This is a genomic window from Fibrella rubiginis (assembly GCF_017353185.1).
Taxonomy (GTDB): Bacteria; Bacteroidota; Bacteroidia; order Cytophagales; family Spirosomataceae; genus Fibrella; species Fibrella rubiginis.
The window spans coordinates 57,202-172,544 of record NZ_JAFMYV010000005.1; the positions used below are offsets into that span (position 1 = coordinate 57,202).

Here is a 115,343-nt window from a genome sequence, read left to right on the forward strand (position 1 = left end):
GGCCAGAAAATCGCAAAAAGACTGGTTAGTCAGCACCGGCACGTGCCCGAACGTGTCGTGAAACATGTCGGGTTCGGGCAGGTAATCGAGCTGGTCGCGGCTACGGACCCAGGTGGTGGCAGGAAATTGCCGGTCGGCCATGAGTTCGAAAAATTCTCGGTTGCCAATCAGGCCCGGTACGGCCACCACGCGCCAGCCCGTGAGCGGCAACAGGCGCGGGTTCAGGTCTTTCTCGAAGTCGGGGATGGCAGCGTTGGGGAAGCCCGTGGCCACAATCCCGTCCATATACGCCTGCGAGGCCCGCCCCGGCAGCCGGCTCATTTGCCGCTCGAACAGCAACCGCCAAACGGCCTGCTCATCGGGGGTGTAGAGGGCATAGTTTTGAGTCATAAGACATTGGATTTTGGATTGGGGATTTGGGATTTCGGATTGATGCTTACGCCTGAGTAAACGTGCTCAGGCGTAAGCATCAATCCGAAATCCCAAATCCCCAATCCGAAATCATTACAGTGTTCCCCTAACTTCCTGTTCGCGTTCGATGGCTTCGAAGAGGGCTTTGAAATTGCCTTTCCCGAACGAACGGGCCCCTTTTCGCTGAATAATCTCGAAAAACAGCGTGGGGCGGGGACAGATGGGTTTGGTGAAAATCTGAAGCAGGTACCCTTCCTCGTCGCGGTCAACCAGGATGCCCAGCGGACGGAGGTTCTCGATTTCCTCGTCGATTTCGCCCACGCGATCTTTCAGGTCGTCGTAATACGCATCGGGCACGCGCAGGAATTCCACGCCCCGGTCGCGGAGGGCAATGACGGTCTCTACAATGTTATCTGTCGCCACGGCCATGTGCTGAATGCCCGCGCCGCCGTAGAAGTCGATGTACTCTTCAATCTGCGATTTCTTCTTGCCTTCGGCGGGTTCGTTGATCGGAAATTTCACGCGACCGTTGCCGTTGCTCATCACCTTGCTCATCAGAGCCGTATAATCCGTCGAAATATCTTTATCGTCGAATGACACTAACTGACTGAACCCCATGACGTTGGCGTAGAAGCTAACCCATTCGTTCATCTCGTTCCAGCCCACGTTGCCCACCATATGGTCTACATAAAGCAAGCCCGCCGAGGCCGGTTGGTAGGCCGGTTGCCAGGCTTCGTAGCCGGGTAAAAACACGCCTGCGTAGTCGGTGCGCTCCACAAACAGGTGAATAGTGTCGCCGTAGGTATGGATGCCCGACCGCACTACGTAGCCGTGGGCATCGTCGTCGCGAGTGGGTTCCAGGAAGGGTTTGGCCCCGCGTTTGGTGGTTTCGTTGAACGCCGACGTGGCATCATCGACCCAAAACGCCACTACCCGAACACCATCGCCGTGTTGGTCGATGTGGCGGCCTATTTCGCTGTCGGCGTGGAGGGGTGAGGTAAGTACCAGTCGGATTTTGCCCTGCTCCAGCACGTACGATTCGCGGTCGCGAAGACCCGTTGAGAGGCCTGCATGGGCGAGGGGCTGGAAACCAAACGCAGTCTGGAAATAGTGTGCTGCCTGCCGGGCATTACCCACATACAGTTCAACGTAGTCGGTGCCGTTGAGGGGAAGAAAATCGGGGGCAGGCTGACCGGCGTTAACGGTATGCTGCGCTACAACGGGTTCGAGCAGAGCTTCCATAGTTGAGCGAACAACGCGCCATGTTAGTCTTGGTGAGGGCTAACACGGCCGTTGTCCTTTTGTCGATGAAGTATAATTAGCTTAACAACTATTGTTTAGCGTACAATTATAATAACAACTGCTTGAAATAGCATTCTGTTGAGATAATTTATTATTGAACGGGGTCTGTGTCTGGCAGAGCAAGTTGTGCTGCTCGTTGGCGTAAGCAAGACAGCGCCATTCATTCAGACAAAAAACGGAGCAAATCGCTCCGTTAGACATGAACCCCGGCAGTACCTTTACGCCGTGCAAAGCGACGTATTCACTCAATCACCCATTCGTTCTTTCACGCATTATATGAAGCCAACCCTTTTAATCCTTGCCGCGGGCATGGGCAGCCGTTACGGAGGAATCAAGCAACTCGATCAGTTTGGTCCCCACGGCGAAACCATCATCGACTATTCCCTCTATGACGCCATTCGGGCCGGTTTTGGCAAGGTTGTGTTCATTATCCGGCAGGAACTCCGCGCTGACTTTGAAGCTATTTTTCTGCCTAAACTGGCCGGAAAAATTGAGGTTGACTTCGCCATTCAGGCCCTGTTCTCCTACGTACCCAAAGAACTAGGCACCGTGCAGCGCACCAAACCCTGGGGTACCGGCCATGCCATGCTTTGCGCCAAAGACCACACCCAGACGCCGTTTGCGGTCATCAACGCCGACGATTTTTACGGGGCCGAAGCGTTTCAGGTCATGGGCGATTTTCTTCAGCATGACACCAACGACACCCTCCACGCCATGGTGGGTTACCAGGTAAAAAACACTCTCTCGGACTTTGGCTCGGTGTCGCGCGGGGTGTGCGCTACTGATGACCACGACAACCTGACGTCGGTGATTGAGCGGACGAAGATTTACCGCAAACCTGTTGATACGGAAGGCCAGGAGGGCATAATCGTGTATGAAGAAGCCGACGGACTCACGCCCCTGGCCCCTGACACGCCCGTTTCCATGAACTTCTGGGGCTTCAAAACGGGTGTATTCGAACACACTCAACAGCAGTTTGAGGTTTATGCCCGCGCTAACGTAGATAACCCCAAAGCGGAGTTCTACATCCCCACCATCGTGACGCAGTTGATCCAAACCAACGAGGGGGCCTGCCGCGTATTTCGCAGCCACTCAGAATGGTTTGGTGTAACCTACCCGGAAGACAAGCCGACGGTGAAAAAATCGTTCCAGCGCCTGCACGACAACGGCACGTACCCAGATCAGTTGTGGTCATGAAAACCCTGCTGCTTGCTGTCTTTCTGCTTGTTATGCTACCCACTATGGCCCAATCTGTAGTGGGGACCTGGAAACGAGTGGGTGCTATTGTGACCAACAAGGACGGGTCGATGATGGACATGCTGGCGATGACCGAGAAAATGATGCCCTGTACTGGCAACATCACGTACTCCTTTCTGGCTTCTGGCATACAGCGCACCACCGTTCCCGCTGATTGCCAGAAACGGCTGGGCGACATGGCCAAACAGTTCATGGGCGATGCCCGCTATAAGCTGAAGGGCAACCAACTGACCATCATTCCTGATCCTACAACCAAACTCCCGGTGGTTACCTACACGGTGACGATGTCGGGCAACACGATGATGTGGGTGATGGATGCCGCCGCACAGGCAGGGACTCCGAACAAGGGGAAAGTAAAGTCAATACTACTGTCGTATCAGCGACAGTAGTGTTTAGCGGATGTCTAACGGAGCGATTTGCTCCGTCTTATCGGAACGAACGGAGCAAATCGCTCCGTTAGACATAGTATGGTTAAGATCACGCCGAAGCTGCCGTTTGCTGCCCTTCACAAATCATTTGAGGGCGATCTGTATTACAACGATTCCACCGAACACAAGGCCATCCGCCTCGCCTACGCTACCGATGCGTCGGTGTATCAGGAGCTTCCCCTCGCCGTAGCCATTCCGCGCACCGTCGCCGACATCAAACGGCTGGTGCGGTTTGCCAAAACCAACAACATTGCCGGCTCGTCGGTCGGGCTGATTCCCCGTGCGGCGGGCACCTCGCTGGCGGGGCAGGTGGTAGGCAGCGGACTGGTGGCCGACATCGGTACGCACTTCAATAAGATTCTGGAGATTAACGCCGAAGCCCGTTGGGTGCGGGTGCAGCCGGGTGTCATCCGCGACGATATGAACGTGGCCTTGAAGCCTTACGGCCTCATGTTCGGCCCCGAAACCAGCACCGCTAGCCGGGCCATGATCGGCGGCATGATCGGCAATAATTCGTGCGGCCTCCACTCCATCGTCTGGGGCACCACCCGCGATCACCTCCTCGAAGTCCGCGCCGTACTTTCTGACGGTGCCGAAGTAACGTTTGGTTCATTGACCGAAGCCGATTTTCAGGCCAAATGCCGGGGCGAAAATGTGGTTAGTCCGCTGGAACAGGCTATCTATCAGCAGTTTAGTGCCTGGCTTTCTGACCCGAAAATCTGTCAGCAAATCCGCGAGGGTTACCCGAATCCCAATGTGTCAAGGCGCAACACGGGCTATGCGCTCGATGCGATGATAAAGGAGGACCCCACCCCTAGCCCCTCCCCTGAAAGGCAAGGGAGGGGAACCGCTTTAGCGTATTCCGAGGACGTTCCCCTCCCCTGCCTTTCAGGGGAGGGGCTAGGGGTGGGGTGGCCGGGGTCATTTTCCTTCGCCCCCCTCATCGCCGGTTCAGAGGGTACACTCTGTTTCATTACCGAAGCCAAGCTGAATCTGCTACCCTTGCCGCCCGCGCAGGTGGCGCTGGTTTGTGCTCATTTCAGCACGTTGCGGCAGTCTCTGGAGGCTAATCTGGTGGCCCTGGAGCACGGTTGCTGGGCTTCGGAACTGGTAGACGATTATATTTTGCAGCTTACCAAGACCAATATTGAGCAGGCCAAAAACAGGACGTTCGTGCAGACGCACCCCGTCGCAGGCGATCCGAAAGCGGTGCTGATGGTGGAGTTCTTCGACGATGAACTGGCAGGGGTTCAGGCCAAAGCCGAGGCGTTTGTGGCCGCGTTGCAGGCCGCCGGGCTGGGTTGGGCTTATCCGATCCTCTATGACGACGACACCAAAAAGCCGTGGGCGTTGCGCAAGGCTGGGCTGAGCATCATGTACAACATTCCCGGTGCCGAAAAGCCCGCCAACGTGATTGAAGACTGCGCCGTGGCCCCCGCCGACCTGCCCAACTACATCGACGAGCTAACGGCAATGGCCAAGGCCAATCACGGCCTCGACCTCGAATTTTCGGCCCACGCGGGAGCGGGCGAACTGCACGTGCTGCCCCTGATCGACCTCAAATCCACGCCGGGGCGCGAAACGTTCCGGGCGTTGCTGGCCGACACCGCCAAGCTGGTGAAAAAATACGGTGGTTCGCTCTCCGGTGAGCACGGCGACGGGCGGCTGCGGGGTGAATTTATCAGCTACATGCTTGGTCCAGAAAACTACCAGTTGTGTCAGGACGTGAAAGCCCTCTGGGACCCACAGGGCATATTCAATCCCGGAAAAGTGGTCAACGCGCCACCCATGAACGAGTTCCTGCGCTACGAAGCCGACATTGTCACGCCCCAGCCCAGCACCGTGTTCGACTTCTCACGCGATGGCGGACTGCTGGAAGCCGCCGAAAAATGCTCTGGCTCCGGCGACTGTCGCAAGACCGAACTATCGGGCGGAACGATGTGCCCCAGCTTCATGGCCACCCGCCGTGAACATGACACCACCCGGGCCCGGGCCAACCTGCTACGGCATTTCTACACATCGTCAACGAAGGCAACCGATGCTGACTATGAGACTGTTAAAGATGTGCTCGATCTGTGTCTTTCCTGCAAAGCGTGCAAGTCGGAGTGCCCCAGCAGCGTAGACATGACCCGGATGAAGGCCGAGTTTATGAACACTATGCATAATGACCATGGCGTGTCTATCCGGTCGACGTTAATCGGCAACTTTTCGACGTTGATGCGCGTGGCCAGCTACGTACCCTGGGCTTACAACGCCATCTACGACACACCCTTCCTACGTCGTTTGGCTAATCGCATCGTTGGTTTTCACCCCGACCGGACCATGCCACATCTAAGGGAGTTTACGGCCCCCCACCCGCAGGAGACCGTCCCGAAGGGGGGTCTTTTACTTTTCCTCGATGAGTTCACCCGCTACAACGATGGGCATATAGCTGAGAAAGCCATTGACCTCATGCAGCGGCTGGGCTATGCCGTAACGCTGCCCGATCATGCCGAAAGTGGCCGGGCGTACCTCTCAAAAGGGCTGGTCGACGATGCCAAAAAGATTGCCATCAGGAACGTAACAGCGCTCCGTGGCCTGATTTCGGCACAAACACCGCTGCTGGGTATCGAACCCTCAGCCATTCTGGGTTTCCGCGACGAGTACCCCGATCTGGTACCCGACGACCTGAAAGCTGACGCCCGCCGCATTGCCGAGCATACATACCTGTTTGAGGAGTGGATAGCCCGAGAAATTGAAGCCGGACGCATAACCAATGAGGCATTTACGGCCGAGACACGCACGGTTTTCGTGCATGGTCACTGTCACCAGAAAGCCCTGTCGACCATGGCTCCGGTCACGCAGGCGCTGGGTCTGCCCATAAATTACACCGTCAAGGTGATCCCGTCGGGCTGTTGCGGCATGGCGGGGTCGTTTGGTTACGAAAAAGAGCATTACAACCTCTCCATGCAGATTGGCGAACTGGTCCTTTTCCCTGCCGTGCGCGCCGCCGCTACTGATGCCATTCTGGCCGCGCCGGGTACCTCGTGCCGCCATCAGATCAAAGACGGCACCGGCCGCGTAGCCCTGCACCCCGCCGAAGTGCTGTGGGAAGCGTTAAGGAAGTAGCCATTAGCCGTTGACCCCAGCGGGGTCTGGTCTTTGTAGAGAAGTCCCCGCCCCCGTGCATGTCGACCCCAGCGGGGTCGCATCTTTGTTAGAGTATTGCGAACGTACCCTGAAACAGTTGTTGCTGTACTTAACTTATACAGAGAGACTTAAGCTGACAATAACAAAGATGCGACCCCGCTGGGGTCGACATGCACGGGGGCGGGGACTTCTCTACAAAGACCAGACCCCGCTGGGGTCAATGGACCGCTGCCTATTGCCCCGCTACGTCGGACCGCTGCCACTGCCCACTATCTTTACCCCATGAATAAACTCGTTCGTCTTGGCTTGTGGGGGTTGCTGATTGTAGGGTTGCTGGCCCTTTGGGAGCAGATCCGCACGGCTCCGTTCATGGGTCGTTTCACCCGGCAGCCCGACCAAACCAGCCATAGCGTGGTGCTGGAACGCATCACGGCCCTGGGCAAGCTGGAACTGGTGCGCTACACGTTTAAAGATATCGTCGAACACGAGCAGGTCAACGCCATTTTGCCCAACGCCCGCGCTGTGCTGATCGTGGAAGGCGAAGCCGTGGGCTGCATCGACCTCACCAAACTTACCCCCGCCGACGTGACTACCCAGGGTGATTCGTTGACCATCCGGTTGCCCAAACCAGAACTCTGTAGCTGGAAAATCAACCATGACCGCTCCCGCGTATATGACACCGATTACACGTTCCTGAACGAAGCGCAACTGGTGAGCGATGCCTACCGCCGGGCCGAGCAGCAGGTGCGGGCGTCGGCGTTGCAAAGCGGTATCATGGACAAGACAAGTCAAAACGCCGTCTTGCTGTTGCGCCCTATGTTAAATCAGCTGACTGGCAAACATGTTGGCGTTTTAGTGCAATAATGACGAGCCAATTGCCTCAGACTGAGCACAAAAGGCCTCGCCTGACCTGTTGCTAATTTTTTTGCATCCATGCCGTCACGAATGCTAGTTTACCGTATTCTTGTGGGAATCAGCGCACAACTTATATGAAAACGTCGACCATTGCCCGAAATAGCCTCTTGATTGCCGAACCCTTTCTGGGCGATGCCAACTTCGAGCGGAGTGTGGTGGTGGTTTGCGAACATACCGAAGACGACGGTACCTTCGGACTGATCCTCAATCAGAGCACTACGCTTAACGTCAGCGATGTTATCGACGATATCTACGCCGACATTCCGCTGTTTGTGGGTGGCCCCGTCCAGCCCGATACGCTGCACTACATTCACCGCCGCCCCGACCTTATCGACGGGTCTATTCCGCTGGGCGAAGGCATTTACTGGAGCGGCAATTTCGAACAGGTAAAGCAGGCACTCAACATAGGCACCCTCACCGAAGCCGATGCCCGGTTTTTCATCGGCTACTCAGGCTGGGAGTCGGGACAATTGACCCGCGAACTAGACGAAAAAACCTGGATCATCACCCAAACCGACGCTAATTTTCTCTTCGATACCCCCGCCGATCAGCTTTGGCGCGGCATTCTCAAGCGTATGGGCGGCCAATACAAGGTCCTCTCCAACTACCCCGTCGACCCCCGTCTTAACTGAAGCAGGTCGGGATTGGGACGGGGTACGTTTTTATTCACTCTTCAACACGTCTACCGGATTGCGTCTGGCGGCTTTTATGGTCTGCGACCCGATCATGATGAAGGCAATCAGCAGCACCGTCAGCAGGCCAACAAACAACTCGGCACCCTGCACGGGAGTGTGATAGGGGAATTTGGTAAGCACCACGCGTTCAAATAACAGGTATGTCACGGGGAGCGCAATAAGTGCCGATATGGACAGCAGCACGAGAAAACCGCGACTTAACAGGTAGACCAGGTTGCCCGAACTTGCTCCCATCACCTTGCGGATGCTGATTTCCTTCAGCCGGGTTTCGGTAGTAAAGACCATCATGCCGAATAAGCCCATCGAAGCAATAGAAATAGCCAGGATAGACAGGAAGCCGATGATCTTGATCATGGCCGAAAATTCGCTATAGGCAGCCTCAATGGCGTCGTTATAGAATTCGGCCTCGAAGGGGTGTATACGGTCTATCTTCTTCCAGGCAGCCTCTATCCTGGCCCGAGTGGCGAGCATATCGGTACTTTGAATTTTGGCGTTGACAACGGCCCTGTCTTCGGCTGTCCAGGGCATGAAAGCTACCGGCTCGATGAGGTTATCGACCTTGCCGTAGTGAAAATCTTTCATCACCCCAACAATGGTCATTTTGCGCCTGTGCAGCTGGAAATTGCTAAACGTAATCTGCTGGCCTATTGCCTGCTGAGGATCATTGGTTGCGATGTTGAACCGCTTTAAAACCTGCTGATTCACAATTACTTCGCTCACGGCGTTGGCTGTGGCGGGTCGTGTGCTGAAATTACCCCCGGCCAAAAGCTTGTACCCATGCAGCGGCAAATAGTTTTCGTCGACGTGGTTGGTCATCACCAGCGCCGAATCGCGCGAATCGGCGTAGGTCATGTAGCCACCCCAGGCATTACCAATGCTGGTGATAATCAGCGACCGCGACAGGGCTGTTACCTCCGGTATCTCGCCCAGTTCCTTGAGCAGTGCATCGGGTTTGTTACCCTGCATATTGATGTTCAGGATGTTTTCCGTGCGAAACCCCAGGTCGAAGGCAAGTATATGTTTATACTGCACATAGCCAACGGCGGTGGTCGTGATAAAGATCAGGGTAAGCGTGTATTGAACCACAACCAAAGCCCGCCTGAGTGTGACGTACTTAAACCCCTTCGCCGACGACGCGTTTCGAAGTGTACTGATTGCGCTAACTTTTGAAAAGAAGAACGCAGGCATGAAACCGGCCACAATGCCTACCATGACCGAAAAGATAATGAAAACGATAGCCATAGCGGGCGTCAGTTCCAGCTTCACGGTGCGCTGTATTTCCGGGGCCAGACTTAAGAGTTGTGGCCGCAGGGCCAGAAACAGAAGGTAGGAAAGCAGCAGAGCAGCCAGCGAAATCAGGACGGCTTCCATCAGGAACTGCTGCCAGATTTGGCTTTTTCCGGCACCAATGGCTTTGCGAAGGCCTACTTCCTTAAAACGGCGCATGGCTCGCGCCATCGATAGGTTTGTGTAATTGAAACAGGCCGACAAGACTACCACGAGGGCCAGCCCGGCCAGTATCCAGAGCACTGCCGGGGGCATATGAGGGCCACCGGAGCCACTCCCCTCCGAGCGACGAAGACTCTCGCCAACCACAATGTCAGACAGGGGAAGCAGCCCAAGCTGAATTTTGGTGTCGGCTTCGGCCAGGTTTTCTTCCCTGGCAATGGCATCGAGTTGCGATTGAATGGACGGTATATCGGCATGTGCTGGCAGCAGGAGGTACACGTAGTTTGCCGATATGTTTGTCCATTTCTCGAAGTTGCCGTTGGTTCTGTTGAGTTGCTCGGCCGTTGCAAGAGATACCAGGGCTTCAAAGTCGATGTGTGAAAAAAACGGAACGTCTTTCATTACACCGGTCACTTGATAGTCGAGCGCGTTGATAGTGAGGGATTTACCCAGCGCCGGTTGGTTACCGAACAGCTTTTTGGCGGCTGTTTGGGTGAGCACAATCGAGTACGGGTCTTTGAGCGCCGTTGCAGGATTGCCTTCCAGCATCGGAAACGTGAAGACATTGAACACCGACGGGTCGGCCCAGAACCCCTTGATAGGCAGCGTTGTGGTGCCAACGGTGGCATCCTGCGCAAAGTCGTTGCGTAGTATTGCCACGTTCTCAATGCCGGTTATTTTCTGCCGAATCAGCTTGCCAGTCTTTATAGATGCGGTGGCGAATTTGCCGCGCTGCTCCTGGTTTTCGGTCAGCGAACTGGTGATGCGGTAGATCCGCTCCCCGTTCTTGTGGAACTTATCATAGGAGCGAAGGTCGAGCAGGAACGCGATCAGCAGTAAGCCGACAGACATACTAATGGCCAAGCCAACAATGTTGATGGCAGAGAACAGCTTGTTTCGCAGCAGGTTGCGGGCTGCTGTTTTGAGGTAGCTTCCGATCATGGGTTGACACGTGCGTTGTTGGCTAAGAAAAACGCTCATAATCTAGTCGACCAAATCCAGTGCCAGCTAGTATACATGCCCAAATTGGGCTTTGCAGGCCATTGTTGGCTGTTCTTGCTGGTATGATTGTCCCAAAACGGACAATGCCAGTCCTGGAACGGACACGCCATTCATATGGGGTTAGAAACGGTTCTTAACCTTTTTTACGCCAACTTTGTAGGTGACTCTGCCAACGTTTAGCGTTAGAAGAGGGTCAAGTGAAGAGTGTCTTCTGTTTAGGGTCTTGCGTCTTCTATTGGCTAACCCAGGCGTATTCCGGCGATAGCCAACAGAAGACACTCTTTTAACGATTTCGTTTCAACTTCCCTTCATGCGTATCCATCCACTTGTTGTTTGTTTGCTGAGTGCTTGCCTGCCCCTGGCAGCGTTGGCTCAGAACCCCGCTGATTCAACAGCGACTACCCCTGCCATGTCGGCCACCGCAACGCCGGTTTCTGTGTCGTCGCAAACGATGGCAGCCGATGCCCCAGATCCTTCAACCAAACTTAAAAAGGGACAGATTGCTCCCGGCGGCTACGGCCCCAGTGCACGCGTATTCGACGGGCACTTCGGGTTCAAAATAGGTCCATCGCTCACCGAGGCACCCATTGATGGTGTATCAGGCACGTTTGTGAAGCGGAAACTCGACTTTCACCTCGGCTTCCTGTACCGCTATCGCTTCTACAAATTCGTGATCCAGCCCGAACTGCTGTATCAGATCAAAGGCGGCACCTACCAGCAATTGGCTATTGGGTCGAGCAACCGGATTACCACCGAAAATAACTTCAACTACGTTAGCATACCCATTATGTTGGGATACATGCCTACCGAAGGGCTGACGTTGCAGGCTGGGCCGGAGTTTAGTTTCGCCGTAAAAACCACCAACGGCCCTCAAACCAACCGCGACACGGGTATTGCTGTTGGCGTTCACTACGACTTTCTGGATATGCTCGACAAATTCAGCCTGAACCTCCGCTACGTTTATGGACTGACCAAGATCCCCGAAACGATCAACAGCACCCTCCAAAACCGCGCTTTCCAGGTATCGCTGGTGTATAATTTCTATAAAAAATGATTTCCTAGAAATGCTCTCCCAGTTCGGCATCATGTTCCTCTTTATCCTGACCGCATTTGCGTTCATCGGGGGCATTTTGCTGTTTGGAAAATTGCTCCGGCCCGACCGGCCTACTGAAGAGAAGCTGACAACGTATGAGTCGGGCGAGGAGCCGGTGGGTAATGCGGGGGTGCAGTTCAATCCTCGTTTTTATGTTGTGGCCCTCGTTTTTGTGCTTTTCGACGTAGAGCTGGTGCTGCTGTTTCCGTGGGCCACGGTCTTCGGTCAGCCCACGCTCATTGCCGAAACGGGTGGCCTCTGGGGCTGGTTTGCCCTCACCGAAGCCGTCGTTTTCGTCGTCATTCTAGCCCTTGGGTTGGCCTATGCATGGGCAAAAGGGTATCTTGACTGGGAAAAGCCGCAACCCCAACTTCCAACGGTCGCTACAAAGGTGCCGACCACTCTTTATGAGCAGGTCAACGAACGGTATAAACGCCCGACCACACCCTAGCCTATGGCTACTTGTAGTGCTGTTTAGTTTAGGGCCTGCCGCCCTTTTCGCTCAGTCTGTTTCCCGGGAGTTATACAAAATCAAAGTTGTACTGAATGATGGCGAACGACTGCATGGGTTTATTGAGTCCATGACAGATTCGACCCTGACGGTAGCTGAGGATAACGACCGAATGTCGTTTAACCGGCGTAGCAGTGCCTGGAACACGGTTGCCTTTGCTGCTATCAGGCGGGTAATCGTGAAACGCACCAGTAAAAAACAGAGCCGAGTCAGTGGGGCAATTGTAGGAGGATTGCTGGCGGGCGTTGCCGGAGTGGTCAGTAGTCAGAAGAATCAATTTCGCACCCCATCATTATCAATCGTCAATACTGTACTGGCTACGGGTGCAGGTGCTTTGATCGGCATGGTAGCCGGGCACCTGATTGGCAATACGTCGCGGTTTGTGATACGGCCTGCGGGGTCAGACCCGGAAACCATTGACCGTAGTATCAGGCTGCGGTTAGAGCCATTTTTGTACGACTCTCAACCGCGATTAATGAAGAATCAATGATTCGGTATTTAGTTATTTACCCTTGACGTGTATGAAACCGAATTTACTGTTCCTGTTATTGCTCTTCGCTGTTGTGCAGGCTTCGGCCCAAACTGTCGAATTACAATCAGGTACTGATCCGCGCGATGTTAAGCTGTATCGGGCCACGGTGAAAACCATGTCGGGCGAGAGGATCAGCGGTGTTTTCTACGCCATGACCGATTCGACCCTTGTCTTTTTTGCCAATAATCGGGCTGCGATCAGGCAGTTTAGAGCCGGGCAATTGCCTGAATTGTCTGTGCTGAAGATGAATCCTGTGGCTGATAGCCACGCCCACAACGATTGATAACACAATTATTGGTGTTCTATTAGGCCTTATGGCCCCAGGTATGACGTTAGGTTTCGTTATACAAGGTCTTATCCCCCGGGCAACAGAGCGAATTACGGGGAGAACGAGGTATCGCCAAATCGATTACAACCGCCTTAGCCGTTATACCGTAGTGCGCCAGTTCTAGCCACCAACCCCGAACCGGCGCAGGCCGCTGACTGTTCCGTTTTCATGAATCCGACGCCCACCCCCGACACCACCAAATCTGCCGAACACGGCGTGATGTTTCTCACCGCTGAAGAGTTACTGAACTGGTCGCGGTCGTCCTCGTTATGGCCGCTCACGTTCGGGCTGGCTTGCTGCGCCATCGAAATGATGCAGGCGATGGGGGCTAACTATGACCTCGAACGGTTCGGCATTTTTCCGCGTCCCTCGCCCCGGCAGGCCGATATTATGATTGTTTCGGGCACCGTCACCTACAAAATGGCCGACCGCATCCGCCGCCTCTACGAGCAAATGGCCGAACCGCGCTACGTGATCTCGATGGGGTCCTGTGCTAACTGCGGTGGCCCTTACTGGCAACACGGTTACCACGTGGTGAAGGGCGTTGACCGCATTATCCCCGTCGATGTCTACGTGCCCGGCTGCCCCCCCCGTCCCGAAGCCCTTATCGACGGATTTTTGAAGTTGCAGGAGAAGATCAGGAATGAGCGTATTTTAATGACTAAATGAGCGAATAAGTGATTGAGTGAATTGGGGCGCGAGTCTTTCTCTTAGGTTGACGCAATTGCAATAAAGAAGGGTGCTTGTGCAGCAATCCATATGGTTCACTCAGTCACTCATTAAAAAGATGAACATCGTTTTCCTCGACGCCCGCACGGTGGGTCACGAACCCAATCTGGCTCAGTTTGAGCAGCTTACTGAATCTACGGGTGGTGAGTTTGTCTCTTACCCAGAAACAACTATCGACCAAACCGCTGAACGGTTGCAGGGTGCCGACGTGGTGATCACCAACAAAGCCCGCATTACCCGCGAGGTGCTCGATGCCTGCCCCTATCTGAAACTGATTTGCGTAGCAGCCACCGGTACCAACAACGTGGATATGGCTGCGGCAGCAGAACGAAGCATTCCGGTGAAAAACGTGAGCGGTTACTCTACCCACAGCGTGGCCCAGGAAACGTTTACCATGTTGCTGAGCCTGCTTAACTCGTCTCACTATTACGACCAGTACGTGAAATCAGGGGAGTACAGCCGCGAAACGATTTATACGCACCTGGGGCGACCCTTTTGGGAATTGGCGGGCAAGCGATTCGGCATTATTGGGCTGGGGGCTATTGGGCGGCAGGTGGCACAGATAGCCGCGGCCTTTGGGGCGGAGGTGGTCTATTTTTCGGCCTCTGGTCAAACGTATGACGTACCCTATCAGGTCCTGTCTCTGACAGAATTGCTGCGTACCTGTGATGTCGTTTCGATCCACGCGCCGCTAACGGATAAGACAAATAACCTGCTTACTTACAGCGAGTTAGGGCTTATGAAGCCTACCGCCTTTTTACTGGCTATGAGCCGTGGTGGCATGGTAAACGAAGCCGATCTGGCGCGCGCCCTCGACGAGGGTAAACTGGCTGGGGCAGGTGTCGATGTGTTTGTGCAGGAGCCAATTTCTGCCAGCCATCCCTATCTGACTATGGCTCACCCGGAGCGCATGATATTGGCCCCACACATTGCCTGGAGCAGTATCGAAGCCCGCAAAACGCTCATGAACCGCGTAGCGGAAAATATAAATCAGTTTAAGGTTTAACGTCTAAGGTTCAAGGTTGGTTGACGCAAGTGTACTCACGCCGCACCGGCGGACCGGCAAGCCAACCTTGAACCTTAGACGTTAAACCTTAAACTCATTTAAACGCCAGCGAAAAGGCCAGGCTAAACTGGTCTTCGGTGGCAAGGCCAAGAAGTGAAGGTCGTTCGATGCCGTAGTCTGTCAGTTTCAGGTCGAATTTGCCGTCCATCACCATCTGTCCATTCACGTCGCGGCGCGTAACTTTCACGCTCACGGGCTTCGTCACGTTATGGAAGGTGAGCTTTCCGTTGGCCGTTAAACTACCATCGGGGTTGGTCTTCACGTCCTGGCTGCTAAACGTCACGTTAGGATATTTGAGCCCTTCAAGCACCTCAATCATGTGCGAATCGCGGTTTTGATTCTGGCTGTCGAACGTAGCGACACGGATGGCTACGGCCACGTTTTGAATCTGCTTGGTCGCCTCGTCATAAATCATGGCGGCGTTGACATCGTGGCTCACACCATCCCACTTGTGCATGGGGTGTACCATTGAATACGTGACCGTCGACTTGGTTTTGTCGGCTACCAGTTTGCGTGGGGCAAGCACAGGCTTAAAGGCCAGTACTATACTGACCAGCAGGCACATAGCAAAAAGTTTCATGCTGAATCTTCGGGATTATGGTCAGAATTTCAGAACGATGATAGCCGTGGCGAAAGCGCCGAACGTGGTGTAGGCGGCCGCGCGGTGGTATGGCTTTAGCGTGTAATCTTCCTGAATTTTTCTCGCCAGAATATTGGTGGCAATCATGCCTGCCATGTGTACAATAGCCAGGTATTTATGCAACTTGATTGTGCTCAGACCCCGCCGTTGCCCTACGGCAGGTGGTGGTGCGGTCAATGAAAGCAGGGCGGTAGTGCCGTAAGCAATGTTGATGGCTGTGGCGGTACCCTCATGCCATTCACGCAGGCGGGTATAGTCTTCGCCGGTAGCGTTATACAGTTTCGCCCCCAATATGCCCTGCGCTACAAAGCCGGCTAATGTAACGAACCCCATCACCTGATGCAGTTTCAGCATTGACCGCCGTATTTTCAATTCTTTTTCGCGGCGTTCCAGTGTCAGTTCGTGACCACCAAACAGGCGCACCAACCCTTTTTTGCCCCAGACGGCCCGTTGCGTAAACAGCATATGGTCGGGCAACAGAGGTGCGGCTGTCGAATCGGTTAGGCCCGATAGCAGGGCATCGGCCGACTCGGTGGGTTGTGGTCGCGTAGTGTCGGCCACGGGCGCCGTGCGGGTAGTATCCTGCGCCCACGCAACTAGTGTAAGAAAACCCAGGCAAAGGGTAAGCAGTGTAATGCGAAAGCAGATCATAGAGATTGGGGCTCCTGAGAAGAACGGTGAACCGTTTGCGGCGACCATTACACTACGCAACGGTCGCCGCCTGTCGTTGCAGAAAATCACCGCTGATTAAGCTTTTACCTGAAGTTTGTTGCCATCTGTAGACAACACAGTGGTGTACTTTTTCAGTGCTATTGTAGCAGGACCTTTGTTTACCGAACCGTCGGTCTTGAATTCCGATCCGTGGTTGGAGCACTTGATGTCGTCGTTGGCAAGTCGGTATGATAACCCCTCCAGTTGCGCATGTGTGCATAGTTTCTGCAGGGCAACATAACTACCCCCCTTCACCCTGACAACAAAAACGTCGCCGATCGTTTTAGAATTACCCTCCGTTTTCAGCGTACTCAAATCGGAATTGGTTAGATCGAGCGTGAAGTCAAGGGCGGCACCTGTGGTTGTGCCCGTAACGCCTGTACCGGGGTTGGGGGTGGGTACCGTTGGTGTAACAACGGGGTCTGACGACTTACACGAGGTCATCGTGCCCATGCAATAAAAAGCCATTAAGGCAGCGCTGCTCATGCCGAGACTACGCATAAAATCGCCGCGAGATAGAGTCGCTTGTTCTTCTGATTGGGTTTTCATATGTTTTTGGTTTAAGATTAAGTGTAGCTACACGTATTCAACGCGAATGACTACTGTGAACTGATATTAAATTTTTTTACAGGCTGTATTTCAACCCAACAAACGCACCCGTACTCAAGAGACGCACTTTAAAGAAACCCACCTGCTGTAGTGGAATCTTCATAAATGGCTCAACCTGCCACGATAAATGCCGCGCCAATGGACGTTCATAGCCGACCGACAGATTGACGTTGCTAAACCCAAAACTGCCGCCAGGTTTACCTGCCAGCAAATTATCCCACATTAGCCTGTTTTTGGTAATGGCTGGGTTGGTGGGATCGGCGTAGGTATAGACGTAGTTCTCGTGTTTGATAAAATAGCTGGTCAGGCCGGCGCTGGCAAACCACCGCGCTGGAGGCATGCCGTCGCCCATGGGCCTACGAAGCCAGTCGTAGCGTAGGTTGACGGGTATATCATACATGGTGCAGGTGCCCGCAATACTTTCGGGCTGCGGTGTCCAGGTCCACGGAAAAACGTAGTATTCCGATTCGGTCTCGTATTTTTTGGTGCTGATTATAGCCCCGGTTTGCACCACAAAACGCTCCGACAGTCGGTATTGAAACATAAGGCCTGCGTTAGACCCCGGTTTGGTGAAGTCGCGCAACCCGATAGCACTAAAATCGGGCGAGAAAACGGCCATCACACTAAGCCGTTGCCTGGGCAGAAACACCCGTTGTGCGGGCCGGTCGAAGTTGTCCCATTCTGGCTCCTGTAGCGTCGACAAAGGCGTGGTTTTTACCGACGTCAGGGCGGTGGCGGGGCTTACCATGGCAAATTGCAGCCGTTCTACTGTCGCTATGTCAGCGGGCTGACTGGTTCCTGATGTACCCGGTTCGGCGGGGCGCGCACTGACCTGTGGTGTGGCTTGTGGTTGGTCAAGAAAGCCCCCTAAGCGTTTTACAGGCGTATTTGCTGATGAAGTTGGCTCGGGGGAGCGATCTGACCAATGTCCATTGGGTGCTGTTTTTACTGTTACGTTGCTTGTGCCTGCCACCACTCGCCTATCGGCAAGCGTAGGTTTGGATTCTCCGGCTTGTTTTCTGGTTGGCAAACTGGTTTGGTTTAATGCTATAACCAACTCGTTGTCGCTCTCGTCTTGTTCGTCGACTGGTTGCTTATTAGCCGCTTGCTTACGTTTTACTGCTTTTACCCTGGCCAACTTGCCAGATGCGGTACGAGTGCTGTGCTCAACAAGCAGTGGGTTGTGAGCCGGACGGCCGTCTGCTGCGGGGTCTTGGGTGGCACCTGTTGATGTGCGGAGCTTTTGTACCGCCAGGTTTTGGCGTTCCAAGGGCACATTGGTTGCCGCCCGCCGCCGCCACTGCCCGGTTGCTACCCGTGAACGCGCTGCCCAATCAGGCGTTGCAACGGGAGGTTTTACTACGCCGGGAGTGGGGCGGCTGTCGGTGAGTTGGTAGGCTGTGGCCTTGCGCTTGGCTGTGCTGTTGGTGGCATTGGTAGTTACCAGAGCACGTTCGGCCTGTTGAGGTTTTTCAGCTGTCTTTTTTGAATTAACAGATTGATGAAGCGTTGATTCGACCATTGGGTTGGCCGCTACAGTGGTTACTTTCCGGGCCCACCAGAGGGTCACGAGCAACAGCCCGGTCAGGGCTGCCGCGCCACCCCAAACGCGCCACCGATCATAGAATCCCTGCCGGTCGTGTTCGTCCAGCCGGTTGTTCATGTCGGTCCAGTGCGCAGGGTCGAAAGGGACGTCAAACTCTTCAGCCGATTTTCTGAAGAGGTCGTCCAGATGGTCATCGGGCCACTCTTGCATACTCATCGTTCGTTTTTTTTTGTAAAATGAGGCGCAGCTTTTCCCGCGCCCGTGCCAGATTCGATTTCGATGCCCCCACCGAAATGCCCAGTTGCCCGGCTATTTCATCGTGGCTAAAGCCGTCTATGGCGTAGAGGTTAAACACCAGCCGGTAGGCGGGCGTTAGCGTTTGCACCACCGAGAGCAGGTATTCGTGCGAGAGACCGCTGACAGCATCGGCATCACTGCTCGATATATGTTCGGCGGCTATCAGATCATGCTGACTGTGATACTGTACTGTTTGCCGGTAGTGATCTGTTGCGGTGTTGATCAGGATTCGTCGGAGCCAGGGTTTAAACGGTTGTTCAGCATTGTACTGGTTCAACCGGGTAAACACCTTCAGAAAACCATCATTCAACACTTCCACGGCTTCTTCACGAGTTTGGGTATAGCGTAGACAAACGCTCATGGCATACCCGTAGAACTGCCGATATAGCAATTCCTGACTACGCCGGTTTTGGCGCAGGCAACCTGCCAGCAGGTCGGGTAACGGCGGTATGATTGGGCTACCGGCCATTTAGTAGGGTTTAATAGTACGGATATGGGTCTCGAACCGATCAAGGTGATGGCGTTATGCCTCTCAACCTCGACAAATCTTCATTTTTCAGGGCGGTGTTTCCCGCGAGTGGTGTGCTGCATAAGAACCGTAGTTTTCTGTGTGAGATAGACATCGGAACCCGTTCATTAAGCAGTACGGAGGGGTGTGTAATGGGGTTGCGTGGGGTGTATGAAAAAAATATGCCGTCTGGCATCGTATCCGGCTACGACGAGGTGAGGGGTGGTTGCCGCAGTGCCAGCCGGTTTACGCCTGCCGCCACCAGTTGTTCCATCTCAGCCTCGGTAGCCCCGTCGGCGCAGATTGTTACGCTCACCGAACGGGGCACCGCCTCGCGGAATGCCAGGGCTTTTTCCAGCGAAAAGGGATGAACCGCACATTCTCCGAAAGGCACTATCGGGGCACCGGTGGCATTTTTAAGGCCATCTGCTCCGGCGTCGGTGGCCGTTTTTATCATCTTTATCAACTGTGTTTCGTCGAGCAGTGCCGATTCCAGCACCACCGTCAGAGGCCGTTCGCGGGCGTGGGCGACAGCTACCAGTTTGGCCAGTTCAATCTTGATCCAGACCGACGTAGGCGAAAACAGGGCCGAGGTATTCAGCACTACGTCGGCGGCGTTGGCACCATCGGTAAAGGCGAGTTCAAGTTCCTGTTGCTTGATTTCCGTGCGCCCATGGCCAAATGGGTAGCCTACAGCCACGCTGAGGGTGGCAGGATGGTTGTCGCCGAGTTCGCGGCGGTGCTTTTTCACCCAAAATGGAGCCACCACCAGCCCTGCCAGGCCTAGTTGGTGCATCTCGTCGAGGGCGGCATACTGTTCGGCAATGGTCACGTCGGGGTGAAGCAGGGTACGTTCTATATAAGGGAACAGGTGATTCATAAAGATTTGGGATTGGGGATTGAGAATTTCGGGTTGGCTGAGGCAGACGTAGCTTCGCGATAGGATTACTCCGTGCGAAGCTACGTCTGCCTCAGCCATCCAAAATTCTCAATCTCAAACTCTCATCCCTGTCAACGTGTTAGGGTTTGGGAATCACGGCTAACTTTTTGTTGATTTGCCCGCAACATAACTTAATCACAGACGCTTATGCGCTTTTTCACCTACCTGCTTGTTTTTGCTCTGCTCGTCCTGGGCGTTTTATACCTGCTTACGGGCTGGAGTTTTTCCGACGGCGAACGGGCCGGCACGGTCTCAAAATTCAGTCGCCGGGGGTATCTGTTCAAAACCTACGAGGGCGTACTGAACGTGGGTGGCTTTTCGGGTGAGACGGGTTCACTGACACCCCAGTTTTTCGATTTTTCGGTAAAAGATGAGTCTACAGCCCAGAAAATTACTGAAGCCGTGCGAACGGGTCAACGCGTGACACTGCACTACGAAGAAAAAATCCTGCGCCTGCCCTGGAATGGCGACACCAAATATTATATCACCAACGTAGAGTTTGTGGGTGGCAACCGAATGCAGCAGCTTCCTGGTGACCAGTCGGCCGTGCCGGGTTATCAATCAGGTCAGCCGCAGCCACAACCCGTTCAGCCACAAGCTCAGCCAGCCCAGCCGCAAACACAGGCTGCCGATTCGACGTTGTAACGGATCAGAGACAAGGGGTAAGAAACAAGAAACAAGATTCTTGGCATGCACAGCTTGTTTCCTGCTTCTTACCCTTTGCCTCTTTCCTATGCCCATTATCTATTGGTTTCGCAATGATTTGCGGTTGCACGACAACGAAGGTTTTTCGCAGGCGGTAGCCGACAGTTCCGACGTGCTGCCCGTATTTATCATAGACCCCCGCTCGTTCGATGAACACCCTGATCTGGGTTTCCGAAAGGCGGGGGTTTTTCGTGTTCGCTTTCTATTCGAGGCCCTTGCCGACCTGCGCGAACGGTTGCGAGGGCGGGGCGGCGACCTACTCATCCGGGTAGGTAACGTGGCCGATGTATTGGCCGATCTGGCTCAGGCGTATAAGGCCACGGCTGTGTATGCAGGTAAAGAAATCACGCACGATGACGTGGCGATGGAGGCCGAGGTAGACCAGAAAATGACTTCGCTGAATGTGCCTGTGCACTATTTCTGGATGCTGTCGCTCTATCACCCCGACGATCTGCCCTTTGCGGCCGATGCCATCCCCGACGCTTACCGCGACTTTCGGCGGGGTTGCGAACGGGAATCAGGTGTGCGCCCGGAGGTAGCTGAACCTGAGCGTGTGACCCTGCCCGGCGGCGTTGATCCCGGACCCTTGCCCACGCTGACGCAGTTTGGCTATGATGACACCCGGCAGGACGAACGCGCCGCCATTCGGCATGTGGGTGGCGAAACCGCTGCACTGAACCGACTGGCAGCCTATTTCTGGGAACGCGATCAGCTCAGAAATTACAAGTTCACCCGCAACAACGTGCTGGGCGAAGATTATTCGAGCAAGTTTTCGGCCTGGCTGGCCTACGGTTGCCTCTCACCCCGGCGTGTCTATTGGCAGGTGAAGCAGTACGAAAAAGAGCGCGTGAAGAACGTTTCGACCTATTGGCTGGTGTTCGAGTTGATCTGGCGCGACTATTTCCGATTTATCACGGCCAAATACGGTGCCCGGATTTTCTTTCCGTCGGGACCGCGGCGGGTACAAACGGCCCACTGGAACCGTAACAAAGAACTGTTCTGGCAATGGGCTAATGGCCAGACAGGGGTGCCTTTTGTAGATGCCAATATGCGCGAGCTGAACCTGACGGGCTACCAGTCGAACCGAGGGCGGCAAAATGTGGCCTCACTGCTGCTCAACGACCTCGGCGTGCTCTGGACCTGGGGGGCGGCCTACCTGGAAAGCCTGCTGATTGATTACGACCCGTGCAGCAACTGGGGTAACTGGAATCTGGTGGCTAAAGTGAGTGCTGACCCGCGCATGGACCGGTATTTCAACATCTACACGCAGGGCCGCAAGTATGACCCCAAAGGCGAGTACGTTTCGCGCTGGCTTCCCGAACTGGCCAACATACCTCCCGAACACCTGCACCTGATCTCTCTGGCCGATCCCGCTATCCTGGCCGAAGCAGGTGTGACCCTCGGCGAAACCTACCCACAAGCACTGGTCGACATGTCGAAATGGACGCGGAAAAAGAAAGTGAAGAAATGAGAAGAGAGAAGCAAGAGATAAGAGACGAGAAGCAAGAGGTGAGAGACAAGAAACAAGAAACAAAGCCGTTGACTGGTTTCACCTCTTATCTCTTGCTTCTCTCCTCTCTTACCTCCTGGCTCTTTCCCCCAAAATCACATTTCCTTTCGCCCTACGTTGGCTTTGTTATCTTTGGCATACGATTCGTATGCGCTGCCGCGTTGTGATTGCTGAACGTCACGACTGTCTGCGCTGAATATTGCTGACGCCCAACTTTTTAGGTTTACCTTCTATCTATGACCATCCTGCTTCAGGTTCCTGCCACGTCGGCCTCGGCCGTTGCCGATTCTACCGCCAACGCGGCTGCTAGTGCCGCCGCTGCTCAACGGCTTGGTTTGTTTGATCTGGTTGCCAAAGGGGGCTGGGTTATGGTGCCCATTGCCTTCCTGTTTTTCGCTACGCTCTACCTCATCATCGAACGCTGGATCCTGATTCGGAAACAGGGTAAAGTGGATGAGGGCTTTGTCGACAACGTGAAGGACATGCTCTTGCAGGGCAACGTGAAATCAGCGGAGTCGTTCTGCAAAAATCAGCGCACCGCCGCCGGACGGGTATTTGAAAAAGCCGTTGGCCGTGTGGGCATGGGTACCAACAAAGACATCGAGAATACGATTGAGACCGTTGGGCAGATCGAAATTTCGCGAATGGAGCGGAATTTGGGCTACCTGGGCGTTATTGCCGGTATTGCGCCCATGCTTGGTTTTATCGGTACCATTTCGGGTATCATCCGCATTTTCTACGATATCTCCCTCTCCGACAACATCAGCGTGGGCATTATTGCTGGTGGTCTATACGAGAAAATGATTACCTCCGGGGCGGGCCTTGTGGTGGGGGTTATTGCCTATTCGGGCTATCACCTGCTCAACATGATGATCGAACGCTTCACGCTCAAGCTGGAAATGAACGCCTTCGATTTCATGGAAGTCCTCCAGAAACCCACCGAAACGGCCAGAGTGCGCTGATAGCGCGTTTAACGTTTAATGTCTAAAGTTAAAAGTACGTTACCGGTCAACCAACTGCCTACCAAGCAGCCAACGTTAGACTTTAAACGTTGAACTTTTAACTGCCCCTTTATGAAACTCCGCCGAAGAAAGAAATTTGCTGCCGAAGTGGCCACGTCGTCACTGAACGACATCATGTTTTTCCTGTTGTTGTTCTTCCTGATCGTTTCTACGGTAGCCAACCCGAACGTGATTAAGCTCCTGTTGCCCAAAGCGGCTTCGTCGCAGCAACTAAGCAAAAAGCAGGTTACGCTATCGGTGGATGCCAACAAGCAGTACTTCGTCGATAAGCAGCCCGTATCGCCGCAGAACCTCGAAGAAGAGCTGAAAACGATCATGACGGGTATTGAAGAACCCACCGTGGTCGTGCGCTTCGACAAAACGCTGACTGTGCAAGATCTGGTCGACGTACTTCAGACTGGTGCCAAGCTAAACATCAGAATGGTCATGGCCACGTCGAAATAGCGTTAAAGCCTATTTAATCCCTTACCTATTTACCGGACCGCCCACATGGTCTGTGTACTTAGTTACATAGTATACGCGGCCCGCCGAATCGGCGGGCTTTTTTTATGGCAGCTACATGTTCAAAAATCCTCGGTTAGCCCTCATTGTTGGCATTCTCTTCATTGATTCCGTTGTAGCGGGTGGGGTAGGTCCACTCCTCAATAAATACACCGAAACGCTGTCGGGCAAGCAAGTATGGGTGATGGCGGGCAGTGCTCTGCTATTAGGTGCTCAGCTAGTTACGTCGCCCGTATTAGCAGCCATCTCCAACAAAGTTGGCCGTCGCCCCGTACTGATTGGCACCTCTTTGATGTCGCTGCTGGCTTCTTTTTTTCTGCTACCGGTTAATGCATTTGGCTACCTCACCAACCGGGGTGTTGAGGGTACCACCAACGGTATGCAATCTATCTTACGTTCGGCAGTGGTTGATACTGCCGAAGATGGCGATGTAGTGCAGCAAACGGGCATCCTGGGTACTGTGACGGCACTTGGCGCCATTTTTGGCCCGGCGGTGGGTGGCTTGCTGATTATCTCGCTGGCGCAGGCTCGCTACGAGCCTAAACCGCTGGTTATTATGGGTATTATTTTGGCCGTAGTCAACGTGGTGCTAACGTTTGTTTTCAAAGAAACCAGCCAGAAAGAAAAGCAACCGATCGATCCACAGGAATTGAAAGAAAAGGCATTTAATGCATTGAAGGTTAAAACGTTATGGGATCAACTAGCCCAGGTAGAAGAAAAACTAAAAGGATTTAAACCGCTCTTTATTGTCCAGCTACTCACGGTCTTGTCGCTGGGCTATTATAACTACTTCATTGCCTACCTGATTGTCGGTAATTTGGGTTTGACTTATCGGGAGGCATCCTATTTTTTTATCTATTACGGCATTATTACACTGGTAATAAACCTGTTGTTTTTTCAACTCATTGTCAAACACGTAAATCAGCGCAAGGTGATGATCTTCGCTGCCATTGGTGGCATTGGGGTTATGGCGCTCTACGCGCTGTCTGACAAAAGCGTTACGATGCTCTACATCACTGGGGCACTCGATGCCTGTACGGCGGGTTTGCTTACCGGACTCATTACTGGTCAGGTGTCTGCCTTAGCGGCCAAGGGTGGTGGATCGGGACAGATATTCGGCGATTCGCAGGCGCTGGGTGGAGTAGCCAGTTTCGTTACCGCACTGATGACTACCATTCTGACGGCTCTTGATCCGCGTGCGCCCTTTGCCTTCTATGCCCTGGCTATGGCCGTGATGGCTTATCGCGTGGCTACTCTACCCAAGGAGTCAGACGAAGAGACGAAGCCGGAAAATCAAAAATAACGTTGTCGGTCGTTAGTGTAAATCAATCGTAAGTAACGGCCTATTCCCACTTACGATTATCTTACCCTATGTTTCAAGGCCGCCTGCTGCATATTTATGCCATTATCTTTCTCGACGTCGTTGTCGGTTCCATCATTGGGCCGGTGTTGCCGCAGTTTGTGCGAGGCCATGCTAACCCACAGTTGTGGCTTGCGTTAGGCACAGCCCTGTTTTTGGGTGTACAACTGATCTCAGCACCATTGCTGGGTAAACTCTCCGACGGCTACGGGCGTAAACCCATCTTTCGGCTGTCGTCGGTAGGTACGTTTCTGGCCGACTGTCTGTTGTTGCCAGTAAGGTTGGGGTCGCAGTTGGCTAACCGGTTTAGCGACGGACTCACCAACGGCCTCTACGCCACGGTGCGCTCGGCCATCACCGATATTTCGCCCAAAGAGGCGCTGTTTCGGAATCTGGGTATTGAAGGGGCTATTATATCGCTGGGGTTTGTGATTGGACCGGCCATTGCGGGTTTGCTCATCACCACCCTCGACCTTACCGACCCCGTTGAACAGGCCCGGTATGTGGTCATGATGGCTGTGGGGTTGTCGGGTCTGAATGTGCTGCTGAGCTTTTTCCTGCGCGAAACCCATCCAAACCCCGGTGGTGTGTCGCGGGTCGAATTGAAAGCCGCTATTGTCCATTCACTCAATGTGAGCACGATTTTGAGACGACTCCGGCAGAAGAACAGTGAGCATCCCGGCCTGCTGAATCTGGTACTCACGCAGGTAGCCCTAACCGCTGCCGTGGGCTACTATAACTACTTCGTTGCCTACGTGAGCCTCGGTCCGCTGCAGATGGATACAAAGGATATTTCGTACTTCTTCATGTACTTCGGTGGCCTGAGCGTAGCCATCAGCTACGGGTTCTATGGTTTTCTGGCCGACCGGATCAACCAGCGGCGGGCCATTTTCTGGTTTGCGCTTGTGGGCATACCGGTGCTGGCAGCCTATGGCGTGGTGGGTACGTCGCGGCTGTGGCTCTACGTCATTATCACCATCGACTGCCTTACGTACTCGCTCATTCAGGGCCTGATTGAAGGCCTCATGGCCCAGAAAACCACCGACACCGATCGGGGCGAGATTTTTGGTCTCAATCAGGCTATGCAGGGGCTGGCCAGTTTCGGCACTACGCTGGTCTTTGGCCTGCTTTCCATTATCGACCTCCGCTTGCCCTTCGCCTGGTTTGCGGCCTGCCTGGGTGTGGTAGCGTGGCTGGTGCAACAGGATGAATACCAGGGCGAAACGGACGTGACAGATTGACGGTTTTCGTTGTTAACTTGCTGGTTATAAAGACAACAAACCACAGTGCCTGTCATGAATTTTAACCCAATTATGCTGGCGATACCGTTCTTCTTCCTGGCCATGGGAATTGAGATCTGGATTGACCGCTACCAGCAAACGAAGCTGTACCGACTCAACGACACCATCACTAACCTCAGCGCGGGCACGTCGCAGCAGGTGGTGGGCATCTTTTTGAAGGTGGTCACGCTGGGCATGTACGAAGCCATTTATACCAACTTCGCCGTGTTTCATATCCCCCATACCTGGTGGAGTTGGGTGGTGGCGTTTTTTCTCTACGACCTTTGCTATTACGTGGCTCACCGCATGAGCCATGAAGTAAATCTGTTCTGGAGCGGCCACGTGGTGCATCACCAAAGCGAAGAATATAATCTCTCAGTTGCCCTGCGCCAAAGCTGGTTTCAGGGTGTCTGGACCGCCCCGGCCTACATTCCGATGGCCCTGCTGGGTTTCGATACTACCCAGCTCATCATCGTGGGGGGCTTCAACCTGATCTACCAGTTCTGGATTCATACCGAACTGGTAGACAAAATGGGACCGCTGGAGTGGTTCATGAATACGCCCTCGCACCACCGCGTGCATCATGGCCGCAACCCTAAATACATCGACAAGAACCACGCGGGCACGTTTATTATATGGGACCGGCTGTTTGGCACGTTTCAGGCCGAAGAGGAGAAGCCCGTTTATGGCATCACCACGCCTATCAATAGCTGGAACCCGGTCTGGGCCAACTTTGCGCATTACGAACAGATCGGCCTGCAACTCCGCGATGCCCCCCGACTGACCGACAAGCTGAAAGTGTTATTCTATAAACCGGGCTGGGACGCCAAAATGGCCGTTTATCATCCCATCCCGTCGGTAGACCGGGCCGTTTATGAAAAATTCGATACGTCGGTTTCGCGGTCAGTGAACGGTTATGTGTTGCTGCAATACATCCTGCTGACGGTGGCAACGCTCCCGTTTCTAAAGCTTCAGGCCGAGATGGGCTGGCTAGCTAAATTGCTCATTGCGGCCTTGATTGGTCTCACGGTAGTCAATTTTGGTTGGTTCTTCGAAGGTCGCTCGTGGGCATACCGGGTCGAGGCGGCAAGGCTGGTCGTTTGCGCAGGTGTGGCCATCTGGTTTTTGTTACCACTGGCAGCAGGCGTTTGGCTTAGCGCGGGCGTGGGGGCGTTGGCCCTGATTTCGCTGGTGTGGCTGTGGCAACTGAATGGAACCAAGAAACAGACACCCGCCAGCTACATAGGAGGTAGTCTCCGTACGTAGCCAGTCGTGAGCGTAGATGTAGCGCAGGCTTCAGCAGAACGCGCCCAGCCTGCGCTACAAGCAACTGCACTATAATTACCGGCCCCGTCCTCCCCGGCGGTTTTGGCCTTTGGGGGCGGCACCTTTATTTGATTTAGCGGCTTCGCCGATGGCTTTGGCACGGCCTCCGGTGGTGGCTTTGCGGCCCCGGGCTGCATTACGCTGGCTGTCGTCGCGGCGAGAGCGGCCCCCTTCGCGCCCACCGTGCGCCGCGCGGATGAAGCCACCATCTTCAGCCGTTTTGGCCTTGTCGCTGATGAGCGTGAAGTCGATGCTGCGGCGGGCCAGGTTGGTCTCTTTTACTTTCACCGTCACCTCATCGCCGAAGGTGTACATCTTCTTACTTCTGCGCCCAATGATGCGGTAATTGTCTTTGTCGTACTCGTAGAAATCGTCGTCCAGGTCCTGCATCCGCACTAAGCCCTCGCAACTGTTCTCAGGTATTTCCACGAAAAAGCCGAACTCGGTCACGCCCGCAATGACGCCTGCAAACTCCATATTGGCGGGCATGTTGCTCATAAATTCCACCTGCTTGTACTTGATGCTGGCACGTTCGGCCTCGGCGGCGGCCCGTTCGCGGTCAGAGGCGTGTTTGCAGCGGGCCTCCAGCGTTTCGCGATCCACCGACCGGCCTTTGTCCAGATAATGCTGCAGCAGCCGGTGGGCCATCATGTCGGGGTATCGACGAATGGGCGACGTGAAGTGCGAATACCGCTCGAAAGCCAGGCCAAAGTGCCCCAGGTCTTCGGTGCTGTACCGCGCCTTCGACATAGTCCGCACGGCCAGTTGCGACAGCATGCCCGCCTCCGGTTTGCCCTCGATTTGCTCCATAAACCGATTCATCGACTGCGACAAATGAGCGCTGTCTACTTTCAGCTTATACCCCAGCCGGGCCGCAAAATCCGACAGCGTTTGCAGCCGGTCTTCGTCGGGGCCTTCGTGCACGCGGTAGACCATGGTGTTGGGTTCTGGCCCCCGCGAGAGGCTATGCACAAACTCAGCTACGCGCTTGTTGGCCAGCAACATAAACTCTTCGATAAGCTTATTGGTATCCTGCCGAATCTTGGGCATCACGGCAAGGGGTACGCCGTTTTCATCCAGTTTAAACCGCACTTCGGGCGTCTCGAAATTGATAGCTCCGTGCTTAAACCGTTCGTCGCGCATTTTGTGAGCGAGGTCGTTCAGCAAGGTCAGTTCCTTCACAAAATCGCCCGTGCCTTCATTCAGAATGCCCTGCGCCTCCTCATACGAAAACCGCCGGTCGGAGTGAATCGCCGTGCGGCCAAACCATTCCTTCACCAGCTTCGCATCGGCGTTCATCTCAAACACCGCCGAGAAGGTGAGCTTGTCTTCGTTGGGCCGCAGTGAACACACGCCGTTAGAGAGTTTTTCGGGCAACATCGGCACTACGCGATCTACCAGATACACCGACGTAGCGCGTTTGTAAGCTTCCTCTTCCAATTCCGTACCGGGCGTGACGTAGTGCGTGACGTCGGCAATGTGAATGCCAATCTCGTAATTTCCGTTGTCTAAGTACCTGACCGACAGGGCGTCGTCGAAGTCTTTGGCATCGACGGGGTCAATGGTGAATGTGGTGATGTTCCGAAAATCGCGACGGTGTTCCCTGATCTCGGCTTCGTCAATATCCACCGGAATCTCCTCCGATTCCTTCTCCACTTCGGCGGGGAATTCAAGCGGTAAACCGAACTCGGCCAGGATGGCGTGCATCTCAGTGTCGTGCTCACCTGCTTTACCCAGCACCGAAATAACCTCCCCAGTGAAGTGGCCGTCGCGGTCGTCGCTGTCGGGGTAGGTGGTGAGGCGTACAATGACTTTCTCGTTGGCCTCGGCACCGCCTAGTTTTTCAGCGGGAATAAAAATGTCTTGGTAAATCCGGCGGCTGTCGGGCGTAACAAACGCCTGTTTACCATGCCGGTCCAGCGTACCCACGATCTCGGTCTTGCCCCGTTCGGCGATGCTCACTACACGGCCTACAATGCGTTTCGCCAGTTGCCGCGTGCCGCGCTGCCGCGAATCGCTGAAGGCAATAACGCGCACTTTGTCGCCGTCAATAGCCCCACCGAGGTCTTCGGCGGGTACCCAAATATCGTTGTCCCGGTCGCGAGTGCCGTTGTCGGGTACCACAAACGCAAACTTGGGATTGACGTGCTCTACCGTGCCCAGAATGGTGTTTTGGTTGGCGTTGAACTGGTATCGCCCATCGGGCAGGCGCGTCAGGCGACCTTCGTCGAAGAGTTCGCCCACCAGGCCCTGAATCATCAGTTTCAGCTTACGGTCGTCCGCGTCGAAATTCTCGACTACGTCCATGGTGCTCCATTGGCCGGTGTTATTGATCTCGAAAAATGCCGCAACGTCGTTTTTTAGTTCATCTAAAAACGAATTGGCGTGGCCCAGGGCTTTGGCAGGTCCGGCGGCTGACCCAGCGGGCCGTTTGCCATACCCCCCACGCGCACCCTGTTCGCTGCGTGATCCGCGCGCCGAGGGTGCTTTAGTGTATTTATTGTTTTTGGGTTTCATGAAAAGGAAATCGTAAGTCGTAGAGTCGATAGTCTGGAAAGTCGTGTTTAGTGCTGCTTACGCGGGTATTCGCCTTCGGCGGTTTGCGCTGGCGTAAGCAACACTAAACACGACTTTCCAGACTATCGACTTACGACTTTACACATGTAATATGCCTTCCAGTCCGAGTGCTGGTATAGTAACCAGGTGTGACTCGGTGATGCTGTCGGGCACGAAGATGAATTTTTTGTCGTAGATCTGGGAGCCAATGTAATAGCTAACCCAGTACTCATTATTTAAGTGAAAAACGTCGGGCATAATTGATTCTACAATCTCAAATGCCCCCGGTTGTAGGTCGACGAAGTAGTGGCGAAGCGTGGCGGTTTTCTGCTCTATGCCATCCTTTTCGCCGTAGCCACTTGATGTAACAAACACATTATGAATAGGTTGAATATTCTGATTGATCAGATAAACCCGCCACTCATACTGATTCAACTCGGTCAATTTTCGGGCCACAACCACCTGGATGCCCTCAACGGGTAAGAAGGGAATGTCTTTTTTCACGTGTAAAAAATGGAACGCGGATGACGTTGATTTAGCCGATTAAAACGGATTTTTTTCAGTTTGTCTGAACGGGCCTTAGGCGAAAGGAAAATCCGTTTTAATCGGCTAAATCAGCGTCATCCGCGTTCCCCTTGGTTCATCTCAAATAAGCCAGTTAAATGCCGCTGCACGCGTTCCGTCACCTCATCCACAGGTACCGGATGACCCAGTTCCTGCTGCATCGACGTCACGGCTTTATCGGCGATACCACAGGGAACAATATGGGAAAAATAGCTTAAGTCGGTGTTCACGTTCAGCGCAAACCCGTGCATCGTTACCCAACGGCTCGCCTTTACGCCCATCGCGCAGATTTTACGCTCCGGTCCGGTCGGTACGCCGCTCGCCGAATCGGTGCGGCCTGGTTCGCCGCCCAGCCATACGCCCGTCAGCCCGGCAATGCGCCCGGCCTGAATACCGTAGTCGTTGAGTGTCAGAATAATAGACTCTTCCAGTAACCGCATGTAGCGGTGAATGTCGGTGAAAAAGTTGTCGAGGTCCAGGATGGGGTAGCCCACCAGCTGGCCCGGCCCGTGGTAGGTAATGTCGCCCCCCCGATTAATGCGGTGATAGGTCGCGCCGATCTGTTTCAGAAAGTCGTCGTCGGCCAGCAGATGGCTTTCGTGGCCGCTCTTACCCAGCGTATACACGTGCGGGTGTTCGCAGAAAAGCAGGTAATTGGGGGTGGGTAACTGCTCGTCGGCGGGACGGGTTCGGTTGGCGATTTTCCGGGACACGGTATCGGCAAAAAGCCGCTCCTGCTCATCCCAGGCAGTCTGGTAATCAACCAAACCAAGGTGCTGAACCTGAACCGTTTTATTCTGAAGCGACGTGGTAATCATTCTACGAACAGAACAAAGATCAGCCGCAAGGGGTTCGGAGGGATTATTTAGGCCAAAATTGTTGACCAAACGCGGCAGCTTCCATGAGCCAGGCAATGCCGATATGGATGAACAACCCGCCCCAGATGCTACGCGTCGACAGGGCCAGTACACCCAGGATGTAGCCCCCGAACAGGGACGAAACTGTCTCGCCCAGGGGACGGCCAAAATGGATGGTGGCATACCAGACAATCATGGGCAAAACGGGTCCCGGCTGTAACAGGCTGGGTATTGCCGGGCTGGATTTGTCCGCCTGCGAAGCACCGGTTCGCAAAACGTAGCTCAAACCGATTACCAGGAAGCCTCTGAAAATTAATTCAGTCGGTACAAAATCCCAGCCGTAGGCCAGTTCATAACCGAGCGCCGTGATCCATTCGGGTACGTTCAGCACCTCGTGTGGCGTCATGTTGCGGTAGGTAGGGTAGGCTTCCAGAAAATCGGGCTGGAAGGAGGCGAACAGAATGACCGGCACCATCAAACCCAGTAGCATCAGGTATACCAGCAGACCCTTCCGCTTGGGTTTTAGTCCGTAAAAACCGGTCCGATTTTTATCAAAAAACAGGTAATATAGCCCCAGTGGCAGCACAATCGTGACCACCGAATGCAGATTGCTGAACACCTTGTAGGCATACAGATAGAGCCGATAATCGCTGAAACGCTGCGCCCAGTCGACGTAGGCTGAGAAGCCCGCGTAGTAGGCATAAACAACCAGTGCCACTAGGGTATGGAACCAGAAACGGGGGTTGCGCCAAATGTCGGGGCGGTGGTGAAATCGGCTCCAAAGCCAGAACGCACCGTAGTAGGCTGTGGCGTACATGCCGAAATACCAGACGGGCCGCCAGGGGCTTAACGGCTGCCTGTCAATGATTCCGTTTTCGAGGTGAAACGTATAATTAATGGTGATCAGAAACGCTACCCACAGGGCTGTAAGGCCATATAATGCCGGTTTGAAATCGGCGCGGAGGTAGGCCCGGATGTCGCGGAGAAGTTCTCGCATCAACAAATATAGTGTAGTGATGGACCGCTGATTTTTATGATCCCTATGATTCGAAAATGATTCTTAAATCATATTTTATCATAAGAATCATAAAAATCAGCGGCCCATCAACACACTAAACCTGCTCAACAGCAACCCCCGTTGCCTTGCCGATCAGTCCCTCGATGTGCGCCCGGAAATTGGCTTCATGCTGAGCAGAGTCAGCAACGGACCAGCCAAGTTCGCTGGCGAGGAGCTGAGCCGAAACGGGTAGCGCTTCGAGTGTAGCCTGCCAGTCGATGAGGCCGAGGCGGATGCGGCGCATGAGCACGTCGGGCAAGGTCAGCGCCATTTCGGTGCGGGCGGCATAGATCACTTCAGCCTGTATAAACGGATGTTTTCGGGCCAAACGAGCACCCCAGGCTGGTTTTTCGGTCAGCAACGTTAAAATTGACGGAGCCTCGGTGCCATAGGTATTTGCCAAATGGGCGAGTATGTCGGGGCTACTATCGGAATGGCGTTCGGCGAGGCGATGGGCGTAGCGGGTGTCATAGCCCTCGGCACCCTGAAGCAGCAAATCTTCAGTCACGCAGGGGCGGTTTTGCCCTAGTTTCGCGCAGCAGGCATCAATGGTTTCCTGCGCCATCAGCCGGTAGGTGGTCCACTTGCCGCCCATAATACTAACCAGGCCCGATTTGGGGTCAATCTCCACTTCATGGTCGCGCACCACGGCCTTGCTGCTGGCATTAGGGTCCGACTGAAGCAGTGGACGCAGCCCCGCAAACCCACCCGCTACGGCCTCAATGGGTATAGGCTGACTTACAAACTGGTTGACTTCGGCCAGCAGGTACGCCGCTTCGTCGGGCAGCAGGGCGGGGGTGTCGGAGGGGTCGGCTTCAGTGTCGGTGGTGCCAATGAGCCACTGTCCGCGCCACGGAATAGCGAAAAGCACACGGCCGTCTTTGGTCTTGGGCACCAGCAGGGCCGCCGGTTCGGTCTGCGCCGACGCCTGTGGCAGGGCCGAGCCGGGTAGCACCACGTGGGCACCTTTGCTGGCGCGCATCCGTACGCCCTGCTGACTGTTGGCTTTCTGGCGAAGCCTGTCGGCATGGGTGCCGGTGGCATTCACAATCACCTTTGCCCGAATGGTGAATAAATCACCAGTCAGGGTATCCAGTGCCTCTACAGCGTTGATTTGGCCCTTTTCGTCCGCCAGCAGCGACGACACGCGCACGTGGTTGGCCACGGCGGCACCATGTTTGGCGGCGGTTTGCACCAGCCCCAGGTTCAGCCGTATATCGTCGAACTGACCGTCGTAATACAGCACCGCGCTGTGGAGCTTGGTACCGTCGAAGGCGGGAAAATGACGCAGGGCTTCGGCTTTGCTAAGCCACTGGCTGGGGGCCATGCGGCGACTACCGGCCAGCCAGTCGTAGATCTTTAGGCCAATGGCGTAGTAGGCTCCCTCAATCAAATTGCCCACAGGCGTAAGCAGGGCCAGCGGATGGCAGAGATGCGGAGCAATGTGGAGGAGCGTCCGGCGTTCGTGCAGGGCTTTTCGCACCAGCGATAACTGCTTGGGATCGAACGTTTTAACGGCCTGCTCCAGATACCGCACCCCGCCATGCACCAACTTGGTCGAGGTGCCCGATGTGCCCGCCCCGAAATCGTCGGACTCGATCACGGCCACGCGCAGACCGCGGCTGGCGGCGTCGGCAGCGCAACCCGCCCCCGACGCCCCCGCCCCGATGATGCAGATGTCAAACGTTTCCGTTTTCAGGCGTTGGAGGTGGGCGGCGCGGTTCATTTCTTGTCGTATTTCTTGGGTGCGTACAAAAAACCGAATGCTTCGGCTCCGTCGCGGGTGTGTACTTTGTGGTGCACGTAGTGGGCCCGCATGATACGCAACAGGTACGGATTTTTGGTATTGAATTTGATACGAATCCGCCGATGAACGATCACGTCATGAAAAACAAAGTAGCCTATACCGTAGAGTGTTACGCCCGCCGCAATGGGGGCGAGATACCAAAGCGATGGTATTTCCAGTCCGGCCACAAACAGCCCCACGGCTACTCCGCTGAACAGAACGCTGAACAGGTCGTTTATCTCGAAAAACCCTTTGTGCGCGTTGTGGTGCGAGTGATGCCAACTCCACATAATGCCGTGCATAATGTACTTGTGGGTGAACCAGGCCACTCCTTCCATAATCAGTAGAGTACCCAGGGCAATAGCAACGTTTACCAGCATTTGTTCGTTTTGTAATTGGAAGCTTACTGTTTTTACACAACCGCCCGTTTAGCCAAAAAGTTAGCGGTCTAACCGGCTACTATGGTAAGGATTCCCAGGGGCGGTATCGTTCCACATTTGGCCGCAAAAACGCTTGCGAATTCGGTTGGCGGTTGTATCTTTAAAAGGTGATCAGTACGCAAATGGTGGGCAGATCAACTACAGACTATAAAATGCTCAAGGAACTGGTTCGCCGGGGCGAGGGGCATTGTCTTGAATTTAAACTCAAGACCAACCATCCCGACAAAATTGTGCGGGAAATCGTAGCGTTCGCTAACACAGACGGCGGCACGCTCCTGATCGGTGTCGGTGATGATGGCACCATTCCGGGCCTCAAATACGCCGACGAAGACGAATATATTTTGGTGCGGGCCATCGAAAAGTTCTGCTTCCCCGCCATCGCCTACACCCTCGAGCGCGTACAATTGCACGACGAACGCGAAGTGCTTGTGTTCCGTATTCCGCGCAGCCCGCACCGTCCCCACTACGTCATGCCCGACCCCACCGACCCCGAAAACAAGAAGGTATATGTGCGGGTAGATGACAAATCGGTGCAGGCCAGCAAAGAGGTACGCGAGATCATGAAAGGCGAACGCGCCGACCGCAACGTGCGCTTTACTTACGGCGACAAAGAGAAGGTGCTGATGCAGCATCTGGATAAGAACACGCACGTCACCGTTGATTCCTTCGCCCTGCTCGCCAACATCCCCCGCAAAATTGCCTCCCGCACTCTGGTCCTCCTCGTCCTCGCCAACGTCCTCGACGTTTTCCCCAGCGATGTCATGGACCGCTACACCACGAAGCAGATGCGGTGAAGGGGGTTAAAGGTTGTACTACTAGTTGACACTGTTGTTTTCCGGCGAGGAACCACCTCACCCCCGGCCCCTCTCCTGAAACCAGGAGAGGGGAGACTTACCAACATGCAATCGAGTAATAGGCTTGCCTTATGCTATAGTGTTTCCTAACTCGTCTCCCCTCTCCTGAAACCAGGAGAGGGGCCGGGGGTGAGGTGGTTCCTCGCCGGAAAACAACAGTGTCAACCATGTAGCTATAGCGTAAAAGGCCAGCCAGTCGCCACCCGCCGCACCAGCGAGGTATGACCGCTGGCCAAAACCACTTTCTGTGTTTCGGGTAAGGCGCGGAGCAGGGGTCGGGTGTGGGACATAGGTAAAACGGCATCGAACTGGCCCAGAAACAGCCAAACGCGTACCTTATTAGCCCGTAGCCCATCTGCCAACGCCGGAATATTGATGGTTAAATGACGAAAACCCACCCACGACTGCTCAATCTGCTGACGTTGTTTGGGGGTTTGCATGGTCGCTTCCACAAACCGCATGAGTCCCGCGTTGAGTACGCCCAGCCGGACAAGGCCGTGCCCTAACCGAGTGAAAAAGCGGGTATTGTCTAGAAAAAAATGGAGCAGCCAGCGGCCTGGTACCGTGCCTGTAGCCGCCCGAAACCAAGGGTCTTCAGTGATGCCGTCGGGCGCAATCAGAATCAGTTCGTCAAGCTGCGGGGCAAACAAATCGGCCGTAACCAGGGCAAAACGGCCGCCCATGCTGAAACCCACCACCGAAAACCGGTCGATACCCTGTTGGGTCAGGAAATGGGCAACCAAACTTTGCCAATATGATTTAGTTATGCTTGCAGGCCAATCGGCCAGGCGGTTTTGTCCGTGATAAGGCAGGTCGATGCTGTAGATGGTGTGCGTGTGCACCAGTTGTTCGCCAAAGGGTGCCATTGCCTGCGCGTCTTGCCCAATACCATGAAACGCCAGCCAGATTATCGGGCCGGAACCGTATTTAACAAAGGATGTCGGATATTGGACGGTAGACATTGGATGCTACCCGAAGGTACCCATTGAATTAGCCGCGAATATCCAACATCCAGCGTCCAGAATCCAAAATCCATTTATGCAATCCTTTCCCAACCTCGATGCCTTTACCGCCCATGCCGGGCAGGAACTCGGTACCACCGACTGGACCGTTATCTCGCAGGAGCAGATCCAGCAATTTGCCGAAGCCACCGGCGACCACCAGTGGCTTCACGTCGAGCCCGACCGGGCCGTGCGCGAATCGCCCTACAAAACCACCATTGCCCATGGCTTCCTGACCTTGTCATTGGCACCGCGTTTGCTATCTGAGATCTACACCATAGAATCGGTGAAGATGGGCGTTAATTACGGAGCCAACAAAATCCGGTTCACCAACGCCGTGCCCAGCGGTAGCCGCCTCCGCATGAAAGCCTGGCTCCACCACGTTGAACCTACAAACGCTAATGAAGGCACACGTGGTGTCCGGGTCATCATCGAATGCGTGTTTGAAGTTGAGGGCCAAACCAAACCCGCCTGCGTGGCCGAACTGATATCGCTACTATTTGAATAAAATGAAGAAATAATGTACAATGCATAATGAACAATGTACAATGGTTTCACGCCCTAGGAATTCCAAATGCGAAGCCATTGTACATTGTTCATTATGCATTGTACATTAAAACCTCATGCGTCTAGAAAACAAAGTTGCCATCATTACCGGCGGGGCACGCGGCATTGGCCGGGCTGCCGCCGACATTTTCACCCGCGAGGGTGCCACCGTCGTTATCTGGGATATGCTGGATGAGGGCGAAGAAACCGCCCAAAGTCTGCGTAGTCAGGGGCGCAACGCCACCTTCATGCGCGTCAGCGTAACCGATGTGCCCGGCGTGGAAGAAGCCGTTCGGGCCGTGCTGGAACAACACGGCCAAATTGATATTCTGGTCAATAATGCGGGCATTACCCGCGACCGTACCTTATTGAAAATGAGTCACGTAGAGTGGCAACAGGTCATTGATGTGAACCTTACGGGCGTATTTAACTGCACTAAAGCCGTAGTGCCGCACATGGTGGAACGGGGCTACGGACGCATCATCTGCACGTCGAGTGTGGTGGGAGTACACGGTAACTTCGGGCAAACCAACTACGCGGCCACCAAGGCGGGTGTGGTGGCTATGTGCCGGACCTGGGCTAAAGAGCTTGGTTCAAAAGGTATTACCGCCAACGCCGTTGCCCCCGGATTTATCCGCACCGACATGACCGACGCTATGCCCGAAGAAGCCCGTAAGGCCACCATCGCGCTCATCCCCGCCCGCCGCATGGGCGAACCCGACGACATTGCCTACGCTTACCTCTACCTCGCTTCCGACGAAGCCTCGTTCGTGAACGGACAGGTGCTGGGCGTCAACGGCGGGCAAGCGAGCTGATTTCGGATTGGGGATTTCGGATTTGGGATTGTTGCTTACGCACGGGTTTGCTCTGGCCGCACCGGCGGACCGGTAAGCAACAATCCCAAATCCCCAATCCGAAATCCAAAATCATTGTTATGCATGCATACTACGTTGCTTTGTAAATTTGCTTCATCAATCAACAACACGACCATGACTACGGCACCGCATGACCTTCAGGGTCTGAACTTTAACTTATCAGAAGAGCACTTGGCCGTGCAGGAGGCGGCCCGCGATTTTGCACAAAATGAACTGCTTCCCGGCATCGTGGAGCGCGACAATGCCCAGCAGTTTCCCGCTGAGCAGGTGAAGCGCATGGGCGAACTGGGCTTTATGGGCATGATGGTCTCGCCGGAGTATGGCGGTGGCGGTATGGACACCGTTTCCTACGCCATTGCCATCGAAGAAATATCCAAAATTGATGCATCCGCATCGGTAATCATGTCGGTCAATAACTCGCTGGTTTGCTACGGGTTAGAGGCTTTTGGTAGCGAAGAACAGAAGCACAAATACCTCACACCGCTCGCCTCCGGCCAGATGATCGGCGCGTTTTGCCTATCGGAACCTGAAGCTGGCTCCGACGCCACCTCGCAGGCCACCACCGCCGAAGATATGGGCGATTATTACCTCGTGAATGGCACCAAAAACTGGATCACCAACGGCAACTCGTCGGGGGTGGCGCTGGTGATTGCGCAGACCAACCGCGAAAAAGGCCACCGGGGTATCAACTGCCTCATCGTGGAAAAAGGTACGCCGGGTTTTGTGGTGGGTAAGAAAGAAGACAAGCTCGGTATCCGGGCATCAGACACCCACTCGTTGCTGTTTACCGACGTGAAAGTGCCTAAAGAAAACCGCATCGGCAACGATGGGTTTGGCTTCAAGTTTGCCATGAGCACGCTCAACGGTGGCCGTATTGGTATTGCGGCGCAGGCCCTGGGTATCGCGGCTGGAGCCTACGAACTGGCTCTGAAGTACAGTCAGGAGCGGAAGGCGTTTGGCAAAGCCATTTTCGAACATCAGGCCATCCAATTCAAACTGGCCGAAATGGCGACGAAAATCGAGGCTGCCCGGCTGCTGGTTTACAAAGCTGCCCGCCTTAAAGATGAGCATAAAGACTACGTGCAGGCGGCGGCAATGGCCAAGTTATTTGCTTCTGACGTAGCGATGTGGGCCACCACCGAAGCCGTCCAGATTCATGGTGGTTACGGCTTTGTGAAGGAGTTTCACGTTGAGCGAATGATGCGCGATGCCAAGATTACGCAGATATATGAAGGAACCTCTGAAATACAAAAATTAGTAATTGCCAGAGAGATCGTTCGGTAGACGTTTCTTGTAAAAACACTATTTTTATGCCCCTCAGGCCCTATTTCCAGCGAATAGGGCCGTTTTTTTTTAGCAAACGGAAACTTTTATAGTTTTATTAGTTTTGTACAATTTATTAGTTTTGTGCAATATTGCAGGGCAACGAAGCACCACGCAATCCGTTCGGCTATGGAAGACTACAATAAAATCATTGAATCGCTGGGCGTCAAGTTCATTAAAGCCCGGAACATTCGCATCCTGCAACCGATTGTTATCAAGAACTTCTACGACGTGGAGAACACGTTGTTGATCCTATATAACGGTGATGTGTCGTACGGCGACGAACACCAAAAGGTTGAGATTGGCGATATGCTGTTTATTCCCGGTGGTAAACACGTGACCGTTACGTACGGCGAACCCTCGAATCCGAAGGCAGTGACCAACGAGGAGTTTATGACGCACCGCGAACATTATTTCGAAGCCAACCGCGACCCGAGCCGGATCAACAACATGCCCAACTCGTTTGGCTATGTGTCGTTTGAAGCCAAAGTATTCGACTCGGTGAATTTCTTTAACTCGCTCGATGTACCGCCGTTCATTATCAAGCATGATGAGACCCTGGCGCAAGCGATCCGGCAGATTTTGCTGGAAGACATGACCGAGGTTGCTGGCAAAGGCCGCGTGATCAAGATCAAAACGGAAGAGATCGTGATCGAGGTGATCCGCTACATTCTGAAGCAGCGGCTGTTTGTAGAGCAACTCGTGACCAACAGCACGTACTTCAAAGACCCCCGCCTGATCGACATTTTCGCCTACATCAAAGACAACATCGGCGGCGATTTGTCGAATAAGGTGCTGGCCAACGTTGCCAACGTATCAGAAGATTACGTAGGGCAGTATTTCAAAATGCTCACGGGCATCAATCCGCAGGATTACATCGAATATCAACGGATGGAAGCAGCCGTGGGCCTGTTGCGCACCAGCAAAAAGAGCATCCGCGCTATTGGTGCCGAAGTAGGCTATAAAGACACAGCCTATTTCTGCCGCCGTTTCAAGATGATGTTTGGTATTCCCGCCGGTAAAATGCGCCGCAGAGAGTCGCTCATGAACGTGTAAAAAGTACAGCCACACGACACCACTTTTACGAAAGGCCAACCCGAAAATTTCGGGTTGGCCTTTTTTGTAATAATTACTCAAGAAAATGCGGACCAGTTGATTATAAGTTAGTTAGTTGTATTGTTAATATGATACTATTTACTTAAGTAAAGACTTTGTTTCTAGTACCTTTTCTGCTGGTATATCGTCTCAGATAAATTCCGTTCCTACCAAGCTTATGCAACTCTTTACCTCCTGTCTAAGAAATACGCTTCACCGTCCGCTGCTTGTTTTGTATCTGCTCTGCTGTGCCTGTTCGGGTGGTTTTGGGCAAAATCTGGCCGGGTGGCCTTTCAGCACAAATACGGCACCCACTTCGGCCTCGCAGGCAACCGGCACGACATCGCCTAATGCCGCCTTCACCAATGCCGGATCGAGTTCAACAGTGGTAAGTGGCTATTTTGCCTGCAATAACTGGCCAAACGCTACAGCCCCAGACCTGACGAAATACATCGAATTTCAGGTTCAACCCACCGGCAGTTATGATATTACTGTCAATAGCATCAATATAATCTTGTCGAGCAGCAGTACTGCCAATGGTCCTAAAGATTATGCCATCCGCACCAGCGCTGACAATTTCGCAACTACCATCGGGACGAATACCGGGGGAACGGCCATCGCTAACACGGCCCGTAACTTTTCGACAGTAGTAAGTGGTGTTGCCCGGAGCGCGGCTGCCTTTACAGTTCGGGTTTATTTTTATAATGCGCAACAAACGGGGACGGACATCCGGGTAAGTAGTTTTAAAATTCTCGGCACGGCCCAACAGCCAACGCTCACCACAATCCCTGTTACGCTGTCGGGCTTTACAACAACATTGGGTGTACCGTCGGCCACTAAAACCTATAGCGTTTCGGGGGCTAATCTGTTAGACGATCTGGTAATAACGGCTCCTGCTGGCTTCGAAATCAGCACAAGTGCAGGTAGTGGGTTTGGGCCAACGCTAACGCTGCTACAAAGCGGTGGTACGATTGCCACCACAACTATCTACGTGCGGCTGACGGGCGCTGCCGTAGGAACACCGTCGGGCAATATTACGAATGCAACAACGGGTATAACGTCGAACGTAGCGGTGTCGGGTACGGTGCAGGTAGCACAGCCAGTAGAACTGGTCAGTTTCAGCGGTCAGGCGGCGGGTAATGCCGTACTGTTGACGTGGTCAACGGCGCAGGAGCAAAACTCAGAACGGTTTGTGGTGCAACGCAGCGCCGATGCCAGTGAATTTGTGTCTGTGGGTACCCGACAGTCTTTCGGCACAACAGACCGGCAGCAGTATTATTCGCTGACGGACGAATCGCCCAGAAATGGCCTCAATTATTACCGATTGCAGCAGATTGACCACGATGGCAGCGTGGTCTATTCCAAGCCCATTGCCGTGCGCGTAGAGGCCGATTCGCCCTCTGCCAGCTTACGTGAAAACCCCACCAATGGGCACGCCATTCAACTACGTTTACATCAGATGGAGGCTCCACAGGTGGGTGTACATACGCTGACAGGGCAGATTGTAGCAGGTGAATTAGTACGTTATGGAGCAACAGAGGCGGTCTTCAACCCCGTCAGCCCGCTCTCGCCCGGCCTCTACATCATCACTGTCCAGCAGGGTGCCATACGGCAGGCGATGAAGGTGATGGTGAATTGATTTGGGATTTGGGATTGCGGATTTGGGATTGGTTGCTGACGCTTCATCCTATGCCGAAACAAACTGACCGAACCGGAAGACCGGCGTCAGCAACCAATCCCAAATCCGCAATCCCAAATCCCAAATCGTTCTAGTGTTTCTGCTTCTCGTAATGTTCGCGGAGCAGGTCGTCGCCGAAGTCGTTGGTGAGGTCGCGGACAACGGTGTGAACGTGGTTGGCATTGTTTTGCGAGTTGTCGTACTCGATCAGCAGCATCGGCCCGTGGATGCGGTAGTAGTAGCCGACGCTGTTATTGGCGGTGGTGTCGCCCGCCCAGGCAAAGCGGAGCTTGTCGAGGCCGGCTTTTTCGATGCGGTCCATTTGCTGTTTGGCCAGCGTGATCCGGTATCGGTTCAGGTAAATGCCCAAAATTTCCGTAAACAATGCCCGCTGCTTGGCATTCATGTCGGCCAGAGGCAATCCGTCCATGCGCTCCAGCGAGGCGCGGCGACTATTACCCGTGGTGATATTGCCAAAGGCCTTTTTTGCCAGAATAGCCTGAGTCAACTGTGCTTCATTCATGGTGTGGAGCAGCGCAAAGGCCAGTTCAGTTTCGTCGCGCATGAGTTGCTTGCCTTTCTGCGGTACCTCGGCCCGGACAACGCCTGGATTGCTGCCCATAAACAGCGGCGTGATCGACATGACCCGTCCCCCCAGCGTGGAAAACTGCACGGACAGATGGTGCCCTTCTACCCGCCAGCCCCAGGGTTCTCTGGTACCAACGTCGCCGAAAACGGTGAAGTAATAGTTTTCCGGGTCGCGGTAGGTATCGGTAGCCGTTCGATTTTCGACCACGCGCAACACATTTTCGAGGTCCATGATCTGCAGGGCTTTGTCGTAACCACCGGCGCTGAGGCCCGTTTTTAGCAGTTCCATGGCCACCTTCCGCTGCTCAGGCTGCATCTGTTTGAGCGTAAGGCCGTGGCGGGCATGAGGCACAAAATCCCAGGTAAAGCGCTCATTATCAGCGAACGGATAGGTGGCTGCTTTTCGCTGTTCGGGGCTGAGCGTTGCCAAAAACGCCTGGGCGGCGTCGGCCATGTCATCTTTTACCCGCTGTGGAGCCACCACCTGCGCGGCAGTCTGGCCGATAAGAGCATAGCAAAGTAACAGAGTAAGGTACCGTTTCATAAAGCCCGTGGTTTAGTCGCCATGAAAAGGCCACGGGTAGCCGGGTTTTACCCGAACGGCCAACGTCGCTTCACCCTGGCCGAAATAAAGTAAGCAACCATTCCCAGTGCCATCACCAACCCGCCCGACAGCATGTAGTCGCGGCCCGTGGAATAGAAAATGTACACCCAGATGGCAATGGCCAGCAAAGCTGGGACGGGGTAGAGCGGCATGCGGAACGGGAACGTCACGGCAGGTAGCCCGGCCTGTGAGGCGTTTATCCCGGCTTGGCGGGAGCGACCGTGCAGCAACAAGAGCCCCACGGCCTGCCCAATAAACTGCACCACCACCCGCATAGCCAGTATGGCGGTGATCACGTTCGAGAGTTTGAATAACAGACTGAACACAAACGCCAGGCCACCCAGAAAGAGTAGTGACACATAAGGGAATTGCCGCGTGGGGTGCAGTTTGGCAAAAGCCGAAAAAAACTGCCCGTCCACCGCCGCCGCATAGGGCACGCGTGAATAGCCAAGCAGCACGGCAAACAACGACGAAAACGCCACGATCAGCACCAGCAGCGTGGCGAACCGCGCCGCCCCGGAACCATACATTGTTTCGACCATGGTGCTCACGATAAATGGGCTGTTGGCGGCTTTTTCAAATGGCAATACACTCGCCACGCTAAGGTTCAGCAGGCTATACAAAATGGCAATGCCAATGACCGACAAAAACATGCTCAGCGGGATGTTTCGTTCGGGTTTCTGGATCTCACCGCCGAGGTGACAAATATTATAATAGCCTAAGTAACAATAGATTGTCTTGACCGAGGCTGCTCCAACGGTAGCTGCCAACACCAGCGGTGAGGCATTTTCGGTAGCGGTCCAAGCGTCGGAAAGAAGCTGACCAACGGGGTGGGTACCATTCATAAGCCCGCCCAAAATGAGCCAGCCCATCGTGCCCAATACACACAGCCACAGCAACACGCTGATGCGCCCAATACCGTCGATACGGCGATAGAGCAGGGCAATGACGAGTAGTACCACCCCGCCCGACACCAGCCGACGGGTGAGGTCGTCGAGTGGGTACAGATACGAAGCATATTGGGCAAAACCGATGGCTCCCGACGCCACCACCAGCGGAGCCTGAATCAGCGTTTGCCAGACATAAAGGAACGACATCAGCCGTCCGAGTTTCTGCTCGCCGTAGGCGATTTTCAAGAACCGGTAGCTGCCTCCTGCCTGTGGAAACGCCGCGCCTAATTCCGACCACACCGAGGCGTCGATCAGCGAAATAAGTGCCCCCAGGGCCCAGGCCAGCAGAAAATGCGGCCCGCCAATGGTTTTCATCACCAGCGGTAACACCACAAAAGGCCCAATACCCACCATATCGATCATGTTGAGGGCGGTGCCTTGCAGCAGACTCAGCCGCCGGGGCAGGGCCGGGGTCTCGTCGGACGTATCGGGAGGGGTAGACGTATTCAACTCAATAAGTGCGTCAATTTTCGGTCATTGCCTACCGGGATGAAACCGCCCCGTGCGGGTAAAGTTCCGAAGCACAGACGGGATCGGTCGGTTTCGCAAACAACCACCCGCGCCAGTAGTTTACTTACTGAATAGACTAATCAACTCAACGACATGAAACGAATTTGGATAGCCACCCTCTTGATGGCTTCGCTACTGACTACGGCAGCTGTAGCGCAGACACAATCGCAAAGCACGGGTGGTAATAATGCCAGCCAGTCAGGACAGCGCAATACGTCAGGAAAAGATGGTTTACAGCGCAAAGGCAGCGCCGATCCGGGGCCAAAAGGCAGCACAAAAATGCAGAATGGTGTGTCGCGCAATGGTAACACGAACCTTTCGCCTACCTCGCAAACCAACGTACCCTCTCCGGGTGGTGACAAGCCCGCCGCCAAATCGGGTAGTGCGGGTGGTGGCGCCAAGGCAGGTTCGGCTCCGTCAGGTGCTGCTCCTAAAGCGGGCGCTGCTAAATCGAATGACGGTACAAAAATCAGTGGTAATCAGGAAGCTACCATGAAAAGTGGCAGCGGTGGTCAGGATAAATCATACAGCCAGAAAGCGGCAATGGGGCAGGATCAGGTACGGGGTACCAAACCAACAAGTACCAGCACATCGGGCAACCCAACTACCACGGCAAAAACACAACCTACGGCCAAGGATAAAGCCATCAGCAAGGCCATGATGAATGAGTCGGCGGCGAAGCGGCAAACACTTGGCGCTGCTGGCACCAATAATGGCAACGCTGGTAAAGCACCAGAGGCACCTATGAAAACGCAGGGTAGCACCTCAGAAGGCGACGCGAGCATTGCCTCGCCGGGGGGCGCACGGGGTACACGCGCTAAAGAAGCCCGTTCGGTACAACCCAAAAGCAGGGCTGCCGCTATGGCTTCCAACGCCAGAAGCCAATCGGCCTCAGCACCAGGCAGCCAGCCAGGTGATGGTAAAAAAACGGGAGCCAATGGCGCACCTTCACAGGGGGCGTCGCCGGTTAGTATTACTGACCGTGCGCAACGCGAAGGTTCCTACACCGATGCCGCCAAACGCAACAAAACCACCCAGGGAGCCAGCAAAGATCCGCTCAAGACAGGTCCAAACGGGCAGCAGACGAAGCAGTAATAGCAGTAGTCAGTAGGCTGGCAATAACGTACTATTTTTACTAAAAAGGGCCACTGCTACTAGCAGTGGCCCTTTTTAGTAAAACATGTATCTTCGCTTACCTCGAAACCCAATCGATTATGGCTCAGCAAAAACTTTGTAGTGAACTGGCGTCACTCTCCGACATAAAGCAGCCACAGGCGCTGGTTTGCGACGAGTGCATCAAAACCGGCTCGTCGTGGGTGCATCTGCGCACCTGTCAGGAATGTGGCGGCACGCACTGCTGCGATTCGTCGCCTAATAAGCACGCCACCAAACATTTTCACCGTACGCAACACCCCGTTATGGCTTCGGCTGAACCCGGCGAACGCTGGGTCTGGTGCTACGTGCACGAGGAGATGGCGGAGTATTGAGGTTTAACGTTCAAAGTCTAAGGTTCAATGTTGCTTCGCGCTCAAACGGGTAGTAAGCGAAGCAACATTGAACCTTAGATTTTGAACGTTAAAACCCCCTTCACCTTCCGTATCCCGAGCTGCCGTTGTTAGTGGCCATCAGGGGGTACTGGTCGAAGATGGAGCGGACGATGCCTTTGAAATAGTTATTCTTGAAATTGGGGTTGCGCATCATTTTCGAGGCGTACCCTTTCCAGATCACCTGATACGTTTCGGCGTCGATAAGCGAGATCATCAGTGTGCCCTCGTCGAGGTTATAGTCGATACGCTTGTAGGTGGCATCGTCATCTTCGCGCACCACCCAGTCTTTGATTACCGGCTGCTGGTAGCCCCGGAACCGAAGGTCGCTACGGAAAATGTTGTAGGATACCAGCAGGTTTGGACTACGGTTGCTGACACGATACCCGCGGGCTTCCATCTGGTGCCTGATTGCATCCTGAATGTCGGAACACAGTAGGGTAGAGTCGATGAATTCGCACTCCAGAAAATTGAACGACTTATAGTCTTTGAAGTGACCTTCGTAGCTATAGTCATGTTCGACAAACAAGCGGCCGCCACCGGGCGAGCAGCAAACCATGCTCAGACCAGCCAAAGCCAGCACGACAAAGACGCCAATATATCGGTTCATAACCATGTGGGTAAATGTTGTTGCTAATTGTTCTGTGAAGTTGAAATTGACGAAAAAATATATGCTTAGAACCGTAAGATACCGACTTATGTTTGGCCCGGCAACACCCAACGCGCAAACTTTACAATTTAGTTACCGACGTAATACTCAAGGGCTTCGCGCATGGCAGATTTACTAACCGGTATGTCGTAGGCACACCGTCCCGGCCCGTCGATAAGGGCCATACGAACCTGTCCGGCGCGGTTTTTTTTGTCCTGCAACGTGTGTGCCAGAATGGGGTCGAAGTCACGCTCGGTAAGGGGTACCCGACCATATACGGCAAAGAGATACTCTTCGGTTGCTTCAAGGTGTAAATCAGTGATCATGCCCTTCCGGAAAGCGATGTAAGCTTCCATAATCATCCCGGCGGCAATGGCTTCACCGTGGAGTAAGCGGCCTTTGGGGCGGTGTAGAAAATGCGTCTCCACGGCATGACCCAGCGTATGACCAAAGTTCAGAATCTTGCGTAGCCCTTTCTCGGTAGGGTCCTGCGCCACCACCTGTTCTTTGATGGTCACCGAATGTGCCACGGTCGTTGCCCAGTCAATATCGTCCAGGTCATAGTGCCGAAGGCGGTCCCACTCATTGGCATCGGCAATAAGGCAGTGCTTGATTACCTCGGCAAACCCCGACCGAAGTTCGCGGGGGGGGAGAGTTTGCAAAAAAGCCGGGTCGATCAATACTGCGTCGGGCAGTTGAAATACGCCGATATGGTTTTTAAGGCCTTGAAAATCAATGCCAAGTTTCCCGCCCACGCTCGCATCTACCTGCGACAGCAGCGTGGTAGGCAACTGCGCGAAGGCAATGCCGCGCTTGTAGGTAGCCGCACAAAAGCCACCCATATCGCCGATAACCCCACCCCCCAAATTCAAAACCAGCCCGTGCCGGTCGACATTAGCTTTGGTCAGTGCGGCCCAGATGGTCTCGCAGGTGCCGAGGTGCTTGTGTGTTTCGCCCGCCGGAATCCGGATGAGCATGTGTTTCGGCAACAGTGATTTCACCAGTGGGTAGCAGTGCCTGGCCGTATGGTTGTCCACCAACACGGCAATGGCCGATGGATGTTGTTGCTCAATAAAAAGGGGCAGGCTCTCGGCCAGCGGAGCGATGGTTGTAGACATGAGAAAGGGAATGTACAATGTATAATGCACAATGTATAATGACTTAGCACCTCCTGATTACGCTGATGCGTAAGTCATTGTACATTGTGCATTATACATTGTACATTCTTTCACCTCGCTCTTGCCTCCAAATCGGCTACCGGAATATTCAGCGGCAGACCAACGGGTTTACCGTTGCGGTAGGCGATAATGCGCAGGCGGTCGGCCCCTTTCGGGAAAACAAATGGTTGAACGTAACGTGTTGACAATGAGTCAGGAACCGTATTGTCTGTCGTGTAGAAAAGGTCTGTCCCGGCCAGTTCATGACCAATAGTAATCTTAAGCAAACTGGGCACGATCAGGCCAAGCGTGTTGACCCGAATGGCCGCCTGCCGCTGAATAGTCACGAACGGATTCAAATAACTCCGGCTATAGTTGATCCCTGCCGCATCAAACCGGGTGAAATGGCTTTCTACCCGGCGAATGAAATCGGGCCAGTTGCGCGTTGTTTTCGGCGACCACAGCACTTCGGCCGTAGCGAATGAACGTGGCCACAGCATGTATTCGGCGTGGCGCGTGGTCGGTACTGACTCGGTCCAGAGGTTGGCCTGTCCACCCAGAATCAACTCGGCGCGGACACTGTCGGGAACGGGTTCAAAGGCGTAGGAACTCGTCAGCCGGTTCAGGCCGTAGGTACTTGGTTCGCTGGAGGGGTCGCCCTGGTAGAGGTCCATGTAGCAATTCTGGTAGGGCGTCATGATTACATGATGTCCCTGTTTGGCGGCTTCGGTGCCTCCCTTCATGCCCCGCCAGCTCATGACGGTGGCGTTGGGAGCCAGCCCGCCTTCCAGAATTTCGTCCCAGCCAATGAGCCGCTTGCCTTTGCTCTGCACAATCTTCTCGACGCGCTTGATGAAATAGCTCTGCAACTCTTCCACGGTTTTCAGCCCGTTGGCCGCCATAACGGGCTTGCAGGCGTCGCAGTTGGCCCAAAAACCTTTGAACGCCTCGTCGCCACCCACGTGGATGTAGGGACCCGGAAAGAGTCGTGCAATTTCGCCAAGCACCTTGTCGACAAAGAGGTAGGTGCTGTCGTTGCAGGGGTTTATCGTGTTGTCTTCCAGCTTATAAAACTTACCATTAGGGTAAATAGGTACCTGTTTTCCGCTACACGTCAGGTCCGGATAGGTAGCAATAGCGGCCAGCATATGACCCGGCATGTCGATTTCGGGCACCACCATGATGTGCCGTTCCTGGGCGTAGCGCACCACCTCGCGGACGTCGTCCTGGGTGTAAAAACCACCGTACGTCTGCGGTTCGCCGGGCACGGGATTGGGTCTATCCCACCAGCGGCCCATGCGTGGCGCCCGCCAGGCACCCACCTGTGTGAGACGGGGCAGACTTTTGATCTCTACCCGCCAGCCTTGATCGTCGGAGAGGTGCCAGTGAAAAACGTTGTATTTGTAACGCGCCATTAGGTCGATGAATCGCTTTACGTAGTCTTTCGTGAAAAACGACCGGCTCACGTCGAGCATCATGCCGCGCCAGCCAAAGCGCGGCTGATCGCGGATGGTGAGCGCGGGAATAGTCGTAGTGGCTTTTGGAACGGTACTGGCAAAACGAAAGCCGGGTCGTTCGCGGTTGGCGGGGAGGAGTTGCCGCAAGGTTTGCAGGCCGTAAAACAAGCCCGCTGCTTGGGGGGCCGTAAGCTTTATGCCCGTTGGCGACACGATCAGCTCGTAGCCCTCCGGCCCAAGCACCGCGCCACGGGGTTGTGCCAGCCGGACCGTAATGTTGCTGGTGGGTTTGGCCAGATCGTTGATTTTCAGGCCCGGCAGGTTGGTTTGCACCATGTCGCGCACCTCACGAATGGGCGTGAGCACGGCCAGTTGGGTTTGAGGGGTAATCGTAAACTTCCCCGTACCCAGCACCACCGACTGTGGTTGTGGAATAAGGTTGAGCGAGGTAGTCTGGGCAAAAACGGGTAACGACAGAAGAGATAAAGCGTAAACGATAGATTTCATGGACATCAAGTTGAGACCACGAAGGTAATTGTCTAACGGAGCGATTTGCTCCGTTTTTGCTTAGTTGTAGAGGCAAAAAACGGAGCAAATCGCTCCGTTAGACAATTACGCATATTGCCGTACCACCTGCGTAATGGTTTCGGCATTGACGGCCTGAGCTTGCCAGGCGTCGAGGCGGGCGTCCATGATGCGGAACCAGAGTGGGGGTATCATGGCCGTCAGGATCATCTGGGCATAGCCGTGGGGCAATTGCGGACTTTCGTCGAAATGGCGGAGTACCTGGTAGGGGCGGGCGGCGTAGGCATGGTGGTCGGAGTGGCGCTGGAGTTGAAACAGCACCATGTTGCTCACAACCTGACTGGCGTTCCAGGAGTGTAGCGGGTTTACCCGTTCGTACCGAACCGGCTGGCCCGGCATGTTGGCAATTTTGGCCCGCACGATGCCGTAATGCTCGATGTAATTCACGCTTTCGAGCAGCAGGATAGCGACAAGGCTTTGGTTTACAAAAAACAATGGAAACGCCCACGCCATGTGTCCCAGATACAGGCTCAACCCCATCGTGAGCAGTGTGCAAAGCAGCGTGGGCCAGAGAGCAAACCCAATTAGCTGGTTGTGCCATGATCCGAACGGTTTACCCGCTTTGGCCAGCATCCGCTTCTCGATCTGCCACGCCGACCGGTATCCGCCTATCAGCGACTGCCACCAGAAACTATACAGCGTCTGCCCCCGACGGGCGGTGGCAGGGTCTTGGGGGGTGGCTACGTGGCGGTGGTGCCCCTGTACATGTTCGAGACCCCAGTGCATGTAACAGACTGACGCCAGGGCCAGTCTGGCATGAAAAAGAGCTACCCGACTGCTGCGGTGAACCAGTTCGTGGGCTACGTTAATGATGGTGCCGCCGAACAGTCCGATGCTGTATGTCAGCGCGATTTGCTGCCAAAGCGCCAGGCCGTCGTGCAAGATGACGTACCCACCCCAAACCAACAGGCCATACTGAAGGTAGACGAAAGAGTAGACGATAACGTCGAAAAAACGGTCGTTCAACACCGCCTCAAACTGTTCGTGGCTAACGTTACTGTGATCTTCGCCCATGAGCCAGTCGAGCAGGGGGATGCCTACGTAGACATAGCCTATCCCCGCCACCGCCCAGTTGGGACCGCCCAGGTAGTAGCTGCCCACAATGACCAGCAGCACACTGTAGGACCACAAAAAACCGAGTTTTTTGAGCAGGTTCATGGGGAATGTCTAATGGAGCGTTGCTCCGTTCGTTTCGATGAAAAAACGGAGCAAATCGCTCCGTTAGACTGGGCGCACTAAAATCTTACCCCAGCGGCCGGGGGCGTCGGCGTGCTCGACCGCTTTGGCAATATCGTCGAGGCCGTAGGTAGCTTCTACGGGGAGCTTGATTTTTCCCGAAGATAACAATGTAATGACTTCACCAGCAACACGTTGCCGTATTTTTGGGTCAACGCGGCGCATCCAGTCGGTGAGCCAGAATCCCCGGATGGTCAATTCGCGGAAAATCATCAGGCCTGCGTTGAGCGTGGGGTCCTGCATGCTCATCAGGCCGTAGATGAGCATGGTGCCACCCTTGCCGAGGCACTTGATGGCCTCGGTGGCGGTATGACCACCCACGGCGTCGAGCACGCAGGTCACACCCTGTCCGTTGGTGATCTGCTTCACGCGGGTAGCCATGTCCTCGGTTTCAATGTTGATCACTTCGGTCAGGCCGAGTGCTTTTAGCTCATCGTTCAAATCGTCGCGGCGGACGGTGCCGATGGTGCGGATGCCGCGCTGTTGGCAAAGCTGAATAGCCATTTTGCCAAACGCCGATCCGCAGGCCGTCAGCATCAGCCACTCGTGTGGCCCATCGGCACTGTCGGCAGTGGGTTTCACGCCCGATTCTTCCACCATGGCCACCACCGTAAACGGGTTTACGAAGAGTTGCGCGGCTACTTCGTCGGGCATCTCGTCGGGTACGGGAATAAGGCTTTTGTGGTGGGCAATGGCATATTCAGCCCAGGTACCTACGCTGGTGAAGCTCACCCGCTGCCCCGTGGTCATGATCACGCCCTCGCCCACGGCGTCAATTGTGCCCATGCCCTCGAAACCCGCCCCCGACGGCAATTGTGGCCGGATGCCGTAGAGGTTTTGCACGAACATAATGTCGGACGGGTTGATGGGGCTCATGCCCACCTTTATACGTACTTCGCCTGCGCCGGGTTGGGGCAGGTCTTTTTCAACGGACTTTAAGATTTCGGCGGGTTTGCCGGGCTGTTCAAATTGAATGGCTTTCATCGAAAGGGTATGGGCCGGGGTTAAAATCTTTGATTAAACTTGCATAAAGATAGATTTTTCCTCTCCTAAACCTGCCGTTTCATGCATACCTCTCCGTTCCTTGGCGAACTCATTGGCACGATGGTGCTCATTTTATTAGGCGATGGCGTAGTGGCCAATGTGGTGCTTAAAGAAACCAAAGGCCATGCTAGCGGCTGGATCGTGATCACCACGGGCTGGGCTTTCGCCGTAACCATGGGCATCTTCGTGTCCCGCGCCTTCGGCAGTGTCGACGCTCACCTCAACCCCGCCGTGACGGTGGCGTTTGCCGTGGCGACTAACGATTACAGCCATATCGTTCCGTTCATCACGGCCCAGATGCTGGGGGCATTTCTGGGGGCTGTTCTGGTCTATATCATGTACTTACCTCACTGGAAAGTAACCCCCGACCCTGCCGCTAAACTAGCTGCTTTCTGCAACGCGCCCGCTATTCGGCAAACGGGCGCCAACCTCACGGGCGAGGCCATCGCCACGCTGGTGCTCATTATGGGCCTGGCGGGTATCTCGTCGAAAGCGCTGGGGGTACTGGCCATTGGCGTAGGCCCCTACCTGGTGGGCGTACTGGTCTGGAGCATTGGCCTGTCGCTGGGTGGCCCAACGGGCTACGCCATCAGCCCGGCGCGTGACCTGGCTCCACGCATTGCCCACGCCCTGCTGCCCATTCCCGGCAAAGGCTCATCGGACTGGCGTTATTCCTGGATTCCCGTCGTTGGCCCCATCATTGGTGCTATTTTGGGCGGGTTGCTCATCCGGGCATACACTTTATAAGTTTCATGTCTAAAGTCTAAGGTTTAAAGTTGGCTTACGCAGGAATACGCTCGCGTAAGCCAACTTTAGACCTTAGACTTTAGACATGAAATATACTTTATGCTCTTAATCCAGACCGATACCTATACCCTGCGCGGGTATGAATGCGACGCTTTCGGGCGGCTGAGTGTTCCGGCGCTGATGAACCTGATGCAGGAGTCGGCCAGCCTGAACGCGGTTGAATACGGCATTGGTATCGGTGATTTGCAGGTGCGGGGTTATGGCTGGATGCTCATGCGTTTTCAGCTCAGGATGCACCAGTACCCGCGCTTCGGCGACACCATCCAGGTGAGTACCTACCCCACGGCGGTCGAGAAGTATTTTATCTACCGCGATTTCCAGGTCACGGCACAGGACGGTACGCTGCTGGCCGAAGCCACCAGTACCTGGCTGGTTTTTTCGACCGAAAAACGGGCGATGGCCCCCCTGCCTGATTTCATCCGCCAGATACCCCTGCCCCCGGCCATCGGCCCCATGCCGAAACTGCCGCTGAAACCAACCTTTCAAACCCAGCCGTTCACGCCCACGCAGGAACAGACGGTGCAGGTGGGCTGGTTTAGTATCGACCAGAATCAGCACGTCAACAACGTAACCTACATCCAGTGGGTATTGGAACAGCTGGGTGATGACAGTACTGGTCACAACGCACTGGAAACGAGTGAGTTGGTCGAGATAGACGTGGTATACAAAGCCGAAACCCACTGGGGCGACCGCCTTCGTGTGCAGGCTGCTCCCGACAGCACGGGCGCGTTTTTGCACCGCATCATCGATGTTGAATCGGGCAAAGACGTGCTGCTGGCACGGAGCGTATGGGGGTTGGTTTAGTGCACTGCGTCGGCCAGGGATGATACCGCCCCACCTATAACCGACCGCCGGGCCATGATTTCGTCGTAGACACCATCCCAGAGGCCGATGCGTTTTTGGAGCGATTCGATGGTGGTTTCCTCTACCTCGCGCCATTTCTGGGCATCGTCGCCGCATAGGCTTTCGGTCATTTGCAACGCCAGGTGGCTATGGTGGTCGCCGTCTACCTCGATGTGCCGGTCGAGGTAGTATTTAAAGGTCGACATGCTTTCGGGAAACTTCGCGTTGAGGTCGCTCACGATAGACAGGAACATACCCGGAATGAGGTCTTCGCGCCCAAACGTAAACACCGCCGCCTGCAGGTATGGCTTCTGGCTGTTGATGACCTCGAAGGTAAACTCGACAAACCGGCGGGCCGATTCCGGGAAATTGGCGGCAGTGAAAGCCTGATCAAAATCAGCCGTGCGCCGGAGCGTATCGGTAAATGTGTTGATCTGGCCTGTGTCGGCACCTGACTGCTGCATGGCGTTCAGGTACAACTCGAAGTGGCTGAGGCGATTACCTGACTCATCTACATCCGATTCTTCGCCAATCACGATTTCATTAATGAGGTAGCGCGTATCGGCCGATCCCGTCGGAAACCAGGGTACGGTGGTGCAGGTAAGGTTGTTTTGCAGTGTTTTCAGCAGCGACATAAAGTCCCAAACGGCCACCACATGGTGTTGCATAAAGGTTCTCAGGTCGTCGATGTCTTCGATAACCGCATACACTTTATGGTTGATGATCTGCTGTCTCAGTGGCTCAATGGCCTGTTTTACTTTGTTGAGTTGGTTGTTCATCGTTGTGCCTCTCATACCACCCGATCAAAGGCGGGTGGGTTGGTTAGTAGCTATACGATAAACAGACGGCCCCCGGATTTGTGTTCATCAAACTACGCCTTCCACCCAAACCGGTACGCCATTCAGGGCGGCGTTGCCGGTGAGCGTGTCGGAAAAGGCTTCGTCGGTGAGGTCGTTGATGCTGGCTCCGGCATGTTGCTGAGCAATGTCCTGGCGGGTGCCGGGGCGATTGTGGCCATAGCCGTGGGGCATGCACACCACGCCAGGCATGATCTCGGTCGACACGTCGGCGGGAATCTCAATTTCCCCCACGCGCGACCGCACCCGGACGGGCTGCCCGGTGGTGACGCCAAAGCGGGCGGCATCGTCGGGGTGAATGAGCAGGGTGCAGCGGTTGCGGCCTTTCACCAGCACGCGGGCGTTGTGCATCCACGAATTATTGTCGCGGAGGTGGCGGCGGCTGATGAGCAATAACTGTGTGCTGGCGGGTTGGTCAGGCGCAATCGTTTCGGCAATAACCTGCTGGCCGAGAGCCGTTTGTGCGCGTGCTAGATCAGCCAGAAACAGGGCCGGGGCTGCGTTGATACGGTGGTCGGGCGTTTGCAGCCGGCCGGGCAGCTGCGACCGGAGCGGCCCCAGATCAATGCCGTGGGGGTTGGCCAGCAGATGGTCGAGGCTCAGCCCGGTCTGTCCATACGGCCCAAAGCGCAGTCCCTGGTCGATGGTTTTAGCGGGGTTTTGCAGGTTCCATTCCTCGCGCGGTGTACCGGACAACCGCAGCCGCAGGTTCTCGAAAATCTCCCAGTCATACATAGCCCCCTCCGGTTTGGGTACCATCGGTTCCGAATAGCGGGCCGTGTTGCGGATGGCCAGGACGTGGAAAGTGAGATCATAATTCGCCGTTTCGAGACCTGTCAGCGGGGGCAGGATGTAGTCGGCGTGGCGGGTGGTTTCGTTCAGGTAAATATCCACTGATACCATAAACTCCAGCCCTGCCAGCGCCTCGTCAACGCGGCGGCCGTTGGGTGTCGATAAAACGGGGTTACCGCAACTCGTGACCAGCGCCCGCAGTTGGCCCGGACCCGGAGTTTCGGCTTCTTCGGCGAGGCAGGCCACGGGAATTTCGCCCATAAACTCCGGCTTGCCACTCACCCGGCTCTGAAAACGGTTGTACTTGTTATAGGCTGACTTCGGCACACCTGGCCGGGCCGCCAGCGCGTCGATGGCAGGCGAGGTAAACAGCATGCCGCCGGGTTCGTCGAGGTGGCCGGTGAGCAGGTTCAGCACATTGACGAGCCAGAGGCACAGCCCACCAAACTCCTGCGTCGATACGCCCACACGACCATAGAGCGCGGCGCGGGGCGTATTGGCCAGTTCCCGCGTTAGCCGCCGGATGTCGCTGGCCGATACGCCCGTCACGGTAGCTACGGTTTCGGGAGAAAAGGGCATTACGGCTTCGCGGAGGGTATCTATGCCGTCGGTCACATCGGCAAGGCGCCCCACGTTCACGAGGTTTTCGGCGAAAAGCACCTGGGTCATCGCCAGCAACAGAAACACGTCGGTGCCGGGGCGGATGAACTGGTGTTCGTCGGCACGTTTGGCGGTTTCGGTATGGCGCGGGTCGATCACCACCACGCGTCCGCCGCGTTGCTGAATGGCCCGGAGGCGCGTGGCCACGTCGGGCGCGGTCATGATGCTGCCGTTGGAAGCAATGGGATTGCCGCCCATGATGATCCAGAAATCGGTGTTATCAATATCAGGAACGGGCATCAGCAGGGGGTGACCAAACAACTGCCAGGCTGCAAAATGGTGCGGAAACTGATCGACCGACGAGGCCGAAAACATGGTGCGCGTACCAATAGAGCGTACAAAGCCCGGCATGCTCAGAAACGAGCCCGAATTATGCACCGTGGGGTTACCCGCATACACCCCAATGCTGTTGGGACCGTGTTGGGTGCGCACCTGATGCAGCCGGTGGGCCACTTCGTCAAACGCCTGTTCCCAGCCGATCTCATGCCACGACACCTCACCGTGCGTTTCTACCCGTTTCAGGGGGCGGCGCAGGCGGTTGGGGTCTTCGTAAATGTCTTTGAGGGCCACTGCTTTCGGGCAAATATGCCCCCGGCTAAACGGATCGGCGGGGTCACCGCTGATGCTGACAACGGTACCGTTCTGGTGGGTAACGGTGAGGCCGCAGATGGCTTCGCAGAGGTTGCAGGCGCGGTAGTGGGTCTGGAGTTCCATAGTCTAAATGTACCACGAAAGGACCAGATCGTGCTATACCCCTACACGTAATCAATGACCGGGTGGCCCGTGTTGACCGATTGCCAAACAAGATTGTCCCAAAAACAAAGGCTCATTGGCTAATGGACTGTGATGTTTGTGGCCGTACCAGTGCACGTATAATGTCGCTGCATTTTCGCCTGTATCACGTTCCGCTAAACCACCAATTCGATGAAAGTCAATCTATTAGCTTCAATTATCCTGGTCCTTATGATCGCCCTTTCGCTCGTTGCCGGCTGTGATACCGTCAGCACCACCGAAACACAACCACCCGCCGATACGTTGCTGGCTATCACCAACCCGCTTTTTACCATTGCCCCCACTGACTACAGCACACTGGCCGAGCGATCTATTAACCACCTTGCCGCGTTTGATTTTAGCGCCTGGGAAGCCACCCTGGCTGATGATGTAGCGTATGATTTTCCGGACGGCGATCAGAACACACGCACCAAACTGCTGGGAAAGGCGACTGTCGTAAACTGGTGGCGAAACTTCCGGCACCAATCGGGTATCGAGTCGATGACAATGTCTGAGTTCAACCACTTCCCGCTCAAGGTGACAGGACAAGCCAAAGGGGGCGCCTCAACGGGCATCTACGTGTTATCTTACTTCACCAACGCGCTGGTTTTCCGGGGAAAAGCCACGGGGGTCCGCATGAATTTTGTTTTGCATTTCAACGCTGAAAAGAAAATTGATCGCTACGTAACGTATTACGACCGCACGCCAATCATTGCGGCGATGGGTGGTCGTAATCTGCTGGCCGAAGTGAAGTTGAAAAAGTAGGGGAAGGCAAACCTGAACTGACCCGGAAACAGTACACATACGTTGCCGTTAGCTTTTGGCTATATGCTAACAAAGATTATTAGTCGATCTGCAGCTTATACGATGGTCATGCTGCTTATTTATTATTTGCTTAATGCAACCATGAGCGGCACTGTTTGGGCGGATATGGTAATCAGCAAATCGGCGTTGACGGTTGAATATTGTGAGTTCAATGATGTACGTCGATTTTTTCACCAATCGATGAATACATATTCCAATCTGGTGTACTTCTTTTTTGGCGTATTCGTCTGTCAGCTTGCCCGATACGATCAGAAAAATGGCACCTTACAGGCGCCTAACCGGATGCAGGCATTTCCGGGGTTGTCATGGCTATTGGGTGCGTGTTTTATTTATTTGAGCTTCGGGAGTGCCTTTTTCCATGCTTCGCTGACGTGGGTCGGGCAACGCGTCGACATGAATGGTACCTATGGCCTTAGCCTGACGCTGCTGTGCATGGCACTGTATCACGTTTTTTACAAAATAGATTTTTCGGCTAATGCGAAGCGCTGGGCTATTGCCATTGTTTCGCTATCCATTTTGCTGTTTTATGAAATCGCCCTACTTGTTTCCAGCAGTATTTTGTTACCCGTTTTAATATTGACGACCTGGCTATTGATTATCATCAATTACATTCAGTTTCGACGTGAGCGGTCTGTTCTTTTTGCTATTTCCAGCCTGGTGTTCATTGTTGTTGCGCTGAAAATCAGAACGCTGGATGTGCAGAAAATCGGCTGCGATCCGCACTCACTGTATCAGGGCCATTCGGTCTGGCACTTGCTGGCGGGGTTGAGTAGCTTTTGTACCTACGCCTTTTTCAGATTTACGCCTCCCCCCAAAACCACCTTCTGACTCCCGCTGACCATGGACTATCATCTAACTTTACCCATCCGTTATTGGCTAACAATCCTCATGGTGCTGACTGTCTGTTCGTTACAGGCGCAGCCTAATCAGTCTGTCGAGGCAACAGCAAGCCAGTTTTTAGCTACGCTAACCCCCGACGAACTGGCAAAAACCACCTACGCTTTCACCGACACCACGCGGCGAAAATGGACCAACCTCCCCGTTGGGCTGGTACCTCGCGCCGGCATCGAATATGGAGCCCTGTCAGACAAGAGTCGGATGGCGTTTCACCGGGTGCTGTCGTCGCTGCTCAGCTCGCAGGGTTATCTGAAGGTTACGAGCATCATGGCCCTCGACGATATCCTGAACACCCTTTATCAGCAGGCGTTTGATGCGGGTAAGATTGATCAGAAAACCCTCACCATGACCCAGAATCTGAAGTGGGCCCATGGCCATTTCTACATTTCTATCTGGGGCAAACCGCAGAGCAAAGACCCGTGGGGACTTAATTTTGGCGGTCACCACATAGCCTTGAACATTACGGTTAGGGATAATGACGTGGTGACGTCGCCGCTTTTTTATGGCACTGATCCCTCGGAGGTAAAATCATCGAAATACGCTGGCCTGCGGGTATTGAGTAAGGAAGAAGACTACGGTTTTCTGCTCATCAACGCCCTCACGGCGGGGCAGCAGGCCAAGGCGATACTAAAGCAGAACGTACCCAAAGACATTATCACCTCGCCCCAGGCTAACCAGCGTATCACGAGTTACTACGGCATTTCGGCGGCTGAGTTCACCGCCGATCAGCAGGCTATCCTGACGATGCTGCTTGGGGAATACATTCACAATTTCGAGCACCAGACGGCGCATCGGCTGTATGACAAACTCCTGAAAACGGGCCTCGACAAAGTGTATTTCGCCTGGGTAGGTAGCCTCAACAACAACAAACCGCACTACTACATCATCAACGCTCCCGATTTTCTGATTGAGTATGACAACGTAGGTTTTCAGAATGACGGCAACCACATCCACGCCATTCTCCGCGAAAAAGGCAACGACTTCGGCGACGACCTGCTCAAACGGCACTACGCCGAAGCGAAGCATTAAATACCAAGTTGTCAGGCTGTGCTATGCTGCTCAGCATTAGTTTTAACAAAAAAGACCACGGCAACGTGGTCTTTTTTGTTAAAACTAATAGCCGCCCATTCAGTACGTTTCATAGGTAAACTCTTCAGAGTTACCATCGTTGTAAACGATTTTTGTTACCAGACCGTCACTATTATATGTCAATTGTGCGTCAGTTGTACGGTTGTTCTGATTGAACACTTTGACGGACGAATCGCTGAACCGTTCGCTAATGTCGAAGGGTCTATTTAATGCATTGATGTTACCTGAAAAGTTAGCAGTGTAATCTGGTGATGAAATAGAAAAAGCAGCAAAGCCAAATAGGCCTTTATATGGATTCGGACTAGAATCGTAGGTGTAGGATTTACCATCTATTGCCGTTGCGTTGCTACCGGTAAATGAATAATTTTCAGTCCTGCTTCCAACAACTACGTTATTATCAAGCCTCGTAGTGATACGCGAAGAAGGAGTAGTGCTGTTGCCATTATATATAAAATCATAAATTACTCTGTCTTGCTGATAGGCATTGAGCCTCATTCTGATCAATCTATTTTGGCTATCAAAATAATAGCTCATGGCAAAATTATTAACCCTTTCCACGAGTCCATCAGCATAAAATTGATAGTCAGTTTTGGGATAAGTGTAATGAACAGCCCTAGTGCCAAAGCTTTCCCTACTTGTGTAATCTGGTGTGCTATATGATGCTAACCGGCCATTACTATCGTAGGTCAATACGAATGGGCCATCAGCAGGTGTTTTACTGTTGCCAAGCGTAGTGTATGCAATCGTTTTGACCCGGAACCGGGCGGCGGGTGTGGGCTGATCGCGGTGGTCGGTGCAGGTCAGGGCTGTGCTGAGGATAAATAACAGCAGCAGGTAGCTAGCAAGTGAAATTTGTTTCATAACGAGGTGAATTGGTCCATTTAGGTGGACTAAACATAGCCATTCAACCTGATGAGTGACATTGTCGCCGTTATCTAGTACACCAAAATCTATTTATTGGTATTGTTCAGGGCAGGAAAAGAGCCATGCCGCTTTCTTTCGCCGATAACAGCCTACCAGTCAGTGCATAAGTTGAGTATAAGGCACAGGTATGGGTATTTTTCCAGTGCCTATATGCCTATCCTATGACAACTATTCTGGTGGTTGACGACGAGCCTGACCTTGAGCCGCTGTTGCTGAACTGGTTTCGGCGAAAAATCAGAGACTCGACCTATGTGTTTCACTTCGCCCACGATGGGTACGAGGCGCTGGCCCTTTTGCAGCAGGAGCCGACAATTGATCTGCTGCTGCTCGACATTAACATGCCCGACATGGATGGCCTCACGCTGCTGGCCAAACTTCCCGCCCTAAACCCGTTTTTGCTGGTGGTGATGGTGTCGGCCTATGGCGATATGACCAATATTCGCGCAGCCATGAACCGGGGGGCGTTTGATTTTGTGTGCAAACCCATTGTCTTTACCGACCTTGACATCACCATCGAGAAAACGGCCCGGCAGGTTCGGCAACGTCGTGAGGCGCACCAGCTAAAGGTCATCGATGAGCTGAAAACGCGGTTTTTCGATAACATCACCCATGAGTTCAGAACGCCCCTCACCCTGATTCTGGCCCCGGTTGAGCAACTGCTGAAACGCTTCCGCGACTCGGCCGAGTTACAGCATAGTCTGGGAATTGTAGAACGCAACGCCCGGCAGCTGCTGCGGCTCATTAACCAACTGCTGGATCTGGCCAAGCTGGAATCGGGGCACCTGACCGTGTCATTGCAGGCGGGTGATCTGGGTGATTTTGTGGGGCAGATCGTGCGGGCATTTGAACCCATGGCGCGCGAGAAAAACCTGACCCTGACTTACGAAAATGAACTGACGGACTTCTATACGTTCGACGCCGACAAACTGGAGCAGGTTGCCCATAACCTGATTGCCAACGCTCTGAAATTCACGTCGGCAGGGCAGGTTATGGTTCGGTTGAGCCAGGAGGCGATGGTGCAGCTCACGGTGACAGACACAGGTATTGGCATTGTTCCCGAAAAGCTGCCCTACATTTTTAACCGGTTCTACCAGGTTCAGGAGCCGGACGTCAAAGGTCGTGCCCCCTCACACCAATTTGCCAGCCCCGGCACGGGTATTGGTCTGGCGTTGGTAAACGAACTGACCGAGCTAATGGGTGGACGCGTCAGCGTGAGCAGCGTGTCGACCCGGGCGGAAACAGGCCTGTCGGGCACCACGTTTACGGTGGAACTACCCCTGTCGAAGGTTCATGAAGAAACAGGTAATGACCCGCTTATTCGGCCGTTGTTGCCTGTGGCCGAGGTCGTTGCGTTGATACGGCCTTTGCATGGTACGGCTGAAAGAGAATCTACCACTACCGAAAAACCGCTGGTGCTGGTGGTGGAAGACAATGCCGAACTGAATGCCTTTATTGCCGGCGAACTGGCCGATAGCTACCGGATACTGACTGCCTTCACCGGCGATGAAGGCTGGGCGCTGGCGCAGGCCGAACTGCCCGATCTGGTGCTTTCCGACATTATGATGCCCGGTCTGGATAGACCCGGTCTGGATGGACCCGGTCTGGACGGCTATCAACTCACGCGCCGACTAAAAACCGACCCCGCCACCGACCATATTGCGGTGGTACTACTGACGGCCAAAGTTGCTCAGTCCAGCCGGATGGAAGGCCTTGAAGAAGGGGCCGACGACTACATTGGTAAGCCCTTTCACGTAGACGAACTGCGCCTACGAATCCATAACCTGCTGGCCCGGCAGCAAGCCCTGCGGGCGCATTTTCAGCAGCAGCTCAGCCATCCCAACGAACCGATCAGCCCGGAAACAGTGGCAGACAGCTTCATCAGGAACCTGTATACGCTCATTGAGAAACACCTGGACGACAGTCAGTTTCGGGTTGATGAACTGGCCCAGGCCGTGGGTATGAGCCGCCGGACGCTGCACCGCAAACTGGCCTCAGTAACCAGCCTGAACGTGACCGATTTCATTCGGCAATATCGTCTGAAACGGGCGTGTGAACTGCTCCGGCAGGGGTATAACGTGTCGGAAACAGCCTACATGATTGGCTACGAAAGCCCGTCTCATTTCAGTACGGTGTTTCGGGAGTTTTTTGGGAAAACACCAACCGTTTACGTAGAAGGCTGAACACTGACCCAAACCCAAACGGATTTGGCCGAAAAACGAACGGGCAAATTTGTTGACTAACAGACCTTTGTCCACTTCATTGGCTACCAGACATGACCGCGCCATTCGCCATTTTTCCGAAGCGCCACGCCTTCCTGATTGGGGCGCAGGCCTATACCGATCCGGGCGTTCGGACGTTGAAAACACCCGCGCAGGACATTAAACTGATGGCCGGTGCGTTGGCCGCGTATGGTTACGAAATCCACAGCTACCCCGACCCCGACCACGCCACGTTTGTGCAGGCCATAGAAAGCATTGCCAGCCTGGACCCCGACGGTGAAGCCCAGATTGTGATTTACTATGCCGGTCACGGCGTAGCGCTGACGCAGCAACCCGCCGACGGCCCGCCCATCTACGGCGGCTACCTGCTCCCCGTAGATGCCCGCCGCGAACGGATGGCCGACACCGCCATTTCCATGCAATGGCTGGCCGATCAGGTGCTGCACCTGAACGGAAAACAGGTGCTGCTCATTCTGGATTGCTGTTACGCCGGGGCGGTGCGGCAGGCAGCGGCGGGCTTTCGGGGGGCGTTTGAGACCGAGGCGGAAGAGACCATCAGTCAGGAAGATTTTGGGCATTTTACACGCTACCGCGCTAACCAGATCTTTACGTCGTCGGCGCATAACCAGCAGGCACTAGATCAGTACATTGGCAACGACATTGGTGATGATCAGTTTGTTACGTCGCCTTTTGCTACGTTGCTGGCTCGTGCGTTGGGTGATGGCGAGGCCGACACCAACCACGATGGCATTGTTACGATCAACGAATTACAGGACTACATCCAGCAACGGCTGGCAGCAGCGGCGGCTAGTCAGGACCACGAACAGACCTCGTGTCTGTTTGCGTTTTCGAGCCACGAAGGCGGCGAGTTTGTGTTCCTGGCGCCATCATTCAACCCCGCCTCGCTGAGTACCCGGCAGCGCATCAATCCCTACAAAGGTCTGGACTCGTACAAACCCGAAGACAGCACGTTTTTCTTTGGGCGCGACGAGGCCATCCGCGACCTGAACAAATTGCTCGACGCCACCAATTTTGTGGTGGTCGTGGGGGCGTCGGGAACGGGCAAATCGTCGCTGGTGATGGGGGGTATTCTGGGACCACGCAAACGGGCGGGGACTACCTACGCCATCATGCGGCCCGGCAAAACGCCGATGGTTGAACTGGCCAACGCCCTGAAAGATCCGCCCCCAGTGCTCCTGATCGACCAGATGGAAGAGCTGATTACGCAGGCTACAAACCGTTCCGACGACCAACTTACAGTGTTTTTTGGCGAACTGACCCGTTTTCTGCAAAGCCCCGCCGGGGCGCAGACCAAGGTGATGGCCACGGTGCGGATTGAATTTGTGCCGCAGTTTAACCCGCAGGAACGGTTCTGGAAAACCGCCACCCAGCAGTACACCATTCCGGTGCTGGACGTGGAGGCGCTGGAAGAAATCATTATACGGCCGGCCCTGCAAACGGGTATGTTTTATTACCCCGAAAAGGAAACCGTAGCCCGCATCATCGAAGACTTCCGGCATTATCCCAACGCCCTGCCGCTGCTGTCGTTGGCCCTGAATGAACTCTACGAAACAGCCAAAGACCGGCCCGAACGTACGATTTACGAGAAAGATTACGTGGGCATCGGGCAGATTCTGGAGGATAAAGCCGCCGCCATCGTCGCGCCGTTTTCGGCCAGCATCGACTTTTTTCGTGATCTGCTGCTGCGGTTTGTGGCGTTCCAGGGTGGTGAATACGCCCGCCGGCGGGTGGGTACTAACGAACTGGATTTTGGTCCGCAACAACCTCTGTGCGACCAAATCCTGACCGCCATGACCGACAACCGACTGGTTTCCGGGCGCGACGTGAAGGCGGGCGATGGGTATTACGAACTAACCCACGAAGCGCTGATTAACTCCTGGAGTACGTACCGGGGGTGGATTCGGGCGGCGGGACCGGCGCAGTTGGTGCAGCGTGAAAGCCTGACCGAAGCCAGTTCGCGCTATACATTATCAGGTCGTGACCGGGACGTGGCATGGGGTAGCACGGCGTTGCAAAATCTACTCCGGGCAAGCGGCCATCCGCCAAGGCGGGCATGGCTGTTGCGCACCTTTGCGGGACAGTTTGGGCGATTAACCTGGCTTACGGGCCCGGAAAGGGCTTTTCTACGAAGTAGCTTCGGTATTGTGCGGCAAAATAAGCTATCGCTGGTGGGGCTGGGTATGCTGATCCTGGCGGGCATTGGCGTGGTGCTTTTTCTGCAAAGTCAGGACGGCTACGGGCGGTTACTGAGCAATGCCCGCTACGCCGAGTCGCGGAATGAATACCGGACGGCGCAACAGACCTACCTCGCCGCCGACACGCTGGCCAACCGCGACCCGTTTCTGCGGACGGGCCGTCGGTTTCTGCGCGTCAACCCCGATTCGCTGCTGACGATGGCTGATCTGGCGAAACAGCGCGACCGGCTTTATTCGAAACTATGCCTGCAACTGGAACAGGCCGACACGCTGGCTAACAATACCATACTGCTGTTGGGAAGTCGCAATGGCCTAACCAGCAACGGGATGGGCGTGGCGCAGGCGTGCCGGTCATTCGGGCAGTTTATTCAGACTGATGCGCTTTACCGTTCCCTCGACGACAGCCTGCACCAACCCCGCACCCGGAATCTGCTGGACGTGGGCACCATTGGGCGGCTTCAGAAGCGGGCGCAATTAGGCTATCAGGTCACGACGGTGTTGCGCGAAAACCTGCTGGCCACCTGCCGCGAAGTGCAGGAGGGCTATCAGCTAAACGGCCAACCCGACCTGGCAAAGCAGTATTTGAGCTTCGGCAACGCGCTGGAAACCTACGCCCGTACAATACACCATCGGCGGGAAGAAGCCATTGCCGGAACCTCGATGTATGATCGGTGATGGGGGGTTTACTGTTGCTTCGCGCTGGTCGCCCTTCGACAGGCTCAGGGTGACAGGGCACTAGAGCAATCTTCCTAACTTGATTCAACGCCATTGTCACCCTGAGCCTGTCGAAGGGCGACCAGCGCGAAGCAACAGTAAACCCCCCATCACCTTGAAAACCCTCCTCTTCCTTCTCCTGGCCCCCTTCTTCGCGGTTGCCCAACAGACGGACAACCGGGAGAGCGCGGATTTCTGGACCACCAAAGGCGACCGGCAAATGATGGCGGGGCATTATGCTGAGGCGTATTCGGCGTTTCAACTGGCACGGAGCCTTGGTGCGCCTGACATGGCCGCGAAGATGGAACTGGCTAAAAAATACAATATCAACAGCATTCAGTTTCGGGCGCTCCTTGCCGAAGCGCGGGTTCAGGCCGCCACTGACCCCACCCAAAGCCTGCGCCTGCTGGAATATGCCCACCAGAAATTTCCGGATAGCACCTCGCTCCTGAAAGTTATTGGTGAGGTAGCCAACCAGCCCCAAAACTGGTATTACGCCCTCCGCGCCGACAGTATTCGGGCGTCGCCGACGTGTACGTACCTGCTGGCCCATAGCGACAAAAGCCGCCTCTATTACCGTCGGGGCGATTCGCTGACGCTGGTATACACGTTTTCGGAGCGGCCTCGAATTCATTTCTTCTCGCCCGACGAACGCTACCTGTTTGTGGCCACCGGCGAAACATGGCAGGGTAGTTTGATTGCCCTGCATGGCCCTAAAGTGGATTCGCCCCGGGCGTTTGGTGGGGCGGTCAGGAGCGTGCGGTTTTCGCCCAATACCAACCACGGGTCGTGGCTGCTGGTGAACCGCTACAACCGGGGGGCCTACCTCCACGACCTGCAAGCGGCTGACCCTACCGTGGGCCTGGCAAAATTTCCTGACAAGGATATGCACGAATGCCTGTTCTCGTCTGGCGGTCAATACCTGACCACCCCAAAAGGACTGGTTGTGCTGGCCCCCCATCAGTTGCAGTTCATGAAGCCGATGGGTAGCCTTAGCTGGACCCGATATGGCAACTTTAAGGGCTATTTTTCAGCCGACGACCGCCACCTGTTGCTGGTGGATCGTGCCGCGTTTATTGGTGCTCCCGAAAATGGCATATCGGACTTGGGGCTGACTTTATATGCCATGACTACGGCTCAGGGCGATACCATACGACCACTACTGACCGGGCTGGGGGCTGTAGCACTGACACCCCGCCGCTTGTGGACGCCTTTTTCCAATGATGGGCGCTACCTGTTTACCAGCACCACCCAGCGGGGGGGTGGCGACATACGCTACTTCGACGGCAGCGGTTGGTCCCTGCTGCAACAAACGCGTGATGCCGCCCCAAAACCAGCCGACAGCCTGACGAAAGTGCAGCCGCAGTCAGTTCGTTTTTCGCCTACCAATCAGTTGCTTACGCTGGAAGAACAAGCCGAAAAAAAGGTGGTGGTCCGTTTGTGGCAACTCGACGGGCCGCATCAACGGCTAATCCATGAGTTCGACGGGAAAACGTCTATTCGTGAGGACGTTTTTTCGCCCGATGGCCATTACCTGCTGTCGCACCACACCAATGCTGATTACCTGTGGCGCATTGAATCCGATACGGTCATGCTGGTACACCAATTTGCCAAACCCGTTCGGCAACCCAATGTACTCGACGAAAGCGGCTGGCCACTGGAATCGGCCTGGTTTTCGCCTAAAAGCGGGTATCTGATTACCTACAGTGGCGCCACCCAGGATGCCGACAGCCTCTGGAAAATCGGTCCGTGCGGGCTGGTGCCGGTGTATGGTTTCAGCACACGACTTAAGGCAGGCAGCACCGTCTTTTCGCCCGACGAACGCTTGCTGATCACTGAAGGCAGCGGCATCCAACCCGCCATGGCCTGGCCCATTGCCGCACAAATTCCGCTGATCTCAGCCCAGTTGACGTCGGCTACCGAAGCCCTTTTTTCGCCGCAGGGCAATGTATTACTTACGCATAAGGCGTCGGCAGATGCGCAAAAGGCGGTCGGTACCCTTTGGCAAACGACAGACCAGCAACTGCATCCGCTGCGGGCGGCCCTCACGTTAACAACGGTCAATAACTGCCAGTTTTCGCCCGACGGGCGCTACCTGATGGCCTCGGATGCAATGCAATGGGGCCAGGCCGAAACAGCCCTGTACCGGGTGAATACAGACCGGCTGGATTTACTCCGTCGCTACAGCACCAGTCAGCCACGTTTTATACTCTCAGAAGGTAATGTACGGTTCGTCACCTACCAGACGGGCCTGTTTTCGCCCGATGGCCGCCAGTGGCTACAGACTAATCAGGAGTGGGCTGCGCCACCGGGAACACTGCCCAACGGAGCGGGCTTCCCCCCAGTCAGCCGCCCCGATTCGCTTTGGCAACTGGATAGGCCAACCCCGGCAACGCCTATCCAACTAGCCTACGGAAAAGCCAGCCGGGTGGTTAACAGGCAGGTTGTCAATACGGCGGGCTATTCCATTTTTCAACGATGGCACATCACGCCCGCTGCCCTATTTTCGCCCGATGGCCGCCTGCTGATGACCCGCGAACGGGATGACCTGCTGATCTACCAGACAAACCCGATGGATCGCCTCAGGACATTGCACATCAGGCAGTCTGGCTGGCCCTTCGACGTCTCGGCGGCGGGCGATTACTGGCTCATGAAAAGTCAGCGGTTGTATTACACACCGCCGCACACCCAAGGCACCCCCACCGACACCAACGGTATCGAACCCGATTTCCGGGTGGATTCGCCGGTTGGATTAGACACCGTCCGGCTCTGGCGGCTGACCAAAAACCGGGCGGGCCTGCCCGGCTGGAAGCCACTAGGCGCCTTTAGTACCTTTTATGAAGGCCTGAATAATGGCTGGCAGGGCAGTCGGCGGCAAAGCTTGTTTTCGCCAACCGGCAATTACCTTTTGCTGCCCACCACCCAGCCGGGTCTGACCACACTCTATACCATGAGCGGCGATGTACCCCGGCCCGTACTCACTCTGAAGGCGCAGTTACTCACGGCGGCTCACCTGCCTGCGTCCCCCCAAAACGGGTGGGACGTGGCCCTGCTCTACACCACCACGGCGGCCCAAACCTCCCTGCTGCGGCATGGCCCGGCGGGGTCACGGACCACCTCACTGGGGTTTGGCCTGCTGTTGCATCCCCCCCGCGCACTGGGTACCACGGCCTGGTGGGTGCGCAAAAAAGATGAGGGGCAGCAAACCGTTGAACTGCTCGACCTGGTGTCGGCCCGGACGCTGGTGCAGGTGCCGTTTGGGTCGGTGCTGGACGTGGCCGTGCGCCCCAACGGCAACGCCTGGGTGGTGTCTACAACGGGCGCGCGGCTGGTGCGGTCGCCGAATGAGGTGCTTAACTGGCTGAAAAAAGCTCCCATAGCACCGTTGCAGGCAGGGTTGCGGCAAGTATTTGGGTTCTTGTAGCACCACCTCACCGCAGGACTGCTCCACGTAAAAAATAAATTACAATTAGCAGCTGATTGTCAATAAATTAACCAATTCACTTACGCCCATGACTACTTCAGAAACAACTCCCAAACTATATGCCCTGCTGGTGGGCGTGGGTGCCTACGAACGCGTACGTCAGCTACGCGGACCCGTCGGCGACGTGCAGGTGCTGACGAAATACCTACAAAACCAGACCGATTTTGACCTGAAACTGCTGGCCCTGACGGATCAGCAGGCAAACAAAAAGGGCATTATCAACGGTTTTCAGAACCATTTGGCGCAGGCCGGTCCTGCCGACACCGTGCTGTTTTACTTCTCCGGCCACGGAGCGCAGGAGGCCGCCGACACTGCCGTTTGGGATGACGAAGCCGATGGTCAGCTTGAATGCCTGGTGTGTCATGACGGGGGGACGGTCAACCCCTGGGAGTTTTTGTTGGCTGACAAGGAAGTCCGCTATTTGCTTGGCCCCGTTTGTGCTACCGGTGCCCATGTGGTCGTGATGGCCGACTGCTGCCATGCCGGCGATAACACCCGCGCCGTTGATTTGCTGGCGATGGTCCTGCCCGATCAGGATGTGCGCGAACGTCGCCTGACCGAACCCGCCCCCCGCCGCCCTTACGAAGGATTTATTTTCCACGAAACGCTGCCCGCCGCCGAGATTCAGACGAAGGGGCTGGACGTGGTGATGCCGCAGGGGAATCATGTTCAGTTTGCCGCCTGCGAATCGGAAGAGTTGGCAGAGGAATTTAACGGCGAAGGCATTTTCACGAAGAACCTGCTGGCGGTGCTCAATGCCACCCACGGGCAGGTGTCGTACCGCGACCTGCACAGCCGGGTGCGGCAGTACATGCGGTTCGGCTATGAACAACGCCCCCGCGTCTATGTGCCTGACGGGCAGGATGCTGCGGTGCTGGAACGGGGATTTTTGAACCGTCAACTGGAACAGAACGCCCTGACTGTTTCCGCCACGTTCAACCCGCAAAAAGGCTGGCTGCTCGACGTAGGGGCCATTCATGGCATGGCCTCCCGCCCCGCCGACGGGGCTATCTCGCTCTACGATGCCGCCACCAAAACGGCTTATCCCGCCAGCGTCAAGCAGGTTGGTGCCGACTATACAGTGCTCACCGTGGCGGATGACGTGGCGGCGAAGCTCGACCAAACGGCGGTGTACCGGACTACGGTGGCGGGCCTGATGAGCCAGCCCGTCCGGCTGCACATGGTCAACCACGGTGGCCCCTCTGCCGACCAAACCGATCTGCTGCAACGGCTTATGAGTCGCCCAAAGTTGGATGGGCAAGCTGGCAAACCGGAGACCGTATTTGTAGCCGAAGACGACGAAACCCGCGCCGATTATACTCTCCACGTACGCAATGGCCTCTTTTATATCACCAAGCCCGGCGACGAAAATCGGCCCCTTATTCGCCCACTCCGCGCCGATAACGCACAGGCGATTGCCATCCTGGCCGATTACCTGCACCACCTGAGTGGGTGGCAGTATCTCAAAAACCTGCATAACTCTACCGTCAGCGAACCTGTGTTGGCCGTGGAATTGACCCTGGCCAATGCCGCGCCGCTCACCATCACCGACCCACACACGGCCCCCATTCCGGTGGTTTTTTCGGAGCAGGATGGCAAATGGAGTACCACGCTGGCTATTAAACTAACCAACCCCGCCAACCAGCCGGTGTACTGCACAGCCCTGTATCTATCGCGTGATTTCATGGCCTTTCCCGACTTTTTGCCCACCAACTGCCGGCTGGAGGCGGGGCAGAGCGTAACGCTTGGCGCGGCCAGCAAAAAGGTCCCCATGGGTCGTCAAAGCACCATCCGACTGGGGTTGGAGGAGGTCGTCCGGCAGTATAACTGGCCGGGTTCAACGGAACATATCAAGCTGCTGGTCACCACCGATCCGCTGTCGGAAACCACGCTGGCGTTACTGACTATGAGTGCGTTACCGTCGCCCCCGGTGCTTACCGATAAACTCCGGCCTACCGATGCGCGCGGTGGGTTCGACCTGTTTGATGACGAAGCAGAACCCCTGCCCGACTGGAGCACACAGACGCTTACACTGCAACTGACGAACCCACTCTATAACACCGTCCGGGCCGAAGAACTGAGCCAGATGCTGGCCCCACCCCCCGACGCCCAGCACGAAGACATCATGGCCGATTTTGCCCTGGGCCTCTACTACGAGCCTGACCTATCGAACCCGATGGCGCCGGGCCTGAAACTGCGCGAAGGTATCCACGTCATTGAACCCGACGCCGGGCAGCGCGGGCTATGGACCGACCTGACGCTGGCCGTAGCCAACGGGGTGGCTAAACGGGTGCGGAACCGCCAATATGAACAAAGTCTGATCCGTTACCCTGACCGGCTGCGGATTGTGGCCGAGGGCGATTCGTGGTTTCAGTACCCGTTTCTGCTGCGCGACATTCTCGATTATCTCGGCGGCGTATATAACGTCTACAGCGTGGCGGCGGCGGGGGCCACGCTGGAAGACTACCTGAAAGACAGTACGTTTCTGGAGTCTATTGACCAGGTAAAACCGGCGTATTTTCTGCTCAGCGGTGGCGGCAATGACCTGCTCGGTGAAGCCTTTGCGGGCCTCATCCGCACCACACCCGATGCGGACCAAACGGGGGCCATTCGCTACTTTACCGATGCCTTCGCTACCACGTTAACGACTGTTTGTGAGCGCTATAGGCGTATTTTGCGGCTGGTGAACCTGGGTCATCCCAACGTGAAAATTATTGTGCATGGCTACGACTATGTCATTCCAAGAGGGACCGATGCGTCGCTGCCCGGCACGAGTAGCTGGATGGGCGACGTGTTGAATGACCGGGGCGTTATGACCGAAGCCGACCGCGAAAGCATTGCCCGGTTTATTATCGACTCGTTCAACGATGCACTGAAAAAAGTAGCCGCCGAATACCCCAACGTGACCTACCTCGACCTGCGCGGCACGGTGCAGCGAACAGCCCGGCTGGCCGACTACTGGTACGACGAAATCCACCCCAACGACAAAGGTTTTCTGAGCCTGTCCACGAAGTTTATTGAGGTCATCTCCGGCAAAAAAACGCCGCAGAACGCACCAAAAACGCCCACGATATCGGGGCCCGGTTCGGTTCGTGCGGTGGCAGACCAGCCCTCCCCGGCCCGCGAAGCAACACCCCCAACGGCTGCCCAATCTACCCCCGTGACCCGCTGGCCGGCCGCTTTTCTGCAAACCAAGCGTGGCCTGGGCGACCCCCTGGCCGATGAGGTAATCACAACTTTACTAGCTGATAATCAGAAAGGTGAGGTAGACCAGATCTTCCAGATGCTGGTGCGCAACCGGCAGTTTCCCAACCCGGCGTTTGATGTCCTGCCCGATAAGGTGAAGCAGGTGGTGGAAGGCTATTTCGTGCAAACGCGCCACCTGCCCGCCTACGCCGAGCCGTTTAAGCTGATGGTTGCCGCCGACGTGTTTACGCAGCACGGCCCGAAAATTTTGCTCATCCTGCTCTGCAAATCGCTGCCCACCTGCTACACCTGCTGGCGGGGTGCCAAAGTACTCTACCGCACCGGTCGCCTGCGGGCACATGACGGAAGCCTGGACGCGTTCAGCCGACGCCTTATGGAAACAGCGCAGTTTGTGGTCGATATGATGACAACGAACAATTTCGAGCAGGACGGAACCGCCATCGTGGCCACCCAAAAAGTGCGGCTCATGCACGCCACGATCCGCCATTTTGCGCAGGAGCGTAACTGGGATTCGGCGGCCTTTGGTGTACCCATCAACCAGGAGGACCTGGTGGGTACATTGCTGTCGTTTGGCGTGGTGATCCTGGACGGGCTGGCGCAACTGGGCATCACGCTCACGCCCGAACAACGCGCCGCCTACCTGCACCTGTGGCGTGTGGTGGGCCACATGATGGGTATCGACGAAGACCTGCTGACCGACGACGAGGATGAATGCCGCGCCCTGATGGAAGCCATCCTGGCCCACCAATCGGGTCCCTCCATGGAAGGTGCCGAGCTGACACAGGCCTGTATTGAGCTGATGAACAGCAAGTTGGTAATTGGTCCGCTGAAACGGCTCACTCCCTCGTTTGTGCGCTTTTTTGTGAGTGATTCCCACGCCGACATGCTGGGTGTAGCCCCTGCTGAATCGGATAACTCGTTCATTATGAAGACCGTACAGTGGTTCGACAATAGCGTACGCGGGCTTGACAACACCAACCTGCTGATGGCGGCCATGGGCCGGGCGTTCAGCAGCAACCTCATCGGGCAGATTCTGGCCTTCACCAACGCCGCCAAAAACGAACAGTTTTACCTGCCCTCGGCCCTCACCGACCGTTGGGAAGCCAACATGCCCGATTTCCGCGTGCCGCCCCTGGAACACATCGCCGACGTGATCAGCTACCTCGACAAAGTGGCACGGCAGTTTCGGTCGCAGAACAATCCGATGGGCTATTTCTGTGCTGTCTATAAGCTGGTTACGCAACGGGTGGCTGAGGGTATCCGGATCGGTTTATTTGCCAATCCCGTTGAGATGGAGCAGGTAGATGTGGCGTTCAGTAACCGGTATTTCACGGCCATCAATCACTTTTTCGACGGCGAAAAAGCCACCGGCCCCTGGCAGGTGACGATTGATGCGGCTCAGACAACCATCACCACCGATCAGCATATTTTCGCCGCTGCCAGCGCGCATATTGCCTTCGACTTACCCATTGTGATGGCCGACGTCTACGCCGGAAAAGACCTCGATGCGTTCACGGCTGATTATAACAAAATGAACGACCTCTTCGACGGCATGTTCGACCAGATGAACGACAACATTGGGCGTATTTTCAAACCGTTTGGCGCGGCAGTAGAGCACTTCGCCGAGGAGTTGAAAGCAAAAGAACGCGCCGCCATGCAGCAAAGCCGGACTGTAGCGTGGCAAAAAGCCAAACAACTACTTCAGGCCCAGACCGACATTGAACGGCAGCAACTTATAGCTACGCTGGAAGCCGAAGCTACCGCCGCCGGTAAACAGATTACCGAGCCACCCGCCCTGCTACGCATTCCGCTTGAACTGATTGCTAAAAGTGAGTTTGGTACCGTGGCTAATAAAGTCGACGTTATGCTCCGCACGGCGATGTTGCCGGTCGTAGCGTAGTCAGTAAACCCTATGAGACAGCTTTATTTTATACTATTGGTTTGCCTGTTCACCGCGCCAGCCAGCGGTGACACGATCCGGATAATGAACCCAGCAACGGCCAATAACCTGTTCGGCATGAGCAGTTTGCTGGAGGTGCCTGCCGGGAAAGTGTCCATCGACCAACTGCTCGAACAGCCCGCGGCGTACCGGTTCGTGCCTGCGGAGAACAACCTTATCAAGCCCTATGACCGGCGTTATGGTTACTGGCTGCGGCTGACCATCGAGAACCAGACGCCGGAGAGCCTGTACATGCACTTCGTTTACACCGGTACAGAACGTATTCTGGTGTATGAAGTGGCTGACAATCAGGTGTTGACAGTCCATCGGCTTGGTATGCTGCAGCCCGAGCGGGTGTTTCCATTTCTGAAAAGTAACCAGGTATGTCCGTTGGCGGTGGGGCAGGGGCAAATGCACCTGGTCTACGTGTATGTAGAAGGCATCTACACTACGGCATGGCCCATCTACTGCCGGTCGACGGCTAACCTGTTCGAGGCCCTGCACCGCTCGGATCTGTTCTACGGGCTATACTACGGGTTTATTCTGATGATCGTGGTTTACAGCCTGCTGCTGTTTGTCAGGTTGCGTGAAACCGACACCTTCCGCTATGCCGTCTGGGTGTTTATCGTTGGCCTGCAAATGGCCCTTTTCCGGGGACACACCGGCGAGTTTTTGTGGCCTGCCAACCCGGCCATTGAACGCTACGCCACGGTGCTGGCAGGCATTACGGGCCTAACGCACGTACTGTTTACGCTGGCCTTCCTGCGACTACGGCACCAGGCGCCCTTATTCTACAACATTGGCCTCGGTATATTAGGGCTGTATGCCGTCGGTATTCTGATCAACATATTGACGTTGAGCGTATTTGCCAGGTCGGGTGTGCAGGTTGATTTCGTACCGATAGTGGCCCTGGTCGAGGGAATCTTCAGCGTTTGGGCGGGGGTAGTTACCTACCGCCGGGGCTTTCGGCCTGCCCTGTTCTACGTGATCGGCAACCTTGTTTTCTTCCTGTCGATCTTTGTTTTCCTGCTCTACGCCTTCGGAAAATTGCCCCACTCGTTCTGGACTTACAACAGCATGCACATTGGGTCGGGTATTGAGATCATTCTCTTTACGCTGGCCCTGACCTACAAAGTGAACCTGCTGAAACAGCAGCAGGAAGAAGCTGTGCGCGAACAACTCCGGCTGGCCGAGAAAAACCGGCAGCTGGTAGAAGACCAGAATGCCATGCTGGAAGAAAAAGTAGCCTTGCGCACGGTAGAGCTGAACGAGCAAAAAGAAGGGTTGCAAACCACGCTGGCGCAACTGCGCACCACGCAGGACCAACTTGTGCAGCGTGAGAAGATGGCTTCGCTGGGCGAGCTAATGGCGGGTATTGCCCACGAGATTCAGAATCCGCTCAACTTCGTCAATAACTTCGCCGAAGTGAGTGTTGACATGCTGGCCGAGCTAAAAGATGAACTCAACGCCGGCCACAAGCAGGATGTACTCGACATCGCCGATGCGCTGACGCCGAACCTGCAGAAAATTACGTTCCACGGCAAACGGGCCGACGCCATTGTACGCGGGATGCTGCAACACGCCCAGAGCAGCAACGGCCACCGCGAACCCACCGATATCAACGCGCTGGCTGGTGAATACCTGCGGTTGGCCTATCTGGGTCTGCGTGCAAAAAATGAGGATGTAGCCATCACGCTCTCCACGAGCTTCGACCCGAACGTGGGTTTGGTAGACCTTATGCCGCAGGAGATGGCGCGGGTGATGCTAAACCTATATAACAATGCGTTTTATGCCGTGCTGGAAAAGAAAAAGAAGGCCCCGGCAGGCTACCAGCCTCAACTCTGGGTAACGACGCAGTTGAAAAATGGCCGCGTGGCATTCACCGTCAAGGACAACGGAACGGGCATTCCCACGGAATTATTGAACAAGATTTACCAGCCGTTTTTTACCACCAAGCCCAGTGGCAGCGGTACTGGGCTTGGCCTGAGCCTCAGCTACGACATCATCACCAAAGGCCACGGGGGCACGCTTTCAGTAAACACCGAGCAGGGTGAATGCACCGAATTTGAAGTAGCTATTCCGGTGTGAGGCAGGGTGATTTATGTTTGATGCTGTAATGCACACCATGTAATTACTCATCTTGTTGAGGTAACAGCAGACTTTCACGCTGAATGAATGCTTGTAACTGGGCCTCATTGGGCAGTTCGGTCAGATAACGCGACACAAACACTTCCTGTGCAAGCCCTGCCGTGGCGTATTTCACCAGTGAGTCATTCCGGCTGGCGCACAGGATGAGGCCAACGGGCGGGTTGTCATCGCCTGTGCGCTCGTTTTCGCTGAAATAGTTCAGGTAGAGGTTCATCTGCCCCGCGTCGGCGTGGTCGAACTCACCGATTTTAAGGTCAATCAGCACATGGCATTTCAAGACACGGTGATAAAAAACCAGATCGACGCGGTAATGTCGGTTGTCGAAGGTGATGCGTTTTTGGCGGGCCTCGAAGCAAAAGCCACGACCCAGTTCGATCAAAAAGTCTTGTAAATGATCAATAATGGCCGCTTCAAGGTCATTCTCTGTGTAGGTAGCTTTCTCTTCCAGCCCCAGAAACTCCAGCACATATGGGTTCCGAATCAGGTCTTCCAGCCCAACTGGTTTGTCTTCCTTAACGCGAGCAATTACAGTGGCTTTGTCTGTGGAAAGACCTGTTCGTTCGGCTAAAGAGGTCGTCACGGCCCGGTTTAATTCGCGCACCGACCAGTTGTTTTTAATTGCCTCAATCTCGTAGAAGCGGCGGTAAAGTGGATTGTTGACCTTCAGCAATTCAACGAAATGGGAGAAAGTCAGGCGACTAAGTAGCAGGTCGGGCGCAACCGCTGGCAAGTCATCAGCCGACTGTTGAGATTTTGCAGGCAGTGTCTGCAAAATCTCTAGCAAACCAGCTTGCTGCAATTTTGCAGACAGCGTCTGCAAAATTTGAGGGTATTTCGAGTAGAAATCACGGTACAAATATAGATTGCGCTCTGACAACCCTTTGATTGTCCGTTGCTTTAACTCATCAGCCAATCGTTTCAGCAACCCTTGCCCGTAAGCGGCTCGGTCTTCGCCGTTTTGTTCAAACTCGACGATATAAAGACCGAACAGCCAATTTCGAATGGTCATCAACTGATCGGTCTGGCGGGCGGCTTGTTGGCTGAGTTGAGTGTGTACGTCGGTTAAGGTGGTCAGTAGTGTATCAAATTGCATGACGGATGGGTTTAAGCCGTCAAGTTACTCACCACCCGAATATTCTTTTTCACCACGTCTGCCTTTTCTCGTAACCCATCCAGCGAATCATCCAGCACCGTAATGTGACCCATTTTACGACCGGGGCGCGTCTGAGCTTTTCCGTAGAAAAACGGCGATACACCGGGCATGGCCAGCAGCGTTTCCAGCCCCTCATACACTGCCGGTCCGGTGTGGCCGGGTTCGCCCAGGAGGTTGATCATGGCGGCGGGGCCGTGGGCGGTGGTGTCGCCGAGGGGCAGGTTCAGGATGGCTCGCCAGTGCTGCTCAAACTGCGAGGTCCGGTTGGCCCGGATCGTGTGGTGGCCGCTGTTATGCGGGCGCGGGGCTACCTCGTTAAGGAGTACCTGCGGAGCGCCGCCCGGCCCGCTGTTGTCCAGAAACAGTTCTACCGCCAGCAGGCCCACAATGCCAAACGCCTCGGCGGTGCGGCGGGCCAGCGTTTGCGCCTGCTCGTCCACTTCAGGCGTGATGTCGGCGGGGGCGAAGAGGTAATCGACCAGGTTCAGTTCGGGGTGAAAGACCATTTCCACGGTGGGGAACGTCTGTAGTTCGCCGCGCTCGTTACGGGCCACAATCACGGCCAGTTCCTTGCTGAAATCGACCGCTTTTTCCAGCACACCCGGCGCGTCGAAGGCTTTATCAGCATCGGCGGGGGTAGCAATCCGCTGCACGCCGCGCCCGTCGTAGCCGTCACGGCCCAGCTTATGGAAGGCGGGCAGCAGATCAGGTTGCTCACCTGCGATACGGGCCACGTCGGCGCGGTTGTTGGTCAACACAAAATCAGCGGTGGGCAGGTTGTGTTCGCGGAAAAAGGCCTTCTGGATGCGTTTGTCCTGTATCTGCCGAATCACACCAGGCTGTGGATAAACCCGTTTGCCTTCGCGCTCCAAAGCTTCCAGTGCGTCGACGTTTACTTTTTCGATCTCAATCGTCAGCACATCAACCCCCTGCCCGAACTGATACACGGTATCGTAATCGGTAAGCGAACCAACCATAAACCGCGTGCAAAGGTCTTTGCAGGAGGCCTGCGGATCGGGATCGAGGCAGTGAATCGCAAGGTTCCAGTCAATACCCGCCTGAATAAGCATGAGGCCCAGTTGCCCCCCGCCGAGTATGCCAATTGTTGGATTCATAGTAGGGCTGGACCGCTGATTTTTATGATCCATATGATCTAAAAATCATTTGTAAATCATAGGAATCATAAAAATCAGCGGCCCATCATTTCACATTGTCAATATTAAAATGCAAACCCCGATTGTCGCGGCGGGACATCGCGGCTTTGATAACCAGATAGGCCACTTCAATCATGTTCCGAAGCTCTGTAATAGGCACCGACACTTTCGACTGCCGGTAGAGTTCTTCATGCTCAATATAAAGTAGTTCGAGGCGGTCCATTGCCCGTTTCAGACGTCGGTTCGAACGCACAATACCCACGTAATTTGACATGATCGCTTCCAGCTCGCGCTTGATCTCCGTCACCAGCACCAGTTCTTCGGGATGGGTGGTGCCGCTGTCGTCCCAGGCCGGAATATCGTCGCGCAAACTTGTCTGATCAAAAGACTCGATTGATTTTTCAAAGGCGCGATGTCCAAAGACGATAGCCTCCAGTAACGAATTGGAGGCCAGGCGGTTAGCGCCGTGTAGGCCCGTGCAGGCGCATTCACCCACGGCGTAGAGGTGATGAATATTTGTCCGCCCAAATTCGTCAACGCGCACCCCGCCGCACATATAATGTTGGGCGGGTACTACGGGGATGAAATCTTTTCTGATATCAATACCGAGCTTGTCTTTGCAGTAAGCCGTGATATTGGGGAAGTGCTCGATAAATTTATCGTAGTCGAGGTGGGTTACGTCAATGTAGACGTGCTGCGAGCCGGACTTTTTCATCTCCGAGTCGATAGCGCGGGCCACAATATCGCGGGGGGCGAGCGATAGGCGGGGGTCGTAATTTTCCATAAAGGTTTCGCCCTTTATGTTCTTCAGGATACCACCAAAGCCCCGTACGGCCTCAGAAATGAGGAAATTGGGCTTTTTGCCCGGTTCATACAGCGCCGTGGGGTGAAACTGGATAAACTCCATATCCTTGCAAATTCCCTTCGACCGGTAGGTCATCGCAATGCCGTCGCCGGTGGCAATGACGGGGTTAGTGGTGTTGGTATACACCTGCCCAATCCCGCCCGTGGCCACCATCGTTGTTCGTGCCAAAAACCGATCGACCTTGCCCGTATTTGTATCCAGCACGTAAGCTCCGAAGCACTCGTTGTTGGCGTCGTAGCGATGTACGGTTTCGCCCAGGTGGTGCCGCGTGATAAGGTCCACGGCAAAGTAATGCGTGAAGATCTCGATGGTCTTGTGCCGCGCCACTTCCGAGAGCAACGCCCGTTCAATTTCGGCTCCGGTCACGTCTTTGAAATGCAGAATCCGCTTGTCGGAGTGCCCGCCTTCTTTGGCCAGATCGTAGTCGCCGTCGGCTTCTTTGTCGAAGCGCGTGCCGTAATCGATCAGCTCCTGAATACGTTCGGGGGCCTCGCGCACCACGATTTCCACAATGTGGCGGTCGCTCAGAAAATCACCGGCCACCATCGTATCGTCGATGTGCTTCTCGAACGTGTCGTCGGGCGACCACACGCCCGCAATGCCACCCTGGGCATATTTGGTGTTGGTTTCATCGGCCTGCACCTTCGTAATCACGCCGATACGGATGGTTTGTCCTTTTTCGTCGTAATGCCGGGCCAATTTGGTAGCATAGCTCAGCCCCGCAATGCCGGAGCCGATAATTAGGTAATCGAATTGATGGGGCATGTGTTATAAGCCTGCGTTCTTCAGACGTTGATCAATGAGCTTATCAGGCAGTGACTCTATATCTGCCTTGTCATAAACAGCCACTAGATATATCTTCTCGTCCACTACCTTGACGCAGGTTATCACTCTGGCTCCGCCTCGTTTTCCTTTAATCTTACTGCTAATAGCTAACCGAACTTTATAGCAGTCTTTGCCAAGCGGTTCTCCTTGTTGAGGATTCAGTTCAAGGGTTTCAATGAAAGCGGTAAAATCTGATTTAAACGAACGATAAGTTTTACTTAATTCCTTCAAATCTTTTTTAGCATCCGGTGTCAAGACAATATTAAAGCTCATTGAGGAAGTCACGGGCTGATTGAAGTTCGATTTCACCTCTCATGTGCCGCTTTACATCCTCAAGACTACGATCCAATTTTTCTAAGAATTCACGCTGCTTCTTCTGCTTCAGCGTTTCTTTTTCCACTACGTCGAACTTGATTTTCGTTCGCTTGAGAAATTGCTCGATAAACTGCTGTTCATCAGTATTTCGGGGTTTGATCTGCAACATCGTCATAGTTTTCGATGGTTTTATTTCGACATCTCCAACATCCGCAGCACCGATGCTTCGGCTTTTACGCGGATGTCTTCGGGAACGTGGATTTCAGGGAGTTCGTAGTAGAGCGTGTTATACAACTTTTCCAGCGTGTTCATCTTCATATACGGGCACTCCGAGCAGGCACAGGTGTTATTTTCGTTGGCCGGGGCCGGAATGATTTTCTTGTTCGGAACGGCCTGCCGCATCTTGTGCAGAATACCCGCTTCGGTGCCCACGATAAACTCCGTTTCGGGCTGTTCCACCACATAATTCAGCAGCGCCGTGGTTGATCCCACAAAGTCGGCGTGGATGAGGATGTGCTCCTGGCATTCGGGGTGGGCAATGAACTTGGCGTTGGGGTATTTGGTCCGCAGGTCGTTGAGCTTTTCCAGCGAAATGTCGATGTGCACAATGCAGGCCCCGTCCCACAGCACCATGTCACGCCCGGTCTTTTTCGAGACAAAGCGGCCCAGGTTAGCATCAGGGGCAAAGATGATCTTCTGGTCGGGGGGCAGGCTCTGCACGATCTTCAGCGCGTTAGACGACGTCACGATGATGTCGGAGAGGGCCTTTATTTCGGCCGAACAGTTGATGTACGACAGCACGATGTGGTCGGGATACTGCGCTTTAAATTCGGCGAACTTGTCGGCGGGGGCCGAGTCGGCGAGGGAGCAGCCCGCGTTCATATCGGGGATAACAACCTTTTTGTGCGGTGACAGGATCTTGGCGGTTTCGCCCATAAAATGCACCCCACAAAACACGATCATGTCGGCCTCTGTGGCAGCCGCCTGCTGGCTTAGACCGAGGCTGTCGCCCACAAAATCGGCCAGGTCCTGAATATCTTCGTCAACGTAGTAGTGGGCCAGGATAACGGCGTTCTTCTCCTGCTTCATGCGGTGAATCCCGTCGATCAACTCCTGTTTATCTTTCGGTGCCGACCGACTTACATAGCCAATCTGGCGAACTTCTTCTTCAATGGTGAGGGGCATTGTCATGGTGCTGACGAATGTAAAATGTAGAATGTAAAATGACGGTCCGCCGTTGCGGCTGCGATACGGTTAACTCAGTAATGCCCGAAGCGTGGCAACGTTAGCAGTGTTGTCGAAAATAGCTTTAACCGGAATGGTGAAGCCGGGTAGTACGACGCTTGTCACGGATTGTCCAATTCGGAACGTGCCTAACGCGGCGTATTCCTGCGTATCGGCATCAATGCTGAAGGGTTCGATGGTTTGGCGGGTGGGGTCAATGATCCAGTATTCGGTGATGCCGTGGGCCGCGTAGTCTTCAAATTTCACGCTTCGGTCGTTCTTTTTGGTACTTTCCGATAGCACTTCGACAACTAAATCCGGTGCGGGATAGTAGAGCAGATCAGGTGTAATCTGCGCGGCTTTCGCCAGACCGAAGTAACAAATGTCAGGTTCGTAACTGTTACGAGTCAGTTCAACCAACGCTTTTTCGACACGCACAACACCCAGTTCGTGCTCGCTGACAAATACGTTCAGCAACGTACCCAGGTGCATAACAACCAGGTTATGTTTGTCCAACGCCGGTGAATGCACGACGATCTCCCCGTTGATGAATTCGGTTTTCATGTCTTCGTCCATCCATTCATAAAAAGCACGACGGCGATTTTGTTCTTCGTTCAGAATAGCCTGCACCTGCTGAATAATCCGCGGTGCCTGCGATGATTCCAATAATTGGGCGGCGAGTTCGGTCATGGTGGTTGTGTCAATGATCAGTTAACAATTATCAGTTAACAATGGCTCCGCAAAACGTACCACGGACTTCAGTCCGTATTCTTGAACCAGTGCAATACGGACTGAAGTCCGTGGTACGTTAATAAGCCTTCAAACTCAAATCCAGGCTCTTGACGTGGTGGGTGAGGGCACCCGATGAAATGTAGTCGACGCCGGTTTCGGCGTAAGCGCGGAGGTTGTCGAGATTGATACCGCCAGAGGCTTCAGTAATGACGCGCCCGTTGATGAGGCGGACCATGTCGCGGAGGTCGGCGGGTTGGAAATTGTCGAGCAGCATCCGGGTGAGGTGGCCCACGGCTAGGGCTTCTTCTACTTCAGCGCGGTTACGCACTTCCACCTCGATAGGCAGGTTCCGGCCCGTATCTGCCAGGTACTGCACAGCAAGCTGCACCGCTTTAGTCACACTCCCGGCATAATCGACGTGGTTATCTTTGATCAAAATCATGTCGTACAGCCCGAACCGGTGATTAACACCGCCGCCGATCTTTACCGCCATCTTTTCGCACAGGCGAAAGTTGGGCGTAGTCTTGCGGGTGTCGAGCAGCTTACAACGAGTGCCTTCCAGCATGTTCACCATCTGCCGCGTTTGGGTGGCAATACCGCTCATTCGCTGCATACAGTTTAGCACCAGCCGTTCGGCGGTCAGGATGTTGCGGGCGTTGCCGGCCACGGTAAGCACAATGTCGCCGGGTTTCATAGCGGCCCCGTCCTGCATCAATACGTCGACCTGAAAATGGGGATCTACTTGAACGAAGATGGCCTGCGCTACCTCAACCCCGGCCAGGATGCCCACTTCTTTCACCAGCAGCCGCGCCCGTTTTTGCGCATCGGCGGGGATAGTACTCAGCGAAGTATGATCACCGTCGCCAACGTCTTCGGCCAGTGCCGATTGGATAAATTCGTGTAAGGTCATGGGAGAGAAGTCTAATGTTTAAGGTCTAAGGTTTAAGGTTGCTTCGCCTGCGGTGTGTACGGGCGCGAAGCAACCTTAAACCTTAGACCTTAACCATTGGACTTAATTTCCTTCAAAATTACGGTTTCAGCACCACTTTAATCAAACCCTTTTCCTTGTTATAAAGCCTGCGGAACCAGTCGGCACCAGCGGTGAGGGGAGCTTCGGCGCTGAGGATGGCCTCGACGTTGATCTTACCGGATGCAATCAGGCTTAGGGCGGCTTCGTATTCACCGTTAATGGCGCAGGAGCCTTGCAGCCGCAATTGCTGCGTGACTACGGCCTGTAACGGAATCTCGATACTGGGCGAAAGATTGCCCACCAGCGTCACGGTGGCCCCTTTCCTGACGCAGGCAATGGCCGTTTGTACCGTCGGGGCAATGCCTACCACCTCAAACGCTACGTCGGCACCACGCCCATGGGTGAGGCTTTTTACCTGCTCCGCAAGAGCCTGCCCCGATTCAGCGGGGTCGGCTGAGTCGGCGCGGAGGGCATGGGTGGCTCCAAGCTTTAAGGCCAGCGCCAGTCGGTCATCGTCGAGGTCGATGGCAATGATTGGGTTGGTACCGGCTAGTTTCAGGGCCTGGACCACGAACAAACCAATCATGCCCGCCCCCACTACCACCGCCGATTCGTTTACTGCCAACGGCGTTAAACTCAGTGCGTGGAGGGCCACCGCCACGGGTTCTACCAGCGCCGCCTGCGTGAAACTGACACCAGCTGGAATGGCATAAAGAATATGTTGCGGCACCGTCACAAATTCCGCAAACGCCCCGTTCCGTTTAAAAAGCGGCGTGGAAACGCCCACCACTTCGCGACCGTCAGAGAGGTTATACATCCCCCGCCGACTATACCAATCGTCTAACTGATAAACGGTTGAGTCGAACGTGACGCGGTCGCCCACGGCCCAGTTGCGCACCTCGGTACCTACTTGGGTGATAATGCCCGATGCCTCGTGGCCCATCACGATGGGTGGCACCCGCCGCCCGGTGCTGCCATCCATACCGTGTACGTCTGACCCGCAGATGCCCACGGCCTGCACCCGAATCAGCACCTCATTGGGGCCGGGCGTGGGCTGGTCGAGGTCCTGTAGTTCGAAATTGTTGTATTCGGTAAGAACGAGCGCTTTCATGGTATTGAGTTTAACGTTTAATGTTCAAGGTCTAAACGGTCCGCCGTCGCGGTTGCTTCGCGTACTACCTGGCTGAGCGCGAAGCAACCGCGACGGCGGACCGTTTAGACCTTGAATATTAAGCGTTAAACTACTCTTTCTTTGAATATACCCGCACAAACGCTTCCATTGGCACTTTTTCGTATTCACCGGCCACGAGGTGTGGGTTGATTTCGTAGGTCGTCACGTCGGGCTGCTCGTCGGGCGATTCGCCAAAGAGGTCGCGCTCCATAGCGGTAGAATACTGTTTTTTGGTCCAGATCAGCCGTTGGTCGCCTGCCTTGCCCCAGGCGCGATTGTCGCCCAGGACAAGTTGAATCTTGCGCCAGTCGTCGTAGAAGTATTCCTGCAACAGCGGGATGATCTGGTCTCGGAAGGCAATACAGAGGTGTTCATGTGACTGAACGCCAAGCAAATACGCATGGCCAATCAGGTGGTCACGGTCGAATAAAAACTCAATACGCTCGTTGATGGTGCGGAGCAGCGCGGCCAGATCCACACCTGCCACAGCGGGCAACAGGTCATATTGCGGCATCATTTCACTAAACGAAAACCGCCGCCGCAGGGCTACGTCGAGCAGGGCAATGCTGCGGTCGGTAGTGTTCATGGTGCCGACCACGTAGAGGTTGATCGGGATGCCAAACCGTTCCTGCGAGTAGGGGAGGGTGAGCCAAAGTTCGTCGGGCGCGCCGAGGCGTTTACCCGGCTCAAGCAGCGAAATCAAGTCGCCCAGCACCTTCGCTACATTGGCGCGGTTGATTTCGTCAACCAGCAGTATGTGCGCCGGGGCGTTGGTCAGCCGACGCTGGCGGCGTTCGGGGGTGTCGTTGAGGCAGTCGGCGAGGGTACCGTAGCCTGCTTTCTGCACCGCCGACACACAGGCTTTGTAGAAGATGCCCTTCCGAATTTTGTAGCTCACCTGCCCACCCAGCACTTCGGGGCGGATGCCTTCCACAAATTCTTCGTAGCCATATGACGGGTGAAACGTGACCACATCAGCATCGAAGCCGCGCAGCAACTGCCGGGCGCGATAGGTTTTACCCGTACCCGGCGGCCCGTACAGAATCAGGTTTTGGGCAAAATCGGGCCGCATGGGCACATAAGGCACTTCATCTTCGGCTACTTCCTGGGCATCGTCCTCATCGCGGGTGGTGCCGTAGGCGAGGTCGGGGTTGTCGGCCACGCGGAGCAGGTCGGTAAGAAACCCCTCGTTTTCGGCGGCGGTATAGATGTCGGTGTTATGCCGGGCTATGTGCGGGCCGCGTTTGGGCGTTTCCAGCAGTTCGAGCAGGCAGTCTTCCCAGGCGCGGCGCAGGGCAGGATGGTACAGCAAATGCGCGCAGGAGTGCCCCACAACAGCCGATATATAATCGGCCTTTTCAGTGATGGGCGCAAAGTCAATTTCGGTCAGGGAGCGGAGTTTGTCCTGAGCATCGCGCTTTATGGTGAGCCAGTATTCGGCCTCGCCGGTGCGGGGTTTGTGCAGACGAAGGGCCAGAAAGAAGTTAACGTCGGCCGAGATGGACTTGCGGTCTTTGCGCACCGAAAACGCCAGCCGGGGGTCGCCGTTGGGCAGGTTTACGATGTCGATGAGTTCTTTGAGCAAGCCAAAAAACCGCCTTACGGCCTCCGGTTGGCCAATATCACGAATCCGGTCGATGAGGGTCTGGGAGGGTTTTTCGGCAATCATGCTATACTAAAGATACGCTTTTTTCTTCTGCTGGCTGTTGTAAGGTAACGATTCCAGTACGGGTAGCCCGGACCTTTTCGCTCTTTTGCTCAATTCGGTCACGCTTTTACCCTATTATAACTAAGTTGCTGCTTTTTAGAGACAAAGCCGCTTTATGAACACGCGTTTACTCTTTTTCCTGCTCATTATCTGTCCATTATCGGCTGTCTGCCAGACGTTTACTTCGTCGAATCTGCCCATTCTGGTCATTGATACAAGGGGTGGAACTATCCTTGACGACCCTAAGATTGTGGCTGATCTGCGTATCATCGACAATGGGCCGGGAAAGCGTAACAACCTGACCGACAAAGCGTCGTTTACGAGCGTGATGGGGATCGAATATCGTGGGGCTACCTCGCAACAGTTCTTTCCAAAGAAACCCTACGGCATTGAACTCCGCGACTCGACGGGAATCAACTCGGTGGCGAAATCGGTGTTGGGGATGCCCGCCGAAAGCGACTGGGTGCTCAATGCCACCTATAATGACAAGACGCTCATTCGGGAAACGCTGACGTACGATTTTTACCGGAAAATGAGCAAGTACTACGCCTCCCGGTTTCGGTACTGCGAACTGGTGCTCAACGGCGAATATCGGGGTATATACATCGTGATGGAACGGCTGAAGCGCGACAAAAACCGTGTGCCCATCACCAGTATCAAAAAAACCGACATCACCGGCGACGCCGTGACGGGAGGGTATATCCTGAAGATCGATAAAACGGTTGGTTCCACCTCGCGCTCGTGGAAATCGCCGTACCCATCCGGGCCACGCAACATCAATCTCGATATTCAGATTGACCGGCCCAAGCCCGAAGACCTGGCCGAAGAGCAGTTTCAGTACATCAAAAAGTACGTGTCTGATTTCGAGGCATCACTGGCCGGCTCAGACTTCAGAGATCCCACCAAAGGCTTCCGGGCGTTTGTGGATGAGCAATCTTTTATTGATTACCTGATCCTGACCGAAGTCTGCAAGAACGTAGACGGCTACCGCCTGAGTGCTTATTTCTACAAAGAGCGCGACAGCAAGGGCGGCAAGATCACGATGGGGCCAATCTGGGATTATAACCTGACCTACGGTAACGCTGATTACTGCGAGGGCAACAGCTACATGGGCTGGGCCTTTAACTTCAGTCGGGTGTGTCCCAAAGACGATTTTGTGCTGCCTTTCTGGTGGGACCGCCTGCTTCTGGACCTTGATTTTGCCCGCAAGGTGAAAGAGAAATACAAGGCTTTGCGCCAGACCGTGCTCACCCCCGAGCGCCTTGGTGCCTTTGTCGATTCGACGTCGTCAGCGTTGACCGAATCGCGGCAGCGCAACTTCGTAAAATGGCCGGTTATTGGTACTTACGTCTGGCCAAACGGCTTTGTTGGGCGCACTTATGAAGCCGAAACGGATTACCTGAAAACCTGGATTGGGCAACGCCTGACCTGGATGGACATCAATATCGAATCGTTTGGTGTGCTGACTGCCCTCCGTGAGGAAGCCGCTTTCACCCTCGGTCCTAACCCATCCATCGGCGATGTGACCCTAAAGCTCCCCCTGCCCACCCCCACCGACGTGAGCCTGTCGCTCACCGACATGCAGGGCCGTGCGTTGCAAACGCGACACTGGCCCGCCCAACCCAAAGGGCTTTTTGAACGCACCCTGCCCGCCACCGATTTCAACACCGGCCCCGGTGTCTACATTCTCACCATCAGTACCCAAACCGGCCCTACGTCAAGAGTCATTGTGCGAGAGTGATAGGGTTAAGGGTTGATCTCCCCCCTTCGTTGTCTCTTTGTTGTCGCTTGGCTCTAGCCGAGTGACGGGTATGTAAAGGGCCTCCGGCCCGTAGTGCGACATTGAGTCATGTTGGCCTAGCCGTTTCTAAGTCTAAGTACGGGCCGGAGGCCCTTTACATACCCGTCACTCGGCTAGAGCCAAGCGACAACGAAGAGTTTCGCCAAATTCGCCTGCGTGAGCATTCGTTTACCCCTTCGCATACGCATACCGCAACTCGGCATACGTCACCTGGCCGTTCAACTTTGTCACGGCATCGGTGAGGCTGGCGGGGCGGTCGGGGCCGAAGGTGTCATAGATTAATGTCAGCTTGTCGGCGGGTACTACGGCTTCTACGGGAAGTTGACCCGCCGCGATGCATTTAGCCAGATGTGCTTCTACCGTTTGTAGCGTCAGCCCCCGCATGGTGGCAATGGCGGCGGGGCTTTTTCCGGCCAGAAATAGGTCCAGCGTTAGCTCATGGGTTCCGCCCAGATCATCCTTTACCAAACGGGGCACGTTGCCCGCCAACAGGCCAATGCGGCTTGTACTGGCCGCTTTTGAGCGTTCATCGGGTGGGTTTTTGCGCACCAGAGGCAGAATCATCGGACCAATGCGGTTGGCTTTGGCTTTGCCAATGCCCTTGATCTTGGCTAGTTCGGCCAGGCTGTTGGGGTATTTCTCGGCAATCTCGACCAGCGTTTTCTGCGGCATGATCTGGTAAGTAGTGGCGTTGTGCTCGTTGGCCATCTCGGTTCGCCATTTCATCAGAGCAAAATACAGACTGCTGGGCCGGTCTCCCGCGCCATCGCCCTGGTTCCGCGCCGACATTGGCTGCGTTTTCTTGCGGTCGGGTACGAAATCAAGTTCGGCACGGTGGCGGGTTTGGCCGTAGGTGACCACATCGAAACCGGTGCGGCACTGCCCAAAAACGGCCTGTTTTACCACCAGCTCCTTCTCCAGTTCGTCGAGGGCTTCAAACCAGTCTATTCGTACCTGCTTGTTGTCAGTTTCGGCGAAAAGCTGCCGTAGGCGGGGTAATAGCTCGTCGGAGAGAAGGGCGTGAAAATAATCACCCGCCTTGCGAAGTCGCTCCTGCAATACCTCGTTGGCTTCGGGCAGGGATGTTTCGGCTACGTACTCAGGCAGTTGCCGCCGAAATCGGTGCGACACCGCACGGGCTTTGTCGGTCAACAACGTACCCAGTTCGGCCAGTTTGGTTTGCAGAATAGCGGGCAGGCTGCGGGCGTTGTCGTCGGCCACTTTGCGGAGGCGTCCCAGCAGGTATGCGGCTGGTTCAAAGGCGAATAGCTCGTTGATACGCAGGGCCTGGTTGGCGCGTTTGGCGTCGTGCAGGTGTTCTTCCGACGGCGTTCTTTCCTGCACATCGGCGTGAAATTGCTCCAGATTCAGTTCGGTTTTGATGCTGCTGGCCGGAATGGGCGTACGCAACACCAGGCCGTCCAGCGTTTTGCAACGGCTCAGGGCCACGTATACCTGCCCGTGCGCAAAGGCCCGCCCCGCGTCGATAATGGCCCGTTCGAAGGTAAGGCCCTGACTTTTGTGGATTGTGATGGCCCACGCCAGCCGCAGGGGCAGCTGCGTAAACGTCCCGATAATGTCGGTTTTTATTTCTCTGGTCTCCGGATCAATCGTGTAGCGCACATTCTGCCAGTCGACGGGGCCGATGGTGAGGCTGATGGGGTCACCGGGGCACTGTACCACTACGCCATCCTCGTCGATGTGTTTCACCTGGCCGATCTTGCCATTGTAATACAGCTTTTCGCGTGAGGTATCATTCTTAACGAACATCACCTGAGCGCCCACCTTCAGATCCAGCGTGGCTTCGGTGGGGTACATCTGCTCCGGAAATTCGTCGGCGATAACGGCCTCAAAGGTGTGTAGCGGCGTGGTGAGGTCGGCCAGTTTTTGGGCGTTGATCTGCTGCGCCGTCTGGTTATGAGTCGAGAGCGTAATGTAGCCCGCATCGTCTGCGGGCTCGAAATCGGGTAAATAGCGTTCGTTTAGGTCGGCGAGACCGGCGGGGCCGATGGTTTTTTCGCGCACGCCGTTGAGTAAATCGATGAAACGCTGATCGGCCTGCCGGTATATATGGGTTAGTTCAATCGACACATAATCAGTCTCTTGCAGAGCATGGCTGCTGAAAAAATAGCCGGTGTCGTAGTGGGGTTGCAGCAGGGCCCAGTCTTCATCCCGAATTACGGGCGGCAGTTGCTGCATGTCGCCGATGAGCAGCAACTGCACCCCACCAAAGGGTTCCTGACTGTACCGATACCGCCGCAGTACGGCGTCGATCCCGTCGAGCACGTCGGCCCGGACCATGCTGATCTCGTCGATAATGAGCAGGTCGAGGGTGCGGAGAAGCTTGATTTTGTCGCGGCTGAACTTGCGGTTTTCCTGCATTACCTCCGGCACAATTGGCCCAAATGGCAACTGAAACAGCGAGTGAATTGTGACACCTCCGGCGTTGATGGCTGCCACGCCGGTGGGTGCCGCCACCACCAGCCGCTTGGCCGAAATCTGCCGAACCTGATGCAGAAACGTGGTTTTCCCCGTACCCGCCTTTCCCGTCAGAAACACATTCTGGTGTGTATGCAGGACGTAGTTATGGGCCAGTTCAAGGCGTTCGTTTACGGTGGGGGTTATCATAGATACTACTAAAATCGTCCTGGTAAGTTAGAAAGTTTCTTACAACAGAGTGATAGTTGTGGCAGTCGGAAGCGCTTGAGAATTTAGGGAGATTGTTCTAGAGAAATGTTATTTTTAACAAATTATAGAAATGAACTATCATACTTTCCATACAGCGTTTGCTCATCAGCGGGTAGTATCGACGGGCGAAATAAGCAAAGTTTTTCCCCGCTTCGATAAGCGTCGGTTGGTGGAGTGGCAGCAAAAAGGATATATCCAACGTGTCATTAACCAATGGTATAGCTTCACAGACCGTCCTATGCAAGAGGCCGAGTTACGTTGGGTGGCCAACCGTATCTATCAGCCATCGTATCTGTCGCTGACAACGGCGCTATCTTTTCATAACCTGATTCCAGAAGGTGTCTATGCGTTTACCTCTGTTTCGACGCGGAAAACTCAGACGTATAATACGGCGCTGGGCTTGTTTTCGTACCGGCAAATTAAGCCTGCTCTCTATTTTGGTTACTCTATTTTACGCTCACCATGGGTGACAGGGCAGCCAGGCTACCCGGTGCTAATGGCCGACATGGAAAAAGCATTGCTCGACTACTGTTACCTGACGCCCCGACTCGTGGCCGTAGCCGATTTTGCTGCCTTACGGCTTAACAAACAACTGCTACGGGAACACCTCGATTTGAACCGGCTGCGGGACTACCTGGCGTTATTTACGCAGGCAATAGCCTACAGCAAACCACTGAATGGCCAGGTTGACGCGCTCCTGACTTATATTCAAGGCGATGATTAATTTGGCTCAGGTTCAACAGCAATATCCTGCCAGCCTGCACGGCTTTGGGCGATTTATTTTGCGTGAATACCTGCAACACAAGCTGCTGCAGTTGATTTATGATAGCCCTTTAGCCGACCGGTTTACCTTTCTAGGGGGCACCTGTCTGCGTATTGTGCACGGTAATAATCGCTTTTCTGAAGACCTCGATTTTGATAACATAGATATTACCGAGGCCGATTTTGAGACGCTGTCGACGTTCATTAAACAGGGATTACAACGCGAGGGCTACGATGTAGAGATGAAAGTGGCCATTAAAGGAGCCTATCACTGCCATGTTCGCTTTCCGGAACTGCTGTTTCAACAGGGATTAAGCGGGTATCGGGAAGAGAAAGTGCTGATTCAGTTGGATACAGAACCACAGCACTTTCCCTTTTCGCCCGAACCCTATATACTGAACCGCTTTGACGTGTTCAGCCGCATCCTCACCACGCCACCCTCACTGCTGTTGGCCCAGAAATGCTATGCCATTCTAAACCGTATACGCAATAAGGGCCGTGACTTCTACGATGCCGTTTTTCTACTTGGCCGCGGCACGAAACCCAACTACGATTACCTGACCGTTAAAGTAGGTATCACTTCGCCAGAGCAACTTCGAGAACGGCTGTTGGCACATTGTGGACAGTTGGATATGAAGGCGATGGCCGCTGATGTTCAGCCATTCCTTTTCGACCCCAATGATGCCCGCAAGGTCCTTTACTTCGCCGATTATCTGAAACAGGTGTCGTTGCGATAAATTGACCTACTTGTTGGTTAACTAATCCGTACCAACGCCATCGGTAAACTTGCTGAAAACAACTCAGACAGGCTCAATTCGGCACCGACACCCGTTTTTCCGGTCATTACATCTGTCCACGAGCCGCCGCCGGGGAGACTCACGTGGGTATTCTGCCAGTCAACGGCCAACGGATTTTCGCGGGTTAGCCGGGGCAGGTGTAACGGCACAACGGTGATGTACTGCAACCCGTTGTGCTGCCGGGCAAAGGCCAAAACGTGCTCGCTAAGCTTACCCGAAACGGTCAGCGGCACGTATGCTGCGTTGGCCCAGAAGTCGGGATTGGCACGGCGTTCGGTTAGGAGCTTGTGGGTAAGCCAGAGCTTGATCTGGCCCGTGGTGCGGGTGTTCCAGAGCGTCATGGGATGCGCCCCGGCGTCATTGACTTCGGCCAGCAACTGTTCGCGCAGGTCGTAGTTTACAGCGCGGCGGTTGTCGGGGTCTACCAGGCTGAGGTCGAACAGCTCGCAGCCCTGATACACGTCGGGTACGCCGGGCGTGGTGAATTTCAGCAGCACCTGCGCCAGTGAATTAATAATGCCGAAAGGAGCAATACGCGCCAGGAAATCGGCCAATTCGGACCAGATTGGGCCGTTTTTGGCAAGAATCCCGTCGATGTACGCGTGGGCGGCATCCATATACGCCTTGTTGGGATTCACCCAGTTCGTGTTGCGCTTGGCTTCCTGAAGAGCCTTGGTCACGTAATCGCGGAGGCGTTTGGAGAAGTTTTCTTCGTCGGCCCAGGCGGTTGATCCTTCGGCGTAGGGATAGGCACCCACCACCGTTTGCAGGATGAAATAAGCGTCGTTCACGTCGGGCATATTGTCGGGGCGGAGCAATGCCGTTTGGTCGAGCCAGCGTTGCGCGGTTTGGGTCCATTCGTCGCCCATTGCCGTAAGCACGTTAAGCCGGGCACGGACGTCCTCACCACGTTTGGTGTCGTGGGTAGAAGTACCGTTCAGCGCCAGGGGCCAGTGCGCCTGCCGATCCTGCATGGCAGCATGAAACTGGGCCTGATTCATGCCAAAGGCCTCTGGCGAATCGCCCACTTCATTGTGCGCAATGAACCGGAAATAGGTGTACAGGAGTGTGTCTTCCACACCCTTCGCCATCAGCGGACCCGTAAACTGCATACACCGCTGGTAGAACCGCAACGCCCGCGCATTGTACTCATCATCAGCCGTTTGTGGATTGTTGAGCCATATTTTTTCGAGCAGATCAGCCGGTTTACCCAGCTCCACGGCCCGGTTGCGCACGTCGGCCAGCAGGGCACGGAGATTGGCAGCTTCGTCTTCGTCGAGCGGGAACTGGTTGCCATAATACCGATACACCGGACATTGCACCAGCAGTTCGCCAATGGCCAGCATCAGCATGGTGGGGTTCACTTCGGCCAACTCTTCGGGCAAAACGAGTTGTTGATCGTGGAAAAATTTGAGCAGGTTGGCCAGTTCACCGCCCATGTCGTGATACAGAATATAGGCTTTCCGGCTGCGAATCTGATCATGCAGGGGTGTGTTGGTCTGCGTCAGTTTTTCGTAAAATTCGGTAAACGGCGCTTCGCCCTGTGGGTCGGTGAGCAGGTTGTTGACCAGGGCCAGGTACTCATAGCCGCTTGTGCCCTGAATGGGCCAATTTTGGGGCAGTTCCTCACCCGGTTCCAGAATCTTTTCAACCACGATATACGGCTCGTCACCCATCGCTTTCCGTAAACTAGCGAGATACCCCGCCGGGTCGAACAGGCCGTCGACGTGGTCAACGCGCAGGCCCTGAAACGTGCCGTCGTCGACCAGTTCCTGAATCAGGGAATGCACCTGCGTGAACACCTCCGGGCGTTCTACCGCCAGGCAGATCAGGCCGTTGACGGTAAAAAAACGCCGAAAATTGATCCGCCTGCGGGTTTCGTCGCCATCGCAGAGGCGGTAATGCTGCGCTTCGGCCAGCGCATGCAGGTCGTCTAAGGATTGGCTTATCTGTGCCAACCGACCCTCTGCAAACGTGCGCACCACCTCGTTATCTTCCATCAGCCCGGCAAGTTCCAGTCGTGCGCTGTCCCACTGCACAGAAGGGTTGGCGGCGGTAGTTACGGCATCCGTAACAGGTTGTTGTCCGTAGGCGTCTACTGCGCTTTTCGCAGTGAACGAGCGCAGCGGATGGGTGGGATCGGGGGCGTACAACCCTTCGATCTGGTCGAGCCATTGCGCTAGCGCGGGGGGCGTGTCGGCCGTGCGCAGGACGGTGGCATAGGTGTGCGGGGCCAACGGAAAATGGGTGTCGTAGTAGGCCAGCACCAAGCGTTGGTGTTTGTAGGCTACCTTCAGTTCGCCCGCTTCCAGAATAGCCATCAGCGGTTTGCCCAAAAACGGGGCCATCAGCGTGCCGCTCATCAGCTCGTTGGTGCCGGGAATATCGAAATACCCCGCGTAAAGCGAACCGTGGCCTTTTTCCAGCACGTCCGTTATCCAGGGGTTGGCGGGATGATAAGCCAGGTGATTGGGCACAATGTCCTGCAACCAGCCCATGCCCTGCGCTTTCAACCCCTGGCTGATGCTTCGCAATTGCGCCACGGTACCTATTTCGGGGTTGATGCGCTGCGGGTCTATGCCATCATAGCCGTGAGTGCTGCCGGGCGTAGCGGCCAGCGTGGGCGAGGCGTAGAGCGTGGTTATGCCCAGTTTATGGAGGTACGAAAGCCGTTTTTCGAGGTCGGCAAAGGTAAAATTTTCGTGCAACTGCACACGGTAAGTAGCAACCGGATTATACATAGCGTTGAGGTTTGCGACCCCTCACCCCCGGCCCCTCTCCCCCTCCGGGAGAGGGGAGCAATGCTCTATCAATTTAGCGAAGCTACTGAGTACGTCTCCCCTCTCCCGGAGGGGGAGAGGGGCTGGGGGTGAGGGGTCGATACCCTACTAAATCCGCTACACTACGAAATGGTTTTGCCCGATTACCGCGTGAAGCCGCCACCGAAACCGCCAGTGTCGTAGAAGGAACGGCGGCGGCTGAGTTTCAGCTCCTGCAAAATGGCCGAACGGGCGCGCAGGTCGAAGGAGTAGGTGCCGCCCCGGAATGCGCTGCCCGCGTAGGGGGTCCAGTTGAAGGCCATTTCCCAGCAGTGCAGGTCGCGGTTTACGCCGATGTTGGTCAGCGAGGGCGATTTATACTGGAAATCATACCCCGTCTGGAACGTGAATTTCCACTTCGGCGTCAGGCTGAAATCGCCTGTCAGTTGCAGCGTCTGAATGATCGAGCTTTGAATGGGCGTGAGTTTGTTGTAGCCGAAAGTGTAGCTTACGTTCACCGTCCAGGGGATATTAAAGTCGACGTACAAGTCCGGGTTTTGGTTAATCGCCTTCATTGTGGCGTCGGTGGCGTTGGCCGACTTTTTAGGCACGTTGGCCTTTTTCGGCGCAAAGCGGGTGCTGACAAACGCCTGCAAACTGGTCAGTCGGGCCAGGCCCTCGCCCGCAAAGATCGATAGTCTGTTATAGCGCGGATAGGTAGCCGTAGTAAGGTCAGGTGAGGCTATAACGTAACCTGGAATTTGCCCAGAAACGGCATAGGCGGTTGGGTAATAGATTGAATAAGGGTTATAATACGAGGTGTAATAAGGCCGGTATGCGTATGGGTCGAATGTCGAGGAAATATTGAAGTTAACGTTCTTGAAAATTTGTGTGTTGGCGCTCACCTGAATCGGCGAGAGCTTGTATTCGGGGGCCAGCAGGTTGTAGCTGCCGTTGATGCTGAGGTTATCGAACAGCGGAATCTTCTTAAACTCCTGCCCCGTAGAGTCGTCACGCGAGCGGACTTTCATCTCCAATTGGTTCACAATCCCGAACGACAAGAACGCCGACTGCCCCGGCGGGCTGCTGCCGTACGTACCGCCCAATCCCCGGTAGTTTGATAGTGTGCGTCGGTATTCGGGTAGGCCCTTCAGGACACCTTCGTCGGGTAGCACGGTGTAGAAGCCAAACGTAGACCCCGAAAAGTCGGGCGTGTAGCTCAGCGTCACCGACGGGGCCACGGTATGCCGGATGGCCTCGATGCGCTTTCCCCGAATAAAATACGTACCGTAGAGGCGGGTGTTGATGCTGGCGTTGGTCGAGAAGGTATAGGTTGGGTAAAAGCCCCGCGCTGTGTCGATCCGTACGGCTGTCTTTTCGGAGTTGAGCCTGTACGACAGTTGCCGGCTGTAGATATCGCCGTTGATGCTGAATCCGGGGGTGAAGTTGATGTAACGGGCCAGTTTGAAGTTGGGCAGCGACACCGGAATACTATAGCGCATGGTCACGTTCCGGTTGTCCCAGATACGGGCTGCATTGGCAAACGAAAACGCGATCAGGTTGGGGTCAGGCACGGTGCCACCCGCCCTGATGATGGCTGCGTTGGTCAGGCTGTCGCGCACGATCTGCTCGCGGTTTTGCAGCGTAACGCCCGTGGGCACGGCAATGGCAAAGCCTAGTCCGCTGGTGTCGATTCGGTTACGCACGGTGTTGTTTACCTGAGCCGAGGCGTCGAACTGAAAACCCACCCGGAAGCTCTCATACCAGCGGCCCGTGCCACCTTTCAAGGCAAAGGGTGCAATTTGGTTTACGGCCAGATTGAAGTCCGTCGATACGTCGGTCTTGCCATTTTCGCGGACACCTGTGATTTGGTTCACCTGCCCGAACTGCTGGTTTACCCGGAAGTTGGCCCCCGCCCGAACGTACTGCCCAAACGTGCGGCTATACTGCACCGACGACCCCGCCACGTTCTGGCTTACCTGCTGTACGCTATAGGTATTGAACTGATTGTAGCTGTTAGACGACACGTTGACGTTGGCCGAAAACGAACTCCGCCGCCCAATGTTCTGCGGCGCGTGCGACCACGCAATGGTGAAGTCATTCCGCGCCTGCGCCTTATTCACCGAGTCGATCAGTGCGCCAGGCAGGTTGCGGTTGAACCGAAGCTGGAACGACCCACCGTAGCGGTATTTTTTGTTATAGGCACCCGACACACCCGCGCCCCAGCTACCACGTGAGTAAAGCTGCGTGGTAAACTGCAGGCCAATATTTTCGTTAACGGCCCAGTAGTAGCCGCCATCACGCAGATAGAAGCCCCGCCCGTTGGGTTCTTCGCCATATTGGGGCATAATAATCCCTGACACACCGATGTCTTTTTTCTTCGGAAACGGGAAAAACCCGAAAGGCAACCCAATGGGCAGGGGTATTTGGTTGATGACCAGGTTGAACGGCCCCGACACCACCTGTTTGTTATGGACCACCTTCAGCCGGGGAGCGTTGATATGGAAGTGGGGCGTGGTGAGGTTGCAGGTAGTATAAATCGAGCCGCGGATGTAGAGGTTGTCTTCGGCGTCCTTTTTCACCGTTTTCCCCCGAATGTTGCCCTCACCCTGCTGCGTGATAATACCCGAAACGAGTGCCTTTTTGGTCTTAAAATTGTAGCGGATCTCTTTGGTGTCGTATGACTCGTTGCGATCTTTAAAAACCGGTGTGCCCACGGTCTTTTTCGAGGTGGAATCGTAGCGACCCCGCGCAAAAACCTCGTTGGTGGCCTGATTGAGCTTGATGTAGTCGGCCTTGAGCGAGATGTCGCCGTAGACCACCTGGGCGTCGCCCCAAAGCTCTACGATCTGGCCGCTCACCAGGCTGGAGTCACGCGAGGAGTACTTCACGGCAGTGGCAAACTGGTCTGGAGTGCTTTTGGTCGAATCGCGGCGGCTGGTGTCAGTGCCGGCCAACGCCTTGCGCGGGAGGGTAAGCGGGGTCACGCCCGTGGTGGAACGGGGGCCCTTGGGTGCCACGGGGGCAATGGTTCGCGGGGCAGAGCGAATGGGATTGGTGGGCTGATTTTGCGCGTGCAAACGGGCCACCAACGACGTTAGTAGCCACAGAATCAGCGTGTATTTTATGACCCGTAAAATAATAAGTCGTTTTTTGGGTTCTATCAAAAATTACATTTGTCGGTTTCGTAATAGAAAGCGGCAAGGACAAAGTTACCCACGATGGAGTACCCAATACTGCTCCGAATCGCATTTTGCTGTTAAATAGTATTAAATCACACCCTACACACATGGCCCGATGGCTTGTTAAGATTGTCCTACTTTTGGTGGTACTCGGCCCGTTGCTGGCGCTCACCAACTTACCCAAACCGGTCTGGCAGGACGACACTGCCACCAGCGGGCAACCTCGCCCGGCGGGGCGGGCTAATCAGATTCGTACGGTAGTGCTCGACGCAGGCCACGGCGGCCACGACCCCGGCACCCACGGCCGGTATGCCAAAGAAAAAACCCTCAACCTGAAAATTGCGCTCGAAATTGGCCGCAAAATAAAAGAAGAGATGCCCGGTATGCGCGTGATCTACACCCGCACCACCGACCGGTTTATTGAACTCGCCGAACGGTCGGCCATTGCCAACCGTAACCGCGCCGACCTGTTTATTTCCATTCATTGCAACGCCAACCCCAACTCGAAAGCCGTTCATGGCACAGAAACGTATACGATGGGTTTGCACAAAACGGAAGGCAACCTCGACGTGGCCAAGCGCGAAAACGCCGTTATCTTAAAGGAAACCAACTATCAGGAGACCTACAAGGGCTTCAACCCCAACTCGCCGCTGGCTTACATCATGCTGGCCAACTACCAGCACGCGTTTTTAGGCAGCAGCATTAACTTCGCCGAAAAAGTTGAGCGCAACTTTCGCCGCAATGCCGAGCGTAGAAGTAACGGTGTGAAACAGGCGGGCTTTCTGGTGCTCTGGCGTACGACCATGCCGAGTGTGCTGGTTGAAACGGGCTACCTCACCAACGCCGATGAAGAAGATTTCCTGGCCTCAGACCAGGGCCGCGACCGTATCACCAGTGCCGTCTACAAAGCCTTCGAGCAATACAAGCACGATATGGAAGGGGAATGAAGAAGGGTTCCATGTTCAATGTCTGAAGTCTAAAGTTGCTGCGCGCTTGCGAATGACAGGTGTGAAGCAACTTTAGACTTCAGACATTGAGCCTGGAACCCTTTTTTCTTTCGGCACAATTCGCCCCTAAATCCGGTTATAGTGTGTAGCACCGGAAATTCAGTTGTCCGGTTATAGATCACTCAAGACATTACATGAAATTTTCACAGGAAGCGAAAGTAGGGCTGTTAGCTCTGGTCACGCTCACGATGTTCTTCTTCGGATTCAATTTTCTAAAGGGAACCAACATCTTCAAAAAGAACAAGCAGTTTACGGTCGTTTACGCCAACGTTGATGGTTTGACTAGCTCCAACCCGGTGTTGCTCAACGGTTTAAGCGTAGGGCAGGTTGCTAAAATTGACCTGCTTCCCGACCAGGGAAACAAACTCCTTGTCACGCTCGACATGAACAAAAGTGTAGTCATTCGGCAAGGCTCTAAAGCCCTTTTGGCCGATGGCGGGTTACTGGGGGGCAAGGTTATCCGGCTCGAACTGAACCCCGCCGGAGCCGTCATGGACGAAGGCGCACTGGTGGCCGCCAATGAGCAGGGTATTTCGAGTCTGATCAAAGAAAAAACGCTGCCGGTACTGAATAACGTTGATTCACTTACCCGCAGGCTCAATTATGTGGTATCCCAGTTCGACCAAACGGGTGGGTTACTAAACCAGACCCTGCGCGGTGCCAACGGTGTAACGGGTACGCTCAACTTGGCCCTGAACGAAAACCGCGCTGGCCTTCGGGCTGCCCTTGCCAACGTAAACACCCTCTCGCAATCGCTCGACAAAACCACCCGTGATCTGGGGCCGATTTTGAGTAAGGCAGGCACTTTCGCCGATTCGCTGAATGCGCTGCAACTGAAACAAACGCTCGGCAACGCCAACAAGTCGATTGACAACCTGCAAAAACTGCTGGGCAACATCGAAAAGGGGCAGGGTTCACTCGGCAAGCTTACTACCGACGATTCACTTTATGTAAACGTGAGCCGCACGGCGGGGCAGTTGGACAAACTGCTGGGCGACTTCCGGGAGAACCCCAAGAAGTATATCAACGTGTCGTTTTCGGTGTTCGGCAAGAAAGATAAACCCGCCCCTGCCAAGCCCGGCACGGTGCAGGTGATCACTACCACCACCACCAAAGTCGATTCAATACCGCCAAAGTAACAATTTGCGGTGGCTAGCTAAATTGGTTATTTCGCTCGGCCATCCCCCGCCCGGACGCGGGACCGCCTAAAGGGAGCCTGCTGGCGCATCAGCAATACTCGTGCGCTAGCAGGCTCCCTTTAGGCGGTCCCGCGTCCGGGCGGGGGGTGGCCGAGCGAATCTTTTTACCCTGATTATAAACTCCTTCATCATGCAAACCCTTCTCGATGACCTTGCCCAGAAAACCGCCCAGACCCAATTGGGTGGCGGGCAGAAAAAAATTGACGATCAGCACAAAAAAGGCAAGCTCACCGCCCGCGAACGAATTGAATACCTGGTTGATACGAACAGCGATTTCCTGGAAATAGGCCTCTTCACCGGCGAAGGCATGTACGCTGAGCATGGCGGGTGCCCGTCGGGGGGGGTGGTTACGGGTATGGGCCACGTGTCGGGGCGGCTGTGTGTGATCGTGGCGAATGATGCCACCGTGAAAGCGGGGGCATGGTTTCCGATTACGGCCAAAAAGAACCTCCGGGCGCAGGAAATCGCCATGGAAAACCGCCTGCCCATTATTTACCTCGTCGACAGTGCGGGTGTGTATTTGCCCTTGCAGAATGAGGTCTTTGCCGACAAAGACCATTTTGGCCGGATGTTTCGTAACAACGCGCACCTCTCGGCTATGGGCGTATTGCAGGTGGCAGCCATCATGGGCAGTTGCGTGGCGGGCGGAGCCTATCTGCCCATCATGAGCGACGAAGCCCTGATTGTGGAGGGAACCGGCTCCATTTACCTGGCTGGGCCATACCTGGTAAAAGCCTCCATCGGTGAAGATGTAGACACCGAAACGCTGGGTGGCGCGGCCATGCACACCGAAATTTCGGGCGTAATCGACAACAAATACCCCGACGATAAGAGTTGCCTGGACGCCATAAAGCGTATTCTGGACAAAACTGGCTCTCAGCCCATGGCTGGTTTCAGTCGCGTCACGCCCGCACCCCCGGCCCTTGACCCCGCCGAGATTTACACCCTGCTGCCACAAGACCGCGTGAAACCCTATGATATGATGGCGATCCTGAACCGCCTGATCGACAACGCTGATTTTGACCCCTATAAACCCGATTATGGGCAATCGCTGATCTGTGGTTATGCCCGCATCGACGGTTGGGCGGTGGGTATTGTGGCTAATCAGCGGAAGGTAGTGAAAGCCAAAAACCGCGTCGGACCGGGTGGAGCGACGGCGGGGCAGGCGGTGGAAATGCAGATGGGCGGCGTGATCTACGGCGATGCTGCCGACAAGGCGGCGCGGTTTATCATGAATTGCAACCAGAAACACATTCCCCTGGTGTTTGTGCAGGATGTAACGGGCTTTATGGTGGGTAGTCGCGCCGAACAGGGCGGTATCATCAAAGACGGAGCCAAGCTGGTAAGTGCGATGGCCAATTCGGTCGTGCCGAAGTTTACGGTGGTGATCGGCAATTCTTACGGTGCGGGCAACTATGCCCTCTGTGGCCGTGCTTATGACCCCCGTCTGATGCTGGCCTGGCCCACGGCCCAAATGGCGGTGATGAGCGGTGCATCGGCAGCAAAGACGCTGTTACAAATACAGGTGGCGTCGTTGAAAGCTAAAGGCGAAGTCATTACTTCTGAGGCGGAACAGGCGCTGTTACAGAAGATTACAGACCAGTACAACGCGCAGCTCTCGCCTTATTACGCCGCCGCCCGCCTCTGGTTTGATGCCGTCATTGATCCGCTTGATACCCGCCGCCACATCTCCCTCGGCATCGAAGCCGCCAACCACGCGCCCATCACGAAGGCGTTCAACGTGGGCAATATGCAGACGTAGAAGGGTAATAAATAATGTACAATGAATAATGTACAATGAATAATGGCTACGCACCTGAAAACCTCTGAGCGCGTAGCCATTATTCATTGTACATTATTCATTGTACATTATTCATTGTACATTATTCATTACCCTTCTTTCTCCCCCAGCCAGTCCATTTCTTCGGGGATGTCCTGCTCAATGGCGGCGCGGACTCGTTCCACGATAGCTTCGACGGTGTCGTTTGGCTCAACGAGCAGGGGGGGCTTAAAACGGATAGACAACTGCGTGTTGCGTTTCTTAAAGCGCAGCCCTTTTTTATCAAACGCACGACGAAACCCGTTGATTACCACCGGAATAATAATGGGATCATTGTCTTTAATGAGGTAGCCCGTACCCTTGCGCACAGGAGCGTAGGGCTTGGTGGTGCCCTGTGGGAAACTCACCACCCAACCGTGTTCCAGCGCTACGTGAATCTTGTCGACCGCCGAGGTATCCACGCTGCGCTTCACATCGCGGCCGTCGGCCCGCCATGACCGCTCGATGGTGAGCGCCCCCCCAAGGGCAAAAATTTTGGCCAGAATGCCCTTCTGCATCGTCTCGCTGGCAGCCACGTAATACATCCGGGCACGGGGGGCAAACAGGTACACAGGGGGCAGCATGGTGTCTTTGAACCCCCATTTTACGGCGCAGAATACGTGGAAAAACGCGATCACATCAGCAAAATACGTCTGGTGGTTCGACAGAAAGAGCACGTTGTTGATGGGTAGGTTTTCCAGATGCTCGGTGCCTTCGATCTTTATTCGGTTGACGGTAGTGTAGCGAAAATAGGTGAACCAACCCACCGCAGCAATAATCATCCGCCTGAACAACAGCCAGTTGCCAAACGGGTCGCACTCGAACAGGCCGATCACATCGAGCCGGTCGAGGGGCTTGGGCAGGTAGCTGAACTTGGTAGGCTTGACGTATTTCATGGAGTCAGGTAAGACGATAAAGGCAATCGGCGGCTATAGTGTGCGCAAGTAAAGCAGAAAGCCCTGCCCAAAATAATTTGATGGGGTCATTAATCCTTGCTTTCGCCAATGCATCCAACCGATGTAACAACCGAAAGACGCCTATACCAGACCGTTTACTTTCCCTTCTTTTTCGGGATCACTCCAGTTTAACCATCAGTATACCATGAATCGTCTGTTTGCCTCCGCCCTTTCGCTTGCCGCCCTTTTTGTTGTTACCACTACGTCGTTTGCCCAGGTTCAGGTTGGGGTGCGAGGTGGGGTTAACTGGAGCAACGTCTCCGAGCCATCGTTGTTACAAAACCTACCCGTACAACCCGAATTTTCGCCCGGACCCACCGGTGCTATTTTTCTGGAAGTGCCCCTCAGTGAGCGCGTGTCGTTTCGCCCGGAAGTAGCTTTTGTGCAAAAAGGCTTCCTGCTGCGTGAGGGCACCAGTCTCGATCTCGGCTTTCTTGACATCCCGGTTGGCGCACGGGTAGCCTACCAGATCCAGTCGATCCAAACGCCGCTGCTGCTGAAGGTAAACCTCTCCGACGGTCCCGTTAAGCCTTATTTCTTTGCCGGTCCTGCCGTTGGCTATGCTTTCGATGGCCGCGTTCGTACCCGGGCTACGGCTCTGTTCACCACCAAAAACATGGACGTACCCCTGGGCATTGGCGGGGCCATCAACCACTGGGATTTGGGTGGTGTGGGTGGCCTGGGCCTCTCGGCCGATATGGGCGCTGGCAAATTTTTCATCGAAGCCCGCTACGACCACGGCTTTACCCGGCAGCTGCAGGTACCCCTCGTGAACCTGCCCGTCCGCAACCGGACCGTGGGCGTTTCGGTAGGGTACGCCTTCACGTTATAACCGTCTTGATTACGAACCAATGGTGTTAGACGCACCGGCCCCTGGCTGGTGCGTCTTTTTTTGGCTGGCGGCTGGTCAAGATTCCAAATCTTGACCAGCAGAACTGTCGAGGGCACTCAATTCTGTTTATTTTTGTCTATTCGTAACAGCTTAACAACAAGATTGGCCTGGCCACTCTGAGCTTTCATCAATATCTGAATATGGCAACATTAGTGAACGATTTTACGTACTCAACGAAAGCTGAACCCCACCGGATGCGGACCCGGCAGATCATGAAGGCTCACCCGGAGGTGAAGAAACTGATTGGTCAGAAAAACCCCGTCACGTTTTGGGTAGCCCTGGGCTGCGTGGCTATGCTCATCGGCATGGCATGGCTGCTGCGCGATCAGTCGTGGTGGCTCATTGTGGCGGCTGCGTGGTTTATTGGTGCGTTTCCGGCCCATACGCTCTTTATCTGCATTCACGAAGCGGCTCACAACCTGATTTTCCGTAAGCCGGCCGCCAACGTCTGGACGGGTATCTTCGCCAACCTGCCTACGGTGTTTCCTACGGCCATTTCGTTCAAAAACTTCCACATCAAGCACCACGCCTTCCAGGGGGTGCATGAGCTTGACGCCGACCTGCCCGACTGGTACGAAGCCAAGCTGATTAATAATTACGCCATCGGCAAGGCCATCTGGCTATTGCTGTTCCCCATTTTTCAGGGTATCCGCACCTTGCGCTGCATCGAACTCGCCGTTATTGACAAGTGGGTGGTAGCCAACGTGGTGGTGCAACTGGTATTCGATACGCTGATTGTGGTCTTCTTCGGCTGGAAAGCCCTGGCGTTTATGGTGATGTGTCTGTTCTTCTCGGTAGGGCTGCATCCGCTGGGTGCCCGCTGGATTCAGGAGCACTACCTCACCCTCGATCCTGAGCAGGAGACGTACAGCTATTATGGTCAGCTCAACGGTGTGAATCTGAACGTAGGTTTCCACAACGAGCACCACGATTTTCCGTCGATCCCCTGGAATAAGCTGCCGGAGATAAAAAACTCGGCACCAGAGTATTACGACACGCTGAAATACCACACGTCGTATGTGAAACTGCTGTTCACGTTCCTGTTTAGTCAGGAGGTATCGCTCTACTCCCGCATCGTGCGCAAAGAGCGTGGCCGCGTCACCCTCGACGATCAGTCGAAGCCAGACTTGGAAATGGTGCAGCCTCACAGTGAGCCAGTCACGGCTTAGTCGATACAGTTTTTTTAAATAAAAAGGCCCGCTTCCGATCTGGAAGCGGGCCTTTTTTTGTGTGGGTGTATCTTGCTGGCTTCAGACTCTAAGTTGCTGACGCATAGCCCTTCGATAGGCTCAGGGTGAGATTGTAGCACCGAAGCTCCAGCTTCGGGAGTGAGCAACGGGCTAGGCATTAACTCCCGAAGCTGGAGCTTCGGTGCTACAATCTCACCCTGAGCCTGTCAAAGGCGGTCCGACGGTCCGGCCTAGAGCGCGAAGCCACAAAGCGAAAACAAGTTAATCATTATCAGTCTTCATCGCTTCAGTAAAAACGCGGATAAATCGGCGAGTTGCTGGTCGGTGAGGCCCATCGAAACAGGGTCAGGCATAAGGCTGGTAGTGTATTGTTTGCGCGAGGCAATCTGAGCCGTGGCGAGGGTGTGTTTTTGTCCGGCGGCATCTTTCACCACAATGGCTTGTGCACCGTCGGAGATCAGAAACCCATAATACGTCTGCCCGTTTTTGGTCGTAATCAGCCAGGGCTCATAGCCGAAAGCCAGCGCCGCACTGGGGTTTATGATGGCATCGAGCAGGCCGTTGCGGTCAAATTTCTCGTGAATTTTGGTTAGTTCCGGCCCGATTTCGGCACCCGACGGGCCGTGTTTGTGACAGGTGGCGCAGTTGGTGCTAAAGACTGTTTTGCCCGCTATGGCGTCGCCGCTCAGGCTCGCAATCTGCCGGATCGAGACGGTGCGGCTGGCTCCTGGTTTAGTAAAATAGTCGCCTGCCATCGTGCGTACGCTCTGATCGGGATTGTTGAAAATCACATCGGCAACGGCTCCTGTGACGCCCTTGGGCAGCTTTCCGTCTGCCGCCAGACCCACCAGAATTTTGCCTCCCTCGGCAGTGCGGGCCATACCCACGGCTACTTTAGTCTTGTCGGCCACCGATACGTACTCGTCCAGCAGTTGTTGGCGCTGTGCCAACAACTGCTGCTCGGCGTCGGAAAGTTTGTTGGGCATTAGCTCGTCCCAGTTTACCAGCGTGGCCCAGTCGTTCCCCCGCCGGAAGTTCACCCAATACGCCGCCTGTTTCGCCAGGGTCGTATCCGTCGATTTCGCCAGTTCGACCATGGCACGGGCGGCCATGGGGGTACGTACAAAGCCCAGTCCGGTCAGGGCCTGTTGCCGGGCATCGGTGGTGAGGGTTGGGTTGCCCGCCCATTTCGTAAACAAATCGGTGGCTTCAGCAGGGTGCAGTTCCCAGAGCAGATCGGCCAGTTTGGCGTTCCAGCTAGCGGGGTCGGGTGATAGCTGAGCCGTAATTGATTGTCCAATAGGTGATTCTTTTCCCTGCGCGCCAATGCCCAGGGCGGCGAGGTAATAGCGGTCTTTGCCGTCATACCCATTCATGAGCGTCATCAACAGTGGCACAGCCTGGGGGGCGGGCACGTCGCGCAGGGCAATGGCTACCTCGCGCCGAACGGCGGGGGAGGGGTCGTTCACCAGTTGCTGGCACAAAGGGAGAACATTAGGTACGACATAGCTAAATGGGGTTTTCAACGCCCGAAACGCAGTTAACCGAAGTTGCGGATCAGCGTTGGTCATGGCCTTGGCAGCTAACTCCCGGCCTTGTGGGCCAAGCTGGCTTAACAGCCAAATAGCGCGGGCGCGATGGTAGGGGTTCGGTGCGTTGAGCAGGGCCGCTACGGGCTTCGCCACCTTGTCGCCCTGCGCCCGCAAGGCATTGAACCCCAATAGTCTAACGTTAATAGCCGGGCTTTGCAGGGCAGCTAGCTGGCCTTTGGTATTACTCAGATTCAGCTTCGGAACAACCAGGTTTTTGCCTTTGGGCGTGATGCGGAAAATGCGCCCGTAGCCTTTTTTGTCATGCATGGCGTGGCCCCCTACAATGGGGTCATACCAGTCGGCGATGTAAATGGCTCCGTCCGGCCCCACCGACACATCCGATGGGCGAAACCACTTGCGCGGATCGTCGTCTACGTCGTTCCATTTATAGTTCTCATCTACCTTCGGGAAGGTGCTGATAAGGTCGCGGCGGTTGCTGAGGTCGTAACCGGCTCCCTGCGGGTTGAGGGTATAGCCGAAAATTACGTTGCGGCCTGCCTCGGCGCTGAGCAGCGTGCCCCGGTACCCCCCGCCCAGTTCGTCGCCTTCATACACCACCACGCCCGTAGGTGAACCCGCGCCGCTGATGTCGCCCACGGGCATCACGCCGGGGTCCTGCTGATGCCAGTGGGCCGTGGGGATGGTCTGACCGGGGCGTTGGTCGGCCTGCCAGTAGCGGGTGCCGTCGCTGCTGAAATAACCCGCGTTGGCGCCTTCCATCAAAAAACTTGTGCGACAGGACACCACCTGATCGTCGTTGTCGTTCTGAAACAGGTTGCCGTAGGAGTCGATAGCGGTTTCGTAGTTATTCCGAAAATTGTGGGCCATCACTTTCAGGCCCGTACCGTCGGGGCGGATGCGCAGGGCCAGCCCGCCCACCCACACGCGCCCGTCGTCACTGACCTGATTGCCTTTGTTGAGCTTGTTGTAGGGGGTGCCACCCACATACAAACTCCCCGACCGCAGGGTCCAGCCTGCCTTGTCGGTGACGTGGTGCGGCCCGGCATTGCCCGTGTTGAAATAGTAGTTGCCGTCGGGACCAGCCACCAGCGCATGCAGGGAATGGTCGTGGTCCAGCCCACCGAAACCAGTCAAAAAGATCTCTTTTTTGTCGGCCTTGTCATCGCCGTTTTCGTCGGTATAGACTACCAGATTGGGGGCACAGGATACGTATACCTTGTTGCCCAGCACGGCAATGCCCAGCGGCGAGACCAGCTCTTTATCTTCCACAAACACCGTCGATTTGTCGGCCTTACCGTCGTGGTCCGTGTCTTCCAGAATCATCACGCGCTCACCGTTGGGGTGGGTCAGGTGCGTGTCGGGTTTGTTATTAAAGTCCCGGTAATCAACGGCTTCCGTGATCCATACCCGCCCCCGCGCGTCGAGGTCCATGTTGGTGGGGTTATAAAACATCGGCCCCTCCGCCCAAAGCGTCGCCTCCAGGTCGTCGGGTAGATAGAGTTTGTTAGGATCAACCGGCTCAGGCTGAACGCGTTGCGACACGTTTGTTGGCGATGACCAAAGCCATCCGGCCAGCAAGGGTAAGGTGAAAAGGGTGAGTTTCATAAGAGGTTTTCTGTTGACTTCACGCTATTAGTATGGCACTCTAAGCTTCGCGCTTGTGGCCCTTCGACAGGCTCAGGGTGACAGGCTAATAAGCAATCATCTCTAGTTGATTCAAGGTCGTTGTCACCCTGAGCCTGTCGAAGGGCAAACAGCGCAAAGCCAGCAGCAGACGATATAAAACACTAAATCGTCTACTGCAACGCTCCCAGCGCCGTGACAACGTCGGCTTCAAGTTTAGCATCTAACTTCTTGTCTTTCAATACGGTCTCAAAAGCCGCGCCTTTACTTTGCAGGGCACTCACCAGGGCTTTGCGGTTCAGTTTTACGCGCTCAGCGGTTTTGTCGGGACGGATAATGAAATAAGCCGACTCATCGCGGAACTCGTCGAACACCTGCGTATTGCCGTAGGGTTGCTTGGCGGGTGCTTTGTAAAATCGCTTAACGGGCAGTTGCACCAGTGAATAATCTCCCTGGTAAACCACGCGGACAAGCCCCGTTTTCAAGGCTGTTTCGTCTGTCACTACGCCTGCAAGGTGTTCATAGCGAGTAGGTTGATTGTTGTCGGCTGATTGCAGCGACAACTGTTTTACCCCCGCTACGGCATACCGGGCCGAGTCTTTCGCCGACCGTTTCACCCATATCTCCTGATCCAGCGCGTCGTAGTTGAAGAGCGCGTTGGCAATGGTATTCCCCGATTTGAAGAGCAACGTGCCGGGTGTCCAGTTGTCAAAGGCCAGAGGGCTGCCTTTGAGCGCGGTTTCACTCAGGTTAAACGTACGGGTTGCCGAATTGATAAAAGGACCACTAATCACCTGCTCAATCGAAACGGGTTTGTTGGCGGTCTGTGCCAGCAGGGTAACAGGAAGCAGGTATAAGGCGATGTTGATAGCGTGTTTCATACGAGTAAATTACGCTTTACGTACGCCAGATTATGCTGATAGGCGGCCACGGTGTCATCTTCTTTTGTTTTGGCCCACTCAATCTGCATCCAGCCGTCGCCCTCGTAACCCGCTTCGGCCAATGCCTGGCGTACGCGGGGCCAGTCGATGGTGCCGTTGCCCAGCCGGACGCCATTCTCTTTGATGTGCAGTTCGCAGATGTGTTTTTTGCCCAGTAAGGAAATCTCTTTGAAAATGTCGTTGCCCGCGTCGGTGGCGTTGCGGGCGTCGTAGTATACTTTAATGGCCGACGAACCCACCCGGTCGATAATGTCGAGGTGTTGCTCGGCGGTGAGGTAGCTCTCGATACCCAGTTGCACCCCCGCCCGCTCGGCCAGCGGCGCAACCGCCTTCAGCCGACGAACCACTTCACTAATACCCGTGGGGTCGTTGCGGAGGTCATTTTTGGCGAAAAAAGCCAGCAGAATGGCCTTCACACCCAGGTTTTTGGCCACGCCGATGCTGTCATGCACCCATTGTTCGGTGCGCGGGTCTGACTTATAAGGTACGTCGTTGAGGGCACCAATAGCCAGCCCGCCAATGCGTACGCCCGTTCGTTTGGCGGCATCCAGGTACGCTTGTTGCACATGAGCCTGTTGCAGGTACACCGGCTGGGCGGCCGTATTCAGACTTACCTGTACGCCATCAAGGCCAATTCGCCTGGCCACATCGAAACAGGCAATGTCGGCGGCGGGGCCAATAGACCAGTCGCAGGCACCAATATGAGTCGATTTTTTGCGATTGGAGCCGTTGGCGAAATTTTCTGCCCACAGCGGTGTGATGAATGCCAATGCACTCATTTTCATCGTTGTAGATAGCCAATGGCGTCGGTTGAAGGGGATCTTTTCCATAGCAGTAAGGTGAACAAATAAAGGGTATCTCCCCTTTTTTTACCCTCCTTTCCAACGCTTTTAAACGCCGGTGGGTCTTTCACCTACCTACACAGTATGCTGGATGAACGAACGCTTGTAGACGGATGCCGGAATCAGGACCGCGCTGCGCAGCGACTGCTTTATGAGCGGTTTGCCGGAAAGCTCTTTGCCGTGTGCAAACGCTACGTAAAAGATCCCGACGAAGCTGCCGACGTCTTGCAGGACTCGTTTGTGAAAGTGTTTCGGCATATGGACCAATTTCGGTTCGAATGTCCGCTGGAGGCCTGGCTGAAGCGCATTGCCATCAACACCGCCCTCAAGCACCTACGGAAAAACAAACCCTTTGAGCACATGACGGACGTTGACGAGGTGGCGAATTTTTTGCCGCAAAACGCCGACGTGCTGCCCACGCTCAATTACCAGTATTTGCTCCAGTTGGTGCAGGATTTACCCACCGGCTGCCAAACCGTTTTTAACCTGTATGCCATAGAAGGCTACACCCATCCCGAAATAGCCGCCTTGCTGGGTATTTCGGAAGGCACATCGAAATCACAATTTTTCCGGGCCAGAGGTCTCCTTCAACAGAAACTTCTGGACGATCAACCTATTCGTACTGACTATTCGCAATGAATCGTTCCAACGCTTTTTCTTCCAACAATCCGCCTGCGGGTGGCCCCGGTGCACCGCCGCCGTCGGGTACGCCCGATAGCCGCTGGGCAGCGGCTTTCCAGGACGCGAGCGAGGCACCCCCCGCCCGCGTCTGGAGCGGTATTGAGCGCCAGCTTGACCTTGACGATGAAGACGGCGTATTGCCCCTGATTCCCCATGCCCCTACCCACACGGCGATGTTTGGCCGTTGGGCGGCGGGCGTAGCGGCGGCCTGTCTGCTGGCACTGATCGGCTGGTGGAGCCTGCGTGTTGCCGATGATAAGGTGCTGGCTAACAATGCTGTAGCGTCGAAAAATCGCCCCTCGGCGGCGGGTCAGGCCACGGTTCCAATGGCGGCTGTTAAGCCTGAAAACCACCAACCTGTTGACCAGCCGAACCAGTATGCGGTGACCAGAAAGGGGGTGGGGGAGGCCGCTAAAGTTATCCGGCCTGTGTCTCCTGCCGGGGTCGGGGTGATTGCCAACGAAAAAGCCGCCGCTGTGGCTTCGGTAAGTGTGCCTCGTGAACCGGTTTCGCCTGTTGCCGATAGGCAGAATAACGAGACAGAAACGGTAGCTATTTCGGTGCAGATGTCTGTGCAGCAAACCATGCGGTCGGCCAACGAACCAGCTGTTCGCCCCGCCGGGCCTACCCGTTCTTTTTCGGGCCTGCCAACGCAAGGTTCAGAGACAACAGTGGCCTTTTCTCGGTCTATGCAGCACACGTTTATTCAATCGAGCAACCAACCTGCCCTACTTCCCGTATCGACTATTCCAGCGGGTGTGGCTATTCCGGTAGGTGTGAACGTCATGCCATCGGCTAAGGCCTCAGCAACCCCCATCGTCGTTGATGAACACGAGACCTTGTTTGAGAAAAGCGCAATGATTCCCGAACGATTGGCTATTCGAACCGTACCGCTGCGCATAGGGGGTAATGACCGTATTGTCTGGTTTTCGCCGGAGTCGCCGGTTTCAGAAAAGTCACTGGACACAGACCCAAAATCAGCCCGCAAGGCCCGGCCCAAAGCCTGGGTATCGGCGGGGGTAGTGGCTTCGTCGTTTGACCCGTCGGTGGCCTTGCGGGCGGTGAGTGGCCTGGCCTACACCAACAATTCGCCAACCAATGCGCTGATGGTGGGCAATGTTCCCGTGCCTGCCCTGGCCATTAATAGTCATGCCGGGCGGGCTGTTGCCACGCAGGTTAATGTGGGCGTACCCTTGTCTGAGCGTTGGACCGTAGAAACCGGCGTGGGCTATTTAAGCGGACAGTCAACCGTGCAGAGTCCGGTTCGCGCAACGGCCTTGTCGACCGAGAAAACTACGGCTGTCAATGCACCAACGCTCTACACCGATTTGGTAGGCAACAGTGCCAACCAGTCGATAGCTTCTAGCGCCGACATACAATATGGCTCGGCTGCTCAGCGCTATGCTACTGTAGCCAGCACAAGCTATGATCGAACGGTTAGTCAGTCGGTTAGCAACAGCTACCAGTTTGTGCAGGTACCCGTACAACTGAGTTATGAACTGCGCCCCCGCCGCAAATTTGGTCTCGCGCTCATTACGGGTATGGTCTCGAATTTGTTTGTGCGCAACACCGTAGCCGATGCCGTAACTGTGAAAGCACAGGATGGCGTATACCGGCCGCTGACGGTGGCGGGCACTGCTGGCATGCGACTCCGTTTCCGGCCCAGCAAACAATGGTCGGCCTCGCTGGCGGGTACGTTCCAGCACAGCCTTCAATCGATTACCCGCCCGGAAGTAGGCATTCAGGCCTTGCCGCAGAACATGGGCGTCAGCTTCAGCGTAGACAAGCATTTTTAATCAACAACATTTTGTGTAGGACCGAATCGCCCGATGGCCTTGCTGCCGGGTGATTTTTTTTGTGCCTGATTACAACGGTTGATCGGCGCTGAGAGTCATGCCGTTAAGAAACGTTAATAGCTCCTCATTATGAGTGTTTTACCATGAAAAAACTGATCTACTTCCTCTGCCTGCTGCCCCTGATCTGGATCGACTCGTCGTGTACGGATCAATGCACCGAAACCCGCACGTTCCGGCAGTTTACGCCAGTTTCGCTTACCACCACGCAGGTACGGCTGGGCGTAGGCGTAGACAAAGCCCGTGGCATGGTTAACCCCGGTAAGCTCTACACCAAAGACGGCTATCTGTTCATCAACGAGTTGAAACAGGGTATCCACGTCATCGATAACCGCAACCCGTCGGCCCCCAAGGCGCTGGCTTTCATCAGTATTCCCGGCAACGGCGACATCGCCATCCGCAACAATTTCCTGTATGCCGACAGCTACATGGACCTGGTCACGTTCGACATCAGTAACCTCGCCGACATTCACGAAGTAAGCCGGTCGAAAAACGTGTTTACGCAGGGGCAGTTCGACGGGGGCTGGTGGTATTACAACGCTGCCAGCAACAGTGACATCATTTCTGATCAGCGTGTGGACTACGTGACGCAAACGCTAAAAACAAACTGCGAAGCTACCCCAACAGCCACAGCCGGGTGGCGCACCGATGTCATGAGTTTTCAGTTTGCATCGGTCGCCAAAGATGCTTCATCAACGGGCAGCACCAATGGCACCAGTGGCTCGATGGCCCGGTTTGCGCTTTACAACGATTACCTCTATGCCGTGGGGCAGTCGGACATGAAGCTGTTTACTATCAGCAAGCCTGCTGCACCTGCGCTCAGCAACACCATCAACATGGGCTGGGGCATCGAAACGATTTTTCCTTACAAAGACAAGCTGTTTCTGGGATCGCAGACGGGCATGCTCATTTATGACAATACCAACCCGGCGCAGCCAAAGCAACTATCAGTGTTTCAGCATGCCCGTCGTTGCGACCCGGTGGTGGTCAATGACAACACGGCCTACGTTACCCTGCGGGGCGGTGGGGGTTGCGGCGGGGCCAGCAATCAACTGGACGTGGTCGACATCACCAGCCTGACCAATCCTAAACTCCTGAAAAGCTATCCCATGCGCAGCCCGTATGGCCTTGGCGTCGATTTTCCGAACCTGTTCGTTTGCGAAGGGGCCTATGGTATCAAGTCGTTCAACGCCGCCGACCCCATGCAGATCGACAAGAATCTGCAGCAGTATATCGAGGATGTACAAGCCTATGATGTGATTCCGTTGGGGGGCGTTTCGGGGCAGAAAACACTGCTGCTCATTGGCCGTGATGGCTTCTACCAGTATGAATACACTTCTGCCGGTCGGTTGCGCCTGTTGAGTAAGCTGCCCGTTACCCGTCCAAGCCTGACCTGATATGCTATCCAACCGAATGCTGCTGTGCCTGTGGGCACTACTGGGCAGTATGGCTGCTGCCCAGGCTCAGTTTCCGGTAACGAAACAGGGCCGTCCGTTTGTGAATTATACCGAATTGGGTGGATTGTTTGGGC

At 54.9% G+C, this 115,343-nt stretch carries 91 protein-coding genes (2 of these 91 only partly in view); 48 read left to right on the forward strand and 43 right to left on the reverse strand.

Annotation, left to right across the window (positions count from 1 at the left end; all coding sequences use genetic code 11):
- Together phhA and hppD are read right to left on the reverse strand one after the other, a co-directional pair.
- Positions 1 to 402, reverse strand: partial view of a phenylalanine 4-monooxygenase gene (gene phhA, locus J2I47_RS11350; RefSeq protein WP_310587664.1) — the 5' portion only. The gene continues 354 nt to the left of window position 1, outside the view; only the first 402 of its 756 coding nucleotides appear in the window; the start codon lies at positions 400 to 402; its stop codon lies off the left edge, out of view.
- A 102-nt stretch (positions 403 to 504) separates the two neighbouring features.
- Positions 505 to 1,653: a 4-hydroxyphenylpyruvate dioxygenase gene (gene hppD / locus J2I47_RS11355; protein ID WP_229374528.1), complete on the reverse strand. Its 1,149-nt coding sequence runs from the start codon at positions 1,651 to 1,653 to the stop codon at positions 505 to 507.
- A 336-nt stretch (positions 1,654 to 1,989) separates the two neighbouring features.
- Between hppD and J2I47_RS11360 the strand changes: the two genes are divergently transcribed.
- The 5 genes from J2I47_RS11360 (at position 1,990) to J2I47_RS11380 (ending at position 8,074) form a co-directional block, all read left to right on the forward strand.
- The gene (locus J2I47_RS11360) at positions 1,990 to 2,910 is read left to right on the forward strand and encodes a nucleotidyltransferase family protein (RefSeq protein WP_207364703.1); all 921 of its coding nucleotides are present in this window, start codon (positions 1,990 to 1,992) and stop codon (positions 2,908 to 2,910) included.
- Positions 2,907 to 3,359: a lipocalin-like domain-containing protein gene (locus tag J2I47_RS11365; RefSeq protein WP_207364704.1), complete on the forward strand. Its 453-nt coding sequence runs from the start codon at positions 2,907 to 2,909 to the stop codon at positions 3,357 to 3,359. Before J2I47_RS11360 ends, J2I47_RS11365 begins: the two co-directional genes overlap by 4 nt.
- 78 nt (positions 3,360 to 3,437) lie before the next feature.
- On the forward strand, positions 3,438 to 6,506 hold the full coding sequence (locus J2I47_RS11370) for an FAD-binding and (Fe-S)-binding domain-containing protein (protein ID WP_207364705.1): 3,069 nt from the start codon (positions 3,438 to 3,440) through the stop codon (positions 6,504 to 6,506).
- 303 nt (positions 6,507 to 6,809) lie between these two features.
- A complete protein-coding gene (locus tag J2I47_RS11375; RefSeq protein ID WP_207364706.1) occupies positions 6,810 to 7,391 on the forward strand; it encodes a DUF4230 domain-containing protein in 582 nt (193 codons plus the stop codon).
- Between the two features lie 125 nt (positions 7,392 to 7,516).
- The gene (locus J2I47_RS11380) at positions 7,517 to 8,074 is read left to right on the forward strand and encodes a YqgE/AlgH family protein (RefSeq protein ID WP_207364707.1); all 558 of its coding nucleotides are present in this window, start codon (positions 7,517 to 7,519) and stop codon (positions 8,072 to 8,074) included.
- 30 nt (positions 8,075 to 8,104) lie between these two features.
- Here the strand turns inward: J2I47_RS11380 and J2I47_RS11385 are convergent, their stop codons facing one another.
- Positions 8,105 to 10,528, reverse strand: a complete 2,424-nt coding sequence (locus tag J2I47_RS11385; protein WP_207364708.1) for an ABC transporter permease — start codon at positions 10,526 to 10,528, stop codon at positions 8,105 to 8,107.
- A gap of 370 nt (positions 10,529 to 10,898) precedes the next feature.
- On the opposite strand from J2I47_RS11385, the gene J2I47_RS11390 reads away from it, so the two are divergent.
- The 6 genes from J2I47_RS11390 to J2I47_RS11415 all read left to right on the forward strand — a co-directional run bounded on the left by J2I47_RS11390 (position 10,899) and on the right by J2I47_RS11415 (position 14,787).
- On the forward strand, positions 10,899 to 11,642 hold the full coding sequence (locus tag J2I47_RS11390) for a porin family protein (protein ID WP_207364709.1): 744 nt from the start codon (positions 10,899 to 10,901) through the stop codon (positions 11,640 to 11,642).
- 10 nt (positions 11,643 to 11,652) lie between these two features.
- Positions 11,653 to 12,132 (forward strand): NADH-quinone oxidoreductase subunit A, encoded by a 480-nt coding sequence (locus J2I47_RS11395; protein WP_207364710.1) that lies wholly within the window; start codon positions 11,653 to 11,655, stop codon positions 12,130 to 12,132.
- 130 nt (positions 12,133 to 12,262) lie between these two features.
- Entirely contained in the window at positions 12,263 to 12,682 is a 420-nt protein-coding gene (locus J2I47_RS11400; RefSeq protein ID WP_207364711.1) for a glycine zipper 2TM domain-containing protein, read from the forward strand.
- Positions 12,683 to 12,713: 31 nt separating this feature from the next.
- Positions 12,714 to 13,007, forward strand: a complete 294-nt coding sequence (locus J2I47_RS11405; protein ID WP_207364712.1) for a hypothetical protein — start codon at positions 12,714 to 12,716, stop codon at positions 13,005 to 13,007.
- Positions 13,008 to 13,220: 213 nt separating this feature from the next.
- On the forward strand, positions 13,221 to 13,721 hold the full coding sequence (locus tag J2I47_RS11410) for an NADH-quinone oxidoreductase subunit B (protein WP_207364713.1): 501 nt from the start codon (positions 13,221 to 13,223) through the stop codon (positions 13,719 to 13,721).
- Positions 13,722 to 13,839: 118 nt separating this feature from the next.
- On the forward strand, positions 13,840 to 14,787 hold the full coding sequence (locus J2I47_RS11415; protein WP_207364714.1) for a D-2-hydroxyacid dehydrogenase: 948 nt from the start codon (positions 13,840 to 13,842) through the stop codon (positions 14,785 to 14,787).
- A 94-nt stretch (positions 14,788 to 14,881) separates the two neighbouring features.
- Here J2I47_RS11415 and J2I47_RS11420 read toward each other — a convergent pair whose 3' ends face one another.
- From J2I47_RS11420 to J2I47_RS11445, 6 genes are all read right to left on the reverse strand, one after another.
- Complete coding sequence (locus J2I47_RS11420) at positions 14,882 to 15,427, reverse strand: YceI family protein (RefSeq protein WP_207364715.1); 546 nt, start codon at positions 15,425 to 15,427, stop codon at positions 14,882 to 14,884.
- A gap of 21 nt (positions 15,428 to 15,448) precedes the next feature.
- A complete protein-coding gene (locus tag J2I47_RS11425) occupies positions 15,449 to 16,138 on the reverse strand; it encodes a hypothetical protein (protein WP_229374530.1) in 690 nt (229 codons plus the stop codon).
- A gap of 96 nt (positions 16,139 to 16,234) precedes the next feature.
- The gene (locus J2I47_RS11430) at positions 16,235 to 16,747 is read right to left on the reverse strand and encodes a QcrA and Rieske domain-containing protein (RefSeq protein WP_207364716.1); all 513 of its coding nucleotides are present in this window, start codon (positions 16,745 to 16,747) and stop codon (positions 16,235 to 16,237) included.
- A 76-nt stretch (positions 16,748 to 16,823) separates the two neighbouring features.
- Positions 16,824 to 18,563, reverse strand: a complete 1,740-nt coding sequence (locus J2I47_RS11435; RefSeq protein ID WP_207364717.1) for a porin family protein — start codon at positions 18,561 to 18,563, stop codon at positions 16,824 to 16,826.
- Positions 18,544 to 19,119, reverse strand: a complete 576-nt coding sequence (locus J2I47_RS11440) for an RNA polymerase sigma factor (RefSeq protein WP_207364718.1) — start codon at positions 19,117 to 19,119, stop codon at positions 18,544 to 18,546. Before J2I47_RS11440 ends, J2I47_RS11435 begins: the two co-directional genes overlap by 20 nt.
- A 244-nt stretch (positions 19,120 to 19,363) precedes the next feature.
- A complete protein-coding gene (locus tag J2I47_RS11445; RefSeq protein ID WP_207364719.1) occupies positions 19,364 to 20,038 on the reverse strand; it encodes a beta/alpha barrel domain-containing protein in 675 nt (224 codons plus the stop codon).
- 207 nt (positions 20,039 to 20,245) lie between these two features.
- Between J2I47_RS11445 and J2I47_RS11450 the strand changes: the two genes are divergently transcribed.
- The 7 genes from J2I47_RS11450 (at position 20,246) to J2I47_RS11480 (ending at position 27,742) form a co-directional block, all read left to right on the forward strand.
- On the forward strand, positions 20,246 to 20,743 hold the full coding sequence (locus J2I47_RS11450; RefSeq protein WP_207364720.1) for a DUF8785 domain-containing protein: 498 nt from the start codon (positions 20,246 to 20,248) through the stop codon (positions 20,741 to 20,743).
- Between the two features lie 88 nt (positions 20,744 to 20,831).
- The gene (locus tag J2I47_RS11455) at positions 20,832 to 22,274 is read left to right on the forward strand and encodes a DASH family cryptochrome (RefSeq protein ID WP_207364721.1); all 1,443 of its coding nucleotides are present in this window, start codon (positions 20,832 to 20,834) and stop codon (positions 22,272 to 22,274) included.
- Positions 22,275 to 22,549: 275 nt separating this feature from the next.
- The gene (locus J2I47_RS11460) at positions 22,550 to 23,275 is read left to right on the forward strand and encodes a MotA/TolQ/ExbB proton channel family protein (protein ID WP_207364722.1); all 726 of its coding nucleotides are present in this window, start codon (positions 22,550 to 22,552) and stop codon (positions 23,273 to 23,275) included.
- Positions 23,276 to 23,386: 111 nt separating this feature from the next.
- A complete protein-coding gene (locus tag J2I47_RS11465; protein WP_207364723.1) occupies positions 23,387 to 23,779 on the forward strand; it encodes an ExbD/TolR family protein in 393 nt (130 codons plus the stop codon).
- 115 nt (positions 23,780 to 23,894) lie between these two features.
- Positions 23,895 to 25,139, forward strand: coding sequence for an MFS transporter (locus J2I47_RS11470; RefSeq protein ID WP_207364724.1), 1,245 nt, complete (start codon positions 23,895 to 23,897; stop codon positions 25,137 to 25,139).
- A gap of 68 nt (positions 25,140 to 25,207) precedes the next feature.
- On the forward strand, positions 25,208 to 26,437 hold the full coding sequence (locus J2I47_RS11475; protein WP_207364725.1) for an MFS transporter: 1,230 nt from the start codon (positions 25,208 to 25,210) through the stop codon (positions 26,435 to 26,437).
- A 54-nt stretch (positions 26,438 to 26,491) separates the two neighbouring features.
- Positions 26,492 to 27,742 (forward strand): sterol desaturase family protein, encoded by a 1,251-nt coding sequence (locus tag J2I47_RS11480; RefSeq protein ID WP_207364726.1) that lies wholly within the window; start codon positions 26,492 to 26,494, stop codon positions 27,740 to 27,742.
- A 75-nt stretch (positions 27,743 to 27,817) separates the two neighbouring features.
- Here the strand turns inward: J2I47_RS11480 and rnr are convergent, their stop codons facing one another.
- From rnr to J2I47_RS11510, 6 genes are all read right to left on the reverse strand, one after another.
- Positions 27,818 to 30,319, reverse strand: coding sequence for a ribonuclease R (gene rnr, locus J2I47_RS11485; RefSeq protein WP_207364727.1), 2,502 nt, complete (start codon positions 30,317 to 30,319; stop codon positions 27,818 to 27,820).
- Positions 30,320 to 30,457: 138 nt separating this feature from the next.
- Entirely contained in the window at positions 30,458 to 30,862 is a 405-nt protein-coding gene (locus J2I47_RS11490) for a hypothetical protein (protein WP_207364728.1), read from the reverse strand.
- A 116-nt stretch (positions 30,863 to 30,978) separates the two neighbouring features.
- A complete protein-coding gene (gene lipB, locus J2I47_RS11495; RefSeq protein ID WP_207364729.1) occupies positions 30,979 to 31,740 on the reverse strand; it encodes a lipoyl(octanoyl) transferase LipB in 762 nt (253 codons plus the stop codon).
- 43 nt (positions 31,741 to 31,783) lie between these two features.
- Entirely contained in the window at positions 31,784 to 32,776 is a 993-nt protein-coding gene (locus tag J2I47_RS11500; RefSeq protein WP_207364730.1) for a CPBP family intramembrane metalloprotease, read from the reverse strand.
- Between the two features lie 115 nt (positions 32,777 to 32,891).
- Positions 32,892 to 34,562 carry a glycerol-3-phosphate dehydrogenase/oxidase gene (locus tag J2I47_RS11505; RefSeq protein ID WP_207364731.1) on the reverse strand — a complete coding sequence of 557 codons (1,671 nt, stop codon included), beginning with the start codon at positions 34,560 to 34,562 and terminating at the stop codon, positions 32,892 to 32,894.
- Entirely contained in the window at positions 34,559 to 35,002 is a 444-nt protein-coding gene (locus tag J2I47_RS11510) for a sterol desaturase family protein (protein WP_207364732.1), read from the reverse strand. Before J2I47_RS11510 ends, J2I47_RS11505 begins: the two co-directional genes overlap by 4 nt.
- Before the next feature lie 212 nt (positions 35,003 to 35,214).
- On the opposite strand from J2I47_RS11510, the gene J2I47_RS11515 reads away from it, so the two are divergent.
- Positions 35,215 to 35,856 carry an AlbA family DNA-binding domain-containing protein gene (locus tag J2I47_RS11515; protein ID WP_229374532.1) on the forward strand — a complete coding sequence of 214 codons (642 nt, stop codon included), beginning with the start codon at positions 35,215 to 35,217 and terminating at the stop codon, positions 35,854 to 35,856.
- A gap of 233 nt (positions 35,857 to 36,089) precedes the next feature.
- Here the strand turns inward: J2I47_RS11515 and J2I47_RS11520 are convergent, their stop codons facing one another.
- The gene (locus J2I47_RS11520; protein ID WP_207364733.1) at positions 36,090 to 36,878 is read right to left on the reverse strand and encodes an alpha/beta fold hydrolase; all 789 of its coding nucleotides are present in this window, start codon (positions 36,876 to 36,878) and stop codon (positions 36,090 to 36,092) included.
- Positions 36,879 to 36,954: 76 nt separating this feature from the next.
- Here J2I47_RS11520 and J2I47_RS11525 point away from each other — a divergent pair, with 76 nt between their 5' ends.
- The 5 genes from J2I47_RS11525 (at position 36,955) to J2I47_RS11545 (ending at position 42,395) form a co-directional block, all read left to right on the forward strand.
- Positions 36,955 to 37,425, forward strand: a complete 471-nt coding sequence (locus J2I47_RS11525) for a MaoC family dehydratase (RefSeq protein WP_207364734.1) — start codon at positions 36,955 to 36,957, stop codon at positions 37,423 to 37,425.
- 115 nt (positions 37,426 to 37,540) lie between these two features.
- Positions 37,541 to 38,278: a 3-oxoacyl-[acyl-carrier-protein] reductase gene (gene fabG, locus J2I47_RS11530; RefSeq protein WP_207364735.1), complete on the forward strand. Its 738-nt coding sequence runs from the start codon at positions 37,541 to 37,543 to the stop codon at positions 38,276 to 38,278.
- Positions 38,279 to 38,482: 204 nt separating this feature from the next.
- Positions 38,483 to 39,622, forward strand: coding sequence for an acyl-CoA dehydrogenase (locus J2I47_RS11535; protein WP_207364942.1), 1,140 nt, complete (start codon positions 38,483 to 38,485; stop codon positions 39,620 to 39,622).
- Between the two features lie 168 nt (positions 39,623 to 39,790).
- Positions 39,791 to 40,717, forward strand: coding sequence for an AraC family transcriptional regulator (locus J2I47_RS11540; RefSeq protein WP_207364736.1), 927 nt, complete (start codon positions 39,791 to 39,793; stop codon positions 40,715 to 40,717).
- Between the two features lie 217 nt (positions 40,718 to 40,934).
- Positions 40,935 to 42,395 (forward strand): T9SS type A sorting domain-containing protein, encoded by a 1,461-nt coding sequence (locus J2I47_RS11545; protein WP_207364737.1) that lies wholly within the window; start codon positions 40,935 to 40,937, stop codon positions 42,393 to 42,395.
- A 130-nt stretch (positions 42,396 to 42,525) separates the two neighbouring features.
- Here J2I47_RS11545 and J2I47_RS11550 read toward each other — a convergent pair whose 3' ends face one another.
- Positions 42,526 to 43,566 carry a DUF3500 domain-containing protein gene (locus J2I47_RS11550; RefSeq protein ID WP_207364738.1) on the reverse strand — a complete coding sequence of 347 codons (1,041 nt, stop codon included), beginning with the start codon at positions 43,564 to 43,566 and terminating at the stop codon, positions 42,526 to 42,528.
- 47 nt (positions 43,567 to 43,613) lie between these two features.
- The gene (locus J2I47_RS11555; RefSeq protein ID WP_229374534.1) at positions 43,614 to 45,026 is read right to left on the reverse strand and encodes an APC family permease; all 1,413 of its coding nucleotides are present in this window, start codon (positions 45,024 to 45,026) and stop codon (positions 43,614 to 43,616) included.
- A 153-nt stretch (positions 45,027 to 45,179) separates the two neighbouring features.
- Here J2I47_RS11555 and J2I47_RS11560 point away from each other — a divergent pair, with 153 nt between their 5' ends.
- On the forward strand, positions 45,180 to 46,181 hold the full coding sequence (locus tag J2I47_RS11560; RefSeq protein ID WP_207364739.1) for a hypothetical protein: 1,002 nt from the start codon (positions 45,180 to 45,182) through the stop codon (positions 46,179 to 46,181).
- A gap of 119 nt (positions 46,182 to 46,300) precedes the next feature.
- The gene (locus J2I47_RS11565) at positions 46,301 to 46,573 is read left to right on the forward strand and encodes a UBP-type zinc finger domain-containing protein (protein WP_207364740.1); all 273 of its coding nucleotides are present in this window, start codon (positions 46,301 to 46,303) and stop codon (positions 46,571 to 46,573) included.
- Positions 46,574 to 46,673: 100 nt separating this feature from the next.
- Here the strand turns inward: J2I47_RS11565 and J2I47_RS11570 are convergent, their stop codons facing one another.
- From J2I47_RS11570 to J2I47_RS11590, 5 genes are all read right to left on the reverse strand, one after another.
- On the reverse strand, positions 46,674 to 47,240 hold the full coding sequence (locus tag J2I47_RS11570; RefSeq protein WP_207364741.1) for a DUF4136 domain-containing protein: 567 nt from the start codon (positions 47,238 to 47,240) through the stop codon (positions 46,674 to 46,676).
- 128 nt (positions 47,241 to 47,368) lie between these two features.
- Positions 47,369 to 48,397, reverse strand: coding sequence for a 3-dehydroquinate synthase (gene aroB, locus J2I47_RS11575; protein WP_207364742.1), 1,029 nt, complete (start codon positions 48,395 to 48,397; stop codon positions 47,369 to 47,371).
- Between the two features lie 110 nt (positions 48,398 to 48,507).
- Entirely contained in the window at positions 48,508 to 50,400 is a 1,893-nt protein-coding gene (locus J2I47_RS11580; protein ID WP_207364743.1) for a beta-N-acetylhexosaminidase, read from the reverse strand.
- 105 nt (positions 50,401 to 50,505) lie between these two features.
- Positions 50,506 to 51,636: an alkane 1-monooxygenase gene (locus J2I47_RS11585; protein WP_207364744.1), complete on the reverse strand. Its 1,131-nt coding sequence runs from the start codon at positions 51,634 to 51,636 to the stop codon at positions 50,506 to 50,508.
- Between the two features lie 63 nt (positions 51,637 to 51,699).
- On the reverse strand, positions 51,700 to 52,698 hold the full coding sequence (locus tag J2I47_RS11590) for a zinc-dependent alcohol dehydrogenase family protein (protein ID WP_207364745.1): 999 nt from the start codon (positions 52,696 to 52,698) through the stop codon (positions 51,700 to 51,702).
- An 81-nt stretch (positions 52,699 to 52,779) separates the two neighbouring features.
- Between J2I47_RS11590 and J2I47_RS11595 the strand changes: the two genes are divergently transcribed.
- A complete protein-coding gene (locus J2I47_RS11595) occupies positions 52,780 to 53,505 on the forward strand; it encodes an MIP/aquaporin family protein (protein WP_207364746.1) in 726 nt (241 codons plus the stop codon).
- Positions 53,506 to 53,604: 99 nt separating this feature from the next.
- A complete protein-coding gene (locus J2I47_RS11600; protein WP_207364747.1) occupies positions 53,605 to 54,369 on the forward strand; it encodes an acyl-[acyl-carrier-protein] thioesterase in 765 nt (254 codons plus the stop codon).
- On the opposite strand, the gene J2I47_RS11605 is transcribed toward J2I47_RS11600, so the two are convergent.
- Complete coding sequence (locus J2I47_RS11605) at positions 54,366 to 55,187, reverse strand: DUF3050 domain-containing protein (RefSeq protein WP_207364748.1); 822 nt, start codon at positions 55,185 to 55,187, stop codon at positions 54,366 to 54,368. The genes J2I47_RS11600 and J2I47_RS11605 overlap by 4 nt on opposite strands.
- A gap of 87 nt (positions 55,188 to 55,274) precedes the next feature.
- Positions 55,275 to 57,431 (reverse strand): molybdopterin-dependent oxidoreductase, encoded by a 2,157-nt coding sequence (locus tag J2I47_RS11610; RefSeq protein WP_207364749.1) that lies wholly within the window; start codon positions 57,429 to 57,431, stop codon positions 55,275 to 55,277.
- Between the two features lie 249 nt (positions 57,432 to 57,680).
- Between J2I47_RS11610 and J2I47_RS11615 the strand changes: the two genes are divergently transcribed.
- From J2I47_RS11615 to J2I47_RS11625, 3 genes are all read left to right on the forward strand, one after another.
- Complete coding sequence (locus tag J2I47_RS11615; protein ID WP_207364750.1) at positions 57,681 to 58,253, forward strand: nuclear transport factor 2 family protein; 573 nt, start codon at positions 57,681 to 57,683, stop codon at positions 58,251 to 58,253.
- Between the two features lie 108 nt (positions 58,254 to 58,361).
- On the forward strand, positions 58,362 to 59,141 hold the full coding sequence (locus J2I47_RS11620; protein WP_229374536.1) for a ceramidase domain-containing protein: 780 nt from the start codon (positions 58,362 to 58,364) through the stop codon (positions 59,139 to 59,141).
- A gap of 12 nt (positions 59,142 to 59,153) precedes the next feature.
- Complete coding sequence (locus tag J2I47_RS11625; protein ID WP_207364752.1) at positions 59,154 to 60,239, forward strand: DUF3500 domain-containing protein; 1,086 nt, start codon at positions 59,154 to 59,156, stop codon at positions 60,237 to 60,239.
- Between the two features lie 99 nt (positions 60,240 to 60,338).
- Here J2I47_RS11625 and J2I47_RS11630 read toward each other — a convergent pair whose 3' ends face one another.
- Complete coding sequence (locus J2I47_RS11630) at positions 60,339 to 61,160, reverse strand: hypothetical protein (protein ID WP_207364753.1); 822 nt, start codon at positions 61,158 to 61,160, stop codon at positions 60,339 to 60,341.
- A 224-nt stretch (positions 61,161 to 61,384) separates the two neighbouring features.
- Here J2I47_RS11630 and J2I47_RS11635 point away from each other — a divergent pair, with 224 nt between their 5' ends.
- The 5 genes from J2I47_RS11635 (at position 61,385) to J2I47_RS11655 (ending at position 77,090) form a co-directional block, all read left to right on the forward strand.
- A complete protein-coding gene (locus tag J2I47_RS11635) occupies positions 61,385 to 63,403 on the forward strand; it encodes a response regulator (RefSeq protein ID WP_207364754.1) in 2,019 nt (672 codons plus the stop codon).
- Positions 63,404 to 63,495: 92 nt separating this feature from the next.
- A complete protein-coding gene (locus J2I47_RS11640) occupies positions 63,496 to 66,333 on the forward strand; it encodes an nSTAND1 domain-containing NTPase (protein ID WP_207364755.1) in 2,838 nt (945 codons plus the stop codon).
- 154 nt (positions 66,334 to 66,487) lie between these two features.
- Positions 66,488 to 69,796 (forward strand): WD40 repeat domain-containing protein, encoded by a 3,309-nt coding sequence (locus J2I47_RS11645; protein WP_207364756.1) that lies wholly within the window; start codon positions 66,488 to 66,490, stop codon positions 69,794 to 69,796.
- Between the two features lie 88 nt (positions 69,797 to 69,884).
- Complete coding sequence (locus tag J2I47_RS11650) at positions 69,885 to 74,963, forward strand: DUF5995 family protein (RefSeq protein WP_207364757.1); 5,079 nt, start codon at positions 69,885 to 69,887, stop codon at positions 74,961 to 74,963.
- Between the two features lie 12 nt (positions 74,964 to 74,975).
- Positions 74,976 to 77,090 (forward strand): sensor histidine kinase, encoded by a 2,115-nt coding sequence (locus J2I47_RS11655; RefSeq protein ID WP_207364758.1) that lies wholly within the window; start codon positions 74,976 to 74,978, stop codon positions 77,088 to 77,090.
- A 43-nt stretch (positions 77,091 to 77,133) separates the two neighbouring features.
- Here the strand turns inward: J2I47_RS11655 and J2I47_RS11660 are convergent, their stop codons facing one another.
- From J2I47_RS11660 to J2I47_RS11705, 10 genes are all read right to left on the reverse strand, one after another.
- Positions 77,134 to 78,243 (reverse strand): PDDEXK nuclease domain-containing protein, encoded by a 1,110-nt coding sequence (locus J2I47_RS11660; protein WP_207364759.1) that lies wholly within the window; start codon positions 78,241 to 78,243, stop codon positions 77,134 to 77,136.
- 11 nt (positions 78,244 to 78,254) lie between these two features.
- Positions 78,255 to 79,418, reverse strand: coding sequence for a 5-(carboxyamino)imidazole ribonucleotide synthase (locus J2I47_RS11665; RefSeq protein ID WP_207364760.1), 1,164 nt, complete (start codon positions 79,416 to 79,418; stop codon positions 78,255 to 78,257).
- A gap of 85 nt (positions 79,419 to 79,503) precedes the next feature.
- A complete protein-coding gene (gene nadB / locus J2I47_RS11670) occupies positions 79,504 to 81,087 on the reverse strand; it encodes an L-aspartate oxidase (protein WP_207364761.1) in 1,584 nt (527 codons plus the stop codon).
- A 3-nt stretch (positions 81,088 to 81,090) separates the two neighbouring features.
- The gene (locus J2I47_RS11675) at positions 81,091 to 81,420 is read right to left on the reverse strand and encodes a type II toxin-antitoxin system RelE family toxin (RefSeq protein WP_207364762.1); all 330 of its coding nucleotides are present in this window, start codon (positions 81,418 to 81,420) and stop codon (positions 81,091 to 81,093) included.
- Complete coding sequence (locus tag J2I47_RS11680; protein WP_207364763.1) at positions 81,410 to 81,631, reverse strand: hypothetical protein; 222 nt, start codon at positions 81,629 to 81,631, stop codon at positions 81,410 to 81,412. Before J2I47_RS11680 ends, J2I47_RS11675 begins: the two co-directional genes overlap by 11 nt.
- A 20-nt stretch (positions 81,632 to 81,651) precedes the next feature.
- Positions 81,652 to 82,653, reverse strand: a complete 1,002-nt coding sequence (gene nadA, locus J2I47_RS11685) for a quinolinate synthase NadA (protein ID WP_207364764.1) — start codon at positions 82,651 to 82,653, stop codon at positions 81,652 to 81,654.
- A gap of 63 nt (positions 82,654 to 82,716) precedes the next feature.
- Complete coding sequence (locus tag J2I47_RS11690) at positions 82,717 to 83,376, reverse strand: Uma2 family endonuclease (RefSeq protein WP_207364765.1); 660 nt, start codon at positions 83,374 to 83,376, stop codon at positions 82,717 to 82,719.
- Between the two features lie 118 nt (positions 83,377 to 83,494).
- Complete coding sequence (gene nadC, locus J2I47_RS11695) at positions 83,495 to 84,328, reverse strand: carboxylating nicotinate-nucleotide diphosphorylase (RefSeq protein WP_207364766.1); 834 nt, start codon at positions 84,326 to 84,328, stop codon at positions 83,495 to 83,497.
- A gap of 118 nt (positions 84,329 to 84,446) precedes the next feature.
- Positions 84,447 to 85,499 (reverse strand): galactitol-1-phosphate 5-dehydrogenase, encoded by a 1,053-nt coding sequence (locus J2I47_RS11700; protein WP_207364767.1) that lies wholly within the window; start codon positions 85,497 to 85,499, stop codon positions 84,447 to 84,449.
- A 130-nt stretch (positions 85,500 to 85,629) separates the two neighbouring features.
- On the reverse strand, positions 85,630 to 87,228 hold the full coding sequence (locus J2I47_RS11705; protein WP_207364768.1) for an McrB family protein: 1,599 nt from the start codon (positions 87,226 to 87,228) through the stop codon (positions 85,630 to 85,632).
- A gap of 154 nt (positions 87,229 to 87,382) precedes the next feature.
- On the opposite strand from J2I47_RS11705, the gene J2I47_RS11710 reads away from it, so the two are divergent.
- Positions 87,383 to 89,008, forward strand: coding sequence for a CotH kinase family protein (locus tag J2I47_RS11710; protein ID WP_207364769.1), 1,626 nt, complete (start codon positions 87,383 to 87,385; stop codon positions 89,006 to 89,008).
- Between the two features lie 228 nt (positions 89,009 to 89,236).
- Here the strand turns inward: J2I47_RS11710 and J2I47_RS26870 are convergent, their stop codons facing one another.
- Entirely contained in the window at positions 89,237 to 91,696 is a 2,460-nt protein-coding gene (locus J2I47_RS26870) for a helix-turn-helix domain-containing protein (RefSeq protein WP_207364770.1), read from the reverse strand.
- Between the two features lie 130 nt (positions 91,697 to 91,826).
- On the opposite strand from J2I47_RS26870, the gene J2I47_RS11720 reads away from it, so the two are divergent.
- On the forward strand, positions 91,827 to 92,480 hold the full coding sequence (locus J2I47_RS11720; protein ID WP_207364771.1) for a type IV toxin-antitoxin system AbiEi family antitoxin domain-containing protein: 654 nt from the start codon (positions 91,827 to 91,829) through the stop codon (positions 92,478 to 92,480).
- Complete coding sequence (locus tag J2I47_RS11725; RefSeq protein WP_207364772.1) at positions 92,473 to 93,255, forward strand: nucleotidyl transferase AbiEii/AbiGii toxin family protein; 783 nt, start codon at positions 92,473 to 92,475, stop codon at positions 93,253 to 93,255. Before J2I47_RS11720 ends, J2I47_RS11725 begins: the two co-directional genes overlap by 8 nt.
- Before the next feature lie 17 nt (positions 93,256 to 93,272).
- Here J2I47_RS11725 and treY read toward each other — a convergent pair whose 3' ends face one another.
- Positions 93,273 to 96,056 (reverse strand): malto-oligosyltrehalose synthase, encoded by a 2,784-nt coding sequence (gene treY / locus J2I47_RS11730; RefSeq protein WP_207364773.1) that lies wholly within the window; start codon positions 96,054 to 96,056, stop codon positions 93,273 to 93,275.
- 182 nt (positions 96,057 to 96,238) lie between these two features.
- The gene (locus J2I47_RS11735) at positions 96,239 to 99,241 is read right to left on the reverse strand and encodes a putative LPS assembly protein LptD (protein ID WP_207364774.1); all 3,003 of its coding nucleotides are present in this window, start codon (positions 99,239 to 99,241) and stop codon (positions 96,239 to 96,241) included.
- A gap of 122 nt (positions 99,242 to 99,363) precedes the next feature.
- Between J2I47_RS11735 and J2I47_RS11740 the strand changes: the two genes are divergently transcribed.
- From J2I47_RS11740 to J2I47_RS11750, 3 genes are all read left to right on the forward strand, one after another.
- Positions 99,364 to 100,203, forward strand: coding sequence for an N-acetylmuramoyl-L-alanine amidase family protein (locus J2I47_RS11740; RefSeq protein WP_207364775.1), 840 nt, complete (start codon positions 99,364 to 99,366; stop codon positions 100,201 to 100,203).
- A gap of 194 nt (positions 100,204 to 100,397) precedes the next feature.
- Entirely contained in the window at positions 100,398 to 101,402 is a 1,005-nt protein-coding gene (locus J2I47_RS11745; protein ID WP_207364776.1) for an MlaD family protein, read from the forward strand.
- Positions 101,403 to 101,592: 190 nt separating this feature from the next.
- Positions 101,593 to 103,224 carry an acyl-CoA carboxylase subunit beta gene (locus J2I47_RS11750; protein WP_207364777.1) on the forward strand — a complete coding sequence of 544 codons (1,632 nt, stop codon included), beginning with the start codon at positions 101,593 to 101,595 and terminating at the stop codon, positions 103,222 to 103,224.
- A gap of 128 nt (positions 103,225 to 103,352) precedes the next feature.
- On the opposite strand, the gene J2I47_RS11755 is transcribed toward J2I47_RS11750, so the two are convergent.
- Entirely contained in the window at positions 103,353 to 104,177 is an 825-nt protein-coding gene (locus J2I47_RS11755; RefSeq protein WP_207364778.1) for a lysophospholipid acyltransferase family protein, read from the reverse strand.
- Between the two features lie 205 nt (positions 104,178 to 104,382).
- Between J2I47_RS11755 and J2I47_RS11760 the strand changes: the two genes are divergently transcribed.
- Together J2I47_RS11760 and J2I47_RS11765 are read left to right on the forward strand one after the other, a co-directional pair.
- On the forward strand, positions 104,383 to 105,069 hold the full coding sequence (locus J2I47_RS11760; RefSeq protein ID WP_207364779.1) for a porin family protein: 687 nt from the start codon (positions 104,383 to 104,385) through the stop codon (positions 105,067 to 105,069).
- 200 nt (positions 105,070 to 105,269) lie between these two features.
- Positions 105,270 to 106,298 (forward strand): fatty acid desaturase, encoded by a 1,029-nt coding sequence (locus tag J2I47_RS11765; RefSeq protein WP_207364780.1) that lies wholly within the window; start codon positions 105,270 to 105,272, stop codon positions 106,296 to 106,298.
- A gap of 299 nt (positions 106,299 to 106,597) precedes the next feature.
- Here the strand turns inward: J2I47_RS11765 and J2I47_RS11770 are convergent, their stop codons facing one another.
- The 3 genes from J2I47_RS11770 to J2I47_RS11780 all read right to left on the reverse strand — a co-directional run bounded on the left by J2I47_RS11770 (position 106,598) and on the right by J2I47_RS11780 (position 111,266).
- Positions 106,598 to 109,477: a PVC-type heme-binding CxxCH protein gene (locus J2I47_RS11770; protein ID WP_207364781.1), complete on the reverse strand. Its 2,880-nt coding sequence runs from the start codon at positions 109,475 to 109,477 to the stop codon at positions 106,598 to 106,600.
- A 191-nt stretch (positions 109,478 to 109,668) separates the two neighbouring features.
- The gene (locus J2I47_RS11775) at positions 109,669 to 110,376 is read right to left on the reverse strand and encodes a hypothetical protein (RefSeq protein WP_207364782.1); all 708 of its coding nucleotides are present in this window, start codon (positions 110,374 to 110,376) and stop codon (positions 109,669 to 109,671) included.
- Positions 110,373 to 111,266 carry a sugar phosphate isomerase/epimerase family protein gene (locus tag J2I47_RS11780; RefSeq protein WP_207364783.1) on the reverse strand — a complete coding sequence of 298 codons (894 nt, stop codon included), beginning with the start codon at positions 111,264 to 111,266 and terminating at the stop codon, positions 110,373 to 110,375. The genes J2I47_RS11775 and J2I47_RS11780 overlap by 4 nt, the downstream gene beginning before the upstream one ends.
- A 96-nt stretch (positions 111,267 to 111,362) precedes the next feature.
- On the opposite strand from J2I47_RS11780, the gene J2I47_RS11785 reads away from it, so the two are divergent.
- The 4 genes from J2I47_RS11785 to J2I47_RS11800 form a co-directional block, all read left to right on the forward strand.
- Entirely contained in the window at positions 111,363 to 111,917 is a 555-nt protein-coding gene (locus J2I47_RS11785) for an RNA polymerase sigma factor (RefSeq protein WP_207364784.1), read from the forward strand.
- Positions 111,914 to 113,755: a hypothetical protein gene (locus J2I47_RS11790; protein ID WP_207364785.1), complete on the forward strand. Its 1,842-nt coding sequence runs from the start codon at positions 111,914 to 111,916 to the stop codon at positions 113,753 to 113,755. The genes J2I47_RS11785 and J2I47_RS11790 overlap by 4 nt, the downstream gene beginning before the upstream one ends.
- A 143-nt stretch (positions 113,756 to 113,898) precedes the next feature.
- On the forward strand, positions 113,899 to 115,209 hold the full coding sequence (locus tag J2I47_RS11795; RefSeq protein WP_207364786.1) for an LVIVD repeat-containing protein: 1,311 nt from the start codon (positions 113,899 to 113,901) through the stop codon (positions 115,207 to 115,209).
- A gap of 1 nt (position 115,210) precedes the next feature.
- Positions 115,211 to 115,343 carry the 5' portion of a hypothetical protein gene (locus tag J2I47_RS11800; protein WP_207364787.1) on the forward strand. It continues 479 nt past the right edge of the window, so 133 of the gene's 612 nt are visible here — the first part of the coding sequence; its start codon is at positions 115,211 to 115,213; the stop codon falls past the right edge of the window.

Bases quoted from the DNA above. Each gene is read 5' to 3' on its own strand.
- J2I47_RS11610 (WP_207364749.1), bottom strand. From the start codon at position 57,431: ATGGAACTCCAGACCCACTACCGCGCCTGCAACCTCTGCGAAGCCATC.
- J2I47_RS11630 (WP_207364753.1), bottom strand. From the start codon at position 61,160: ATGAAACAAATTTCACTTGCTAGCTACCTGCTGCTGTTATTTATCCTC.
- J2I47_RS11675 (WP_207364762.1), bottom strand. From the start codon at position 81,420: ATGAGCTTTAATATTGTCTTGACACCGGATGCTAAAAAAGATTTGAAG.
- J2I47_RS11545 (WP_207364737.1), top strand. From the start codon at position 40,935: ATGCAACTCTTTACCTCCTGTCTAAGAAATACGCTTCACCGTCCGCTG.
- J2I47_RS11505 (WP_207364731.1), bottom strand. From the start codon at position 34,562: ATGAACCGCGCCGCCCACCTCCAACGCCTGAAAACGGAAACGTTTGAC.
- rnr (WP_207364727.1), bottom strand. From the start codon at position 30,319: ATGAAACCCAAAAACAATAAATACACTAAAGCACCCTCGGCGCGCGGA.
- aroB (WP_207364742.1), bottom strand. From the start codon at position 48,397: ATGTCTACAACCATCGCTCCGCTGGCCGAGAGCCTGCCCCTTTTTATT.
- J2I47_RS11420 (WP_207364715.1), bottom strand. From the start codon at position 15,427: ATGAAACTTTTTGCTATGTGCCTGCTGGTCAGTATAGTACTGGCCTTT.
- nadC (WP_207364766.1), bottom strand. From the start codon at position 84,328: ATGACCTTACACGAATTTATCCAATCGGCACTGGCCGAAGACGTTGGC.
- fabG (WP_207364735.1), top strand. From the start codon at position 37,541: ATGCGTCTAGAAAACAAAGTTGCCATCATTACCGGCGGGGCACGCGGC.
- J2I47_RS11360 (WP_207364703.1), top strand. From the start codon at position 1,990: ATGAAGCCAACCCTTTTAATCCTTGCCGCGGGCATGGGCAGCCGTTAC.
- J2I47_RS11765 (WP_207364780.1), top strand. From the start codon at position 105,270: ATGGCAACATTAGTGAACGATTTTACGTACTCAACGAAAGCTGAACCC.
- J2I47_RS11475 (WP_207364725.1), top strand. From the start codon at position 25,208: ATGTTTCAAGGCCGCCTGCTGCATATTTATGCCATTATCTTTCTCGAC.
- J2I47_RS11380 (WP_207364707.1), top strand. From the start codon at position 7,517: ATGAAAACGTCGACCATTGCCCGAAATAGCCTCTTGATTGCCGAACCC.
- J2I47_RS11435 (WP_207364717.1), bottom strand. From the start codon at position 18,563: ATGCAAGAGTGGCCCGATGACCATCTGGACGACCTCTTCAGAAAATCG.
- J2I47_RS11560 (WP_207364739.1), top strand. From the start codon at position 45,180: ATGAAACGAATTTGGATAGCCACCCTCTTGATGGCTTCGCTACTGACT.
- J2I47_RS11770 (WP_207364781.1), bottom strand. From the start codon at position 109,477: ATGAAACTCACCCTTTTCACCTTACCCTTGCTGGCCGGATGGCTTTGG.
- J2I47_RS11595 (WP_207364746.1), top strand. From the start codon at position 52,780: ATGCATACCTCTCCGTTCCTTGGCGAACTCATTGGCACGATGGTGCTC.
- J2I47_RS11385 (WP_207364708.1), bottom strand. From the start codon at position 10,528: ATGATCGGAAGCTACCTCAAAACAGCAGCCCGCAACCTGCTGCGAAAC.
- J2I47_RS11365 (WP_207364704.1), top strand. From the start codon at position 2,907: ATGAAAACCCTGCTGCTTGCTGTCTTTCTGCTTGTTATGCTACCCACT.
- J2I47_RS11415 (WP_207364714.1), top strand. From the start codon at position 13,840: ATGAACATCGTTTTCCTCGACGCCCGCACGGTGGGTCACGAACCCAAT.
- J2I47_RS11370 (WP_207364705.1), top strand. From the start codon at position 3,438: ATGGTTAAGATCACGCCGAAGCTGCCGTTTGCTGCCCTTCACAAATCA.
- J2I47_RS11430 (WP_207364716.1), bottom strand. From the start codon at position 16,747: ATGAAAACCCAATCAGAAGAACAAGCGACTCTATCTCGCGGCGATTTT.
- J2I47_RS11470 (WP_207364724.1), top strand. From the start codon at position 23,895: ATGTTCAAAAATCCTCGGTTAGCCCTCATTGTTGGCATTCTCTTCATT.
- J2I47_RS11615 (WP_207364750.1), top strand. From the start codon at position 57,681: ATGATCGCCCTTTCGCTCGTTGCCGGCTGTGATACCGTCAGCACCACC.
- J2I47_RS11680 (WP_207364763.1), bottom strand. From the start codon at position 81,631: ATGTTGCAGATCAAACCCCGAAATACTGATGAACAGCAGTTTATCGAG.
- J2I47_RS11635 (WP_207364754.1), top strand. From the start codon at position 61,385: ATGACAACTATTCTGGTGGTTGACGACGAGCCTGACCTTGAGCCGCTG.
- J2I47_RS11700 (WP_207364767.1), bottom strand. From the start codon at position 85,499: ATGAAAGCGCTCGTTCTTACCGAATACAACAATTTCGAACTACAGGAC.
- treY (WP_207364773.1), bottom strand. From the start codon at position 96,056: ATGTATAATCCGGTTGCTACTTACCGTGTGCAGTTGCACGAAAATTTT.
- J2I47_RS11540 (WP_207364736.1), top strand. From the start codon at position 39,791: ATGGAAGACTACAATAAAATCATTGAATCGCTGGGCGTCAAGTTCATT.
- J2I47_RS11500 (WP_207364730.1), bottom strand. From the start codon at position 32,776: ATGCGAGAACTTCTCCGCGACATCCGGGCCTACCTCCGCGCCGATTTC.
- J2I47_RS11705 (WP_207364768.1), bottom strand. From the start codon at position 87,228: ATGATTGCCGAAAAACCCTCCCAGACCCTCATCGACCGGATTCGTGAT.
- J2I47_RS11405 (WP_207364712.1), top strand. From the start codon at position 12,714: ATGAAACCGAATTTACTGTTCCTGTTATTGCTCTTCGCTGTTGTGCAG.
- J2I47_RS11605 (WP_207364748.1), bottom strand. From the start codon at position 55,187: ATGAACAACCAACTCAACAAAGTAAAACAGGCCATTGAGCCACTGAGA.
- J2I47_RS11510 (WP_207364732.1), bottom strand. From the start codon at position 35,002: ATGCTGGTAAACGTTGCTATTGCCCTGGGTACTCTACTGATTATGGAA.
- J2I47_RS11390 (WP_207364709.1), top strand. From the start codon at position 10,899: ATGCGTATCCATCCACTTGTTGTTTGTTTGCTGAGTGCTTGCCTGCCC.
- J2I47_RS11625 (WP_207364752.1), top strand. From the start codon at position 59,154: ATGGACTATCATCTAACTTTACCCATCCGTTATTGGCTAACAATCCTC.
- J2I47_RS11445 (WP_207364719.1), bottom strand. From the start codon at position 20,038: ATGAATCACCTGTTCCCTTATATAGAACGTACCCTGCTTCACCCCGAC.
- J2I47_RS26870 (WP_207364770.1), bottom strand. From the start codon at position 91,696: ATGATAACCCCCACCGTAAACGAACGCCTTGAACTGGCCCATAACTAC.
- J2I47_RS11520 (WP_207364733.1), bottom strand. From the start codon at position 36,878: ATGTCTACCGTCCAATATCCGACATCCTTTGTTAAATACGGTTCCGGC.
- J2I47_RS11775 (WP_207364782.1), bottom strand. From the start codon at position 110,376: ATGAAACACGCTATCAACATCGCCTTATACCTGCTTCCTGTTACCCTG.
- J2I47_RS11600 (WP_207364747.1), top strand. From the start codon at position 53,605: ATGCTCTTAATCCAGACCGATACCTATACCCTGCGCGGGTATGAATGC.
- J2I47_RS11395 (WP_207364710.1), top strand. From the start codon at position 11,653: ATGCTCTCCCAGTTCGGCATCATGTTCCTCTTTATCCTGACCGCATTT.
- J2I47_RS11460 (WP_207364722.1), top strand. From the start codon at position 22,550: ATGACCATCCTGCTTCAGGTTCCTGCCACGTCGGCCTCGGCCGTTGCC.
- J2I47_RS11790 (WP_207364785.1), top strand. From the start codon at position 111,914: ATGAATCGTTCCAACGCTTTTTCTTCCAACAATCCGCCTGCGGGTGGC.
- J2I47_RS11455 (WP_207364721.1), top strand. From the start codon at position 20,832: ATGCCCATTATCTATTGGTTTCGCAATGATTTGCGGTTGCACGACAAC.
- J2I47_RS11780 (WP_207364783.1), bottom strand. From the start codon at position 111,266: ATGGAAAAGATCCCCTTCAACCGACGCCATTGGCTATCTACAACGATG.
- J2I47_RS11515 (WP_229374532.1), top strand. From the start codon at position 35,215: ATGCTCAAGGAACTGGTTCGCCGGGGCGAGGGGCATTGTCTTGAATTT.
- J2I47_RS11440 (WP_207364718.1), bottom strand. From the start codon at position 19,119: ATGGCCGGTAGCCCAATCATACCGCCGTTACCCGACCTGCTGGCAGGT.
- J2I47_RS11640 (WP_207364755.1), top strand. From the start codon at position 63,496: ATGACCGCGCCATTCGCCATTTTTCCGAAGCGCCACGCCTTCCTGATT.
- hppD (WP_229374528.1), bottom strand. From the start codon at position 1,653: ATGGAAGCTCTGCTCGAACCCGTTGTAGCGCAGCATACCGTTAACGCC.
- J2I47_RS11525 (WP_207364734.1), top strand. From the start codon at position 36,955: ATGCAATCCTTTCCCAACCTCGATGCCTTTACCGCCCATGCCGGGCAG.
- lipB (WP_207364729.1), bottom strand. From the start codon at position 31,740: ATGATTACCACGTCGCTTCAGAATAAAACGGTTCAGGTTCAGCACCTT.
- J2I47_RS11620 (WP_229374536.1), top strand. From the start codon at position 58,362: ATGCTGCTTATTTATTATTTGCTTAATGCAACCATGAGCGGCACTGTT.
- J2I47_RS11570 (WP_207364741.1), bottom strand. From the start codon at position 47,240: ATGAACCGATATATTGGCGTCTTTGTCGTGCTGGCTTTGGCTGGTCTG.
- J2I47_RS11795 (WP_207364786.1), top strand. From the start codon at position 113,899: ATGAAAAAACTGATCTACTTCCTCTGCCTGCTGCCCCTGATCTGGATC.
- J2I47_RS11580 (WP_207364743.1), bottom strand. From the start codon at position 50,400: ATGAAATCTATCGTTTACGCTTTATCTCTTCTGTCGTTACCCGTTTTT.
- J2I47_RS11745 (WP_207364776.1), top strand. From the start codon at position 100,398: ATGAAATTTTCACAGGAAGCGAAAGTAGGGCTGTTAGCTCTGGTCACG.
- J2I47_RS11480 (WP_207364726.1), top strand. From the start codon at position 26,492: ATGAATTTTAACCCAATTATGCTGGCGATACCGTTCTTCTTCCTGGCC.
- J2I47_RS11465 (WP_207364723.1), top strand. From the start codon at position 23,387: ATGAAACTCCGCCGAAGAAAGAAATTTGCTGCCGAAGTGGCCACGTCG.
- J2I47_RS11660 (WP_207364759.1), bottom strand. From the start codon at position 78,243: ATGCAATTTGATACACTACTGACCACCTTAACCGACGTACACACTCAA.
- J2I47_RS11375 (WP_207364706.1), top strand. From the start codon at position 6,810: ATGAATAAACTCGTTCGTCTTGGCTTGTGGGGGTTGCTGATTGTAGGG.
- J2I47_RS11550 (WP_207364738.1), bottom strand. From the start codon at position 43,566: ATGAAACGGTACCTTACTCTGTTACTTTGCTATGCTCTTATCGGCCAG.
- J2I47_RS11410 (WP_207364713.1), top strand. From the start codon at position 13,221: ATGAATCCGACGCCCACCCCCGACACCACCAAATCTGCCGAACACGGC.
- J2I47_RS11740 (WP_207364775.1), top strand. From the start codon at position 99,364: ATGGCCCGATGGCTTGTTAAGATTGTCCTACTTTTGGTGGTACTCGGC.
- J2I47_RS11725 (WP_207364772.1), top strand. From the start codon at position 92,473: ATGATTAATTTGGCTCAGGTTCAACAGCAATATCCTGCCAGCCTGCAC.
- nadA (WP_207364764.1), bottom strand. From the start codon at position 82,653: ATGACAATGCCCCTCACCATTGAAGAAGAAGTTCGCCAGATTGGCTAT.
- J2I47_RS11650 (WP_207364757.1), top strand. From the start codon at position 69,885: ATGACTACTTCAGAAACAACTCCCAAACTATATGCCCTGCTGGTGGGC.
- J2I47_RS11665 (WP_207364760.1), bottom strand. From the start codon at position 79,418: ATGAATCCAACAATTGGCATACTCGGCGGGGGGCAACTGGGCCTCATG.
- J2I47_RS11760 (WP_207364779.1), top strand. From the start codon at position 104,383: ATGAATCGTCTGTTTGCCTCCGCCCTTTCGCTTGCCGCCCTTTTTGTT.
- J2I47_RS11585 (WP_207364744.1), bottom strand. From the start codon at position 51,636: ATGAACCTGCTCAAAAAACTCGGTTTTTTGTGGTCCTACAGTGTGCTG.
- J2I47_RS11590 (WP_207364745.1), bottom strand. From the start codon at position 52,698: ATGAAAGCCATTCAATTTGAACAGCCCGGCAAACCCGCCGAAATCTTA.
- J2I47_RS11450 (WP_207364720.1), top strand. From the start codon at position 20,246: ATGCGCTTTTTCACCTACCTGCTTGTTTTTGCTCTGCTCGTCCTGGGC.
- J2I47_RS11565 (WP_207364740.1), top strand. From the start codon at position 46,301: ATGGCTCAGCAAAAACTTTGTAGTGAACTGGCGTCACTCTCCGACATA.
- J2I47_RS11720 (WP_207364771.1), top strand. From the start codon at position 91,827: ATGAACTATCATACTTTCCATACAGCGTTTGCTCATCAGCGGGTAGTA.
- J2I47_RS11750 (WP_207364777.1), top strand. From the start codon at position 101,593: ATGCAAACCCTTCTCGATGACCTTGCCCAGAAAACCGCCCAGACCCAA.
- J2I47_RS11785 (WP_207364784.1), top strand. From the start codon at position 111,363: ATGCTGGATGAACGAACGCTTGTAGACGGATGCCGGAATCAGGACCGC.
- J2I47_RS11710 (WP_207364769.1), top strand. From the start codon at position 87,383: ATGAACACGCGTTTACTCTTTTTCCTGCTCATTATCTGTCCATTATCG.
- J2I47_RS11690 (WP_207364765.1), bottom strand. From the start codon at position 83,376: ATGACCGAACTCGCCGCCCAATTATTGGAATCATCGCAGGCACCGCGG.
- J2I47_RS11425 (WP_229374530.1), bottom strand. From the start codon at position 16,138: ATGATCTGCTTTCGCATTACACTGCTTACCCTTTGCCTGGGTTTTCTT.
- J2I47_RS11755 (WP_207364778.1), bottom strand. From the start codon at position 104,177: ATGAAATACGTCAAGCCTACCAAGTTCAGCTACCTGCCCAAGCCCCTC.
- J2I47_RS11655 (WP_207364758.1), top strand. From the start codon at position 74,976: ATGAGACAGCTTTATTTTATACTATTGGTTTGCCTGTTCACCGCGCCA.
- J2I47_RS11400 (WP_207364711.1), top strand. From the start codon at position 12,263: ATGACAGATTCGACCCTGACGGTAGCTGAGGATAACGACCGAATGTCG.
- nadB (WP_207364761.1), bottom strand. From the start codon at position 81,087: ATGCCCCATCAATTCGATTACCTAATTATCGGCTCCGGCATTGCGGGG.